Here is a 103,039-nt window from a genome sequence, read left to right as displayed (position 1 = left end):
GGTGGGGGGTATCCGTCCTCGGTCCGGCGGCTCGGCTGCTTGAGCAGGGCTCGGTGATGGACGCCGGCCGCTGCGGGCGGACACCCCCCACCCCGGCCCCTTCCCGCCGTACGCGGCTTGAGGTGTGCCCACCGTCCCCACCCAGGGGCGCGGGGAACTGCGCGACCAGCCCCCACCGTCCCGCAGCCGCCCGACAACCGAACCCCGCCCCACCGCCGGAGGCAACCCGCACCCCGCGAAGCGTCACCCCTTGGACGGATGTGGAGTCGAGCCGTACGCCGTGAGGAAGCGGTCCCGGAAGGAGCTCATCTTCCAGACCGGGGCGTTGTGGGCCGGCTTCAGGCCGTCCGTCCAGTTCCAGGAGGCGATCTTGGCCAGGACCTTCGGGTCCTTGGCGACGATGGAGATCGGCACGTCACGGCTGGCGTTCTCGCCGCTGACCCGGGCGATCGGCTGGTGGTCGCCGAGGAAGACGAGGACCGTGTCTTCGCTGCCGTAGCGCTCCAGCCACTGGGTCAGTGAAGTCACCGAGTACGAGATGGACTTGCCGTACTCCTGCTTGGAGCGGGTGGGGTCGGCGATGATGTCGGAGGCTTTGTTGCCGGCCTGCTGGATGGGCTTGAAGACCGAGCCGTCGCCGAGGTCGTTCCAGTCGACCATCTTCGGGATCGGCGCCCACGGCTGGTGGCTGGAGGTCAGGATGATCTCGGACATCAGCGGCTTGTCGCGCTTCTTGCCGTGGATTTGGCGCTGGTAGGCCTCCAGGGCGTACTGGTCGGGCATCGTCGACCAGCTGAACTTGGGTCCCCGGTAGCCGAGTTGGAAGGCGTTGTAGACCTTGTCGAGGCCGTAGTACGCCTGTTCCGGCCAGCCTTTCTGGATGCCCGGCATCACCCCGACCGTGTCCCAGTCGCCGGTCTTCTTGAAGGCCTTGGTGAGGCTGAGGTGGTCGCTGGCCATGACCGTGCGGTAGCGCTGCTGGTTGTCGATCCAGAGGCCGGAGAGGGTCGTCGAGTGGCCGAGCCAGCTGCTGCCGCCGTACGTCGCCGAGGTCAGCCAGCCGCTCTTCGCGTGGAAGCCCGCCTTCGCGAGGGCCGCGGTGCTCGTGTCGAGGGTCTTGTCGACGCCGGGGGCGATGGCCGGGTCCTCGACGGCGCTGCGGCCGTAGCTCTCGATGAAGGTGAAGATCATGTCCTTGCCGCGCAGATCGGGCACCAGCTGGGAGCCCGGTGTGTTCCCGAAGGCGTCGACCTTGGCCACCTTCTGGAACTCCGCCTCGTCCCGCATGGTGTACAGCACCCGCCTGGCCTGGAGCTCGGCGAGTGCGGCGGTGTGTTCGGCGGCCAGCGGGGTGCCGAGGATCTGCAGACCGAGGGCGGAGCAGGCGACCCAGACGGTGGCGGCGATGAGGGTGCCACGGGTGGCGGTCTGGCGGTCCTGGACCAGCAGGCCGCTCAGCCGGACCATCGCCAGCGTCATCACGGCCAGCAGCAGGAGTACGAGGGCGATCGCGCCTATCAGCGCACCGACCGCCACGGCCCCGCCCATCGAGTCCGCGACATACGACTGCGCGTCGTCGAGCAGCTCCCAGTCGAGCACGGGATTGAAGGCCCGCCCGAGGTAGTCGTTGAACCCCATGTCGAGCAGGTTCAGGATCGTCATCACTCCGAGCCCCAGCCCGGACACCACGGCCACCGCGACACGCGGTCGGCGCGGCAGCGCGAGCATCACGGCCGCCCCGAGGATCGCCTCCGCCGGAATCCGCAGGAACTCCCTGAGATGCAGGTTGGTGATCTTGTTGGGCAGGAGGAGCGCACCGAGGACGAGCAGCGCGGCGAGGATGTTGAGGGCCCACCGCGTGTTGCGCACGGCGACGGGGTGGGCGTCCCGCCAGCGGGCGAGACGCGCGCGCAGGGACGGCTTGCTCTGCGGCGGACCGTCCCCGACGGTCGCCTCGGCCTCGGGTGACGTGCTCTCAGCAAGGGTCTCGGACACCCGAGGGTCCTTCCGTACGGGTCCTGGTAGAAGGCGGACCCGATATGGGGTCTCGGATCCGCCACATTCCCGTACGGAGGGTTCAGGGCCCCGGTTCACCGGTCAGGGCAAACACCGGGCAAACCGCTCGCCAACAGGTTTTTCAGGGGCGCGGGGCTGTGTCACATTTGCGGCTCCGCCGCGCGGGCGCGACAAGCCCCCATCAACCTGCAGACGCAATACGGCCTCACCCGCGGAGCGTCACGCGCCCCCAACCGCCGTCAACAACGCAAGCGGCGCCGCAGCGGACCGGGACTCCCGGACACACGCATGCGGATACGGCACCGGCTCCCCATGCGAATCCCGCCCGTACCCCGCGAGCACCTCCGGCAGCCGGTGGCCGGTCGCCGTCGCCGCGTCCACCAGGCCGTGCGCCACCGCCCGTGCCTCGTCGTGCAGCCCGTAGCGGGCGAGACCGAGTGCGATCAGCGCGTTGTCGTGCGGCCACACCGAGCCCCGGTGATACGACAGCGGGTGGTACGCCGCCTGTCCGGCCGCCAGCGTCCGAACTCCCCACCCGGAGAAGAAGTCCGGCTCCAGCAGCCGCCGGCCCACCAGCTCCCCGTACTCCTTGTCGAGCAGCCCGGACCACAGCAGATGACCGGCGTCGGAGGCCAGCGCGTCGACCTGGCGCCCGTCCCCGTCCAGCGCGAGCGCGGGAAACGCGCGGTCGCCCATCCAGAAGTCCCGCTGGAACCGGTCCCGCAGATCGGCCGCGGCCTGTTCGAGGAGCGCCGCGTACGTCTCGTCCTTCCAAACCGTGCGGGCGATCCCCGCGGTCCGGCGCAGTGCGTCGTACGCGTAGCCCTGGGCGCCCGCCGCCATCACCGGGCCGCCCGCGCGCGTTCCGTCGGCGCCGCAGATCGCGCCGGGGGAGTCCTTCCAGTTCTGGTTGGCGAGGCCGCCCTGGTCGGCGCGGTAGACGAGGTAGCCGCGTGAGGTCAGTCCGCCGTGGTCCAGCATCCAGCCGATCGCCGCGCGGGCGTGGGGTTCGAGGCGCCGGGCGAGGGAGACGTCCCCGGTGTGCTCCACGTACGCGCCGAGCAGGACGAGGAACAGCGGGGTGGCGTCCACCGAGCCGTAGTAGCGGCCGTACGGCACCTGCCCGAAGTGCGCCAGCTCCCCGTGCCGCACCTCGTGGACGATCTTGCCGGGCTGGGCCACGGAGCTCGGGCCGATCTCGGTGGCCTGGGTCGCGGCGAGCGCGGGGAGGGTGGCGGCGGCCAGCTGGGGGCGGTAGGGGAGGGCGAAGAGGGAGGTGAGGAGGGCGTCCCGGCCGAGAAGGGTCAGGAACCAGGGAGCTCCGGCGGCCGGGACGCGCAGGTCCTCGCCGTCGGGCCCCGTTGCCGGGACCTGGAGCGAGGCCAGGTCGGCGAGGCCGCGCGCACAGGCCGCCGCGAGTTCGGGCCAGCCGGTCGGGAAGGCGACTCCCTCCACGAACTCGCCTTCCATCGCGAGGAGTTGATTGTTCAGAGCGGCGGGGGAGCTCGGCACCCGGCGGGCCCGCTTGTCGCCGTGCGGGCGGGCCATCACCCGGAGGGTCAGTTCGGCCGTTCCGTGCGGCTCCAGATCGAGCGTCCACACCAGGCGGCGGGCGCCGGTGCCCGTCTCCTCGACGCCGTCCGGGGCGGGGTCGGCCGTCACCGTCGTACAGGAACGCCATTCGCGGCGCTGGTAGGTGAACTCCACGCCGTCGTCGAGGACTTCGCGGGAGCGGGTGGCGCCGGTCTTCGGGTACGTCCGGTAGTCGGAGCGGAGTTCGAACTGGTCCGTGAAGTCGGCGTCCGCGGTGACCGCGAGCCGGACCGTCGTCGGCGCCGGGCGGTTGCTGGTGACGCGGAGGGATTCGACGAACGAGCCGTCCCCCACCGCCTGTTCGCGGAAGAGCGTGTACGCGGGCGGCTCCTGGCGGCCGCCGCGCGGGACCAGGACGCAGCGCGCGCTGTCCCCGTCGGCCACCGGCGACAGCACCTCCGGTACCGCCCCGTCGACCGTGAGCTGCCAGCGGCTCAGGTGCCGGGCGTCCCGTACGAACAGTCCGTCCGGGGAGCTGCCGCCGCCCCGGACGCCGCTGATGTCCCCGCCGTCACCGACGGCAGCGAACGTCCCGCCGTGCACAAGCAGATGATGCCGGTCCGTCATCGCCGGTTCCCTCCCTTGAATCCCATGTCCGCCGTGACCGTGGTGCCGGTTGTCACCCCGGTGATCGTGGTGTCGCTGTGCAGCAGGTCGAGCGAGAGCGCGGCGGTCCAGCTGAAGCCGGTCGCCCCGCAGGCCTCGCCGGTGTACGGGTCGACGTACTCCGCGAAGTCGGTGGTCTCGGCGAGTTCGAGGACCGACTCCCGCAGCGCGTCGGCCTGTTGGAGCTGCCCGTGGGTGCGCAGCCCCCGCTCCAGCAGCCAGGCGGTGTTGAACCAGGCCGGGCCGCGCCAGTAGCGGTGCGGGTCGAAGGCCTCGCCGAGGAGGTCGTAGCTCGGCAGGAGGCGGGTGGTGGCGCCGAGCCCGAAGTGCGGGCCGGAGGCGGTGCGCAGCAGCGTCCTGACGATGTCCCGCGGGAGGCCGGGGAGCAGGAGGGGGACCAGACCGGAGACGGTGCGCTCGGGGATCAGGGCGCCACGCGGGTCCGGCGCGGTCGCGCGCGGGTCCGGGCGGTCCGCCTCGATGCCGAGCGGGTTCTGGCGGTCCGCTTCGGTGGCGAGCGGGTTCTGGCGGTCCGCTTCGGTCCTGAGCGTGTTCCGGCCGTCCGGAGAGGTGCCGTGTAGGTCGCGGCGGTCCGCTTCGGTACCGAACGGGTCGCGGCCGTCCGGAGACGTGTTGTGCAGGTCGCGGCGGTCCGCTTCGGTCCCGAACGGGTCGCGGCTGTCCGAAGAGGTCCCGAGCGGGTTCTGGCGGTCCGCCTCGGTAGCGCGCGGGTTCCGGCCGTCCGGAGAGGTGCCGTGCAGGTCGCGGTGGTCCGGGGTGGTCGTGCGCGGGTTCCGGCCGTCCGGAGAGGCGCCGTGCGGGTCGCGGCGGTCCGCTTCGGTCCCGAACGGGTCGCGGTGGTCCGGGGCGGTCCCGAATCCGACCCGGCGGTCCGGGGCGGTGCCGTGCGGGTCGCGGTCGTCCGATGCGGGCGCGCGCAGGTCACGGCACAGGAACATGCCGCTCGCCGGGTCCCACAGCCGCTCCACCAGCGCCGCCGTCAGCCGCTCCGCGCGCGCGTGCCGGGCCGTGCCGGGCGCGCCCAGCTCGCCGGCGATCCGGGCGAGGGCGTGCTCGGAGGCGATCAGGAGGGCGTTGAAGGCGGGGTCCTCCACCGCGAACTCACCGGTGCCGTCGGCGTACTCGGCGTCCCGGTAGTCCGCAGCCAGCCGCACGTACCGCCCGTAGTCCAGGTCCGTCGGCCGGTCCTCGGCCGCTCCGTGGTCGAGGTCGGCGCGGCGGAAGGAGCGGGCCGGGGCCGGGGTGACGCGGGACAGGGGGAGGTCCCAGGCGGGGCTGTTGTCCATACCCTGTTCCCAGGGGTGCACGACGGACGCGAGGCCGCCGCCGCCCAGGTCCCGGCTGTGCAGGAGATAGCGGTGCCAGGCGGCGAGGCGGGGGTACACCCGGGTGAGGAAGCCGCGCGCGCGGGACAGGCCGGGGTCGGCGCAGTGGACCAGCCACGCGGCCAGCGCGTGGACCGGTGGCTGCACGATGCCGGACGTCTGTACGGTGCGCGGGGCGCCCGCGGCGCGCCCCGCGGTGGAGGAGCGCCAGAAGTCGGGGCTCGGGAAGTACGCGTCGAGGGGGACGGAGGGGTTGAAGACGATGTGCGGGATGCGCCCGTCGCCCCACTGGGCCGCCAGCAGCGTCTCCAGCTCGGTCTGCGCCCGCAGCGGCGAGAGGTGGCGCAGGCCGATCGCGATGAACGCGGAGTCCCAGGACCACTGGTGCGGGTACAGGCTGCGCGAGGGCACCGTGGAGGCGCCGGTCCAGTTGCCCTCCAGCACCCTCGCCGCCCTGACGTGCAGCGAATGTGACGAACCCGGCGGATCGTATGCGATCGAACGCTCCGTCGGAGGGGTGATGAGCTGGGCAGTGCGATCCACTCGGGGCTCCCCGAAGACGTGTGGCTGACCGGTTCGGTCAGGGCTACCGTAGAGTTACGTCTATTTAACACGCAAAACCCAATATGTAATGCAGAGTTGAGAAACACAAGGGGGTGCGCATGGCTGGACGGAGTCAGACCGGCGCCGGGGATCTGCTCGAACTGGTCCGCAGCGGGCGAGCCGTCACGCGCGGGGCGCTCCAGCAGGCCACCGGACTGTCCCGGGCGACCGTCGGCCAGCGCCTCGACCGTCTCTTCCGCGCGGGCTGGCTGCGCGAGGGCGCCGGCGGTCCCGTCGACTCCCCGCTGGGCGGCCGCCCCTCCATCACCCTGGAGTTCGACGACTCCCACGCGGTCGTCCTCGCCGCCGACCTGGAGACCCGGCACGCGCGCGCGTGCGTGCTGTCGCTGACCGGCGAGATCCTCGCCGAGCACAGCGGCACCCTGCTGATCGAGGACGGCCCGGACGCGGTGCTCGGCGATCTGGGCCACTGGTTCGCCGAGCTGCTGGAGAAGGCGGGGCACCGGGCGGCGGAGGTCTGCGGCATCGGGCTCGCGGTGCCCGGACCGGTCGACCTGGAGAGCGGCCGGGTGGTCCAGCCGCCGATCATGCCCGGCTGGGACAACTACGACATTAGAAGCCGCCTCGCCAGAGCCTTCACCGAGCACACCGGGGCCGGGCCGGTCCCCGTGCTCGTCGACAACGACGCCAACCTCATGGCGTACGGCGAACAGCGCACCGCCCACCCCGACTGCTCGGCGTTCGTCCTGGTCAAGGTCTCGACCGGCATCGGCGCCGGAGTCGTGGTCGACGGCTCCATCTACCGGGGTGTCGACGGGGGCGCCGGCGACCTCGGGCACATCAGGATCCCCGCGGGGTCGGAGGCGCTGTGCCGTTGCGGCTCCTACGGCTGCCTCGCGGCCGTGGCGAGCGGCGGTGCCGTGGCGCGGCGGCTGGCGGCGGCCGGGGTGCCGGCGGCGTCGGGCTCGGATGTGCGGGACCTGCTCGCCTCCGGACACCCCGAGGCGGCCGCGCTCGCGCGGGAGGCCGGGCGGCAGGTCGGGGACGTGCTGGCGACCGTTGTGACCCTGCTGAACCCCGGTGTCCTGATGATCGCCGGAGATCTGGCCGGAACTCCCTTCCTCACCGGAGTCCGGGAGCTGCTGTACCAGCGGGCCCTGCCGCGCTCCACCGCCCGCCTGGAGGTCGTGACCTCGCGGCTCGGGGAGCGGGCCGGGCTGGTCGGGGCGGGTGCGCTGGTCGTGGAGCATCTGTACGCGCCCGAACGGGTCGAGGAGCGCTTGCTGGCCATGGGCGTGTGACGTCCGCATGGTGAAATCCGCCGCGCTGTGGCAGCGTGATTCTCGCCACGCCTGATAGGGGTCAAGCTCAAATGAGCGGATCTTGGGTGACTGCACTTCTCCAAGGGGTGGCACTGAGTGCCACCCCTTGATCGTTCATCGATCGAAATCAGATGCGGTCAGGGTGTGCTCATGTGAGCGGAAAGTGGAGTGGGTGAGCACCCTTGCGTTCAAGAAATGAAAACATCCGGGGCCTGTCGCTTGCCAAGCTTTGACTTTCGATCCGCTGGCAGTCGACTGGTTACGGGCGTATGACGCCCGAGTAGACGTACCCAGAAGCCTTCGATCTGGGTATGTTCCTGGCCGTCAGGGCAGCCACCGCGTCCTCGAGGGAGTCGAGACCCGTGTCGGAAAACAAAGAACCCCACGTAGCGAAGTTCGTCTACGACTTCACCGAGGGAAACAAGGACCTCAAGGACCTCCTGGGTGGCAAGGGCGCGAACCTCGCCGAGATGACCAACCTGGGACTCCCCGTTCCCCCCGGCTTCACCATCACGACGGAAGCCTGCAAGGTCTACCTGGACAGCGGCGAGGAGCCGGCGGCACTGCGTGACGAGGTGAGTGCGCACCTCGACGCGCTGGAGCAGCGCATGGGCAAGAAGCTCGGCCAGGCGGATGACCCGCTGCTCGTCTCGGTCCGCTCCGGCGCGAAGTTCTCCATGCCGGGAATGATGGACACGGTCCTGAACATCGGCCTCTCCGACAAGTCGGTCCAGGGTCTCGCGGGGCAGGCCGGCGACGACCGTTTCGCCTGGGACTCCTACCGGCGCCTCATCCAGATGTTCGGCAAGACCGTCCTCGGCGTCGACGGCGACCTCTTCGAGGAGGCCCTCGACAAGGCCAAGCAGGCCAAGAAGGTCACGGTCGACACCGACCTGGAGGCCGCCGACCTCAAGAAGCTCGTCACCGCCTTCAAGAAGATCGTCAAGAAGGAGGCCGGCCGGGACTTCCCGCAGGACCCGCGCGAGCAGATGGACCTCGCCATCCACGCGGTCTTCGACTCCTGGAACACCGACCGGGCCAAGCTCTACCGCCGCCAGGAGCGCATCCCCGGCGACCTCGGCACCGCGGTCAACGTCTGCTCGATGGTCTTCGGCAACCTCGGCCCCGACTCCGGCACCGGTGTCGCCTTCACCCGGGACCCGGCCTCCGGCCACCAGGGCGTCTACGGCGACTACCTCCAGAACGCCCAGGGCGAGGACGTGGTCGCGGGCATCCGCAACACCGTCCCGCTCGCGGAGCTGGAGCAGATCGACAAGAAGTCGTACGACCAGCTGATGCAGATCATGGAGACGCTGGAGAACCACTACAAGGACCTGTGCGACATCGAGTTCACCATCGAGCGCGGTCAGCTGTGGATGCTCCAGACCCGCGTCGGCAAGCGCACGGCGGGCGCGGCCTTCCGGATCGCCACCCAGCTGGTGGACCAGGGCCTGATCGACGAGGCCGAGGCGCTCCAGCGGGTCACCGGCGCCCAGCTGGCCCAGCTGATGTTCCCGCGCTTCGACGAGAACACCAAGGTCGCGCAGGTCGGCCGGGGCATCGCGGCCTCGCCGGGCGCGGCCGTCGGCAAGGCGGTCTTCGACTCGTACACCGCGGTGAAGTGGTCGCGTTCGGGCGAGAAGGTGATTCTCGTACGGCGGGAGACGAACCCCGACGACCTCGACGGCATGATCGCGGCCGAGGGCATCCTGACCTCCCGCGGCGGCAAGACCTCGCACGCGGCCGTGGTCGCGCGTGGCATGGGCAAGACCTGTGTGTGCGGCGCGGAGGAGCTGGAGGTCGACACCAAGCGGCGCCGGATGACGGTTCCCGGCGGGCATGTCGTGGAAGAGGGCGACCTGATCTCCATCGACGGGTCCAGCGGCAAGGTGTACCTCGGTGAGGTCCCGGTCGTGCCGTCCCCTGTCGTGGAGTACTTCGAGGGCCGGATGCACGCGGGCGCCAACGACGCCGACGAGCTGGTCGAGGCCGTGCACCGGATCATGGCGTTCGCCGACCGCAAGCGCCGGCTGCGCGTCCGCGCCAACGCGGACAACGCCGAGGACGCGCTGCGCGCGCGTCGCTTCGGCGCGCAGGGCATCGGGCTGTGCCGTACCGAGCACATGTTCCTCGGTGACCGCCGTGAGCTGGTCGAGCGCCTGATCCTGGCCGATACGGAGGCGGAGCGCGAGGAGTCGCTGAAGGCGCTGCTCCCACTGCAGAAGCAGGACTTCGTGGAGCTGTTCTCGGCGATGGACGGGCTGCCGGTGACGGTCCGCCTCCTTGACCCGCCGCTGCACGAGTTCCTGCCGGACATCACCGAGCTGTCGGTCCGCGTGGCGCTGGCGGAGTCCCGCCAGGAGCCCCACGAGAACGAACTCCGTCTCCTCCAGGCCGTACACCGTCTGCACGAGCAGAACCCGATGCTGGGCCTGCGAGGTGTGCGGTTGGGTCTGGTCATCCCGGGGCTGTTCACGATGCAGGTACGCGCGATCGCCGAGGCGGCGGCCGAACGCAAGAACGCCAAGGGCGACCCGCGCGCGGAGATCATGATCCCGCTGGTGGGCACGGTCCAGGAGCTGGAGATCGTCCGCGAGGAGGCCGACCAGGTCGTCGCGGAGGTCGAGGCGGCCACGGGTGTGGAGCTGAAGCTGTCGATCGGCACGATGATCGAGCTGCCGCGCGCCGCGCTGACCGCCGGTCAGATCGCGGAGGCGGCGGAGTTCTTCTCCTTCGGCACGAACGACCTCACCCAGACGGTGTGGGGCTTCAGCCGGGACGACGTGGAGGCGAGCTTCTTCACGGCGTACCTGGAGAAGGGCATCTTCGGCGTCTCCCCGTTCGAGACGATCGACAAGGACGGCGTGGGCTCGCTGGTCAAGCTCGCCGCGGAGGCGGGCCGCAGGACCCGGCCCGACCTCAAGCTCGGCGTCTGCGGTGAGCACGGCGGTGACCCGGAGTCGGTCCACTTCTTCCACGAGGTGGGTCTGGACTACGTCTCCTGCTCGCCGTTCCGCATCCCGGTGGCCCGCCTGGAGGCGGGGCGCGCGGCGATCACGGCGAACGGCAGCGACCACCGGTAGGCCAACGGCCACGGGAACCCCGGAACCGCCACCCGTCCCCGACCCTCAACCGATGGGCGGCGGTTCCGGATCACGAAGAGAGGGCGGCACCCTTGTGCGGGGGTGCCGCCCTCTTGTGTGTGAATTGAATCACAGGGTGTACATGGTCTTTTAGTGAGTTTTGTTCCCTGTGAGCCTTTGTGAGTCCCTGGTGAGAATCTTGTAAGTGCCTTTATGTTGCAGCCTTAATGCCTGATCGATCACATCTGGTCATGGCTCAACTTTGCTTTGTGGGGGAGCAGTTCACATGCAGACGTATGGGGGGAGACGTCGGCTGCGCACGGTCGGCGTCGTGCTTTCCGCGGCCGTCGTGCTCGCGGTGAGCGCATCCGAGGGTGCCGTCGCGGTGACCGGCGAGAGAGCCTCCGGCGCCTCGGACGCCCAAGCCGGCGCGCTCGGCGGGAGTGGCGGGGCGGCCGATTCCGCCGGAGGCGAGGGGGCGGGCGAGGACGCCAGGGCCTTGGCCGAGGCCGAGCGTACGGGCAAGCTCGTCGAGATCACCTCGATGCGCGGGGAGAGCAGCGAGGTGTTCGCCACCCCGGACGGGAACCTGGAGGCCCGGGAGCATCTGCGTCCGGTGCGGACCCGGGTGGACGGCAAGTGGCGCGACATCGACACCGCCCTGACCCGGAGCGCGGACGGGACGGTGGTGCCCGGGGCCACGAGCGTCGGCCTGGCGTTCTCGGGCGGAGGGTCCGACCCGCTGGTGCGGATGACGAAGAGCGGCCGTGAACTCGCGCTGTCCTGGCCCGGGAAGCTGCCGTCCCCGGAGCTGAACGGGAACACGGTCACCTATCCGGACGTACTGCCCCAGGTTGACCTGCGCATGACAGCGCAGCAGGACGGCTTCACCCAGCTGCTGGTCGTCAAGTCGGCCGAGGCCGCGGCCAGCACGGAACTGAGCGCACTGCGTCTGAAGCTGGACGCCGGTGGCATGCGGGTGAAGGAGACCGCCGAGGGGGGCCTGGCGGCGATCGACCAGGGGGCCGGAAGCGCCGTGTTCGAAGCCCCCCGCCCCGTGATGTGGGATTCCAGCACCGAGGCGCCCGCCGACACCGCGGCCACCAGAACACAGTCCGCCGTCACCGCGAAGACCACGGTCACCGCGGAGACCGCCGCTCCCGGCTCCGCAGAGGCCGGCGCCGCCGAGTCCGCGAACGTGGCGCCGGTCGCCGTGGACGTCCCCGCCGCGCAGGACGCGCTCGTGCTGACGCCGGACAAGGACCTGCTGCGGGGCAAGGACACGGTCTACCCCGTGTACATCGACCCCCAGTGGTACTCCCCGAAGGCCACGGCCTGGACGATGGCCTCCAAGTACTGGGCGTCGTCGCCGCAGTGGAAGTTCAACGGCGACTCGGACGCGGGCATGGGCTACTGCAACTGGTCCTACTGCGCCCCGCAGGACACCAAGCGGCTCTTCTACCGCATCCCCACCTCGAAGTTCGCCGGCCGCAGTGTGATTCACGCGGAGTTCGTGGTCCGTAACACCTGGTCGGCGTCCTGCTCGGCACGGGACGTGCAGCTGTGGCGCACCAAGGACATCTCCTCCTCCACCACCTGGGACTCGCAGAACGCGAGCGGCTTCTGGATCGACCACCTGAGGACGGCGTCCTTCGCCTACGGCTACACCGGCTGCGCCGCCAAGGACGCGGAGTTCGACGTGAAGTCGGCCGTGCAGCAGGCGGCGGACAAGAAGTGGTCGACGATGACCTTCGGTCTGAAAGCGGCGAGCGAGACCGACGGCTACGGCTGGAAGCGGTTCTCGGACGATGCCTATCTGCGCGTGGAGTACAACCGTCCGCCGCCGCAGATCAAGATGTCCCAACTGACCATGGAGTACGGCGGATCCTGCAAGAAGCCCTCCGCCGCCGCGCGGGTGCGCACCCTCGGCAAGATCTACGCCAACAACGTCACCGACCCGGACGGCGACTCCGTCTCCGTGGAGTTCAGGGCCAGTTGGGACACCGGTGACGGCAAGGGCGTGGTCACCCGCTGGAAGTCCGGGCTGACGACGGCGAAGAAGTCCGGCTCGGACTTCGTGATCACCCTGCCGTCCTCCTTCCCCACCAACAAGACGATCAACTGGTACGTCCACTCCTATGACGGCGCCCAGTACTCGCCCTGGTCCTACACCGGAGACGCGACCGCCTGCTACTTCGTGTACGACACGAGCGTGCCCAAGGCACCGACCATCTCCTCGTCCATCTACCCGGCCATGAACCCCGAGGACCCGGAGGACCCCTGGTACGACGGAGTCGGCCAGTACGGCGACTTCGTGATCACCGGTGCCGTCTCCGACGTGACCAAGTACTGGTTCGGTCTCAACGGCGACCCGGTCTCCACCAACACCGTCACCACCTCGGGCGGAGCGGCCAGGACGGTACCGGTGCTGCCGGTCAAGCCGGGCCTGAACATCTTCACCGCCCAGTCCTTCGACTCGGCCGGCAACAACTCCGAGATCCGCACCTACCAGTTCCGGGTCAAGGCGGGACAGCGCGAGCGGGCCGGCTGGTCCATGGACGAGGCCTCCGGAGCCACCCAGGTCGCGGGCAGCGCACCGGAGTTCACCGCGACGCTCAAGGGCTCCCCGACCCCGCAGGTGGAGGGGAAGATCGGCAAGGCGGTGCAGTTCGACGGCGTCGACGACTACGCGACCACCGACGTCGCCACCGTCAACACCGACATCAGCTTCTCGGTGTCCGCCTGGGCGAAACTCTCCGCGATGCCGGCCGGCGCGGCCGTCGTGGCCTCCCAACGGGGCGACAACGCACCGGGGTTCGAGCTGTACTACTCCAAGGCGTACGACCGCTGGGTGTTCAACCAGTACAGCTCCGACAGCGTCGACGCCACGCCTGTGAGGGCCATGCAGGCGGCGGCCGGCGGAGTCAAGGCGGGCGAGTGGACCCATCTGGTCGGCGTCCACGCCGCCGGTGAGAAGCAGCTGAAGCTGTACGTCAACGGCATGCTGGCCGGAACCGGCGCGCTCACCGCGCCCTGGAACGCCCGGCACGGCATGTTCATCGGTACCGGTTCCCCGAAGGCCACCGCCGCGGGCTTCTTCCCCGGCGCCATCGACGAGGTGAAGACCTTCGAGAAGCCGCTGTCGGCGACCGAGGTCGCCAACCTCTACAGCTCCAACTCGATCGGCAACGGGCGTCCCGCCCGCATGGTCTTCCCCATGGACGACGCCGCCGACGCGACCACGCTGAGCGGCCGGGCCGACGTGAACCCGGCGGTCCTCAAGGGCGGCGGCGCCGCCACCGGCTCGGCCGGCATCGACGGCAACGCGCTGACCCTGGACGGCACCGACGACTACGCCGCCACCGCGGGCCCGCACATCAACACCTCGTACAGCTTCGCCATCTCGGCCTGGGCGAAGCTGCCGAAGACGAAACCGACCCACGCGGCGACCGTCGCCACCCAGGCCGGTTCCGTGGTGACCGGGCCCGAGCTGTACTACTCCAGTTCCTACGACCGCTGGGTGTTCAACCAGCACAGCGCCGACACCGCCGACTCCACGGTGGTGCGGGCCATGCAGCCCACCGGCACCACCGCGTACGGCGGGGAGTGGACGCACCTGGTCGGCGTGCAGGACACCGAGGCCGACAAGCTCTCGCTGTACGTCAACGGGAGCCTGGCCGGGACCGTCGCCCTGCCCTCGACCTGGTACGCCTCGGGCGCGGTGCAGATCGGCGCCAGTGCCTTCGAGGGCGCGGCCACCTCCTTCTTCCCCGGCCAGATCGACGACGTACGGTACTTCGACCGTACGGTGTCGGCCGGTGAGGTGCAGCAGCTGTTCAAGCAGCGCGCGGTCGTCAAGGGCCGCTGGAAGTTCGAGACGGCCGGCGGGACTCCGGTGACCTCGCCGGACGCCTCCACGGTCGGCAACGCCATGACCCTGTACAACGGCGCCGCCACGGCCGCCCCGGGCTACGGCTGGGTCGACGGCGCCGTCGTCCTGGACGGCACGAATGACTACGCCGCGGCCCCCGCCGTCCCCGTCGACACCAGCGCCAGCTTCACCGTCAGCGCCTACGTCCAGACGGCGGCCGTCCCGACCGGCCCGGTGACCGTGATGAGCGCACCCGGGGCCGCCAGGAGCGCGTTCTCGGTGCGCTACGAACCCAGCGCCACCCCGGCCAGCGATCCGGGCCGCTGGCGGATCGCCACGGCGAGTGCGGACAGCACCTCCGCCACCGTCTCCGACATCGGCAACGGCATGTTCTACAGCCCGACCGACTGGAACCACGTGGCGCTCGTCTACGACGGCTTCTCGAAGGAGGTCCGCCTCTACGTCAACGGCGAACTCCAGGAGACCGCCTGCGCCGACGCCGACGAGGACGGGGTACAGGACGACGCGAGCTGCGCCGACACGGTCTCCTGGACGGACGACGCGCTGACGTACAAGGCCGCCAAGACGCTGCAGCTCGGCCGGGACACCGTCGGCACGACCTCCGGTCAGTACTTCCCCGGTGCGCTCTCCGACGTCTGGGTCTTCCAGGGCGCGTTGACCGAGACGCAGATCGACCACCTCGCCGTCGGCATGCCGGGCGTGGAGACAGCCGTACCCAGCGGCGACTGACCGGCACCACTACCGGGGAGGGGCCGACGGGCCCCTCCCCGACCACGCATGTCGCTCCACCGCGCGCGGCCGCCCGCTGCCCGTGGAGCACTCAACGGGAGGAAGACAGACGCGCATGAAGACCCGAAACCGCCTGAGAACGGGCAGGCCGTGGCGCCGGGTGGCGCTGGCCACGGCCGCCGTCGTGACCGCAGGACTGATCCAGGCCTCCGCGGCACCCGCCGTTGCCGAGGGCTGGCAGAAGCCCGCGCCGCCGAAGGCCGAGTCGCCGGTCGATGTCGTCCGGGCGGGCAAAGCGGTCCCCCGTAAGGTGACGAAGGGCCCCCGGACGCCCGCCGAGGCACCGGCCACGGCCTGGCCGAAGACGACCGAGACCGAGGTGACGGCCCATCAGAAGGCCGCCCGGGTCGAGGGATCGCCCCTCACCCTGGCCGCCGAGCGGGACACCGCCCCCTACACCGTGCGAACGCTGTCCCGCACGGCCTCGCGCAAGGCGGGCGTCGACGGGCCGGTCTTCACCCTGACGCCTCGTCAGAAGACCACGCGGACCGAGAAGGTGCGCGCCGGGCTGGACTACTCCTCCTTCGCCGGCCTGTACGGCGGCGGCTACGCCTCCCGGCTCACCCTGGTCAGCCTCCCGGCCTGCGCACTGACCACCCCGCAGAAGAAGCAGTGCCGCACGGCCACCCCCGTACAGACCGTCAACGACACCGAGCGTCAGACACTGACGGCGAAATCGGTCTCCCTGAGCGCGAGTTCGGCGACCGTGCTGGCCGCGACCGCGGCGGCGAGCAGCGACAAGGGCGACTACAAGGCCACCTCGCTGTCCGCGTCCTCGACCTGGAACACGGACCTGAGCAGCGGCTCGTTCGCCTGGGCGTACGACATGCCGGTGCCGCAGGTGCCCGGCGGGCTGACCCCGCAGGTCGGACTCTCGTACTCCTCGGGGGGTGTCGACGGCCGGAGCGGGAACACCAACAACCAGGCCTCGTGGGTCGGTGACGGCTTCGACCTGGCGCCCGGCTTCATCGAGCGCAAGTACAAGAGCTGTTCCGACGACGGGGTCACCAACGCCGACGGCAACAAGCCGGGCGACCTGTGCTGGGCGTACGACAACGCCACGCTGTCGCTGAACGGTTCGGGCGGGGAACTGGTGCCGAACGGCACCAACTCCTTCAAGCTCCAGAACGACGACGGCACGAAGATCGACCGGATCTACGGCAGCTCCTCCGACGTGCGCTCCAACGGTGCCCGCAACGACGAGTACTGGCGGGTGACCACCCCCGACGGCACCCAGTACCACTTCGGCTACAACCGCCTGCCGGGCTGGGCGAGCGGCAACGAGACCACCGACTCGGCCTGGACGGTGCCGGTCTTCGGCGACGACTCCGGCGAGCAGTGCAACGCCTCGACGTTCGCGGCCTCCTGGTGCCAGCAGGGCTGGCGCTGGAACCTCGACTACGTCGTGGACCCGCACGGCAACGCGGTCGCGTACTACTACGACAAGGAGACCAACTCCTACGGCCGCAACCTCACCGCCGCGGACGACACCCCGTATGCGCGCGGTGGCACCCTGGACCGCGTCGAGTACGGGCTGAAGTCCAACGCCGTGTACTCCGCCAAGGCCCTGGCCAAGGTCGACTTCACCAACAGCGAGCGGTGCATCCCGGACTCCTCGACCACCTGCTCGTCCATCTCCACGGGCGCCCAGTACTGGTACGACACCCCGTGGGACATGAACTGCACCGCGGGCACCGACTGCGACAACGGCCGTTTCTCGCCGGTGTTCTTCACCCGCAACAGGCTGACCTCCGTCACCACCCAGGTCCTGGTCTCCGGCTCCTACAGCAACGTCGACGGCTGGAAGCTCGCCCACCGCTGGGGCATGGCCGACACCGACTACCAGCTGCTGCTGGACTCGGTCCAGCACACCGGCTACGGCACCGGCGACACCTCGATCACCCTGCCGAAGGTCACCTTCGCCTACACCCAGCTCGCCAACCGGCTCGACAAGACCGGTGACGGCTACGCCCCGTTCATCAAGTCCCGGCTGTCCGGTGTCGCCGACGAGTCGGGCGGCCAGATCGACGTCGGCTACTCGGCGTCCGAGTGCTCCTTCGACGCCCTGCCCACCCCGCAGACCAACACCACCCGCTGCTTCCCGCAGTACATCGGCGGCAGCACCAGCGACGACCCGGACCTTCAGTGGTTCAACCGGTACGTCGTCTCGACGGTCACCGAGTCCGACCGCACCGGCGGCGCGCCCGACCAGGTCACGATGTACGACTACCTGGACGGTGCCGCCTGGCACTACGACGATGACGACGGCATGACCAAGGAGAAGTCCAAGACCTGGTCGCAGTGGCGTGGTTACGGCCACGTCCGGGTGCGCTCCGGCGGCCAGGGCGGCGCCTCGGCGATGAAGTCGCAGGAGGACTCCTACTTCCTGCGCGGCATGGACGGCGACCGCAAGGACGCCTCCGGCGGCACCAAGAGCGTGTCCGTCACCCTGGATGCGGGTGAGGGCGACGCGATCACCGACCACGAGTCGCAGGCCGGCTTCGCCTACAAGACGGTCACCTACTCCGGTCCGGGCGGCAAGGTTCTGGCCAAGACCGTGAACCGGCCCTGGTACCAGCAGACCGCCAAGAAGGTCCGCTCCTGGGGCACCGTCACCGCCAACCTCACGGGCAACGCCTCCAGCAGGACCTGGACCTCGCTGGACGACGGCGCGGGCGTCAAGTGGCGCACCACCTCGTCGGCCGACACCCACGACACCACCACCGGCCTGGTCACCCAGACCAACGACCTCGGCGACACCACGACCGCCGCCGACGACCGGTGCACCCGCACCACCTACGTCACCGGCAGCGTCCCGCTGGACGCCCCCGCCCGCATCGAGACGGTCGCCAAGGCCTGCGACGCCACCACCAGCCGTCCCGCCGACGTCATGTCCGACGTCCGCACGGCCTACGACGGCGGAGCGTACGGCGCCGCGGCCACGAAGGGCGACGCCACCCGCACCGCGAAACTCAAGACCTACAGCGGCACCAGCGCCGTCTACCTGGAGTCCAGCTCCACCTACGACGGCTACGGCCGGGCCCTCGTCACCACCGACCTGACCGCCGACGTCACCGTCACCTCCGCGGGCACCCTCACCCGGGCCGCCCGCACCGACGGCCGGACCACCACCACCGCCTACAACCCGACCACCGGCTTCCCGACCAGCAGCACGGTCACCACACCGCCCGCCACCCCCGGGACCGCCTCCACCGCGCAGACCTCGAGCACGGCCTACGAGACCCTGCGCAGCCTGCCCCTCACGGAGACCGACACCAACGGCAAGGTCACCACGTACGCGTACGACGCGCTGGGGCGCACCAGCAAGGTGTGGCTGGCAGACCGCCTCACAGGCCAGACCCCCAGCTATGAGTTCGGTTACACCATCACCGACGGTCAGCCGGTCGTCGTCGCCACCAAGATCATCGGCAATTCCGACACCCAGGACACCTCGTACGCCTTCTACGACGGTTTCCTGCGCCCCCGTCAGACCCAGGCCCCCGGCCCCGAGGGCGGGACCCTGCTGACCGACACCTTCTACGACGAACGCGGCCTGGTCAGCAAGGAGTTCGCCACCTACTACACCAAGGACGCAGCCCCCTCGACCACGCTCCTCAAGCCCGAGAAGGCGCTGAGCGTGGAGACCCAGAACCGGCACACCTACGACGGTCTGGGCCGCGAGACCGAGGTCCGGCAGATCGCGGGCAACGGCGACGGCGGCACCGTCCTCGGCATCACGAAGACGATCCACGGCGGCGACCGCACCACGGTCATCCCGCCCGTGGGCGGCACCGCCCGGACCACCGTCACCGACGCCCGCGGCAACCCCAGCGAACTGCGCCTGCTGCACGCCCGGGCCGCCGAGGCCGCGTACGACGCCACGACCTACCAGTACAGCCCGCGCGGCGAGATGACGAAGGTCACCGACCCCGCGGGCAACTCCTGGACCTGGACGTACGACCTGATGGGCCGGCTCACCGACACCACGGACCCGGACAAGGGCGCCTCCCACACCGACTACGACGACCGCTCCCTGGTGACCAGCACCAAGGACGCCCGCGGCAAGGTTCTCGCGTATGTCTACGACGGACTGGGCCGCAAGACCGAGATGCGGGACACCTCGGCCACCGGCACGCTGCGCGCCAAGTGGGTCTACGACACGATCAGCGGCGCCAAGGGCCACCTCGCGTCCAGCTCCCGCTACAGCGGCGGCCAGGAGTACACGTCGAGCGTCGTCGCCTACGACCGGCTGTACCGGCCGACGCGTACCCAGGTGACGATCCCGTCCGGCGAGGGCGCGTTGCAGGGCACGTATCTGTCGACCACCACCTACAACACCTCGGGCACGGTGCGCGGTGTCGGCTACCCCAAGGCCGGTGACCTCGCCGCCAACACCGTCGCCTACACCTACGAGGACGGCACTCAGCGGCCCATCAAGGTCAGCGGTCCCCTCAACCTGACCGCGACCACCGGCTACAGCTATGTCGGCAAGCCGCTCCAGTACGAGATGTACGCGAACGGCGGGAAGACCACCTACGAGAACAACACCTACCAGTGGGGCACCCAGCGGCTCGCCACCTCGACGGTGGGCCGCCAGGACGTCGCCGGCGTCGACCAGTACAACACCTACTCCTACGACGAGGCGGGCAACGTCCTGTCCGTCTCGGACACCTCCCGCTCCGGCACCGACAACCAGTGCTTCGGCTACGACTGGGCCGGCCGGCTGACCGAGGCCTGGGCCCAGTCGACCGCCGGCTGCGCCACCGCCCCGAGCACCGGGGTGCTGGGCGGCCCGGCCCCGTACTGGCTCTCCTACTCCTACAACAAGCTCGGCAACCGGCTCACCGAGACCCAGCACGCCACCGCGGCCGGCGCCTCGGACACCAACCGCACCTACCACTACCCCGACCCGGGCGCGACCCGGCCGCACACCCTGACCTCGGTGGACACCACCGTCGGCACGGTGAAGTCCGCCGACAGCTTCGGTTACGACGACGCGGGCAACACCCACACCCGGCAGCTCGGCAACGGCACCTCCCAGACCCTGGACTGGGACGCCGAGGGCCATCTCGCCAAGGTGACCGAACCCGTGGAGGGCGGCAGCGACAAGGTCACCGAGTACCTGTACGACGCCGGCGGCAACCGCCTGATCGGCCGCACCCCGACCGAGACCACGCTCTACCTGGGCGCGACCGAGGTCACCCTCGCCAAGGGCGCCACGAGCGCGAAGGGCACCCGCTACTTCGACCTCGGAGGCGGCCACCAGGCGGTCCAGTCCAACGACGGATCCATCGCCTTCAACCTGGCCGACCACCACGGCACCGCCCAGTTGTCCGTCAACGCCGACACCCAGGCACTGACCCAGCGCCGCACCCTGCCCTTCGGCGGACTGCGCGGAGCCGCGCCGAACTCCTGGGCCGGCACCAGGGGTTTCGTCGGCGGCACAACGGACACGGCCACGGGCCTCACCCACCTCGGGGCGCGTGAGTACGACCCGGCGACCGGCCGCTTCCTGTCCGTCGATCCGGTGTTCACGGCCGACGACCCGCAGCAGATGCACGGTTACACCTACGCCAACAACAACCCGCTGACCTTCTCGGACCCGGCGGGCACCGAGATCGGCTCCCGTCCCAACTCCTGCCAGTACTCCCTGGCGAACTGCGACAAGCACACCCAGCAGGAAGTCGGCTACGACGCGAAGACCGGCACGACCGACTACAAGCGCGGCAACATCTACAAGCGTTCCCAGGCCAGGAAGCAGTGGGTCGCGGCGACCACCCCGGTCACGAACGACCTCGACAGGCTGTCGGACTACTTCTCCAGAAGCATGATCGGTGAGTTCTCGACCGATTTCTGGGACAACCCGGTCTACGAGAACTCAGGTCCGGGTCAGGCGTGTTACGGCCGGGAGGGCTGCCGCCAGGCGTACCTCTACATCCTGCACATGGACAAACGAGGTGAAGAAGCCGACGTCGAAACGGCCAAGGCGATCGCGGCCAGCTACTGCGTCTACAACGCCGATGAATGCAGCGACATCGCCGAGGAAGTGACACGCGGCAACATCATCCGGGACAGCTTCAACTCGGCATTCCTGGCGGTTCTCGGCGTGTTCAAGGGAGGTACCTGCAACAGCTTCGTCCCGGGCACCCAAGTCCTCATGGCCGACGGCACGACCAAGCCCATCGAGGACGTCAGGACCGGCGACAAGGTCCTCGCCACCGACCCGAAGACCGGCCGCACGACCGTCAAGACAGTGACCGCCGAGATCCTCGGCAAGGGTCTGAAGAAGCTGGTCAGGATCACCCTGTCCATCGAGGTCGGCGGTAAGAGGCACACCTCCACGATCACCGCCACGGACGGCCACCCCTTCTGGGTCCCGGAGATCGCGGCCTGGGTCGACGCCACCGACCTGACCACCGGCGATGAACTCCGCACGCCCACCGGGGAACCGGTCCGGATCACCGCGGTCGAGCGCTGGACGCAGCAGGCGACGGTCCACAACCTCACCATCGCCGACTTCCATACGTACTATGTGCTGGCGGGGGCCACGCCGATCCTTGTTCACAACGATGGCGGGAAAATCACTCCCTTCCCGCCTCTTCCGAGCATGGACGGGATGACGCAAACTCAGGCATACGATACGCTCAAGGCCAATGGCTTCGAGATGACGGGACCCACGGGAGATTCCGGCGCCTGGGCCACGTTCAAGGATTCCTCGGGGAACAAGGTTTCCATTGAAATGGCGAACGGTCGTGTCGTGAGAACGAATACGGTCGACATGGGTCCGAACGTCAAGAACCATCCGCAGCGTTGGAATCCTGACGGATCTCGCTATTCTCCGACGCAGAGCCATAAGGCTACGGGCGAATATCTCAGTAACTGCCCATAGGAGTGCGCGAAGTTGAATGAGCTTGCCCGAAAGATTCAAGCAATCTCGGACATCACTGCTCGATGGGCCGGCCACTCCGTTCAGACGGTGGTGTGCCAGATGGATCCGGGGTGGCCCGAGGGGGACCTGACGCTCGGTTTCGTGGCGGAGGACAAGCCGTACGCGCCGGTGTGGCTGCACCTCGCACGGATCCGCTACCTCCGCATGGAGGATCTGCGGGAGACAGGGCCGTGCTTTGTCGACGGCGTCCAGGTCTCCCTGCTGCCCGCCCGGCGATCCGACTGGCCGGCCGAGGCACGCGCGCACACGCTTCGGAGTTGGGAAGGGGCGTGGGGTCAGGCCGACCTGGAGTGCGAGATGGCGTGGGTCACGATTGACGGTCCGTGGAGCTTGGAGGCGATCGCACAGGTCATCAATGTGTCCCTCACTCCACCGGAATTGACGGCCATCTCAGCTTGAGGTCGTCGACCGTCACGTAGGGACTCGGGCGCCTGTCGGTACCCGTGCATGGCAGGAAGCGGCCCGCCGAATGGATCACTCGGCGGGCCGCTTCCGGTCTTCGACGGCAACACCGGACACTTCGGCGGCCGCCCCTGCGGTCGTCCAAGTCGTCGGTACGAAACGGTGGAAGCGGCCGTTCGTGTCGTCCTCGGTCAGGTGGATCACCTTGCGGACAGCCAGGCTTCTGCGGACTCCTGTGCCTCTTACGCCCGCACCACCGGTGCCTCCCTGCGGCGCCCGCTCGGCCGCTCCGGACGCGGTCCGCCCGGCGCTCCCTGTGCCGACGGCAGCCGGACCACCGCGTCGAGGCCGCCGGTCGCCGCCGCGTGCAGACTCGCCTCGCCGCCGCTCGCGTGCGCCAGGCGCTGGACCAGGGCGAGCCCCAGGCCGGTACCGCCCTTGGGGGCGCCCGGCGCGCGCCAGAAGCGGTCGAAGGCCCGGGCGCGCTGGTCCGTCGTCATTCCGGGGCCCTCGTCGGTGACATGCAGGTCGACCCAGCCGGAGTGCGGGGCGCGCCGGGACGAGGTGTGCGGGCGGAGTTCCACGGCCACCGTGCTGCCGACCGGTGAGGCGCGCAGCGCGTTGGAGAGCAGGTTGTCCAGGATCTGCTCCACGGCACCCGGGAGCACCGACACCGGTTCCACGGCGCCGGTGAACAAGACCAACGACACGCCCTGCCGGCCGTACAGCGGCAGCCAGGTGCGGTGCCGCTCCGCACAGACCTCGCCGATGTCCACCCGCACCGGCCGTGCCGCGTCCTCCTCCAGCCTGGCCATCGCGAGCAGGCCCTCCACCATGCGGGCGAGCCGGTCCGTCTCGGTCACGGCGGCGGTCAGACTGCCCCGGCCGCGGTCCGCCACGCTCGGCTCCAGGTTCTCCAGGCGCAGCCGCAGCGCGGCCAGCGGGGTCTTCAGCTGGTGGGAGGCCTCGCCCGCGAACGCCCGCTGGGCGTCGAGGAGATGGGCGAGCCGGGCCGCCGTACGGTTGAACGCGGCCGCCAGACTGCGGACTTCGGGCGGGCCCTTCGTCACTGTCACGGGTGTCGCGCGGCCGCCGACCGCCAACTCGTGGGTGGCACGCTCCAGTTCACGGATGGGACGACCGGTCCAGCGGGCGATGCCGAAGCCGACCAGGACGACGGCCGTGAGGACTCCGAGTCCGCCGAGGGCGAGCAGCAGCCACACATGGTGGACGCGCTCGTGCACCATCCGGGTGGGCACGGTCAGCCACACAGCGCCCTGGGTGCCGTGCCCCAGGGGCGAGGCGACCGACAGGTACTCGACCCCGCCGATCGTGGAGGTGCGTACATCCACCGAGGACGCGCCCCGCAGCGCCGCCACGATGCCCGGGCGCACGGACAGCGACCGGGAGACCTCCTCGGACAGCGGGTGCGAGGTGGCGAGCAGCGCGCCCGACCCGTCCACGACCACCACCTTCCCGCCGATGCGTGCGGCACAGTGGGCCACCCGCTCGGGCAGGTCCCGCTCGGCGCGACCCGTCTCCAGGGTCAGCGCCGCGTACGCGGAGACCGACTCGGCCTCGTCGCGCGCGGCGCCCACCACCTGCTCCCGCTCACCGCGCGAGTAGACGAACCCCAGCGGGATCTCCAGACAGAGCAGCACCAGGACGGCCAGGGTGAGATAGCTGAGCAGGATCCGACGCGTCATGCCGGCCCGGCCCCTCCCGTGTGCACCGCCAGCCGGAAGCCGACCCCGCGCAGGGTCTGGATCCAGGCCGGATGCCCCAACTTCCGGCGCAGCGAGGCGACATGGACGTCCAGCGTCTTGGTGGGTCCCTCGTAGAACGGATCCCAGACCCGGTCGAGGATCTGCTGCCGGGAGTAGACCGCGCCCGGGTCCTCGGTGAGCAGCGCGAGCAGGTCGAACTCCTTGGGGGTGAGCGGGACCTGGTCCTCACCGACCCAGACCTGCCGGGTGCGGCGGTCGACGGCGAGCGGACCGGGTTCGTGGGTGGCCGCGGCCGCGGGTGCGGGGGCGGGTGCGGGCGGCGGGACGGCGGCCTCTTGCGCGCGCCGCGTCCGGCGGGTCACCGCCCGCACCCGGGCCACCAACTCCCGTACGCTGAAAGGTTTCGCCAGGTAGTCGTCGGCGCCGAGCTCCAGTCCCAGCACCCGGTCGGCCTCCTCCCCGCGCGCGCTGAGGATGACGATCGGGACGTCGGAGACCTCCCGGATGCCACGGCAGACGTCGATGCCGTCCATGTCCGGCAACCCCAGGTCCAGCAGCACGACATCGCCGTACGGCGCTCTCAGCCCCTCGGTGCCGGTCGTCACGTGATCGACCGTCAGGCCGAAGTGCCCGAGGCCCTCGGCCAGGGGTTCGGCGATCGTCTCGTCGTCCTCTATGAGCAGCACGCGAAGGCCCATACGTCGTATCTCTCCCACCTGAATTCATATTCTCTGCCCTGTGCCCGACACGCTACAAGAAGGAGGCCCCCGGCGGGAGTCGGGAAAAGAATGTCCTGCTCCTGGCCGCGCTCTGGCCCGCCTTTAACCTTCCTCTGTACATCGTCCCTCTACGGTGGTGGCAACTGGTAGAACGCCCAGCTCAGGAGGGTTCCATGAAGGCATTGCTGGATCGTGCGCGCTCGTTCAGGCGGCGAGTGGATTTCGAGAGCGGTGAATACCGGAAACTGGCCGAGGGGCAATATCCCGAGGCGCTCTTCATTACCTGCTCGGACTCACGGGTCATCCCCGCACTGATCACCGGAGCCCGGCCCGGTGAGATATTCGAGCTGCGGAACGCGGGCAATATCGTGCCGTCGTACGGACAACACGCGGCCGGTGGTGAGGCCGCCACCATCGAATACGCGCTGGAGGTGCTCGGGGTTCAGGACGTGGTCGTGTGTGGTCACTCACACTGTGGGGCGATGGGGGCGCTGCGGTCCGGTGACGACCTGACCGCGCTGCCGGGCGTGGACGCGTGGCTGGGCCTGGCCCGCCCCTCCCTGGCCCCCGTGCTCACCGACACTCCCGCGCTCTCCGACGTCGTCCAGAGCAATGTCGTCAACCAGCTGGCGGCACTGCGGAGTTATCCGGTGGTGCGGCAGCGGCTCGACACGGACCGGCTGCGGTTGCACGGCTGGTACTACGAGGTCGACACCGGCCAGGTGCACGAGCTCGACGAGGACGGCCGCTTCCGGGTGCACGCCGGATGAGCGGGGCGCACGCGCGCGGGCGGGGGGACCGGGCCGCGCCGAAGGGCCGCAAGGGGCTGGGGAGTTCAGCCGAGCAGGCCAAGTCGCCGGATGCGCCCAAGGGCCGGCTCGGGACCGAGATCACCGCCTCTCTCGTCGTCTTCCTCGTCGCCCTGCCGCTCTGCATCGGAGTCGCCGTGGCCTCCGGGGTCCCGGCCGAACTGGGGATCATCTCGGGAGTGATCGGCGGACTCGTGGTCGGCGCGGTCCGCGGCAGCACCCTCCAGGTCAGCGGCCCCGCCGCGGGACTCGCCGCGCTCGTGGCGGAGACCGTCGCGGAGCACGGGGTGGCCATGCTCGGGGTGATCGTCCTGGGCTCGGGGATCCTGCAGATCGTGCTCGGCGTCGTACGGCTCGGGCGGATGTTCCAGGCCATCTCGATCGCCGTGGTGCAGGGCATGCTGGCCGGGATCGGGCTGCCGCTGATGTTCAGCCAGCTCTATCCGATGGCCGACAACAAGGCGCCCGGTGTGCCGATCGAGAACATGGCCGGGGTTCCCGGGCTGCTCGCGGACGTCCTGACCGACCGGCAGGCGATGACCGCCCTGCTGCTCGGCGTCGTCACCGTCTTCCTGAGCTTCGTGTGGAAGAAGGCGCCGGGCCCGGTCAGGAAGGTTCCGGCCGCGCTGGTCGCGGTGGGCATCGGGATCGCCGTCGCCGCGGTGCCCGGTGTGGAGGTGAAGACCCTCCAGGTCGGCAATCTGCTCGCGGCCGTACAGGTGCCCGGCGCCGAGCAGTTCGCGGGTCTCGCCGACGCCGCGATCATCACCTCGATCCTGACCTTCACGGTCATCGCCTCGGCGGAGAGCCTGTTCACCGCGGCCGCCGTGGACCGTATGCACAGCGGCCCCCGGACCCGCTACAACACCGAACTCGTGGCCCAGGGCGCCGGCAACACCGTGGCCGGCATCCTCGGCGCACTCCCGATCACGGCCGTGGTCGCCCGCAGTTCGGCGAACGTCCAGGCCGGTGCGAAGACGCGGCTCTCCCGCACCCTGCACGGCCTGTGGCTGCTGGCCTTCGCGCTGCTGCTTCCGCAGGTCCTCGCCCTGATCCCGATCTCTGTGCTGGCCGGGGTCCTGGTGCACAGCGGCTGGAAGCTGCTGGCACCGGCGGAGTTCCCGAAGATGTGGCGCCAGGACCGGGGCGAGTTCGTGGTCATGACGGTCACCACGCTCGTCATCGTGGCGACCGCGCTCCTCGAAGGTGTCCTCGTCGGGCTCGCCGCGGGGATCGTGCTGGCCGCGCTGCGGATGTCCCAGACCGTGATCCGGCAGCACATCGAGGACGACACCGCGAAGGTCGTCATGGCCGGCAACGCGACCTTCCTGCGTCTGCCCAAGGTCATCGAGGCCCTCGAATCCGCCGCCGCCTCCGGAAAGCCCCGCATCCGCCTCGACCTGACCGGCGTCACCCACCTGGACCACGCCTGCCGCAACCAGGTGGAGGAGTTCACGGCCCAGCAGCGGGGCAAGGGGCTGCGGGTGGAACTGCTCATGCCGGGGCCGGGGGTCGCCTCCGGCGTGGGCTCACCGGACGAGCGGGCCTTCGGGGACGGGGCCTTCGCCGCGTCGGCGTTCGGAGACCGGGTTTCCGACACGGCCGGAGACCGGCTTTCCGACACGGCGGCCTCCGACTCGGCCGCCGGTGCCGGGGCGCCTCCCGCGGGGCGCGCGTTCGATACGGCGGCTTCCGCGGTCGGCGCCCCCACCGTGGCCGCCTCCTGGGCCGACGGCCCGCAGACCCCGTACGGCCCCGGGAGGCCCTCACCCTCCCGAGCCCACCCCACCCCCGACCTCTCCGGAGCCGAGGCGTTCATGGCGGAGCCGGGTCCCGGGGTCGAATGGTTCTACCTGGACACGCGGCCCGTACCGGACGTTACGCACGGCGCCCGCCGCTCGTAGGCTGTGCGCATCCCCGTCGGCGGAGGGAGCCCGGTCATGTCCGGTTGGAACGAGAACGCCATCCCCGATCAGAGCGGACGCGTGGCCGTCGTCACCGGGGCCAACAGCGGAATCGGCTACGTCACCGCGCGCGAACTCGCCCGCAAGGGCGCCCGCGTGGTGCTCGCCTGCCGCAGTGAGGCCCGCGGTGTCGAGGCCCGGGACCGGCTGGTCGGTGAAGTCCCGCGTGCGGACGTGGAGTTCGCCCGTCTGGACCTCGGGGACCTGTCCGGCGTACGGGAGTTCGCGGCGGCGTATCCCTACGACTGCCTCGACCTGCTGGTCGACAACGCGGGCGTGATGGCGTTGCCGTACGGGACGACGGCGGACGGCTTCGAGACGCAGTTCGGCGTGAACCACCTGGGCCACTTCGCGCTGACCGGCCTCCTGCTGCCCACGCTCCTCGCGACACCCGCCGCACGTGTGGTGGTCGTCTCCAGCTCGGCGCACGTATTGGCCAACATCGACATCGACGACCTCAACAGCGAGCGCCGCTACCGCCGTTGGATCGCCTATGCCCGCTCCAAGACCGCCAACCTGCTCTTCGTGCACGAACTGGCGCGCAGGCTGGCCGTCCACGGCTCGGACGTGATCGCGGCGGCCGCGCACCCGGGGTACGCGGCCACCAACCTCCAGACCGCGGGACCGAAGATGACGGGGCGCAGGGCGGCGGAACGCTTCATGGAGATCGGCAACCGCTTCTTCGCCCAGTCCGCCGACGCCGGCGCCCTCCCCACTCTCTACGCCGCCACCGCGCCGGACGTCTCCCCTGACTCCTTCACCGGCCCGTCCCTGGCCGGCTGGCGTGGGTCTCCGGTCCCCTCCCGGCGGGCCCCCTGGACCCGCAACGACCAGGCAGCCCAACGCCTTTGGACCGCCTCGGAGCAGCTCACGGGGGTGACGTACGACGCCCTGAAGGCTTGACCGCCGGGGCCACGGCGTCCTCTCGATGTCAACCGTCCTGCTCGCGGCCCCCGTCAGACCCGGTGTCACCTTCCGGGGCCGCCGGACCGGGCGTCTGAAAGGGATCGGCGGCGCCGAGGACGCCGTTCGGTATGGACCGGTCCCCGCCCCGCGCGGAGTCCTGCCGCGCGATGCCGCCGATCACGCCCGGCACGCCGGTGGTGGAAGCGGCCTCGGTATGCGACCTGAGAGTCTTGACGACGCCACCCGGTCCGGGCGGGCTCGGCGGCTCGGCGGGGCGTGGGGGCGGCGGGGCCTGGCTGGGCGACACCGAGCGCGGGATCGGGCGTACCTCCGCCCGCGGTACGGTGCCGTCGGGCGCGCCCGGACAGTTCGGATCGGCGAGCGTCACCCGACTCCATGACCCCATGGCATCGGACTGGGAGTTGTACGCGGCCCCCAATTGCTCCATCGCGACGGCCGCTTTGAGGTCATGCCGCTTGGCGGCGGACAGCTCGCCCCCGCCGGCCTTCAGCAGATCCTCGGCGTTCTCCCGGCCCTTGAGGTCCTTGAGGCCCTTGCCGGCCGGCCCCGGGCTGCCCGGGGTGTCCTCGGACGGGGTCATCGCGTCGATGTGGGGCTTGTACTCCTGCAACGCGTTCGCGGCGCCTCGCACCGCGATGGCGAGGTACCTGGCGTGTTCGGCGGTGTCGTCGATCTTGCGAAGGAAGCGCTCCGCCTCCACCCGGAACGCCTCGGCCGCTTCGCCCCGCCAGGACTGCAGGAGCCGGTCGACAAGGTCGGAGAGCATGCCGAGTGCGCCGCCGTCCTCTCCTGCGACGAGGTCCGCGCGGAACGCGTCCCAGCCGCGGGCGACGGTCCGGGCGTTCTCGGGGTCGGCGTGCTCGACCATGGCCTTCAGCTGCGGCAGACTCTTGGTCGCGAACGGGGTGGTGTGCTTGCTCGCATAGCCCCGCCCCGGCGGCAGGTAGTCGTACTCCCTCTCTGACATGTGGCTGTGCCTAGGTCTCCGCGTTTTCGTAGGCGTCCCGTGTCAGCTTCAAATTGTGGATGAAGTCTTCGGCGAAGGACCGGAGATGGGTGGAGACCTGCTCCATGTGGATCTTCACCGAGGCCTGCGCGGCGTTGAACTCGTACACTTCCGCGAATTCCTTGCCGAGCGCTTCGTGGGCCAGGCCGGTTTCGTGGTGGGCCTTCAATCGAGCCCTTTCCAGTCGTCGGGCTACGTCGTACAGCCGGCGGATTGCCAAGTCCATTTCATCCAGGTCGACTTGGTAGTACTGCACAGCCAATGAAGCCCTCCCCGACACTCAGGTCTCGTGTGGCGGAAGACTACTAGCCTTTTGACCTTCCATTGGGGCGAGTTCACTTACGGGCCATCGATGATCTCCACGCCCGAAAACCCGTTCAGGCCGGTCAGGTCGGTGCCCTTGGGGACGATCAGGACGGACAGATTCGGGAACTGCCTCGGGATCGCCGCGAGGCGGTCGCGGGACGGGGGGCCGACCAGGGTCAGTCGCCGGACCTTGTCGATGACCTGCTGCGACGGGAGGAGGATGAGCGAATCCGCTGAAACCGTCAGGTCCTCGAGCGCCGGATGCCACTTGATCGTCGCCCAGTCCGCCATGGAGGTGGGGCTGTTGTCCTTTCCGAGGACGAGCGACCGCAACGCGGGCAGCAGTGCGAGAGCGTCGACGGACTTGAGGGTCGGGCAGTTCGACAGGGTGAGGTGGCGCAGCCCCGCCCACTCCTTGAGGAAGTCGAGGTTCGTGAGGCTGTTGTTCATGCTGACCACCAGCTCGTCCGTGCGGCCCGGCGGTCCGGCGGCGGCGAGAGCGGCCTGGTCGAGGTCACCGCGCAGCCGGAGCCGTGGCCGGCCGCCGAGCTCCCGCAGGGCCGCCAGCTGCCCGGGAGTCCTGACGGTGAGGATGTCGTCGGCCGGGAGGTGTGCGATCACCTCCTGCGCGTAGCGGACGGGGTCGAACGATCCCCAGGCGTCGACGACCCGTTCCCGCACCCGGGGCCAGGGTGCCCGGCAGAACCGCGCGAGCAGGGGCAGAGCCGCGTCGTGCGCGATTCCCGCGGCGGTCTCCAGGACGTATCCGGCCTGCTCCTCCTCGGTGAGCTCTTCCGGGCCGGGCAGCAGTTCCAGGACGATCCGACCGACCTTGATCAGTGCGTCCGTCTCCTCGATGTTGCGGGGCGGAATGATGCGCGCGGCCCGGTCCTCCACCAACGCGCGGACATCCTTGTCCAGCTCGGCCGCGTGCTCCAGGCACGCCATGGCGAGCACGCGGATACGGCGATCGCTGTTCTCGTCACCGAGCTCGACCAGCTTCGTGAGCAGTGCGTCGCACTCCCTGGGGCGGGCGTGGGCGACGGCCATCCGGATGACGTCCTCCCACTGGGTCTTGTGCGCGTTGGCGGCCAGCAGACCGAAGTCGTCCTCCTCCACGGCCGCCTGCGCGGCCAGGAAGTCCTGGAAGGTGCGGTGGACGAAGTCGATCGCACCCACCGCCGGCTCACGCAGCAGTCCGCTGCGCAGCAGCAGATGGTCCAGAACCTGCCGCGCGTCTCCGAGTTGAGCCGCCTGCGTCACGGAGGGGAGAGCTTTTTCGATGATCTGTTCGGCGCCGCTGCGGTGGATCTCGGTCTGCTCGTTGCGGAGCATCCAGTGCGCCAGCTTCCGGAGCAGCCTGATCTGCGGTTCCTTCGTCAGCTGGACGCCGATGGTCTCGGAGAGAGGCTTGTTCAGGTCCCGGCGTTCCAGCAGCATCGACAGCGCCGCGTCGTACAACTCCTTGCGGCCGTGCGGGAGATAGCCCTGCCGCTCGCGGTGCAGAGCGCAGATCAGGGCGCACATCAGCGGATTGGTGGCCAGCGTGGCCAGGTCCTGCTTGGTGTGGACGGCGGTCAGCAGTCTGCGGGCGAGGGACGGGTCGGCCCTCGTGGCGGTGTGCCAGCGTCCGACGAACTCCGTGACCGCGTCGCGGTTCATCGGGGCGAGGGACAGTTCGGAGAACCCGTCGAGAGCGAGCCAGTCGTCGCGGACGGCGGACGGCCGGGACGTGACCAGCCACAGGTTGTCCGGATAGGCGACGATCAGGTCGCGCAACCAGTGGCGGGTGCGTTCGCGGTCGGGTTCGGGGATCTCGTCGATACCGTCGACGAGGAGCAGGCCGCGCCCGCCGGCCAGGACGCGGCTGGCCCAGCGGCTCGGCTGGTGCCCCGCGATGGGGCAGCTCATGGCGGTCAGGAAGTCCTCGGGCAGCGGCAGTTGGGCCCCACCCCGGGCGAGGTGGCGCAGCGGGAGGACGAACGGTACGCGCCCGTCGAGGTAGGCCAGGTCGCCCTCCGCCCGGCCTCCCGCGGCGGCGACCGCCAGCCACTGGACGAGGGTGGTCTTGCCGGACCCGGCGACTCCGCGCAACAGCACGCGGTCCCGGTTCTCCAGGGCCTGGTCGGCCGGTAACGGGACGGCTCGGCCGGTCCGGTCCGCGGTCCTGGAACGGCGCTGCGTCGGCATGGCCTCCAGGCTCAGGTAGGAGGCGTCCAGCGGCCATTCGCGCTCATGGTAGAGATCGACGCCGTAGATCGTCAGGCTGCTGTGCCTGTCCCGGACGTAGCGGGCGTACTGCTCCTCGAACTCGGCGTCCGGGTCGGACGCCGGACCGGAGACCTCGCGGACGTCCGGGACGGGGCAGCCCAACTCGCCCAGGGTCGCGACGAACGAGGCGTCGTCCAGTAACTCCCCGACCGGTGTGGCCTTCATCCGGCCGTGCCGCCAGCCCTCGGCGTCAGCGATGACCACCCCGGCCGGCAGGCCCCGCGCGAACAGGACGGCACCGGAGAAACCGGCCCAGGGCGAGCCGCCGTCGGTGCGGGGCGCGGGCACCTTGTCGATGTCGAGCACGTACGTCCTCCCGAGCAGCGCGGAGCCCCGCTTGACGGTGCCGGTCACGTGCTCGCTCTCCAGCCGGCCCGAGCCGTCCCGCTGGACGTACGGATAGCCGATGGCCTCGCAACCGGGCAGGGGCGCGATACCGCCGACCCTGCCCCAGCGGTTCCAGGCACGGTCGGGGGCGTCACCGGTGAGCGGTTCCTCGGCCAGCAGCAGGGCGACGTCGCAGGAAGCGTCCTCGGGCCGCCAGACGACCTCACAGCGCACCGGTCCCCGTCCTCCGGGCACGCGGAGAAGCAACTCGGAGCCGTGCGCGACGACATGAGCCGCGGTCAGGACGACGCGTGGGGAGAGCAGATAGCCACTGCCCTGACGGCCCCCACCGAAGATCGCGGCCACCCGTTCCGGGACGGGGCCGCCCCGGTCGCCGGTCAGCACGATCAGTCCCGGGCCGCGGCGGAGAAGCCGCTCACATCGCCTTCGTCGTCGGCGGCGATGAGCCAGTCCTGGCCCGTCGCCGTGTCCCTGGGTTTCAGAGTGAACGCGACCTTGTGCGTCTGGGCCCTGGACACCCCGGCCTCCGCGCCCGCGTCGACGACCCACGCCTTGACGCCGCCCTTCGCCCGGGCCTCGCGGCGCACCTCGACCATGAACTCCATCTGAATCTCACCGAGTTCGAAGCGGAGCCCCTGGCCGGCACCCCGGCGCGCGGCCTCCACCAGACCGTCACGCACGGCCCCGACCACCTCGGCAAGCTCGATCCTGTCGCTCACTGTCCCCCGTTCCCCATCCGGCACTCGCGCCTCGGCCGTAACCTATCTCTCCGCGAGAAGTGGCGCACCCCGGAAGGGGAACGAGGGGAGGGGCTCGCTCGCTATCGCTCGCTACGCCCGGCCGCCCGAGGTCACTGCGCCCGCACCTGGTACGTCGCGATCCGCACCGACTCGTCGTCCAGGCACTGCCCGGTCTCCAGGTCGAAGCGCTGCTTCAGCAGGGGTGAGGCGACGAAGGGGCGGCCCTGGTGGGTGCCGGTCAGGCCGCGGGAGAGGACTGCCGCACCGCCGAAGGGGTCGCGGTTGTCGACGGCGTACAGGTTGCCCGCGCGATCGCGGAACAGGGCCGCCTGCCGGCCGTCGGGCAGCAGGGCCGCGACTCCCCGGCCGGGGAGCAGCCGGGACAGCTCGCAGACCGCGAACCAGTCGCCGTTCAGCTGGAGTTCGACCTTCAGATCGGTGGTCTCGGGTGCCAGGGTCATCGCTGGGCGCTTCCTTCCAGGGGGCGGTGGCCGATGGTCAGCAGCGGCAGGTCGGGCTTGATCTGGTCGCGCTCGGGGACGAAGCCGACGACCGGGTCGGGAGTGTCCGGGGCGTTCACGAAGGACACGAACCGGGCGAGCTTCTCGGGGTCGTTGATGGTGGTCGCCCACTCGTCGGCGTAGTGCGCGACGTGGGCCGTCATCAGGGACTCCAGCTCCTCGCAGATGCCGAGGGAGTCCTCCACGACCACGTCACGGACGTGGTCCAGGCCGCCGGGGATGCGCTCCAGCCAGGTGGAGGTGCGCTCCAGGCGGTCCGCGGTGCGGATGTAGAACATCAGGAACCGGTCGATCAGCTTGATCAGTTCGGCGTCGGACAGGTCCTGCGCGAGCAGGTCCGCGTGGCGCGGGGTCGCGCCGCCGTTGCCGCCGACGTACAGGTTCCAGCCGTTGGAGGTGGCGATCACGCCGAAGTCTTTGGACTGGGCCTCGGCGCACTCGCGGGCGCAGCCGGAGACCGCCGACTTGAGCTTGTGCGGGGAGCGCAGGCCCCGGTAGCGCAGCTCCAGGTCGATCGCCATGCGGACCGAGTCCTGGACGCCGTAGCGGCACCAGGTCTGGCCGACGCAGGACTTCACCGTGCGCAGCGACTTGCCGTAGGCGTGGCCGGACTCGAAGCCGGCGTCCACCAACCGGGTCCAGATGAGGGGGAGTTGCTCGACGCGGGCGCCGAACATGTCGATCCGCTGGCCGCCGGTGATCTTCGTGTAGAGGCCGAAGTCGCGGGCGATCTCACCGATCACGATGAGGCCCTCGGGGGTGATCTCACCGCCGGGGATGCGCGGGACGACCGAGTACGAGCCGTTCTTCTGGATGTTGGCGAGGAAGTGGTCGTTGGAGTCCTGCAGGGCCGCCTGCTCGCCGTCCAGGACGTAGCCGCTCGCGCCGATCGTCGGGGCGAGGGAGGCGATGATCGAGCCGACCGCGGGCTTGCAGATCTCGCAGCCGTCGCCGCCCTTGGCGTCGTCGCGGCCGTAGCGGTCCAGGAGGTCCTGGTAGGTGTTGATGCGCAGGGCGAGGACGATCTCGTAGAGCTCCTCGCGGGTCTGCGAGAAGCAGCCGCACAGGCCCTTGTCGACCTCGACGCCGGACGCCTCCAGCTCGGCGGTGACCAGCTGGCCGAGCACCTTGACGCAACTGCCGCACGTAGTACCGGCCTTGGTGCACTTCTTCACCTCGGGCACGGTCGTGCAGTTGTGCTCGGTGACCGCTCCGCGGATCGTGCCCTTGCGGACGTTGTTGCAGGAGCAGATGATCGCGTCGTCCGGCAGCGCGGTCGGGCCGAGCTGGACCGACTCACCGGCGCCGGCCGGCAGCACCAGCGACTCGGGCTTGACCGGCGGGACCGAACCGGTGAACGCCTTCAGCGTGCCGTACGCCTCCGCGTCGCCGACCAGGATGCCGCCGAGCAGCGTGCCGTCCCGGCCGATGACCAGCTTCTTGTACAGGCCCGCGCGGGAGTCGGAGTAGACGACGTCGAGGCAGTCCGCGGTCGCGCCGTGCGCGTCACCGAAGGACGCCACGTCCACGCCGAGCAGCTTCAGCTTGGTGGAGAGGTCGGCGCCGAGGAAGGCGGCCTCGTCGGAGGCGATGGTCGCCGCCGCGGTCTCGGCCTGCTCGTAACCGGGGGCCACCAGGCCGTAGACGCGGCCGTCGGCGGCCAGCGCGCACTCGCCGATCGCGAACACGTGCGGGTCGGAGACCGTACGGCACTGCTCGTCGACCGTGATGCCGCCGCGCTCGCCGACCGTCAGACCGCAGTCGCGGGCGAGCTGGTCGCGGGGGCGGACACCGGCGCTGAACACCACTAGGTCGGTGGCGAGTTCGGAACCGTCCGAGAGCTTCATGCCGGTGACGGCGCCGTCCTCGTCGACCACGATCTCCTGCGTGCCGACACCCGTATGGACGGAGAGGCCCATCTCCTCGATGGTGCGCAGCAGCGCCGCGCCACCGCCGTCGTCGACCTGCACCGGCATCAGCCGCGGCGCGAACTCCACGATGTGGGAGGTGAGTCCGAGACCCTTCAGCGCACCGGCCGCCTCCAGACCGAGCAGACCGCCGCCGACCACGGCACCGGTCGTGCGGGTCTTCGCGTACTCCTCGATGGCGAGGAGGTCCTCGATCGTGCGGTAGACGAAGCAGCCCTTGGCGTCCTTGTTGGGGACCGGCGGCACGAAGGGGAAGGAGCCGGTGGCGAGGACGAGCGTCTCGTACTCGAAGACCTGTCCGGACTTCGCGGTGACCTTCTTCGCGTCGCGGTCGACCGTGACGGCCGGGTCGCCGACGTACAGCTCGATGCCGTGCGTCTCGATGAACTCCATGTCCGTCATGGACAGTTCCTCGGGCGTCTTGCCCGAGAAGTACGAGGTGAGCGCGACACGGTCGTAGGCGGGACGCGGCTCCTCGCACAGCACGACCACGCGGTGGGTGGCGGTCAGGCCACGCTCGGCGAGCGCTTCGAGGAAGCGCTGGCCGACCATGCCGTGGCCGACGAGCACGATCGTGGGGGTGGCCTCCATGGCCTCCGGGGTGGCGGTCATCAGGAGCCTCCATCGTTGGTGAGCAGGTGGAGCAGCGGGCCGCCGTCGGAGGGGAGCGGCTCTGCTCCCTCCCAGGCGCGGGCGAGCGCGCCGACGGTGCCGAGTTCGCCGACGAGAACCCCGCCGACCAGGCGGTCGTCGCGGACGACGACCTTGCGGTAGGTGCCGCGGGTGGCGTCCGCGAGCTGGACGACGTCGTCGCCCGGGAGCGCCTCGGTCTCGCCGAACGCGGCCAGGTCGAAGGCGGTCTGCCCGGCGAGCGTGAGCCGGGTCAGCGAACGGGTGCCGGTGTAGCGGGCGCCTTGGTTTCCGGAGCCGACCGCCAGCAACTCGGCGAGCACATCGGCCTGTTCCAGGGCCGGGGTGGCGAGGCCGTAGACGTTGCCGTCGTGCTGGGCGCAGTCGCCGATGGCGTGGATGTACGGGTCGGAGGTGCGCAGTTCGTCGTCCACGACGACTCCCTTGCGCACGTCCAGGCCCGCGGTCTGCGCGAGACCGACACGGGGGTGGACCCCGCAGGCCAGGACCACGATCTCGGCGTCCAGGGCGTATCCGTCGGCCATCTCGACCGAGCGGACCGCCCCGCCGACGCAGCGCACGTCCCGCACGCGCAGATCGGTGTGGACCTCGACGCCGAGGTCCCCGAGGTGGCGCCGGACCAGCTTGGAGGCGCTCGGGTCGAGCTGGCGCTCCATGAGCCGCTCGGACTGCTGGGCGAGGATCACCTGGGCGCCGCGCTGGGCCAGCGCCCGGGCCGCCGAGACCCCGAGGAGCCCGCCGCCGATCACGACCGCCTTCACTCCCGGCCGGACCGCCTCGGACAGACCCAGGCAGTCGTCCATCGTGCGGAAGGCGTGGACGCCCTTCGGCAGCTCGTGGTCCGCGGTGAACAGACCGCGCAGCGGCGGCAGCACCGGGTTCGAGCCGGTGGCCAGAACCAGCCGGTCGTATGCGATCTTCGAACCGTCCGCGCACTCGACGGTCCGCGCCTCGCGGTCGATGCCGGTGACCCGGGCACGGGTCAGCTCGGCCGGCGCCGGGAGGGCGATCACGTCCGGGGTGTACCGTCCCGCCAGCACCTCGGCGAGGAGCACCCGGTTGTACGGGCGGTGCTCCTCCTCGCCGATCAGTGTCACGGGCGTGCCGAGCTCTCCGAGCCGCCGGGCGAGACGGACGCCCGCGAGGCCGGCGCCGATCACCACCACACGCGTATTCGAGGTCATGTCTAGGAGCGTGCGTTGCGGGTGTTACCCGACCGCATCACGTCTGTTTCCCGCGGGGAACGCTGCCCTCCCTGAGCGCGGGCGGCGGATGTGAGGGTTCGGGGCGGGCGGCCGGTGTGCGCTGTGAGGACGGCCGGGGCGCGGGGATCGGGGCCGGTGAGGGCATACGGCCTGGTCTACGACCCGTCCTGGGCCGGCCCCCTCGACAGGGCCTGCGTCACGGCCGCCGTGTGACGGTACGCACGTTCCGCCGCCGGGCGCGTCGGCCACGGGCGTGTACAGCGACAGCTCCAGGGCGGCGGCGAACACCGGGTCCTTCAGGTCGCCGGAGAGTCCGCCGAGGAACGCGGCCAGATCGTCCTCCTGCGCACTTTCCCTGTGAGTGTGGCCGATGCGGCACCGGTCCGGACTCTCTCGATGGCCTGTGCATCCATCCCATAGGGTCGCGATCATGCCCGACATATCACTGACCACCGTCGTCGTCCTGTGCCTCGCGGCCCTCGCGGCGGGCTGGATCGACGCCGTGGTCGGCGGCGGAGGCCTCCTGCTGCTGCCCGTCCTGCTGCTCGGCCTGCCCGCCGGCACCCCGGCCGCGACCGCGCTCGGCACCAACAAGGCGGTCGCCATCGTCGGGACCTCCGGGGCTGCGGTGACGTACGCCCGCAAGGCCCCCGTCGACGTACGCCTGGCCGTCCGCATCGGGATCGCGGCCCTCGCCGGGTCCTCGGCCGGTGCCTTCTTCGCGGCCGGGATGAGTACGGAGGTGCTCAAGCCGCTCATCATGGTCGTACTGCTGGGGGTCGCCGCCTTCGTGATCCTGCGCCCCGCCTTCGGCACCGCCCCCGCGACCGGCCCGGCCACCCGCCGCCAGGTCCTCGCCGCGATCGGCCTCGCGGGCCTCGGCATCGGCTTCTACGACGGTCTGATCGGCCCCGGCACCGGCACGTTCCTCGTCCTCGCCCTCACCGCGGTCCTCCACCTCGACCTCGTGACCGCCTCCGCCACCGCCAAGATCGTCAACTGCTGTACCAACGCGGGGGCCCTCGCGATGTTCGGCTGGCAGGGCACGGTGCTGTGGCAGCTCGCCGCCCTGATGGCCGTGTTCAACCTCGCGGGCGGCATGCTCGGCGCGCACACCGCGCTCAAGAAGGGCAGCGGGTTCGTGCGGGTCGTACTGCTGACGGTCGTGTTCGCGCTGGTCGGCAACATGGCCTACGAACAGTGGCTCGCCTGACGCTACGGTGGCGCGGTGACGACTCAGGTGATCGTGCTCAACGGCGGTTCCAGCTCCGGCAAGTCGGGGATCGCGCGGTGTCTGCAGGCGGTCCTGCCGGACCCGTGGCTGGCCTTCGGTGTCGACGCGCTGATCGAGGCGATGCCGGGATCGGGGGCGGGCATCGAGTTCGCCGCGGACGGCGGGGTGCACGTCGGTCCGGAGTTCATGGTCCTGGAAGCGGCCTGGGCGAAGGGGATCGCCGCGACGGCCCACGCCGGAGCCCGGGTGATCATCGACGACGTCTTCCTCGGCGGAGCGGCCACCCAGGAACGCTGGCGCGGGGTCCTCGACGGTCTTGACGTGCTCTGGGTCGGCGTGCGCTGCGCGGCCGAGGTGGCCGCGGGCCGGGAGCTCGCCCGGGGCGACCGGGTGCGGGGGATGGCGGAGAAACAGGCCGAGGCGGTGCATCAGGGCGTCGTCTACGACGTGGAGGTCGACACCGCGCGGGCCGAGTCGCTGGAGTGCGCACGGACGATCGCCCACCGGATCGTCACCGGACACCCCGCCGAGCGCGAGTAGCCTCTGCCGCAGGTGATCACCCGTGGTTCGGGTCGGCTCGCGGTGCCGTACACGGCGTGGGCCGAGTCGCCGGGTGCGCGCGGGCGGTTGCTCGCGGGGTCGTCAGCGGACACCCCGCCGAGCGCGAGTAGCCTCTGCCGCAGGTGATCACCCGTGGTTCGGGTCGGCTCGCGGTGCCGTACGCGGCGTGGGCCGAGTTGCCGGGGTTGCTCGCCGGGGCGTCAGCGGTCCCCGGTGAGGTGTGCGAAGACGACCACGTTGCCCTGGTAGCCGGTCGAGCGCGAGTAGCCTCCGCCGCAGGTGATCACCCGTAGTTCGGGTCGGCTCGCGGCGCCGTACACCTTCTCGTCGGGGAAGTCCTTCGCGTCGTACACCTCGACCGCGTCCACCGTGAACACCGCGACGCTCCCGTCGCGCCGGTCCACCTCGATCGCGCTGCCCCTGCGCAGGGCGCCGAGCTCGTAGAAGACCGCGGGTCCTTCGGCGTTGTCGACATGTCCGGCGACGATCGCGGTGCCGGTCTCGCCGGGGGTGGTGCCGGCCTCGTACCAGCCGGCGAGGTTCTTCCTCGCGGCCGGCGGGACGTCGAGGCTGCCCGTGGCGGTGAGGGCCAGGCCCATCAGGGGCGCGTCCACCTGGATCGAGGGGACGCGGATCCGGTCCGGCGGGGACGGCGGCAGGGCGGGCGCCGCGGCCTTCCCGGCGTCCCGGCCGGAGTGCGCCTGGGCGGCGGACGGCTGCGGCGGGGCATGGGTCTCGGCGCCGCTGCGCAGCAGCCAGGCACCGGTGCACAGAGCCACCACGGTGACACCCGCTATCGCGGTGTTGCCGAGCCTACGGCTGCGCACAGAGCCTCCTCTACGGCTGGTCAGCCCGTCCCCCTCCGGGCCGCGAGGGGCGTCGGACCCGGAGGGGGAGGGGACATGCGGTACCGGCGGACGGACAGCGGAGGGTGTCCGTCAGATCCCGTCGCCTCTCGCCCGGCGATGCAGGAGCCAGGTACCGCCCGCGGCGGCGACGGCGAGAGCCGCCACGCCGGCCGCGGTCTGCACGGGATCGGGGCCAAGAGTGCCACCGACCCCCGTCTTCACGCTTCCTCTGGGATGCACCGGCTGACGTTGCGAGATCAACGTCACCACCAGATCACCGGTCACCCGCCGGTCGTCCTCCGCGCAGGTCGCGGCGATCTCGTACGTCCCCGGCTGCGCGCTCGGCGGCACCTGGAACTGCCCGATCGCGTCACCCTCGTGGGTGCTGGGCGCCAGCGTGAAGGAGCCCGCGCCCACCGCGCTGGCGTCCCCGGCCGCCGTACCGCCGTCCCCGCACGCCGCCGTGTTCACCGTGACCTGTCCGCCCGGCACGACGGAGGACGGGAACACCTCGAGACCGTGCGCGTCCCCGGCGTACGCGGGGGCGCAGACGAGACCCGCGGCGGCGACGGCGAGCGCGCTGCCGGTCAGCAGGCGGGCGGTGGGGCGCATGGTGCTCCTTCGAGCTCTCGGGCGGGGTCCGTCTGCTTTTGAGGTAAGTGGCAGTGGGCCGAGCCCGCTTCCTGAGGGTGCGTCAGAATTACGGTGAATGGGTGTCAGATCGGCACGCGCCGACGCCTCGTGGCCGAAGTTTCAGCAGGTCATCGCCGTACGACAGGAAGGTCCGGGAAGAGAACGCGAAGGGTGCGGGGTGCGCGTGTGAACGGGTGATCCGGCGGCCGTCGGGCGACCCGTGGCTGAATTGGCGTCGAAATTGTTGACGACAACTGAGGGAGGCCGGGGGCAGGGGTGTCGCGCCGGTCTCCCGTGATCGGGGCTACCGTGAAGTGATGGGCATGGAACAGCGCATCACCCTGATCACGCTGGGCGTCTCGGACCTCGCCCGCTCCAAGGCCTTCTACGAAGCCCTCGGCTGGCGCGGCCAGGAGGTCGCGGAGACCGTCTTCTTCCAGGCGGGGGGCCTCGGCCTGGTCCTGTGGAGCCGCGACAAACTCGCGGTGGACTGCGGCCTCGAACCGGGCCCCGCGAGCGGCTTCGGCGGTATCGCCCTGGCCCACAACGTCCGCTCCGAGGCGGAGGTCGACGCCCTCCTCGCGAAGGTGGCCGAGGCCGGCGGCACCATCACCAAACCCCCCGCCGTGAACGCCATCGGCTTCTACTCCAGCGCCTTCACCGACCCGGACGGCCACGCCTGGGAGGTGGCCCACAACCCGGGCTTCCCGCTGGCGGAGGACGGCACGGTGACGCTGCCGGACTTCGGCTGAGCGCTGCGCGGCCTGTGCCGACGGTCCGGCAGGGCGCGAGCGGGCTGTTTCGCGCTCGCGGCCTGGACCGCCTGCAGCGCCGGCCGCGGCCGGAGCGTTCGCCCCGCGCCGACGTGCTGCACGCTCGCTGCCGCGCTATCGGGTAGGGGCGTCGCGTGCCGGCCCGGCGAGTCCCGCCGTGAGCCGCAGCGCCCGTGGCGGCGGGGCGGGGGCATGGTGCGCGCCGCGGGTGTCCTGCGAGGGCCCCGTGCTGACGTGCTGCACGCTCGCTGCCGCGCTACCGGCCAGGGCGTCGCGTGCCGGCCCGGCGAGCCACAGCGCCCCTGCTCATCGGGCAGGCACTAAGCACGCGCCGCAGGGGTCGGACCCGCGCCCTCCCGCGACGCTGCCGAACCGTGGTCGCTCAGGACCCGGCGAGCGCTTCCTCGATGGCCCGCATCCCCACCGCCGCGAGCACCGGGTTCTTCCCGCCCCGGTAGTAGTGCACCGCGCCCACCCCCCAGATCAGGGCCCACGCGCGTCCCCGCTCCCAGGTGGCGTCGTCGAACTCCGCCGCCTCCCGGAACAGGCGGCGGCTCTCGCCGGTGAACAGGGTCCAGGCCGGCAGGGTGTCCGCCGTGGGCTCCCCGGTGCCGAAGCAGCCGAAGTCGATGACCGCGGTCAGGCGGGCGTTCGCGGTGAGCAGGTTGCCGGGGAGGAGGTCGGCGTGGACCCAGACGGAGGCGCGGTCCCAGTGCGGGAGTCCGAGGGCCTCGTCGACGAGGGCGGTCGCCCGGGACGCGTCCAGGATGCCGTCCGCGCCGAGGTCCCGGATCGCCAGCCGGGTGTCGTCGTCACAGACGTGCAGGGGACCGGCGCGGTAGGAGGCCGGTCCGCCGGTCGCGTCGACCGCTCGCAACGCGGTGACGAACCGCCCCAACTCCACCGCCGCGTGCGTGAGTTCGGTGATCGGCGAGTCGTAGGCGTTGTCCCCCTCCAGCCACCGGTACACCCCCCAGGACAGCTCGTAGCCCCGACCGGGCTCCCCCTTCGCCAACGGCTCCGGCACGGCCAGCGGCAGCCCCGGTGCCAGCCTGGGCAGCCACCGGTGCTCGAAGTCCACCTGGCACCCGCCACCGGGCAGCCGCGGCAGCCGTACGACCATGTCGTCCCCGAGCCGGTACATCGCGTTGTCGGTCCCGGCCGAGTCGACCCGGGAGACGGGGAGTTCGCGCCACCGCGGGAACTGGTCCGCGACCAGCCCGCCGACCAGCGTCGCGTCGATGTCGAGCTCGTCGGCGTGCATCTTCGTGGTGGACGACATGGGACTCCGGGGGAGCGGGGCGGGCGTCGGCGGTGGAGCGTATCCGCGCGTACGAGCCCGATGCCATCGCTTTTCCTCAGCCCCCGGCTCCGGTGGCGAACCCCTCCGCGAGGGCCCGGTGCCGCTCGGCCACCGCCCTCGCCTGCCCGGCGGTGACAGTCGATCCCGGCAGACTGCCCAGCCGCTCGATCTCGTCGGCGAACCGCAGATGCTCGGCGCGCGCGTGCTCCCGGCAGGCCAGACACGTCACCCGGTCGGGCCGCGCCGAGGTCATGGCGTACGGCACTCGCGCCCCGCACCCGGTGGCAACGACGCTCGGCAGATCGCCCACCAGGCCGAACGTGGACGCGAGCATGGTGCGGACGGCGGCCTCGCCGCGCACCACCTTCACCTCGACGTGGATGTGCGGGTCGCCCTCACCCACGCGTCCTCCTCGTCCGCCACATGCACACGGCCGCCCCGGAACCCGAGGCGGCCGCACCACAACTTCCCGAGCGGAGAAGTCAGTTCACGTTCACCGCGCTCCAGGCCGCCGCCACCGCGTTGTACTCCGTACTGCCCGCACCGTACAGGTCCTTCGCGGCGTTGAGGGTCGCCGTCCGCGCCCCCGCGTAGTTCGTCGAGGACGTCATGTAGACCGTCAGCGCCCGGTACCAGATGGCGCCCAGCTTGTCCCGGCCGATCCCGGTGACCGTGGAGCCGTTGGAGGTGGGGGAGTTGTAGCTGACGCCGTTGATGGTCTTGGCGCCGCTGCCCTCCGCCAGCAGATACGCGAAGTGGTTCGCGACACCGGAGGAGTAGTGGACGTCGAGGTTGCCCACCGAACTGCTCCAGGAGTCGGCGGAGTTGCCGTCCTTGGAGGGCTTGTCCATGTAGCGCAGGGCGTCCCGTCCGAAGCCGGAGCGGACGATCTTCTCGCCGATGAGGTAGTCCCCGGCGTCCGAGGAGTTGCCCGCGTAGAACTCCACCAGCGTGCCGAAGATGTCGGAGGTCGCTTCGTTGAGCCCGCCGGACTCGCCCGAGTAGGTCAGCGCCGCCGTCTTGGACGTCACGCCGTGCGACATCTCATGGCCCGCCACGTCCAGCGACACCAGCGGGCCGAGCTGCGTCCCGTCACCGTCGCCGTACGTCATGCAGAAGCAACTGTCGTCCCAGAAGGCGTTGTTGTAGTTGTTGCCGTAGTGGACGCGGTTGTACGAGCCCTTGCCGTCCCCGGCGATGCCGTTCCTGCCGTGGACGTTCTTGTAGTAGTCCCAGGTGACGTCGGTGCCGTACTGCGCGTCCACCGCCGCCGTGGCCCGGTCCGAAGTCGCCCCCGTGCCCCAGTGGTTGTCGGCGTCGGTGAACAGGGTCGCGGGCGCCCGGCTGAGGCAGATGGTCAGGAAGCACACGTCGGTCTTGTTGGCCGCGTCACCGGTGTACGTGTTCCCGCGCGTCGCGTCCTTCAGCTGGTACGTCGACCCCGACAGCGTCGTCTCCAGCGGAACCGTCCCGCCGTACAGCGACTTCCCGTCGCCGGCGGCCTGCTCGATACTGTCCCAAGCGTCGATCTGCGCACCCGACTTCGCGTCCGTGAGCACCGTGCGCGCGACCGGGTTGCCGAGCGAGTCCTGCGCCACCGCGTTCGTCTGCCAGGCCAGCTTCGGCGCCCCGTGCAGCGCGTCGACGACCAGCTGGGGCTTGGCCGTCAGCTTCTTCAGCGTCTCGCCGAGGTTGGCCGCCTTGAGGGCGTTCACCGCGAGGTCGGCGGCCTTCGGGGCGGACAGGGCCGGGGTGACGCTCGCCAGGGATATCGCGCGCTTCGTGGCCCGCGAGGAGCTCTCGTACGTCCCGTCGGGCGCCAGATGGACCACGAAGTCACCGCCCAGCACGGGCAGTTGCTGGTAGGTGCGGTCATAGCGGACGTGCTGGGTGCCGTCGGCGTCGACGATCACGTCACGGACCTTGGTGCGCTGCGCGGAGGTGAGCCCCAGTGCCGAGGCCTGGTCGGCCAGGGCCGACGCGGCGTTGTCGAGCGCGGTGGCCCGGGTGGGGCGGTCGGCGGCACCTGCGGCGGGGGAGAGGGCGGCGGCCAGCAGGGTGGCGGCGGTTGCGGCCACTCCGGCGGTGGCGAGACGACGGGAACGGGCACCTCGGACGTACGGCCGTATCCGACTCATCGGTCTCCTCTGAAAGGCGCCAGTGGGGCGCGTGGGGGTGGCGCGGACGTTGACGAAGATTTAAGAGGCCATGACAAGCCGTGTCCATACCGCGTCACGTGCAGGTGTGTGAGAGGAGAGAATCGTTTCTGTGACCCCTGCCAGACTCCCGTTCTTCGTCTACGGCACCCTCCGCCCCGGCGAGGTCAACCACGACCTCTTCCTGCACGGCCGTATCCGCTCCGAGGAGCCCGGCCGACTCGCCGACGCCGTGCTGTACGACGGCCCCGGATACCCGTACGCCGTCGAGGAGGCCGGGGGAGTGGTCATGGGCGACCTCATCACCCCGCGCCCCGATGCCTACGCCGAACTGCTCGCCGCCCTCGACGAGTTGGAGGAGTACACCCCGGGAGACCCCCGCAACCCGTACGAACGGGTCGCCCGCGAGGCGATCCGCATGGCCGACGGCACGTCCGTGCGCGCCTGGGCCTATGTGGCGGCACCCCTCGTCGCCGCCCGCCTGCGCACCCACGGCAAGCTCATCGAGAGCGGCGACTGGCTGCTGAGGTGAGCGGGTCGGCTGAAAAGCACCGCACCCCGGCCTGATCCAAACAACAGGCCCTACCGCTCCACCGCCTCCACCCGCACCGCGCACGCCTTGAACTCCGGCATCCGTGAGGTCGGGTCCAGCGCCGGGTTGGTGAGGGTGTTGGCGCGGCCCTCTCCGTACCAGTGGAAGGGCATGAAGACCGTGTCCGGGCGGATGCCGAGCGTGATGCGGGCCGGTGCCACGGCCCGCCCGCGCCGGGAGACCACGGCCACCGGGTCGCCCTCGGCGGCACCGAGTCGCTCCGCGAGCCGCGGGTGCAGCTCCACGAACGGCCCGGGCGCGGCGGCGTTCAGCTCGTCCACCCGGCGGGTCTGCGCGCCGGACTGGTACTGCGCCACGACCCGGCCGGTCGTCAGCAGCACCGGGTACTCCGCGTCGGGCTCCTCCGCGATCGCCCGGTGCGAGACGGGGACGAAACGGGCCCGGCCGTCCGGGTGGGCGAAGCGGTCAAGGAAGAGACGCGGGGTGCCGGGGTGCGGTTCTTCCGCAGGTGTCGGGCAGGGCCAGAACACCCCGTTCTCCTCGGCCAGCCGCCGGTACGTGATCCCGGAGTAGTCGGCCGGACCGCCCGCACTCGCCCGGCGCAGCTCCTCGAAGACCTCCTCGGGGTCGGTCGGGAAGCCCTTCTCCACCCCGAGCCGGTCGGCGAGCTCGTGCATGACGTCCAGGTCGCTGCGGATGCCGTCCGGCGGGGTGATCGCCTTCCGGCGCAGCAGCACCCGCCCCTCCAGGTTGGTAGTCGTGCCCGTCTCCTCGGCCCACTGCGTGACCGGCAGGACCACGTCCGCGAGGGCCGCCGTCTCCGACAGGACGACATCGCACACGGCAAGGAAATCAAGGGACTTGATGCGCTCCTCGATGTGCGCGGCGCGCGGCGCCGACACCACCGGGTTGGAGCCCATCAGCAGCAGCGACCTGATGTCCGTTCCGAGCGCGTCCAGCAACTCGTAGGCGCTGCGCCCCGGCCCCGGCAGCGAGTCCGGGTCCACGCCCCACACCTCGGCGACATGCGCCCGCGCCGCCGGGTCGTCCAGCTTGCGGTAGCCGGGCAACTGGTCGGCCTTCTGGCCGTGTTCGCGCCCGCCCTGTCCGTTGCCCTGCCCGGTCAGACACCCGTATCCGCTGTACGGCCGTCCCGCTCGCCCGGTCGCCAGGCACAGGTTGATCCACGCGCTCACCGTGTCGGTGCCCTTGGACTGCTGCTCGGGTCCGCGCGCGGTCAGCACCATCGCGGACTCCGGCTCGCAGAACAGCCGTACCGTCTCCCGGAGTTGGGGCACCGGCACCCCCGTGATCCGCTCCACGTACTCCGGCCAGTGGGCCATCGCGGCGGCCCGCGCGTCCTCCCAGCCGACCGTGCGCTCACGGACGTACTCCTCGTCGACCCGGCCCTCCGCGACCACCAGGTGCAGCAGCCCGAGCGCCAGTGCGAGGTCGGTGCCCGGCCGGGGCATCAGATGCAGGTCGGCCTGCTCGGCGGTCTTGGTGCGGCGCGGGTCGATGACGATCAGCGTGCCGCCGTTCTCCTTGAGCTCGTTGAAGAACCGCAGCGACGGCGGCATGGTCTCCGCGAGGTTCGAGCCGACGAGGATCACACAGCCCGACTTCGGGATGTCCTCCAGGGGGAAGGGGAGCCCCCGGTCCAGGCCGAAGGCCTTCATGCCGCCGGCCGCCGCGGACGACATGCAGAAGCGCCCGTTGTAGTCGATCTGCGAGGTGCCGAGCACGACCCGCGCGAACTTTCCGAGCGTGTACGCCTTCTCGTTCGTCAGCCCGCCGCCGCCGAAGACCCCGCACGCGTCCGGGCCATGCTCCGCGCGCGTGCGGGACAACTCCTGGGCGATCCGGTCCAGTGCCTCGTCCCAGGTGGCGGGCACGAGCGTGCCCCCGGAGCGCACCAACGGGGAGGTCAGGCGCACCCGGGACGAGAGCACCGCGGGCGCGGTACGGCCCTTGCCGCACAGTGCGCCCCGGTTCACCGGGAAGTCCGCGCGCTCACTCACCTCGACGGTCCCGTCCGGAGCGGGAGTCAGGTTCATGCCGCACTGCAGGGCGCAGTACGGGCAGTGCGTGGGCGTCGCGGAGTTCTGCATGCCCTTCAGCGTGCTTCGGCCGTGTTACACCGGGGACGGCTCTTTGTTACGCGCCCAAGACGGCGACCTCCCGTCCGGCGCCCGGAAGCGGTGAGGCGCACGCCCGCCCAGTTGAGAGCCGCCGCCGGGTGGTACGGAAGTTGCGTGCGATGTGAAAGACGCCACATGAGGCGCATTCAGCCGCCCGCCCGGGTCCGGCACGCCTCCCGGCACGGCAGGTCTCACCTCAGCACTGGGGAAGGAAGCTCTGCACGTGCCCGGTGTCGAGGTAGTAGTCGCTGACGTACCGGGGCGCCCCGGCGCTGTAGAGCTGGGTCCAGATGGTGTAGCCGTTGACCGAGGAGCCGTAGGTCCAGCACTCCACCTCGACGAGCGTCCCGTTGGGCAGACTGCCGACGTTGGAGTAGCCGCTCCCAGGGCCGGAGCGGACGGTCAGGGTGCTGCCGGCGTCGATCTTGATGACATGGGCGCACAGCGACTGGCTGTCGCTGCCGAAGCCGGACGGACACCGGAACGGGTCGGCACTGGCGGCCGGCGCGAACGTCAGCCCGACACCCGCGGTGAGAAGTGCCGTGGCGAGAACGGTGGTTGCCCTGCGGCGCCGGGTCAGGGCGCGCTTGACGGACGAGAGCATGCTTTCCCCCTTGGTAGCAGTCGGACTCTCGTGCCCCATGATGCGCGGGCGTCGCCCTCACCGAGGGTGCTGTCATGCACTGTTCACCGCATCACCCCGTGCGGACGCCGAGCACCCGCTTGCTCACCGGGCCGATGCCAGCGCGTTCGTCACACCCGGTTCCTTCGGTCCCAGGAACCGCGGATCCGGCCGGAACACCACGTCCAAGGCGGCCTTGCCCGCGGCGAAGAGCTCCCGCGTACCCCCGTAGTACCAGGTCGCGTCGTGCTTGGCGTCGACACCGACGCCGTACGACGTGACGCCCGCCGCCTCGCAGAGCGCGACCGCCCGCCGGATGTGGAAGCCCTGGCTGATCAGCACCGCCTTGTCGACACCGAAGATCTTCTTGGCGCGGACACACGAGTCCCAGGTGTCGAAACCGGCGTAGTCGCTGACGATCCGCGTGTCCGGGACGCCGTGCCGCTTCAGATAGGCACGCATGGCGTCGGGTTCGTCGTAGTCCTTGCGGCTGTTGTCACCGGTGACGAGCACGACCTCGATGCGCCCGTCCCGGTACAGCTTCGCCGCCGCGTCGAGCCGGTGCGCGAGATACGGCGAGGGCTCGCCGTCCCACAGCCCGGCACCGAAGACGACGGCGACCGCGGTACGCGGCGCGTCGGCCGTCGTGCGCAGCCGGTCGGCCGTCACGACGTACATCCAGGTCGACGGCAGCAGCGCGAGCACACACCCCGCCATCACGGCCTGCACGAGTCGCCGCCGGCCCGCACGCGTGCGTGGAAGACGCGGTCTTCGCGCTTTCGGCAGTCGCATCGGACGGTCCCTCCCTGGTGGCCTTCTCGACAACGAGAGACGTGTTGTCAGCCCGCGCGGTTCGCCCCGAACCACGTGACCAGCCTCACTCACGTCGGCGAAAGCGCAGGTCACACCACCTCACAGACCCCCCGCACCCCACAGTGAACCGCCGGAAAAGACCCGTCATTCCTGTGCAACGGGAAGGCAACCTCCGGCCGCCACCATCACTCCATGACGGCGACGAGTAACTCGGAAGCTCCTCGCGACCATCTCGAGAGTGCGGCGCACATCATGAACCGGATCAGCAGCCAGCTCGCCAGCCAGCTCAGTCTCGTCCAGCTCGACGGCAGGCGCCGCCCCGAGCCGCCCGCGCTCGTCCTCGTGGCCCACGGCAGCCGTGACCCGCGCACCCTGAACACGGTCCACAAGCTCCTGGACCAGGTCCGCGAACAGCGCCCCGACGTCCCGGTGCGCCTGGGCCACATCGAACTCAACGAGCCCCTGCTGCCGGACACCCTCGCGTCCCTCGGCACGGCGGAGGCGGTCCTGGTCCCGCTCCTCCTCTCCCGCGGTTACCACGTCAAGCGCGACATCCCCGAGATGGCGGCGGCCGCCCAGGCACGCACGCGCGTGGCGGCGCCGCTCGGCCCCCACCCCCTCCTCGTGGACACCCTGCACGCCCGCCTGGTCGAGGCGGGCTGGCGCACCCGGATGGACGACGAGACCCGCCGCACGAGCGCCGTGGTCCTGGCGGCGGCGGGCTCCCGCGACCCGGAGTCGGCCATCGACACCCGCCGTACGGCTCAGCTTCTGTCGGACCGTCTGGGCGTCCCGGTGGTCCCGGCGTACGCCTCTGCGGCGACGCCGACGGTCGAGACGGCGATCCGTGCCCTGGCCGCACGGGGCCGCGAAAGGGTGGCGGTGGCCTCCTACTTCACGGCCCCGGGCCTGTTCGCCACGCAGTGCGCGGAGAAGGCCCCGTGGATCGCCTCGGCCCCCTTGGGCACCCACCCCGCGATGGCCGACCTGATCCTCCACCGCTACAACCAGGCATTGGCGTCACAGGCGACTTCAGCTGCTTAGGGGCGCGGGGCTGTATCGATGTGCGGCTCCGCCGCGTGGGCGCGACAAGCCCCAACGCCGCCGCACCCGCCATGAAACAGAACCCGGCAGACGCTTAGGCGAATTGTCAGTCCCTGCCCGTACTGTCAAGACATGCCGTACGACCCGCAGTCAACAGAACGCTGGGCCCCCGAACCCGACAAGCGCCCCGGCCGCACAGCCTTCCAACGCGACCGCGCCCGCATCCTCCACTCCGCCGCCCTCAGAAGGCTCGCCGGCAAAACGCAGGTCGTCACGCCAGGAACCCGGAACCAGGTATGGGACGCCAGCCCCCGCACCCGCCTCACCCACTCCCTGGAATGCGCGCAGGTCGGCCGTGAACTGGGCGCGGCCCTCGGCTGCGACCCCGACCTGGTGGAGGCGGCCTGCCTCGCCCACGACCTGGGCCATCCCCCCTTCGGTCACAACGGCGAACAGGCGCTGAACGAGTTCGCCCACGACTGCGGCGGCTTCGAGGGCAACGCCCAGTCCCTGAGGCTCCTCACCCGCATCGAGCCCAAACGCTTCACCGAAGAGGGGTCGGTGGGCCTCAACCTCACCAGGGCCACCCTCGACGCGGCCACCAAATACCCCTGGCCCCGCGGCGGGCACGCATCGCGCAAGTTCGGCGTCTACGAGGACGACCAGCCCGTCTTCGACTGGATCCGCAAGGACGCCCCCGGCACCCGCACCACCTTCGAGGCCCAGGTCATGGACTGGTCCGACGACGTGGCGTACTCCGTGCACGACGTCGAGGACGGCCTGCACGCGGGCCACATCGACCCCAACTCCCTGCACGCGGAACCCGAACGCCGGGCGGTCTTCGAGGTCGCCCTCGGGAGATACGTCCCCGAGGACACCGACCCCGCCGAACTCGCCGCCGCCCTTGACCGGCTCCAGGACGAACCGTGGTGGCCGCACGGCTACGACGGCTCCGCTGCCGCCCAGGCCCGCCTCAAGGACGCCACCAGCCAGCTCATCGGCCGCTTCTGCCTGTCCGCCGAGGCCGCCACCCGCGAGCGCCACGGCACCGGGCGGCTCACGAGATACGGCGCCGAACTCGTCGTACCGCACGAGACCCGTCTGGAGTGCGCGGTCCTCAAGGCCGTCGCCGACCGGTACGTCATGCAGCGCGCCGAGCAGGAGCGGCTGCGGGCCGACCAGCGGATCGTCGTCGCCGAACTCGCCGAGGCGCTCACCGCCCGCGCGCCCGACGGCCTCGACCCACAGTTCCGCGCGCTGTTCGACCGGGCACCGGACGACCGGGCCCGCAAGCGGGTGATCGTCGACCAGATCGCGTCGCTCACCGACGCGTCCGCCCGTTCGCTTCATGCGCGTCTCATGGGGCACGTGTAGAACACATATGACACGAGTGACGGGAAACGTGCCCGAATGTGACCCTCCGTGGCCTGATCGGGCCACTCCCTCTTCCCCCATCACACTCCGTGCGGGACGCTCCCATGTGGCGGCACCTTTACGAGGAGGCATCAAGTGGTCGACGCGGATCAGACTTTTGTCATCGTGGGAGGAGGTCTCGCCGGCGCGAAGGCGGCCGAGACGCTCCGGACGGAGGGCTTCACCGGCCGCGTGATACTGATCTGCGACGAACGCGACCACCCCTACGAGCGCCCGCCGCTCTCCAAGGGCTACCTCCTCGGCAAGGAGGAGCGCGACAGCGTCTTCGTGCACGAACCCGCCTGGTACGCGCGCAACGACATCGAGCTGCACCTCGGCGAGACCGTCGACGCCATCGACCGTACGGCGAAGACGGTCCGCTTCGGCGAGGACGGCACCGCCGTCCGCTACGACAAGCTGCTGCTCGCCACCGGCTCCGAACCCCGGCGCCTGGACATCCCGGGCACCGACCTGGCCGGTGTCCACCACCTGCGCCGCCTCGCGCACGCCGAGCGCCTCAAGGGCGTCCTGGCCACCCTGGGCCGGGACAACGGCCACCTCGTGATCGCGGGCGCGGGCTGGATCGGGCTGGAAGTCGCCGCGGCGGCCCGGGAGTACGGCGCCGAGGTCACCGTCGTGGAGCCGCTGTCCACCCCGCTGTACTCGGTCCTCGGCCCCGAACTGGGCAATGTCTTCGCCGAGCTGCACCGCGAGCGCGGAGTCCGCTTCCACTTCGGCGCGCGGCTCACCGAGATCGTCGGCCAGGACGGCATGGTGCTGGCGGCCCGGACCGACGACGGTGAGGAACACCCGGCCCACGACGTCCTCGCGGCGGTCGGCGCGGCCCCCCGGACCGCGCTGGCGGAGGCGGCCGGTCTGGAGATCGCCGACCGCGCCCACGGCGGCGGGATCGTGGTCGACGAGCGGCTGCGCACCTCCGACCCCGACATCCACGCGGCCGGTGACGTGGCGTCCTTCCACCACACCCTGTTCGACACCCGGCTGCGCGTCGAACACTGGGCCAACGCCCTCAACGGCGGCCCGGCTGCGGCCCGCGCGATGCTCGGCCAGGAGCTCGCCTACGACCGTGTGCCCTACTTCTTCTCCGACCAGTACGACGTGGGGATGGAGTACAGCGGCTGGGCGCCCCCGGGGACGTACGACGAAGTGGTGATCCGGGGGGACGCAGGAAAGCGTGAGTTCGTCGCGTTCTGGCTCAAGGACCGTCGAGTGCTGGCCGGGATGAACGTGAACGTGTGGGACGTCACAGAGCCCATCCAGCAGCTGATCAGGTCGAAGACACAGGTGAACACCGAGTCCCTGGCGGACCCGCACGTTCCGCTCGAAAGCCTCGTCCCTTGAGTGTCAGCGCTCCCCCGTAGAATCACCACGTGGCAGGACGGATCAACGACGAGGACGTGAAGGCGGTACGGGACGCGGTCCCGATCGACGCCGTGGTGTCCGAGTACCTCCAGCTGCGCAACGCGGGCGGGGGCAACCTCAAGGGCCTGTGCCCGTTCCATGACGAGAAGTCGCCGTCCTTCCAGGTCAGTCCGAGCAAGGGGTTCTTCCACTGCTTCGGCTGCCAGGAGGGCGGCGACACCATCACGTTCGTGATGAAGATCGACCACCTCACCTTCTCCGAGGCGGTCGAGCGGCTCGCCGCCCAGGCCGGCATCACCCTGCGCTACGAGGAGGGCGGCTACAACCCCGCCCACCAGCGCGGCGAGCGGATCCGGCTGGTCGAGGCCCACAAGATCGCCGCCGACTGGTACATGGAGCAGCTGGCCACCAGCCCGGAGGCCGACACCGGCCGTCAGTTCCTCGCCGAGCGCGGCTTCGACCAGGCCGCAGCCAGCCACTTCTCCGTCGGCTACAGCCCCCAGGGCTGGGACCACCTCACCCGCTATCTGCGCGGCAAGGGCTTCACCGACAAGGAACTCCTCCTCTCCGGCCTCTCCCAGGAGGGTCGCCGCGGCCCCATCGACCGCTTCCGCGGCCGCCTGATGTGGCCGATCCGCGACATCGGCGGCGAGGTCGTCGGCTTCGGCGCACGCAAGCTCTTCGAGGCCGACAACGGCCCGAAGTACCTCAACACGCCCGAGACCGCGATCTACAAGAAGTCCCAGGTCCTCTACGGCATCGACCTCGCGAAGAAGGACATCGCCAAGGCGTCCCGCGCGGTCGTCGTCGAGGGCTACACCGACGTCATGGCCTGCCACCTCGCCGGCGTGACGACCGCCATCGCGACCTGCGGCACCGCCTTCGGCGGCGACCACATCAAGATCCTGCGCCGCCTGCTGATGGACAACGGCTCGGCCCGCGTGATCTTCACCTTCGACGGCGACGCGGCCGGCCAGAAGGCGGCCCTGCGCGCCTTCGAGGACGACCAGAAGTTCGCCGCCGAGACCTACATCGCCATCGCCCCCGACGGCATGGACCCCTGCGACCTGCGCCTCGCCAAGGGCGACGACGCGGTGGCCGACCTGGTCGAACCCCGCACCCCGCTCTTCGAGTTCGCGCTGCGCCAGATCGTCGTCCGCTACGACCTCGACACCCCGGCGGGCCGCGCGGCCGCCCTGGACGAGGCCGCCCCGATCGTCGCCCGCATCAAGAACAGCGGCGCCCAGCACGAGGTCGCCGTCCAGCTCGCCGGCATGCTCGGCATCCTCGACACCCAGTTCGTGGTCAAGCGGGTGGCTCAGCTGGCCCGTTGGGCGCGCGACCGCGGCGGCAGGGGCCCGGCCCCCTCAGGGCGCGGCCCGCAGCAGCCGTCGTACGACGGAGCCCACCGCCCCGCCGTCTCCGGCCCCGCCCTCACCCTGCGCAACCCCGTCTACGCCACCGAGCGCGAACTGCTCAAGCTCGCCCTCCAGCGCCCCGAGCTGGTCTCCCCGGCCTTCGACGCGTACGGCGTCGACGAGTTCACCGCGCCGCCCTACGCGGCCGTACGCCAGGCCATCATGGACGCGGGCGGCGCCGAGTACGGCATCCAGGACGCGCACGACTACCTGGTCCGGGTCCGCGAGGCCGCCCCCGACGACACGGTCCGCGCGATGGTCACGGAACTGGCCGTCGAGGCGATCATGCGGCGCACGGTGGACGAGAACTACGCCGGCGACCAGCTCGTCACCGTCCGCCGCCGCGCCGTCGACCGCCGCATCCAGGAGATCCAGGGCACCCTGATCCGCCTCGGCACCGGCGGCGACCCGGCCCATCTGGCCGCCGTGCAGAACGAGGTGTGGGTGTTGCAGCAGTACGGCCAGGCTCTGCGGGAGCAGGGAGCCGCGGCGCTCTGAGGGGCCTTCGAAGGCCGATGCCGCGTGCCTGATCGCCGTAGCACCGGGAACCCGTGAGCGTGAGCATCGGCCGCGACGGGATGCGTCCACCAACGACGCGGCCGCAAAGAAAGCGGAGACGCGCGGATCGTGCCAGATCAGGACGGGCGTGGGCATCCGGACTTTCCTGGAGGGTAACCACCTGGTCACGGACCGGACTCAAAAAGTCACCGCACGCCCCTCGTGGCGGCTGTGTGTCGTACTCCACACTGGGTTCCGGTGCCTGAGTCCTCGGAGCGCGGCCGATCCGTCCCCAACGGGTCCCAGACCCCCGCGGTTCCGCTCATCGCGTACGGGACGGACAGCGGCGAGGCCGCCGACTCCGCCCCCGAAGTACCGCTGCCGCACTCCTTGGCAGCGATCATCCTGGAGGTCGCCCCCGTGCAGACCCAGACCCTCACACAGACCGAGAACAGTGCGGACGACACGGCAGAGCCGGACACCGAGACCGACGTACTGGTCGCGGTGCCCCCGCAGAGCCGCGTCGTGCACCATCCCGAGGCCGAGCCGGACACGCCGGCCGAGCCCGCCGAACCGCCCGCGGAGGCCCTGGAGGCCGCCGAGGCCCCCGAACCGGTGGAACCCGCCCGCCACCGAGCGGACACCAGCGGTCCTTCCTCGGACCTGTTCCGTCAGTACCTGCGGGAGATCGGCCGTATCCCGCTGCTCACCGCGGCCGAGGAGGTCGAACTGGCCCGCCGGGTCGAGGCCGGCCTGTTCGCCGAGGAGAAGCTCCTCAACACCCCTGATCTGGACAGCCAGTTGGCGCTCGACCTGGACCGCCTGGTGGTCCTGGGCCGGATGGCCAAGCGCCGTCTCATCGAGGCGAACCTGCGCCTGGTCGTCTCCGTCGCGAAACGCTACGTCGGCCGCGGCCTGACCATGCTCGACCTGGTCCAGGAAGGCAACCTCGGCCTCATCCGGGCGGTCGAGAAGTTCGACTACGCCCGCGGCTACAAGTTCTCCACCTACGCCACCTGGTGGATCCGCCAGGCCATGTCCCGGGCCCTCGCCGACCAGGCCCGGACGATCCGGGTCCCGGTCCACGTCGTCGAGCTGATCAACCGGGTCGTCCGCGTCCAGCGCCGCATGCTGCAGGAACGCGGCTACGAACCCACGCCGGAAGAGGTCGCCGCGCATCTCGATCTCGCGCCGGAGCGGGTGAGCGAGGTGCTGCGGCTGGCCCAGGAGCCGGTGTCCCTGCACGCCCCGGTGGGCGAGGAGGACGACGTCGCCCTCGGTGACCTCATCGAGGACGGCGACGCGGCCTCACCGGTCGAGTCGGCGGCGTTCCTGCTGCTCAGGGAGCACCTGGAGGCGGTGCTGTCGACGCTGGGGGAGCGTGAGCGCAAGGTCGTCCAGCTTCGGTACGGCCTGGCCGACGGCCGTCCGCGCACGCTGGAGGAGATCGGGCGGATCTTCGGCGTGACGCGGGAGCGGATCCGGCAGATCGAGTCCAAGACGCTCAACAAGCTGCGGGACCACGCCTTCGCGGATCAGCTGAGGGGTTACCTGGACTGAGAGGGGGCCGTTTCTCAACGGCCCCTTCCCGCTAGTCGACCTCCGCCACCGCCTGCGCGAACTGTGCCTTGTACAGGCGGGCGTACGCCCCGTCCGCCTCCAACAGGTCGGTGTGGGTGCCCTGTTCGACGATCGAGCCGTTCTCCATGACGAGGATCGTGTCCGCGTCCCGGATCGTCGAGAGCCGGTGCGCGATCACGAACGACGTGCGGCCGTGGGCCAGTTTGGCCATGGCCTTCTGGATCAGCACCTCGGTACGGGTGTCCACCGAGGAGGTCGCCTCGTCGAGGACCAGGATCACCGGGTCCGACAGGAACGCCCGGGCGATCGTGATGAGCTGCTTCTCACCGGCGCTCACCCCGCTGCCCTCGTCGTCGATCACGGTGTCGTAGCCCTCGGGCAGGGTCCGGATGAACCGGTCCGCGTGGGCCGCCCGCGCCGCCTCCTCGATCTCGCCCCGGGTGACCTCGCGCGCGGCGCCGTACGCGATGTTCTCCGCGATGGTGCCGCCGAACAGCCAGGTGTCCTGGAGGACCATCCCGATGCCGGCCCGCAGCTCGTCCCGGGACATCCTCGCGATGTCCACGCCGTCGAGGGTGATCCGCCCGCCCGAGACGTCGTAGAACCGCATGAGCAGGTTGACCAGGGTCGTCTTGCCGGCTCCCGTCGGACCGACGATCGCGACCGTGTGCCCGGGTTCGACCTTCAGCGAGAGGTCGTCGATGAGCGGCTTCTCGGGGTCGTACCGGAAGGAGACGTGCTCCAGGGCGACCCGTCCGCGCAGCTCCTCGGGCTGCTCCGAGATCTCCGGATCCGCCTCCTGCTCCTCCGCGTCCAGGAGTTCGAAGATCCGCTCGGCCGAGGCGACACCGGACTGCACGAGGTTCGCCATCGACGCGACCTGCGTCAGCGGCATCGAGAACTGCCGGGAGTACTGGATGAAGGCCTGCACGTCACCGATGGACAGCGAGCCGGACGCGACCCGCAGGCCGCCCACGACCGCCACCAGGACGTAGTTGATGTTCGACACGAACATCATGAGCGGCTGCATGACCCCGCTGTTGAACTGCGCCTTGAACCCGGCCTCGTACAGCGCCTCGTTCTGCTCGGCGAACTGCGCGGCCGACTCGTCCTGGCGCCCGAACACCTTCACCAGGGTGTGCCCGGTGTACATCTCCTCGATGTGGGCGTTGAGCTTGCCCGTGGAGCGCCACTGCTGCACGAAGTGCGGCTGCGAGCGCTTGCCCACGCGCGTGGCGACGACGAACGACAGCGGCACGGTGACCAGCGCGACCAGCGCCAGCAGCCAGGACACCCAGAACATCATCGCGAGCACACCGATGATGGTGAGCAGCGAGTTGATGAGCTGGCCCATCGACTGCTGGAGGGTCTGGCCGATGTTGTCGATGTCGTTGGTCGCGCGGGAGAGGACCTCGCCGCGCTGACGCTTGTCGAAGTACGACAGCGGAAGCCGCGACAGCTTGGTCTGCACGTCCTCGCGCATCCGGAACATCGTGCGGTTGACGGTCCGGTTGACCAGCCGGGTCGCCACCGCCATCAGCAGCCCGGCGACGAGGAACACCCCGACCGCGAACAGCAGGACATGCCCCACGGCGGTGAAGTCGATGCCCTCGCCGGGCGTGAAGTCGGTACTGCGGAGCATGTCGGCGACCTGACCCTCGCCGCGCGCCCGCATCTGCGCGAGAACCTCTTCCTTGCTCGCCCCGGCGGGCATCTGCCGTCCGATGATGCCCGCGAACACCAGGTCGGTGGCCTCGCCGAGGATCTTCGGCCCGACCACGTTGAGGCCGACGCTCAGCACCACGCAGAACAGCATCGCGTAGAGGGTCAGCCGCTCCGGCTTGAACTGGGCGAGCAGCCGCCTGCCGGACACCTTGAAGTCGATCGACCGGGTCTCGGGACCGCCGCCCGCCATCATGCGCCCCATGGGCCCGGCCATCAGGCAGCCTCCGCTTCCGTCAGCTGGGAGAGCACGATCTCCCGGTAGGTCTCGTTGTCCGCCATCAGCTCACGGTGGGTGCCGGTGCCGACGACATGGCCCTCGTCGAGGACGACGATCCGGTCGGCGTCCCGGATGGTGGCCACCCGCTGGGCGACGATCACCACGGTCGCCTCCGCGGTCTCCTCGGCGAGCGCCGCGCGAAGGGCCGCGTCGGTCGCGTAGTCGAGGGCCGAGAAGGAGTCGTCGAAGAGGTAGATCTCCGGTCGTTGCACCAGCGTGCGCGCGATGGCGAGCCGCTGCCGCTGACCACCGGAGACGTTGGTGCCGCCCTGCGCGATGGGGGAGTCGAGCCCGTTCTCCAGCCGCTCGACGAAGTCCTTGGCCTGCGCCACCTCCAGCGCGTGCCACAGTTCCTCGTCGGTGGCGTCCGGATTGCCGTAGCGCAGGTTGGTGGCGACCGTGCCGGCGAAGAGATACGGCTTCTGCGGGACGAGCCCGACGGTCTTCGCGAGCAGCTTCGGGTCGATGGTCGACACCTCGGTGCCGTCGACGAGCACCTCGCCGTCGGTCGCGTCGAACAGCCGGGGCACCAGGCCGAGCAGCGTGGACTTGCCGCTGCCGGTCGACCCGATCACGGCGGTCACCTCGCCGGGCCGGGCGACCAGGTCGATCGCCCTGAGCACCGGCTCCTCCGCCCCCGGATAGCGGAAGCCCGCGCCCCGGATCTCCAGATGTCCGTGCCGCCGCAGCTCGACGACCGGCGCCACCGGCGGAACCACGCTCGACGAGGTGTCCAGGACCTCCTGGATGCGCTCGGCGCACACCTCCGCGCGCGGCACCATCATGAACATGAAGGTGGCCATCATCACGGACATGACGATCTGCATCAGATAGGCGAGGAACGCGGTCAGATCGCCGATCTGCATCCCGCCGCTGTCGATCCGGTGCGCGCCGAACCACACCACCGCGATCGAGGACAGGTTCACCGTCGTCATCACGACCGGGAACATCAGCGCGAGCAGATTGCCGGTCTTGAGGGACATCTCCGTCAGATCGGTGTTCGCCTTCCGGAAGCGCTCCTCCTCGTACGCGTCGCGCACGAACGCCCGGATGACCCGGTTGCCGGTGATCTGCTCGCGCAGCACCCGGTTCACGGTGTCGAGACGTACCTGCATGGACCGGAACAGCGGGCGCAGCCGCCGTACGATCAGCGTCACGCAGATGCCCAGCGTCGGCACCACGGCCACCAGCACCCCGGACAGCGGCACGTCCAGGCCGAGCGCCAGCACGATGCCGCCCACGCACATGATGGGCGCCGACACCAACAGCGTGAACGTCATCAGGGCCAGCATCTGGACCTGCTGGACGTCATTGGTCGTACGGGTGATCAGGGTGGGCGCGCCGAAGTGGCCGACCTCGCGCGCCGAGAACGACTGCACCCGGTCGAAGACCGCCGCCCGCATGTCCCGGCCGAGCGCGGAGGCGGTCCGGGCGCCGTAGAACACGGCCCCGATGTTGCAGAACACCTGCACCAGCGAGATGCCGATCATCAGAGCGCCGTAGCCGAGGATGTAGCTGGTATCCCCGTTCACGACGCCGTTGTCGATGATGTCCGCGTTGAGCGTGGGCAGGTAGAGGGTGGCGCAGGTCTGCAGGAACTGCAGCAGCACCAGGATGGTGATGGGTTTCTTGTAGGGCCTGAGATAGGTCCGCAGAAGTCGTATGAGCACGCTACGTCTCTCGGAGTCGGCGACGGGCGGTTGGTTGCCCCTGGCCCCTATCGTCGGACACTCCACCCGCGTTACCTCAACCGATTAAGCCGACAGCAGTGCTTTGCAGGGCCCTATGGGTCCTCGTGGGCGCGGACTCCTACCGGACTCTTATGTTCCGCGGCCTGCCTACCGGAACGCCCCCGGATAGGTCTGCTCCCGCACGGACACGTACTGCTGCCGCACCGCCTGCCCCACCGCCAGCTCCTCGCCGGGCTCCAGGACCTGCCCGGCCGGGCCCTGCCACATCGGCGGGTTACGCGGGTCGAGCGTGCCCTGCGACACGCCGAGCGCCCAGGCCGCCTGCCGGGCGGCGCCGATCGCCGCGTAGTCCGCGGGCTGCGGCACGACGACCTGCGCGCCGAACAGCGCGGGCGCGGCGGCCTGTACGGCGGACAGCTCGGCGGCGGCCCCCAGCAGGAAGACCCGCCGCACCTCGACCCCCCGGCCGCGCAGCACGTCCAACGCGTCCGCGAGCCCGCACAGCATGCCCTCGAACGCGGCCCGCGCCAGGTGCTCCGGCTTCATCGACTCGCGCCGCAGGCCGCTCAGCGTCCCCGCCGTGTGCGGCAGGTTCGGCGTCCGCTCGCCCTCCAGGTAGGGCAGCAGTACGAGCCCGTGGGCGCCCGGCGTCGACTTCATCGCCAGCTCGGACAGGCTCTCCAGGTCAGTCAGGCCGAGCATCTCGGAGGCGCCGCGCAGGGTCCGTACGGCGTTCAGGGTGGTGACGACGGGCAGGTGCATGCCGGTCGCGTCGGCCAGGGAGGTGATCATCCCGGTGTTGTCGACGAGCGCCTCGGGGTGGACGGCCATCACGGAGCCGGACGCGCCCAGCGAGACGACGGCGTCCCCGAGCCCGATGCCGAGCCCGAAGGCGGCGGCCATGGTCTCCCCGGTCCCGGCGGAGATCAGCAGCCCCTCCGGGGTCGTACCGGCCGCTTCCGCGGGGCCGATCACCTCGGGGAGCATCGCCTGGTGGCCGAGGGCCAGCTCGACGAGGTCGCCCCGGTAGGCGCCGGTGGCGGCGGACCAGTAGCCGGTCCCGGAGGCGCCGCCGCGGTCGGTGGTCCTTCTGACCGGCCGGCCCAGCAGCTGCCACACCAGCCAGTCGTGCGCCTGGAGGAGCACGGCGGTGCGCAGGGCGGCGTCGGGCTCGGTCTTGTTCAGCCAGCGCAGCTTGGTGACGGGCTGCGCGGCCTGCGGCACACACCCGACCGCCTGGGCCCACGCCTCGCGTCCGCCGAGCGCGTCGACGAGGTCGGCGGCGGCGACCTGGGCGCGCTTGTCGCCGCCGACCATGGCGGGGCGGACGGTGTTGCCCTGGGCGTCGAGCGGCACGACGGCGTTCTGCTGGGACGACACGCCGATGGCCTGCACGCCTTCGAGGAGACCGCCGCCGGCGGCCTCACCGAGCGAGAGCAGCCAGGCCTGGGGGTCGACGTCGGACGGCCGGCCGCTGCCTTCGGCGACTTCGACCGGGTGCGGGGCGTACCCCTGTTTGAGCACGGCACCGGTGTCCGCGTCGCAGACGACGATGCGAGTGAAATCGGGTGAGCTGTCCAACCCGGCGACTATCCCCATGGCGCAAATTCTATGGGCGTAGCGTCGTGGGGGCTGCGCGGCGACCGGCGGCGCGGGCGGACTGTGGCTGGTCGCGAAGCTTCCCGCGCCCCTAGGTGGTCTTCGTCACCGTCGATTTCATGTGTTGCTGGTGCCCCAGTCGTCCTCTGGTGCGCCGTTCGTGTTGCGGTCGCGGAGTGAGCGGACCCGCTGGGTCACCGACTCCGGGACCCGGTCGCCGACCTTGTCGCTGACCGTGTGGTACGCCTTCCCCGCGAACTGGCGGCCCTGCTGGGCGGCCGTCTCCGCGGTGTTGCGGACGGCGGGGTTCTGGGCGACTTGCCGTGCCGACTTCTTCAACTGCTCGTAGCGCTCGCGCCCGGCACGGGTGCCCAGCACGTAACCGAGAGTCAGTCCGACCACGAACGTGAGCTTGTAGCGCATGGTGGCCACCCTTCTTGCGTAGGTCTCCGGTGCGACGGTCGGTGCCGGGGGAACCGATTGGCGGAGCACCCCCCAGCTTGCGCTAATGTATGTGTCGCAGCGAGCGCCCGCCCCCTGGCGAATACCCAGGGAGGTACGTTCGATGCAACGAGGCATTCCTCCGTAGCTCAATTGGCAGAGCAGCCGGCTGTTAACCGGCAGGTTACTGGTTCGAGTCCAGTCGGGGGAGCTTCGATCTTCCGTAGCTCAATTGGCAGAGCAGCCGGCTGTTAACCGGCAGGTTACTGGTTCGAGTCCAGTCGGGAGAGCAGATGATCGAGGACCCCGTCGGGGTCCTTTTTCATGTGCGGAGGAACCGTGCAGGTCGCGGCGGTGTCCTCAAGGGCATGCGAAGTCGCCCCTGCGGAGCAGGAGATCGTATGAGCGGCTATGCTGCGGCAGACGGCGCGCACACATGTACGCGACACGCCGCTATGGGGCGGTAGCTCAGCCGGTTAGAGCAGCGGACTCATAATCCGCCGGCCGTGGGTTCGAGTCCCACCCGCCCCACTGTGCAGGTCTGTGACCTGCGGAAACGTTCCGCGTGAGGTGTCGGACGCCAACTTCGATGCTATGGACCCGAATCCGCTGCTCGCAAGTTCGGTTTCCGTGGATCCTGCTCCGTTTGTGAGCACATTGACGGCTCTGACCTGCGGTGGAGCAAGTGATCAAGGTTGTTGTCCGCCTCCGGGGCAGCTGCTCTGGGGCTCGGAGCCAAGATCCAGGGGCCGGACAGGGGCCAGGACGACGCCAATGCGTCGCGCGTGTGGGATCCAGAGCCAGGGCACCTCTCGTCTTGCGGTAGATCGTCGTCCCCGGCGCGTCTGGTCGGGTACCGCGCGCACCAGGCCTGGCGGATGCCGGTGCGTCTGGGCGCTATGCGCGCCCCGCGATCATTGCGTCGGCGAGCGGGGTGGACCGAACCGGTAGCGCACGGCAATCGTTGCCGGCTGTTCTGGAGCGGGCATCTGAGGGTGTCCGAAGGCCAGCTCACCGCCTGCGGTGACAAGAGAGGTGGGCAGGCGCGGAGTCGTACGACCGGTGTGAGATGGCGCCGGAGGGCGTGGTCCGCCGCACCCGTCGGCCCAGCGGGGCGTATGCACCGGCGACGGTCCGGCCGCCGCCGGTCTCGGTGAGGATCCTGCCCACGGCGTCGTAGGCATAGGTGCCCCTGCTGCCGGGATCGACCAGCAGACAGAATCTCGTCGTAGCGCAGGGACGTGACCGCGCCGTCGTCGTTGCGCGACGTCACCGCCCGGCCGGCGGCGTCCCGAGTCAGCCGGATCATCTGGCCGGTTCCGTTCGGCCGCTCGACCTTGCGGCCCCCCGGCGGGCCGGTCACTGGGCCTGACCTACCCGATCCATGCCTTGACCTTGTCGGGGTTCGCTTCGACCCACTTCTTCGCCGCCGCCTCCGGCGACATCTTGTCCAACGCGATGTACTTCGCCACGGTGTTCTGGTCGTCATTGGTCCACCGGAAGTTCTTCACCAGGTCATAGGCCGGGCTGCCGGACTTCGCGAACCGGGTGCTGACGATCTTGTCGAGGTCGAACACCGGATAGTCGCAGGCGACCTTCGCCGGCTCGGCGTCACAGCCCGGCGTGTGCTTGGGCAGTTCGACGTGGACCAGCGGCACCTCGGAGAAGAACCACTGCGGCTCGTAGAAGTAGCCGATCACCCATTTCTTGTTCTGCTCGGCGTCCCGGAAGGCCTGGATGAGCGCGGTCTCGCTGCCCGCGTACACCACCTTGAAGTCCAGCTTCAGGTTCTTCGCCAGCGCCTCGTCGTTCGTCTGGTACGACGGGTCGCCGTCCAGCAGCTGGCCCTTGCCGCCGGACTCGGAGGTCTTGAACTTGGACGCGTACTTGTTGAGGTTCTTCCAGTTGGTGATGTCGGGGTACTTCTTCGCGAGCCACGGGGGGATGTACCAGCCGATGATGCCCTTGTTGCCGGTCTGGCCGAGGCTGACGGCGGTCTTCTGCTGGGTGATGTACTTCTTCTCCAGATCCTCATGTCCCCAGTTCTCCAGGATGGCGTCGACCTGGCCCGTCTCGAACCCCTGCCAGCCGATCTCCGCCTTCAGGTCCTTCTTGACGACCTTGCAACCGAGTTCGTGCTCCGCGACATAGCCGACGACCGCTGCGTCCGCTTCGTAGCCCACCCATGGGTTGACCGCGAGGTTGAAGTTGCCGCACTTGCCCGAACCGCTGTCCGCGCCGGCGGAGCTGTCTCCGACCTTCGCGCCACCGCAGGCGCTGAGGGTGAGGCAGAGGGCCGCTATGCCCGCCGAGCCCGCGCGCCACTGTCTTGCTTGCTTTGCCATGGTCCTTCTCCTTGTGCGGCGACGGGCTGCGCCGTTGCCTGAGTGATCGAGTCGAACACGACTTTCAGCCGTACGGTGAACAGACCCGCCACCGGACCGGCGGTGACGTGCGGGTGGCCCCGGGGATCAAGCCATGTGGGGACGCCATGCAGGGGTCAAGTACCGTCCAGAGCACACCGGAACCCCACGTTGCCGGTTGCCGAATCCGGAGGCAGGCCCTGTCTTGCGGCGACCCTGTAGCGCCGGCAGTAGGACGCGTGGCACAGGTAGGAGCCGCCTTTGGTGACGCGCTGCGGCCCGCCGTGACTGGGGGAGAACGCGTCCTCGCACCATTCCCAGACGTTGCCGGTGGCGTTGTGCAGACCGAAGCCGTTGGGCTCGAAGGCGTTCACCGGGCAGGTGCCGTACCAGCCGTCGGCTGTTGGGTGCCGGTTCGGGAAGTCGCCTTGCCACACGTTCATCCGGGGGCGACCGCCCGGTTCGAACTCGTCGCCCCAGGGGAACACCTTTCCGCGCAGCCCACCTCGGGCGGCGCGTTCCCATTCCGCCTCGGTGGGCAGGCGTTTGCCGGCCCATGTGCAGTAGGCGTGGGCGTCGTCCCAGTCGACATGGACGACCGGATGATCGACTCGGCTCTCCCAGGTGGAATGGGGTCCGTCGGGATGGCGCCAGTCAGCACCCTCGACCTGGCGCCACCAGGGTGCACCCACGACCCCCCGGGTCGGCGGGAAGTCGTCCGGGAGCAGACCGGCGAAGACGAACGACCAGCCGATCCGCTCGGCGGAGGAGCGGTACCCGGTTTCGGCGGTGAAGCGCGCGAACTGCGCGTTCGACACCGTGCAGGCGTCCATCCAGAAGGCTTCGACGTGCACCGTCCGCACCGGGCCTTCCCCATCGGCGGGTTGGGCGACCGCGTCCTCGCTGCCCATGAGGAACTCGCCGGCGGGAACGGCCACCATGCCCTCCGTGGTCGCCCGGCGGACGACGGCCTGTGTGGGTGGCGGTCGGCGCTCCGCCCGGCCGCCGGACGGCGTACAGCAGTTCACTGGGCCCCCATGACGCGCCGGTGCAGTCCACCGTCGAACTCGGAGGAATCCGTGGTCCGGACGTCCAGGTCGATGCGCACCGCATGAACGGTCCCGGTGAACTCGTTGTCGAGGACGGGATAGTCGTCGGTCACCGGGGTACTCAGGTCCACTCCGACATCGAGCGTCTCGTCGAAGGAGAAGTAGTACGGGATGGTCCGCTCCACCCGGCCGGTGGCGTGCTTCTCCCCGTCGACCATGAGTACGGCGGTCCCGCCCTTGCCGAGTCCTCCGCCGTCGTAGTCGAACTCCACCCGGACCTCGTGCCGTCCCGGCGGCAGGGGCTCGCCACCGCGCACGGTGTACAGACTCATCCCGAAGTAGTTGTAGACGTAGGCCGGCTTGCCGCCGGTGAAGTACAGCGACCAGCCGCCGAACCGGCCGCCCTGCGCGATGAGCACGCCCTCGGCCACCGTCTGCGGCACGTCGATGTCCGCGGTGATGCTGTGCGAGCGGTTCTTGATGTTGGGTGTGGTCTCCTCCGTGAAACGGCGCATTCCACCGCGATAGGTCACGGACGTCCGGTCGCCGAGCAGATCGATACGTCCGGCCACAGCTGGGTTCTCCCGCTCGGTGACCCGGTCGTCCAGGGGGAAGACCTGATACTTCGCCGCTTCGATGAGGAACAGGTCCTGCAGGCTGCGCAGCCTCTCCGGGTGCTCGGCGGCGAGGTCGTGCGCCTGACTCCAGTCGCGGGTCAGGTCGTAGAGCTCCCAGACGTCGTCGGCGAAACGCCGGTTCCTGTCCGGCACCATCTCCCAGGGGATGCCGTGCCGGGTGACCGCCATCCAGCCCTCGTGGTAGATGCCCCGGTTGCCACACATCTCGAAGTACTGCGTACGACGGTGCTCGGGCGCCTGGGGATCGGCGAGCGTCCGCCACATGCTCGTCCCCTCGATGGGCTGCTGTGTCACCCCGTCGACGCTGAACGGCGCCGGGATCCCCACGCAGTCCAGAATCGTCGGCAGTACATCGATCACATGGGAGAACTGGTGACGAAGTCCGCCTCGCTCGGGGACCCCCCTGGGCCAGTGGAGGATCATGCCGTCCCGGGTGCCGCCGAAGTGCGAGGCCACCTGCTTGGTCCACTGGTAGGGAGTGTTCAGCGCCAGGGCCCAACCCGCCGGAGCGATCGGATAGCTGTACGGGCCGCCGATCTCATCGAGGTGCTTGATCATCTCGTCCGGGTCGTCCACCACCCCGTGTCCGAGCCGGTGCTCGACGATCGTCCCTTCGATGCCGCCTTCGCCTGAAGCTCCGTTGTCACCGAGGATGTAGAGGAAGAGGGTGTTGTCCAGCTCGCCGAGTTCCTCCAGCGCGTCGGTGAACCTGCCGACCTGCACGTCGGCGTGTTCGGTGAACCCGGCGAAGGTCTCCATGAACCTGGCCGCCAGTCGGCGCTGGTTGTCGGTGAGCTCTTCCCAGTGCGGAACGCCTTCCGCCCAGTTCGCGAGTTCCGTGTCCGCGGGCACGACCCCGAGTTCCTTCTGGCGTCGCAGGGTCTGTTCGCGCTGATGGTCCCAGCCGTGGTCGAAGCGTCCGCGGTACTTCTCCTGCCACTCCCGGCCGACGTGCAGGGGCGCGTGCGCGGCACCGAGCGCGAGGTAGGTGAAGAACGGCCGGCCCGGGGTCAGCGTGCGCTGAGTGCGCACCCAGTCGATGGCGTGGTCGACGAGGTCCTCGGAAAGGTGATACCCGTCCTCGGGCCGCCGATCGGGTTCGACCGGGGCGGTGCCCTGGTACAGCAACGGGTACCAGTGGTTCATCTCGGCACCCATGAACCCGTAGAAGGTGTCGAACCCCTCCCCGGTCGGCCAGCGGTCGAACGGCCCGACCGCACTGATCTCGCGCGGAGGAGTCTGGTGCCATTTGCCGAAGGCCGCCGTGCTGTAGCCGTTGCCCTGCAGGATCTGGGCCATGGTCGCCGCGCTGCGCGGCCGGAATCCGTTGTACCCGGGTGCCGCTGTGGTCATCTCGGTGGTACCGCCCATGCCGACCGAGTGATGGTTGCGTCCGGTCAGCAGGGCCTGCCGGGTCGGCGAGCACAAGGCCGTCACGTGAAAGCGGGTGTAGCGCAGCCCGTTGTCGGCAAGCCGCTCCGCGCTCGGCATCTCACACGGACCACCGAACGCGCTGGAGGTGCCGAACCCGAGGTCGTCGACGAGCACGATCACCACGTTCGGTGCACCCTCCGGCGGTGGGACCGGACCGATCGGGGTGAAGGCGGTCTCCTGGTCGTGGACGTCCAACGCGGTCGTCAAGGGCCGGCGCGTGTCCGGCCGTGGGAGGATTTGCCGTCCGGCTCCGAACTCAGTCATCCGATTCTCCGTTGTCTTCCCGGTGCGGCGAGCGGGCGAGTCTAAATCCGGCAAAGAGCCCGACAGCTCACGTCGACGTACTCCGGGGAAATGTCACACGGTCGTCTCCCGGACGAATTTCCGGCGTAATAAGACTGGACCTGCGCAGCCTCGGTGCTCTCGTTGCAAAAGCGGAGAGCGGGCTGTGCGGCAAAAATGTCAGTGACCGGCGACGCCGGTCAACGGGGTGTCTTGAATCTCCCTGGACCGGTTTTGAATGAAGGCCATAGAAAACGTCTATACCGGCAGGAGACCACTCCTGGCCGTTATTCCGGGGCGGGCGAGGCCGCCATGTCCACGAAGGCCCGGGCGGCGGGCGACAGTGGGCCGGAGCGCCACACCAGCCGGCCGTGGCGCAGCAGCCGGGGACGGTTGGACAGCATCCGGGCCCCGCGCAGCGCGGCGTCCTGGGCCATGGAGGCGGGCAGCAGCGAGGCGCCGACGCCGGACAGGACCAGCGGCACGATCATCGCGCGGTGCGCGGTCTCCACCACGATGCGCGGTGGCACGCCGAGCGCCGTGCACAGGTCGTCGACGGCCACCCGTGTTTCGGTGCCTGGTGGGGTCACGATCAGGTCCAGCGCGGCCAGTTCGCGCGAGGTGATCGTGGATCCCGCCGGGTGCGGGTGGTCGGGGGGCAGCACGACGTGCATCTCCTGCTCCGGCAGGTCGATCCCGCGGAGGTCCCCGGTGGTCACCGAGGCGTCCACCAGGCCGAGTTCGCACTGGCCGGCCGAGACCATGTGTGCCACGTCGGATCCCCGTTCAGGGTCGACCACCCGCACGGAGACCTTCGGATGCTCGCGATGAAAGCGTCCCAGCATCCCGGCGAGCGGATCCACCGAAAGGGTCGTCTGCGCAACGATGTCGAGTCGGCCGCCGCTGAGCCCGAGGACCTCACGTACCAGAGAACTGGCCGTGGACAGGTCCCGTAGTACTTGCTGCGCCGGCCGAACCAGCGCCTCACCGGCCGCGGTGAGTACGACGCCATGAGGGAGGCGGTGAAACAGGCTGCCGCCGAATTCGCGCTCCAAGGTCCGGATCGCATGAGACAGTGAAGGCTGTGCGACATGGAGTGCAATGGCCGCGGCCGTGAATCCGCCGTGCTCGACCACGGCGATGAAATATTCCAGCTGTCGTCGTTCCATTGGTCTCCGTCAATTGCGGGTAACGCTATCACCGGTCGGTCGGAGTCCGGGGACCGCAGGTGCGACCGCTTGCGGCACGCGCTGCCGCGTACGGCATTGCAGCGCCTGTAGTCGGTGCGCACACCCGGGCGACCTCACCAGCTCCGGTGCCCCCTCGTGGAGTGGGCGCGGCACCAGGAACTCGCGCGGCGCGGCAACGACGGCATCGTTCGTACCGTCGGCCGGCACCCTGGAGACCGCCCTGGCGGCAGGACCACTGACGTCGGCATGGCGACGTGTGCCAAAGAGGCGCCGCCGACCACGCTCCTGTGAGCATGCAGGAGCCCACGAGGGCCACCACCTCGCGACCGGCGGAAGGGGTATCCGCTGCGCGGGATTTCGGCCCTCTCGCCGAGCTGGATGGGCGCTGGCTGTCGCGAGTTCGAACCCACCCTCAAAGACGCGCAGGGGCCGAACAGGGGCCACAAGGACAGGAACACATCGGCAAGCACCACACAGGACTGACACGGATCAGCGCGCCTGACCTGGTAAGACGGCAAAGATGAGCATTGATCGGCAAGGGCCGCCAAGATCCTCAATGGACTCATAATCCGCCGGCCGTGGGTTCGAGTCCCACCCGCCCCACCTGTACAGGTCCCTGACCTGCGGAAACGTTCATTTTGTCCTGTCGGATCGTCAACTTCGCCTGAACGGAATGAATCCGCTGCCCATGGGTTTGGAGTCCGGCGGTGGCCGGCGGAGCTGTAACCCATCTGACCTGCGGCGGAGAGGTTGATCGAGGTTTCCGCCCGCCATCCGGACGACTGCCCTGAAGGTCGATGCCAAGACCCAGGGGCCGTGCAGGGGCCGGGACGGCGCGGCCGTGTCCGGGCGACGGTGTCTCCGGGCCGATTTCGTTGTCCCGTTTCCTGGTTCCGCGGCATGGGCCGCCGTCCACCGCGCGGACGGTCGAGTGCCGGGTCGGCGGCGGAGGCACTGCTGATACCGGCGCGACGCGGTAGGGCGACGTCGGCTGCCGTCTGTGCTGTGGAAAACCTGTCGCTGCTGAGGAAGTGCCCCGGCGATGGCCGAGGGGCAAGGAAACGGCCCGGAAGAGAAACGGCCCCGATGAGTCACTCGACCCTCTCGGCTGGCCTCGCGCCACAGTCGCTCTCCTGGAGAACTCCTGGCTGTCAGGAACCGCTGCCACCGCAGCACGTGCCGTGGTTTTGCCAGTTCAGGTGAAGCCCGGCTGGAGTAGGCCCGGCAGGTCCCGTTCCGGGTGCGACAGGAATGTACGGCGAGCTGTCAGAACGGTTCCTCCCACTCACCGGTTGGCCCCGCCCGGGCGGCCGGACGGCATGCGGGCCCGTCACTGGTGCTGCGCCACGCCCATCTCGTCGGTGTATCGGCCGAGGACGTCCTCGGCGGTGGGCACGGGGCCGAACAGTTGCTCCTGGCGGCGGGGGTCGGCGACGTAGCGGCCGCTGTCGAACCAGCCGAACATCGCGGCCATGTCCTTGACCAGGGGCATGAAGCGGCCGGCGGCGGCTCTTGCGGCGCGGGCGACGGTGGAGGGGACGGCCCACACCTTGATCTTCTTTCCGGCTCGGCTGCCCATCAGGTCGGCCATCTCGCGCATGCTGACCGGACGGTCCCAGCCGATGTCGATGCGCTCACCGTTGTCTGCCTCGGCGTCGACGGCGGCCGCCAGGTACGCCGCGAGGTCGGAGGTGTGGACGAAGGTCAGCGGGACGGTGGTCTTGCCGATCCATGTCAGGCGGCCCTTGTCGATCGGGTTGCCCGCCATGGTCGCGATCTGGTCGAGGAAGGCTCCCGGGCGCAGTGCGAGGAACGGGACGCCGAGCTGTTCGAGCTTGTCCTCGGCGATCTTCTTGTGCCAGAAGTGCGGGACATGGGGCGTCTGGTCGCTGGTGAGAATGCTGGTCAGGACGAATCGCCGGATGCCGGTGCGGTGGGCGGCCTCGGCGAGGTTGGCGTTGCCGACGGTGTCGATGTCGTGCGCGTTCTTGCCGCCGCGGGTGTAGCCGGCAGCGGTGGTGATGACGGCATCGACACCGTTCATGGCGGCGACGAGCGAGTCGAGGTCGAGCATGTCGCCGCGGGCGATCTCGACACCCTGGCTTTCGAGCCTGCTCGCGTCGGTGGTCGGCCGGACCAGAGCGCGGACGTTCTTACCGCGCCCCAGCAGTTCGTCGACGACCTTGCCCCCGAGGGAGCCTGTCGCGCCGACGACGAGGACGGGGAGTGTGGTGGTCACGGGGGTCTCACTTTCCATCAGGTCAGTAGTGGGGGAATTAGGTGAGCGAGGCAGTGGTGCCCTCGATGTGCGGCCGGCCGGCCAGCGGCAGGGAAGGGCTCCCCGTCCCCGCGGGGGTGGCGCCCTGGATGGGTTCCGTCCTGTCTCCACCGGGACGGCTCGCGCTTGCCTCGGATGTTGAGGCCCCGCTCAGCGCCGTTCTCCCTGGCATACGGGGGTGAGCGGGGGGCTTCTTCCGACAGCTGGGCGTCTGGCTCCGTTCAGCACGGGTCTGAATGAGCCGAGTGCGCTGCAGCACTGTCCACTTCGCAGGAACGCCGGAAACGAAGCGCACTCCAGGCCGGAACCGGGGTGCAGGCCGAGGGGAGTTACTCGGATTCTTCCTGCGGAACAGCGCGGCCGTTGATCGCGTCGGCGATGGCGTAGGCGGTGCGGACGAAGGACTCTGCCTGCTGCGCCGACAGGTTCACCGCGGAGGTCTCCTCCAGGGCCCGCCACATGGCTGCCAGGGGCTCGCGCATGGCACGGCCCTTGTCGGTGAGGTGGACGACCATGACGCGCCGGTCGTGCGCGGCCGACTCGCGCACGAGCAGGCCGGCGTCCTGCATGCGGCGCAGGGACTTGGAGACGGTGGAGTGGTCCAGGCCGACGCTTTCGAGCAGTTCGGACTGGGTCTGGCCGTCCCGGTCGAGGAGTTGCATCAGCAGTAGTTCCTGTCCGGGATGCAGGTCCATCTCGCGGAGCATGGCGGCGGCGCGGGCGCGGTGAGCGCGGGCGAGCTGGAAGATCGCGTAGCTCATCGGCCCCTCGCCGGCCGTAGAGGGGGTGCGGTGGGTGGAGGCGGGCATGGTGCGGTTCCTCAGACGGTGTGGGTGGGGTAGTCGGTGTAGCCGGCCACTCCGCCGCCGTAGAAGGTCGCCGGGTCGGGGGTGTTCAGCGGCGCGTCAGAGCGTAGCCGCTCGACCAGGTCCGGGTTGGCGAGCGCGAGGGCGCCGACGGAGACGAGGTCGGCCGTGCCGTGGTCGATGTCCTTGGCGCGGGTGGGCAGGTCGGTGCCGGCCCGGTTGAGGATCAGCGTGGTCGGCCACAGCGCGCGCAGGGTGCCCAGCAGCTCCTCGTCGCCCGCGTGCATCACGTGGAGGTAGGCGAGGCCGAGCGGGCTGAGGGCGCGCAGGAGCGCCGGATACAGCTCGGCGGTGTCGGACTCGGCGATGTCGTTGTAGGGGTTGCCGGGGGAGATGCGCAGGCCGGTGCGGTCGGCGCCGATCTCCTCGGCCACGGCGGTGGCGACCTCGACGGCGAAGCGGATGCGGCCCTCGATGGAGCCGCCGTACTGGTCGGTGCGCTGGTTGGTGTTGTCGGACAGGAACTGGTGCACGAGGTAGCCGTTGGCGCCGTGGATCTCCACGCCGTCGGCGCCTGCCGCGACAGCGGCCGCCGCGGCGCGGCGGAAGTCGTCGACGGTCGCCACGACCTCCTGCGTCGACAGCGCACGGGGCGTCGGCATCTCCTGGGGCCCGGACGCGGTGAACATCGCGCCCTGCGGCTGGACCGCCGAAGGGGCGACCGGCTGACGGCCGTGCGGGGTGTTGTCAGGGTGGGAGATGCGTCCGGTGTGCATCAGCTGGATGACGATCCGGCCGTCGGCCGCGTGCACGGCGTCGGTGACCGTGCGCCACCCGGCGATCTGATCGTCATTGTGGATGCCGGGGGTGAGGAGGTATCCCTGGCCGTCGGCGTTGGGCTGGGTCCCCTCGGTGATGATGAGCGCGTGCGAGGCCCGCTGAGCGTAGTACTCGGCGTTCAGCTCGGTCGGTACGCCTTCGGGGGTGGAGCGGTCACGGGTCATGGGGGCCATGACCAGGCGGTGCGGGAGTGAGATGTCGCCGACGGTGGTCGGTGTCCACAGGGCGTTCAGCATGAGTGGTCCTTCGGTGCGATGACGGCCAGGTGATGAGCAGAACAAGGCAGAACAAGAGGGAAAGGCGGGCGTGATCAGTCGAGGGTGAGGACGAGCTTGCCCCGGCCATGCCCGGCGTCGCTGACCTGCTGGGCTGTGGCGGCCCGCTTGAGGGGGTAGGCGGTGACGGTGGTGACGACCTTGCCGGTCGCGGCGTCCTGTGCCAGCGCGGCCAGGCGGGCGGCCGAGCGTTCCTGGCCACCGGTGGAGAAGGTGACGCCGAGCTGGTGCGCGCGGAAGTCGGCGATGGTGACGATGCGCCCGGTGCCGCCGCGCAGGGCGATGGAGTCCTCCAGGGCTCCCTTCCCGGCCAGGTCGAACACCGCGTCCACGCCGGCGGGGGCGAGCGCCCGGACCCGATCGACCAGGCCCTCGCCATAGAGGGTCGCGGTGGCGCCGAGCGAGGTGAGGTAGTCCTGGTTGGCGTGGCCGGCGGTGGCGATGACGCGCGCTCCGCGGGCAGTGGCGAGCTGGACCGCCAGGGTGCCGACCGCTCCGGCCGCGCCGTGCATCAGTACGGTCTCCCCGGCGGTGACGCCCAGCAGGTCCAGGACCCGCTCGGCCGTCTCGCCCGCCACCGGCAGCGCGACCGCGTGCTGCCAGTCGAGGCCGGCGGGCTTGAGGGCCACACTGGTGGTCAGCGCGTACTGGGCGTACGAGCCGGTGTCCGACCAGCCCAGCACCTCGTCACCCACCTGTACGTCCTGCACGCCCTCACCCAGGGCGTCCACAACGCCGGCGAGCTCGGCACCGGGTACGGCGGGGAGCGGCGTGGGGAACGCGGCCTGCATCGCTCCGGAGCGGATCTTGCCGTCCAGCGCGTTCAGTCCGGCCGCCTTGACGCGGACGCGAATCTGCCCGGGGCCGGGCTGCGGGACTTCGATGTCCGCCTCGTGCAGCACTTCCGTGCCGCCGAAACGGTCGAACAGGATGGCTTTCATGACGGCTCCTCTCGTGTCACCACCCATTTAGGTGGCTGGACACATAATCAACGTAACAGCAACCATGTGGCTAGCCAAGTATTTGCTGTCGCTCGGGCTGCGCAAGATCGGCCGCGGTCGCATAGGTCTCCTCGGGGCGGTGGTCGAAGCGGGAGGCGCTCCGCCGGAGCGCGCCTTCCGTAGTCAAGGGCTACCTCGACTGGAGGCTGGACGGTCGGGCCGACCGGCCCTTGGCGGTCTGCGGTTTCCTCTGGTTCGGGCCCGGGTCGGCTCGTGGTAGGCCCCGCGGGTAGCCTCCAGCTCCGCGTCCCTCCTCCAGTCACGCCAACAGCTCGGTGTTCGCCTGCTCCAGACGGGAGCGTGACGCTCTGTGCGGCCCGACCTGGTGGCGGAGTTCCCTGTCGATGAGCAGTCGTTCAGGGTCGGTACCGCCACCCGTCCGCTTCCTGTGCTTGCGCGATGACCTCACAGGCCACCAGGCTTCGCCCTTCGGTAGCTGACGGAACTCGGGTTGCCCTTCTTGCGGAGCACGTGGCCGAGCGCCTGAACGGCTCCTCGGCCGGGAAGGGGGGCGGCGCGTCGCTGACCTCTCGGCGTCAGCCCACGGCAGCTCGTACACCCTTGATCGCCGCGTACTCGGCAGGCGGCGGCGCCAGAACGGTGGTCCTTTGATGTCGTTGGGCAGGATGCGATCGCTGGCGTGCCGGATCAGCGGCGGACGTCCGCACTGCGAGAACGGCTCCCTCTCCAATATGACACCAGTGGTGTATGCTGCGAGTGTAATAAAGTGCAGATGGAGGACGCGTGCATGGCTTGGAAGATCGTCGTGGTCGAGCCGGCTCTTTCGTGGCTGCACGGCCTGCGCCGTACCGACCGTGACACGCTGATTCAGGTCAGCCAGGCTGTCGCTGCCCTTCAGGAGGAAGGCCCCGCGCTGGGTCGGCCTCTGGTGGACACGATCAAGGGCTCAGTGCTGTCGAACCTCAAGGAACTCCGCCCCGGCTCGGCCGGGGCCACGGAAGTGCGGTTGTTGTTCGTGTTCGATCCGGACCGCCAGGCCGTGATCCTGGTCGGTGGTGACAAGGCAGGCAACTGGCCCGGCTGGTACCGCGTCGCGGTACCCCAGGCGGAACAGGCGTACGCGGAGCATCTGAAGCGAATCGATGGAGAGGACGGGGCACGATGACTGATCACCTCAAGGACCCGCAGGCCGTCTCCTGGGGAGACCTGGCCGAGGATTTCGCCTTCACCGATGCCGAGAAGGATCAGATCCAGAGGGGGGCGCAGGCGATGGTCCTGGCCTCCCGTGTGCACCGCCTCGCCGAGTTGCGGAAGCGGCAGCGCACCACACAGGTCCAGGTTGCCGAAGCCATGGGCGTCACCCAGGCCCGCGTCTCGCGCATCGAGAAGGGCCAACTGGAGCGCAGCGAGGTCGACACCCTCGCTGCCTACGTCAAGGCGCTCGGCGGCAAGTTGAAGATCGTCGCTGATTTCGGCGATGAGAGCTACGTACTCGGCTGACCCGAGCGGCGCGCCGCTACCCAGGTCGATGCGCAGTCCGGTGGACGGGATTGCATCTGACGTCAGGGATGATGCTCCACCCCGGACCTGGGATGGAGCATCATTGCGCCGATAAGAGACTCCGCTGTGCGAAGGGTTTCAGCCCCTCGGCTGTGCTGAGCGGACGCGACTGCTGCTGTGCTAAGCGTCCGACTCATCGACCCCCAGGGGCCATTGAGGGGCCACAAGGACAGGAACAGACCGACAAGCACTGCAAAGGGCTGACACGGATCAGCACGTCTGACCTGCAAGAACGGCGTGAATCGGCACTGATCGGCAAGGACCGCCAAGATCCCCAATGGACTCATAATCCGCCGGCCGTGGGTTCGAGTCCCACCCGCCCCACCTGTGCAGGTCTGTGACCTGCGGAAACGTCTCAGCGGGCGTGCGGATTCAGGACTTTGGGCCAACGGACTGAATCCGCTGCTCGCCAGTTCAACGCCCTTATCATCGGCGTTGGTTGGAAAAGCTCTGACCTGCACAGACGTATCAGCCCTCTGCTGGGGCAAGCTGTCGCACGTGGGGCTGGGCAAGCGGGCGGACGCCGAAGATGGGACGCTGATGGGACGCAGGTCATCGGAGCCCATCCGAGGCCACGCCTGACATTCACGATCGGCGAGTCGTCGCTCTTCTCGAGCAGCGGCACCTCGGTCATGCAGGCGAGGAAGGATCTCCCGAAAGGGCAGACGTCCGGTCTGCCAGGGCCTGCCACTCCCGCGGGGACATCCCGTAGGCGGTACGGAACGCCCGGCTGAAGTGGGCCGCGCTGAGGAAACCCCACCGGTGTGCGACGGCGGCAACCGCAGGCCTGCTCCGACGCGAGCGGCCGAGTTCCCGGCGGCATTCCTCAAGACGACGACCACGGATCCATCCGCTCACCGTGGCTCCCTGCGCCTGGAAGAGGCGCTGCAGGTGGCGTACGGAGATGTGGTGGGCGGCGGCGATCGTCTCGGCCGAGAGGTCCGCGTCCGTGAGGTGGGCGTCGATGAAGGTGCGGATACGCAACAGCAGGGTGTGCTGGGCGGCGTCCGTTCCGGCAAGGTCGCGGCCGAGCTGTTCGGTGATGACGGTGCTGAGCAGATCCGTCACGTTGCGGGCCAGCAGTTCTGCGACCTCAGGGCGGCAGGTCGCGGCCTCGGCGGTCAGCTTCGACAGGAACGGTGCGACCATGGAGGCCAGTCCCTGCTCGGGGCCGATCGTTACGCCGGTGATGCGCCGCAGGTCCGATTCCGGCAATCCGAGCGACTGCCGGGGCATCTGGAAGACCACCATCTCGAAACGGCTCGGAAAGTGGAGCGTGTACGGTCGGGTCGTGTCGTAGAAGGCGAACTGGCCCGGACTCAACGGGGCGCTCCGCTCATCCTGGACGACGACGCCGGAGCCACAGGTCTGCAGGCCCACGAGCATGTAGTCGTCGGAGGACTCCGCGATCAGGCGTCTGCTGCGCCGGACCAGCTCCCGGTCGGCGTCGACCGTGGAGATCTGCAGGCACCCGAGTCGCTCCGTGGTGACCGCTCCTGAGAAGGGCTCGTCCTTGGGAGCGGTGACGTCGAGTGGCACGAAAGTGCGCCACACCGCGTCGTGCCAGTAGGCCAGCCGCTCGCTGGGCGGTACGGAATCCGTGGAGAGGACGACGGCCACAACGCCTCCTCTGTCGCAGGTGCAGTGCCTGCACTGTAGCCAGGCGGACACCCGTGGCGCGTTACGCACGCGTATCGATGCTCCTGCGCGCAGATCCGGCCACGGCGGAAGGCACGGCGTGTCACAGCGGAAGCCGCGATGCGTCGCAATCGGTCAAGTCGTCGGTCGCGAGCGGTCAAATCCGGCCACATGCCCGGCCTAGCCTCAGCCTCCATCCCGCCTGAACACCGGCCGTCGGAGGAGACCATGCCCAGAACCGGACCGCCCGGACACACCCCGCGCTTCCCCGCGTACAGCTCGCGTCTGCCGAAAGGCACGGACGCGTTCGTGTTCGCCCAGTACGCCTGCCAGGCGAGGGCGGCAGACCAGGCGGCGGAGGGGACCGCCGCGCTCGCGGAGCTGTTCACCGGAGCGCACCGGCCGGACGTACTGGACCGCGGGTCATTCGTCGACAGCGCCGGCGCCCACAACGTGGTGTGGCTGGCCTACTGGTTCGATCCGCAGACGTACGACCGGTGGCAGCAGTCCGAGTCCGTGCGCTCGGCATGGGACCAGCTGCCCGCCGACGGCCCGGTCGGCCACTGGCGGGAGGTGTGCGTCATCCCGGCCGAGCGCAACGAGACCCTGCACACCCACCGCCGCGAGGACTACGCCACCAGCGGCCTGTCCCGGTACGAGGCGGTCGACCTGCCCGAAACCCCGGTGCACGACTACTGGGGCGCCGCCCGCGATCGCATCGATGCCTCGGCCGTCGAGGCGCTGGAGCCCGCACTGCCGGTGTTCGAGCCCCGGCCCGCCCAGGAAGACGACACCCTCGGCCGGCGGCTCACCGTCGAGGTGCCCGGCAACGTCGCGCTCATCCGCACCGCGCAGGACTGGTCCGCCAGCACCCTGTACCGCGAGAAGTATCTGGCGGACGTCAAGCCGGTCAAGGACCGCGGGGTCGACTTCCTCGCCGCGAACCCCGACTCGGGCTGCATTGCGGCCCGCAACCTTGACGAGCAGTCACACGTCGGCTCACCACTGCAGCGCGCCTGCACCGTCGCCTGGTTCGCCTCGCTCGACCACCTCCTGACCTGGTGCCGCTCCCACCGCACCCACCTGGAGATCTACGCCAGCTTCTTCCAGATGGTCTCAGGCGGCGAAGGGCCCCTCGACGTCGCGTTCTGGCACGAGGTGTCGGTCCTGCCCGGCGGCTCAGTCACCACCGAATACGTCAACTGCCATGCGAGAACAGGCTTCCTGCCGCTCGCCACCCACCACCACAGCACCGTCACCGCCTGACGACAGCCGGCACCGTACGGGCAAGGAAGAGGAGAGAACACATGGTCGACTACACGGGTGCCTTCAAAGCCGCCGCGATCCAGGCAGAGCCGGTGTGGCTGGACGCCGACGCCACGATCGAAAAGAGCATCGCCCTGATCGAAGAGGCCGCCAGGGCCGGAGCGCAGCTCATCGCCTTCCCCGAAACCTTCGTCCCCGGCTACCCGTGGTGGCTGTGGCTGGATTCCCCCGCCGCGGGTTTCGCCTTCTTCGGCCGCTATCACGAGAACTCGCTCACACTTGACGGGCCGCGCTTCGCACGCCTGCTGGATGCCGCACGCACCAACGCCATCGCCGTCGTCGCCGGCTTCAGCGAGCGCAGCGGTGGCAGCCTGTACATGGGTCAGGCGCTGATCTCCGCCGACGGCGAACTCGTCCACGCCCGCCGCAAGCTCAAGCCCACCCACGTCGAGCGCACCGTTTTCGGCGAGGGCGACGGCTCCGACCTGGCCGTCCACGACACCCCGCTGGGCCGCATCGGCGGGCTGTGCTGCTGGGAGCACCTGCAGCCGCTCACGAAGTACGCCATGTTCAGCCAGCACGAGCAGGTGCACGTGGCCGCCTGGCCCAGCTTCTCGGTCTACAAGGGGGCCGCCTACGCCCTCGGCCCCGAGGTCAACACGGCAGCCTCCCAGCTCTACGCCGTCGAAGGGCAGGTCTTCGTTCTCGCCCCCTGCGCGATCGTCGGCGACGCGGCCATCGACCTGTTCTGCGGTGACGACCCCGTCAAGCAGCAACTGCTGCAACGCGGCGGCGGCTTCGCCCGGATCTACGGCCCCGACGGCCGGCCCCTGGCCGATCCGCTACCGGAAGACGCCGAAGGCATCCTCTATGCCGACATCGACCTGTCCGCCATCGCCGTGGCCAAGGCAGCCGCCGACCCCGTCGGTCACTACTCCCGCCCCGATGTGACCCGACTCCTGCTGAACACGACCCCACGACGCCCGGTCGAGCAGACGGCCCCCCTCGCGGAGATCTTCCAGGAACCCTCCCTGCCGGAACCGGAGACGGCCCAGGCCTGACGGGGATCGCTGTCGGCGCGAGATCGGCACCGTCGCGGCTCGCGAGTCCCGTCCGACGATCACGCTCGCGAGCGGAAAACAACTCAGTGCTGCAGGGGCGCGGCTTCTCCTCAGGAGCGGCGCCGCTGTGCGTCGGAAGCCAGATCATCCCCTGCGGGCGGGCCAGCCTGGAGAAGGCAGCCCGACGGCATACCCCCTCGCCGTCCACGGGTCCGACTGGTGATCAGGATGCCCGACCGACAGCCGGCCGCCACACCGGTTGCTGTGCCGCAGGAGAGGCCCGACAGTGCGTACTCGTCACGGCTGACGCTGACCGAACAATCGGTCGGGAGGCAGATGTGGAAGAGGTGACACAGGCAACTGACACGGCGACTCCCACGGAAGCGATGCTCGTCGGCGACGAGGCGTCTGGCATCGAAGTGCCCCGAACACGGCGAGGGGACCGCCGCAGGCTGTGTCGGCGAACAGGAAGGTATCCGCCGTGGGCGATCCGGTGGCCGTTCACCATCGCCAGGGTCACAGTCATCCGGGTGCGCGGCTCCGGCGTACGAGGGGACGTCCTCGTGGCATACGCCGAGGAACGCCCTGGTTCGGCCGCAGCGGCATCCCAAGAGGTGAGCGTTCCAGAGACACGACGGCGACCAGGACGCCAAGCACGACCACGAAGGAGTCGCGATGACCACCGAACCGACGGCTGCGACGACCCGGAGACCGCGCCCGACCCGCCTGGGCGAGCCGCTTCCCCACGAGCTGCTGGACGACGGCGAGCACCTCACCCGCGACCAGCTGAAAGAACTCCAGCTCGATCGTCTGCGGAAGACCTTCCAGCACGCCTACGCCAGCGTGGAGCTGTATCGGAAGAAGTTCGACGAGGCCGGGGTCCATCCCGACGACTGCCGCTCGTTGGAGGACCTGTCCCGCTTCCCCTTCACCACCAAGGCCGACCTGCGCGACACCTACCCCTTCGGCATGTTCGCCGTCCCCATGGACCGAATCCGCCGTCTTCACGCCTCCAGCGGCACCACCGGGCGCCCCACCGTAGTCGGCTACACCGAGAACGACCTGTCCATGTGGGCGGACGTCGTCGCCCGCTCGATCCGCGCGGCCGGCGGCCGCCCCGGCCACAAGGTGCACATCTCCTACGGCTACGGGTTGTTCACCGGCGGCCTCGGCGCGCATTACGGTGCCGAGCGGGCCGGATGTACCGTGATCCCCGCATCGGGAGGCATGACCGCACGCCAGGTTCAGATCATCCAGGATTTCAAGCCCGAGATCATCATGGTCACCCCGTCCTACATGCTCACCGTCCTCGACGAGTTCGAGAAGCAGGGCATCGATCCGCGCACCAGCACCCTGAAGGTGGGCATCTTCGGCGCCGAGCCGTGGACGGAGGAGATGCGCCGCGAGATCGAAGAACGCATGGACCTCCACGCTGTCGACATCTACGGCCTGTCCGAGGTGATCGGCCCGGGGGTGGCGCAGGAGTGTGTGGAGACCAAGGACGGACTGCACGTGTGGGAGGACCACTTCTACCCCGAAGTCGTCGACCCGGTCACCGGCATGGTCCTGCCCGAGGGCGAGGAGGGCGAACTGGTCTTCACCTCCCTCACCAAGGAGGCCCTGCCGATCATCCGCTACCGCACCCGCGACCTGACCCGGCTGCTGCCCGGCACCGCCCGGCCCGCTTTCCGCCGCATCGAGAAGATCACCGGCCGCTCGGACGACATGATCATCCTGCGCGGAGTGAACGTCTTCCCCAGCCAGATCGAGGAAGTCGTGCTGCGCACACCCGGCCTCGCCCCGCACTTCCAGATCCAGCTGAGCCGGCGCGGCCGTCTGGACCACATGACCGTTCTCGTCGAGGCCCACCCCGGCACCGGCCCGGAGCAGCGGGAAGCCGCAGCCAGCAGGATCGCCGATGACGTGAAGGACGGCGTGGGCGTCACCGTCGAGGTGGAGATCGTCGATCCGGAGACCCTGGAGCGATCCCTCGGCAAGCTACGCCGGGTCCACGACCTGCGGAAGGCTGAAGGTCGCTCCACCTTACCTGTGATCCGCGGAGACGCCCTGACCTACGACAAGCCTCAGAGGATCCGCCCCGACTGCCGGGGTGGAGCCTCTGTGCGCTGGAAGGGAAATCCGCTGCGGACGGGTTCGAAAACCACCTCCGAGCTGGCGCTTTCACCCGATAGGCCGGTGTTCCTGGCCGCCCGGAGGTGGTGTCGGGACGCAGTTGGGACGCAAGGAGAGGAACAGACCGACAAAGACGGAGGCGCGGAGACGCGGCACAACTAGTCTGACCTGCAAAAACGTCACTAACGGACACTGATCGGCAAGGACCGCCAAGATCCCCAAAGGACTCATAATCCGCCGGCCGTGGGTTCGAGTCCCACCCGCCCCACCATGCACCCCTGTGAACTGCGGAAACGTCTCATCTGGGGTGCGCATTCAGGGCGTTGGCCCACGGGGCTGAATCCGCTGCTCGTGAGTTCGATTCCGTTGCCGTCAGCGTTAGTTGAGGTCCCTCTGACCTGCGCGGACGTATCGGCCCACGGCTGGAGGATGGCGTCGTGGGTGGGCTGTGCGAGCGTCTGGACGTCGAATTCTGGACGCTGGCTGGACGCGAGGATCCGGAAGTGGTGTCGTCCGGTGACTCCTGGGTGTCGGGAGACGGCCCAGGCCACAGTGGGCTGACCGCCAGGCGGCCAGGTCGGTCAGAAGCTCGGTGCCCGTCGGTACCGCGCGAGCATTACTGCCTGAGGTCGATCGTGCGGACCGGCTGCCCTGTCGTGCGGGCGACGGTTTCGAAGTCGCGGTCGTAGTGGAGCAGAGTGAGTCCCGTTTCTTCCGCGGCTGCGGCCACCAGGAGGTCCACGGGGCCCGCGCTGCGGTGTTCTCCCTTGGCGGTCAACTCTTCCTGGATGACGCGGGAGCGGCGGTAGACGCCGTCGGGCATGGGGCACCAGGCGTAGTGGGCGTCGAGTGCCGACTTCAAGCGGGCGCGGTCCGTGGCCGAACGGGCCGAGTAGAGGACTTCCAGTTCGGTGAGGTCGCAGATCGCGACGAGGCCGGCGGCGATCCTGTCGTCCCATTCGGCCGTGTTATGGCGGAGGAGGACGCGGGCGAGGGCGGAGGTGTCGATGAGGTAGTCGGCGACTGTCACTCGTGCGCTCCCGCGCCGCGGTCATCGTCCCCCGCGCCCGCGCCCGCGCTCGTGGAGCGGTATGCGCTTTTGTCCAGCAGTAGGTCGATGTCCAGAGCGCCTTCGGCCACAAGTTCGCGGGCCTCGTCGAGTGCTCGCAAACGCCGGTAGCGGGCCGTGACTTCCCGCAGCGCGGTGTTGATGGTGTCGCGTTTGGTAGAGGTGCCGAGCTCTCTGGCAGCTGCTTCCAGTGCCTCGTCGTCGAGATCAATGACCGTCCGACTCATGGTCGGCCTCCTCCACTGCGCGTATAAGGCGAAGTGTATCAAGGTACAAGATCTTTTGTATATCCCATGGTGCGGATCCGCAACCGTTTGCATGGAAACGGCCCGTACAGGAACGGTACGAAGGGACACTCGGGGTGCGCGGAGGCGACTGTGGACGTTCACCCCGTTCCGTAACGGGGTGCTCGTCCTTCGGCGCGGGGGGCGGGGGCAAGCCCAGCCCGCGCGGGGCCGACGCGAGGTCCGTGCCGTCCCCAGAGTGTGGATGCCGGAGCTGTCCCCGTGTGCATGGGACCGATGAGCGAGAGTTGTGGACAGGGTTTGTTCTTGGCCGTTGTCCAATGCCAAGTGCCCGTTGTGAGACCTCCGTCGTCGATCCCCAACCGGCATTCAGTTCAGGGTCTGACCGGCGTACAAGGCGCCGAGGGCTGCGGCGAGGGTGCCGAGCAGGAGGCGTAGGACCCGTTCGGGCAGGCGAGGTTGAAGGCGTGCGCCAAGGTAGCCGCCGATCAGTCCGCCGGTGCCGCAGGCGAGCCCGAGCCACCAGTCGGGGGCCACGTCCCCGGTGCTCACGAGCGACAGCAGTGCGTAGGCGGCGGCGCCGACGAGGGAGGTGGCGAAGGTGGCGGCGAGCGCGGCCGGGGCGACGCGGGCGACGGGCAGGCCGCGCCCGACGAGGATCGGGCCGAGGAGGGAGCCGCCGCCGATGCCGTAGATGCCGCCGATCACTCCGACTGTCAGGGCGAGGCCGGTGAGGGTACGTGGGGGCAGCTCGCCCGCGTGCGGCGGGCGATGGCGTGCCGGGGCGAGGGTTCGCAGGCACAGCCACAGGCCGAGCGGCAGCAGCAGGGTGGCGATCAGGAGCCGGAAGACGTCCGGGCCGGGGAGGGCGAAGACACGGATGGCGGCGCCGAGTACGACGCCGGGCAGCGTGCCCAGCACCAGGCGCCGCGTGAGGTCGCCGCGCAGGGCGCCGTCGTGGCGGTAGCGCCACAGGGCGCCGGGTCCGGCGACGACGTTGAACAACAGGTTGGTCGGCGTGACGGCTGGGTTGGGCACGCCGAAGACGCTCAGCTGGACCGGGAGGAGGAACACCGCGCCGGACACGCCGACGGGGGCGGTCACGGTCGCGATCAGCAGGCCGGCGGCCAGCCCGCCCGGCACTGTCCAGTCCACCGTTGCCCCCGCTCGTCGCTCGCCCGGTCAGTATCAGTGCGTCGGGCGGCCATGTGGCCCTCCTGCAACACGATGTTCATGGGCAGCAGGTGCAGCCGGGCCGGCAGCCGCACGCGTCCGCGTCGTTGTGCGACGCGGCGGGCGCGGGGGTGGCTGTCGGGGTGCAGCAGCCTTTGCCCTGCCAGGCGTCGCGTCCTTCCTTGACGGCGATGGCGGCGATGACCAGGGCAGCGATGGGGTCGGCCCAGGACCAGCCGAGGGTGGCGTTGAGGATCAGGCCGGCCAGGAGTACGGCCGAGAGGTAGGTGCACAGCAGGGTCTGCTTGGAGTCGGCGACCGCGGAGGCGGAGCCGAGTTCGCGTCCGGTACGCCGCTGGGCGGCGGACAGGAACGGCATCACCGCCAGGGAGAGGGCGGCCAGGACGATGCCGGGCAGGGAGCGTTCGGCCTCGCCGGTGCCGGTGAGGGCGCGGACGGCGTCGGCGGTGACGTAGGCGGCGAGCAGGAAGAACGACACCGAGATGATCCGCAGGGTGGTCTTCTCGCGGGCTTCGCGTACGGCGTGCTCGCGGGCGGAGAACTGCCAGGCGACCGCGGCGGCGGAGGATACCTCGATGACGGAGTCCAGGCCGAAGCCGATCAGCGCGGTGGAGGAGGCGATCGTGCCGGCGGTGAGGGCGACGGCCGCCTCGATGACGTTGTAGGTGATCGTCGCGGTGACCAGCAGACGTATGCGGCGGGTGAGCGTCTCGCGGCGGGCCGGGGAGGGCCCGAGGGATATCGCGGTCATCAGCAACAGCCCTTCGACTCCGCATCCGGGCAGGTCTTGTCCGCCTCCACCGCGACCACTGCGGCGCGCAGATCGTCGAGGGCGTGACCGAGGCGTTCGTCGGCGAGTTCGTAGCGGGTGCGGCGGCCGTCGGGCGCGGTGATGACCAGGCCGCAGTCGCGCAGGCAGGCCAGGTGGTTGGAGAGCCGGGTGCGGGAGATGCCGAGCTGGTCGGCGAGGTCGGCCGGGTAGGCGGGGGCCTGGCGCAGGGCGAGCAGGATGCGGCAGCGGATGGGATCGGCGAGCGCGCGGCCGAAGCGGGCCAGCACGTCGATGTCGGAGGCAACGGTCAGCACACCATGACAGTACAGTGAATCCTGAATTCAAGAAACAGTGGACTATGGTGGCGTTCATGACGGACGACAGGCAGGACCTGGCCGACGCGCAGCAGATGCACTGGCAGGAGACGTACACCGCGCATCCCGGCATGTACGGGGAGGAGCCCTCGACTGCGGCCGTGCACGCCGTCGGCGTCTTCCGTGCCGCCGGGGCCCGTGACGTTGTCGAGCTCGGGGCCGGCCATGGCCGCGACGCTTTGTACTTCGCCCGCGAGGGCTTCAGCGTCCAGGCCACCGACTTCTCCGCCACCGGCCTCGACCAGCTGCGGGCCGCTGCCCGACAGCAGGGGGTGGCCGATCGTGTGACCGCCGTCGTGCACGACGTCCGCGACCCGCTGCCTCTGCCGGACGCCTCGGTGGACGCGGTGTTCGCGCACATGCTGCTGTGCATGGCCCTGTCGACGAAGGAGATCCACGCTCTTGTCGGGGAGGTCGGCCGGGTGCTGCGGCCCGGCGGCGCCTTCGTCTACACCGTCCGTCACACCGGCGACGCTCACTACGGCACCGGTGCCGCTCACGGTGACCACATCTACGAGCACGGCGGCTTCGCCGTGCACTTCTTCGACCGGGCCCTGGTCGACGCTCTCGCCGGCGGCTGGACCCTGAACGAGGTACACGCCTTCGAAGAGGGCGATCTGCCGCGCCGGCTGTGGCGCATCACTCAGACCCTGCCTCGGTGAAGGCGCGGGATCAGGCGCAGGCGCCCATCACGCGGTACATGCCGATCGAGTCGTGCGTGGCGGTGTCGGCGAAGCCGAACTTCTCGTAGAGGACGCGTGCGGGGCCGTCCGCGATCAGTGAGACGTAGGCGGTCGCGGGCGCCCGGCGCTCCAGTTCCTCGGTGAGCGCGACCATGATGCGCCTGCCGAGGCCGCGGCCCTGATGGGCGGGGTGTACGCACACGTCGACGATCTGGAACGCGGTACCGCCGTCACCAATGATCCGCCCCATGCCGATGGGCTTCCCCTCGTGGTGGAGGACCACCCCGTGCCAGGTGTTGGGCAGAGCGAGCGCCACCGCTTCTGGGGCCTTGTCCGAGAGGCCGGCATCGGTGCGCAGGCGGCGGAAGACTGTCACGGAAGGCACGCCCTCGCTCAACTCGTACGGGTCGTCCAAGCTGTCCACTTCCGATCGTGCGATGTGTGCGGCAACGGCCTGCCGCGGTGCTCGTCTCGTTGGTCAGTGTCCGGTTCCGGCGTGGTCGCCGTGGTCGCTGAGCTGTGCTTCGAACCAGTCGTGCAGGGCGTCCACCAGCGAGGGCTCTTCGGTGGTGTAGGTGAGGGTGGCCCCGTCGGGCCGTTCCCGGTAGCGGACTTCGATGCGTTTGTAGCCCTCTTCCAGAATCGCAAGGCCCGGCATGCTGTCGCCGTGGATCTGGGCGGGGTCGCCGAAGTCTCCCTGGCCGAACGCCTTGGCCTCCTGCTGGAGGTGGGTGCGTATGAGGTCGATCTGTTTGGCGTCGTCGGGCTGGTCGGCGACGACATCCTGGACCCCGCCCGTCTCGGCGGGGGTGAAGAGGTGGGTGGTCTCTTCGAGGTCGAAGGGCATCACGGTCCGGCCGCGTTCGGCGACCGCCTCCTGCCGGCGGGTCTGCCCGTTGTCGCGCTCTTGATGTGTGCCGCTGATCAGGAGGGCTATGCCCAGTGCCGCGCCAACACCTGCCGCGGTGATGCCAGTTGTCAGCAGCCGACGCTTGCGGTGATTCATCCAGTGCCTCCGTGAGCCTGTCGAGGGCGTGCGGTACGCCGGCTCCGTTGTGGGATCGATGTAGTGCGGTGACCAACAGGGCGCATCGGGCTGGTCATCGGCTTGGGCTTACTGGTGCTTGGCGGGGATCAGCCACAGAGCGATGACGGCGGAGGCCGCGGCCAGGCCGGTGGCGACGAGGAACGCGTTGTCGAAGCCGGAGGCCGTCTGGGTGCCGGTGTGGGCGGCGATGCTTGTGGCGGCGGCGCTGGAGACGGCCGCGGCGCCGGCCGAGGCGCCGAACTCGTGGAAGGTGCTGACGATGCCCGACGTCACGCCGGCCTCGTGGGGGGCCACGGTGGTGAGTGCGGTGGCGGAGGCGACGACGAACAAGGCGCCCAGTCCCGCCGCGGCGATGCTCACGCCGGTGACCATCGCCGTGGTTCCGGACCACAGCACCGGAACGAGGAACCCGGCGGCTGCGACAGCCAGGCCGAGCACAGCCAGCAGCCGTGCTCCCAGACGGCCGATCACGCGGCCGGCGGCTGCGGCGGCGGCCATGGTCAGCAGCGCCACCGGCAGGAACAGCACGCCGGTCATCAGGGCACCGTGGCCCTGGCGGTTCTGGAGGTAGAAGGAGCCCAGGAAGAAGGCCCCCACCATCAGTGCCGTGGTGACAGCGATCACGAAGGTGCCCGCCACCACCGGGCGTCGGCCGAGCAGACGCAGGTCCATCAGCGGTGCCGCCGCCCGGCGTTGCCAGAGGGCGAAAACCGCGTAGGCGGCTGCCGCGGCGGCGACCAGGACAACGGTGACGATGTCGAGCCAGCCGTGGTCACCGGCACGGATCAGGGCGTAGATGAGGGCGCCGGTCGCGGCAGCGACCAGGATGGCGCCGGGTATGTCGAGGGAGCCGGTGCCCGCTCGGGGCAGACTCGGCAGGATCCGGGCGAGCGAGACGAGGACGACCAGGCCGACGGGGACGTTGACGAAGAAGACCCAGGCCCAGCCCGGACCTGCCGTGATCAGCCCGCCCAGCAGCACGCCGAGCGCGGCGCCCCCGCCGCCGAGCGCCGACCAGATGCCCAGCGCACGGTTGCGCTCGTCCCCATCGAACAGCCGCACCACCACCGACAGCGCGGCGGGCGAGAGCATCGCGGCACCCGCCCCCTGGGCGATTCGAGCGGCGAGCAGCAGCGGGGCGCCGGTGGCGAGTCCGGCGGCCAGTGACGCAGCGGTGAACACGGCGAGCCCGGCCAGGACGACCCGCTTGGGACCGAACAGGTCCGCGGCCCGCCCGCCGAGCAGCATCAGACTCCCGAACGTGAGGGCGTATCCGCTGACCACCCAGGTCAGCGCCGCGCGGTCCAGGTCCAGTTCCACGCCCATGTCAGGCAGTGCGATCGCGACCACGGTGATGTCGAGGATCAGCATCAGCTGGGCCAGCCCCAGCAGCGCCAGGACCGTCCAGCGCAGCGGATGCGGTGCATCCGGTGCGCGTGTGGTGGTGGTTTCCGTGTCGCTCATGACGCTCACCCCTCGTCGTTAAGTCGTACAGGTGCGTTCACGTTATACGCCCGGGGGGTATAAGCCAAACAGGCCTGTACGACTTAGTGGGGTACCGTGGGTGTATGGGCAGCAAGAACTCCACAGCCACCAAGCGCGCCGACGCCCTGCGCAGCATCGAGGCGATCGTGCAGGCCGCCGCCGAATGCCTCGGACGCAACCCCGAGGCGAGCCTGAGCGAGATCGCCCGGGCTGCGGGCGTGGGCCGGGTGACGCTGTATGCGCACTTCGCCTCCCGGGCGGAGGTCGTCGACGCGGCGATGAGCCGCGCCATCAACCGGGGCAACGAGGCGCTGGACACGGTTGACCTGGCCGGTGATCCGCTGCTCGCCCTGGCCCGGTACATCGAGGCGGGCTGGCACCTGGTGGACGAGGCACGGGCGCTGCTCGCCGCCGCGCAGCGGGAACTCTCCGCCGGACGCATCCGCGAACTCCATGCCGGGCCCGCCGCCCGGGTCGAGGCGCTGGTCGCCCGCGGCCGCGCCGAGGGAGCCTTCCGTACCGACCTGCCGATCGCCTGGATGGTCAGTGTCCTGCACACGGTCATGCACAGTGCGGCAGAGGAGATCCGCGCCGGCCGTCTCACCTCCGACCGCGCCGCCGACCACATCACGGCCACGGTCCTCGCCGCCTTCACGCCCCCGGGCACACCGGTACCCGAGACCGGCGGCGGGGCCCGCACGTAACCCGAAGCGAAGAGCTGCGAACCTTGGAGAGTCCGCGGTTACCAGGCCAGGCTTCTGTCCCGGTGACTTGACCGCTCGACGTACACGGGGGTGGGCCTCCCTCCGCGCATCACTCCCAATGGTGGCTCGCTCGCGGTCCGGGCGACTGCCTTGGGGGCCGATGTAGAGACCCAGGGGCCGTACAGGGGCCGGGGCGGCGCGGGCGTCGGCCCCGCAGGGTCGTCGGCGGCCTATTTCCGAAGAGCCTTTGTGGCCCCGGCACTTGAGCTGCTCACCGCCCGGCAGGTGGCCGAAGCGATGCTGCACGGAGGCGTGGAGGCCCACACCGCGCCCGGCTGCCCGCGCGGCTGCCTGCTGGTGCAGTCCGCGCTGGCCGTCGGCCCGGAAAGCGAACCGGTCCGCCGCGACCTGGCCGAACGCCGCGAGGCCGGAGTAGCCGCCCTGCGGAGTTCGAACAAGCCCAGGCCGAGGGCGACCTGCCACTCACCGCCGACCCGGAAACCCTCGCCCGCTATGTGCACACTGTCGGGCAGGGCCTCGCCGTACAGGCCGCCGGCGGCGCCAACCGAGAGGACATGCACCGCGTCGCCGACCAGGCCCTCGGTGCATGGCCGAGCGCCAGAATTGCACCGCGAGGATCGTCGCCGACTTCGGTGATGAGACCTACGTCCTCGGCTGATCCGATCGACGCGCTGCGGGCGAGTTCGAGGCGCACTCCCGAGCTGGGGCGATCGTCTCGGAAGCTGGTTGGGCTTGTCCTTCCAGGACGCGTTCGGGACGCAGGTTGGACACAAGGATCGGAAAAGACTGACAAGGGCTGAGAAGGGGCGAGGTGCCAAACTCCTTCTGAGCTGGGAAAACGGCCAAGATGAGCAGTGATCGACAAGGGCCGCCAAGATCCTCAAAGGACTCATAATCCGTCGGCCGTGGGTTCGAGTCCCACCCGCCCCACCGTGCACCCCTGTGACCTGCGGAGACGTCTCATCTGGGGTGCGCATTCAGGGCGTTGGCCCACGGGGCTGAATCCGCTGCTCGTGAGTTCGATTCCGTTGCCGTCAGCGTTAGTTGAGGTCCCTCTGACCTGCGCGGACGTATCGGCCCACGGCTGGAGGATGGCGTCGTGGGTGGGCTGTGCGAGCGTCTGGACGTCGAATTCTGGACGCTGGCCGGACACGAAGGTCCAGAAACGCTGCCCGGTGACCTCGGGTGTCGGGAGATGACCCAAGTCACCTAGGACTGACCGCCAGGCGGCCCGGGCCGCTCAGAGGCTTGGTGCTCGTAGGTGCCGCGCGAGCTCTACTGCCTGAGGTTGATCGTGCGGACCGGCTGCCCGGTTGTACGGGCGATGGTTTCGAAGTCGCGGTCGTAGTGGACCAGGGTGAGTCCCGCTTCTTCTGCTGCGGCGGCCACCAGAAGATCGACGGGTCCTGCGCTGCGGTGTTCTCCCTTGGCGGTCAGTTGTTCCTGGACACCCTGCCGGGAGACCACGGCGGACTCTCGGCAGGAGCCTACGGGCCTCTTGGCCCGCCCTGGGACTCTTACTCAGCCCTTTCACGCCTGGAAGGGGCGCTCGCGTCCACGATCAGCCCGGGCCGTCAGACCCTGGCATCCCGGCCTCAACCGGTGGCCACCGGTTCGGGGCTGGCCGCGCGCCGCAGGGGTCCCAGATCTCCGTACAGGGCGGCGTTGGGGGGCGAGATCGCGGGCCCGCTCCTCGCTCGGCACGGGCGTGCAGCATGACGGGCGACAGTGCTTGTCACCGAGTTTGGACAGCACTTGGTCATCACAGGGCAAGAACACGTCGATGAGAACTGACACGGGTCATGGGCGCTCTGCGGCGCGACGCTTGAGGATCTCCGAAACCTCCACCGCAGTTCGGTTGATCCACCAGACTTGCTCTTGTTTCGCAATGGAGAAGGGACGGCAAGCATGGCGAACAGCGCGCTTCTGGTGATGGACGTCCAACGGGACGTCGTGGCCATCGCCGACGACGGTTCCGGGTATCTGCCGCGTTTGCGCAGAGCGATCGACGGTGCCCGGGCTGCCGGCATCTCCGTGATCTACGTGGTGATGGGGTTACGGCCGGGCGATCCGGAAGTCAGCCCTCGCAACAAGGTGATGGCAAACGTCGTACGGGCCGGCCTGTTCACCGAGGGCGCGCCTGGCACCGAGATTCATGACGACGTTGCGCCCCTGCAGGGCGACGTGGTGGTTACCAAGAGGCGGGGGAGCGCGTTCTCGGGCAGCGACCTCGACCTGGTACTGAGGGCTCGAAATATCGACAGCCTCGTTCTCACCGGCATCGCCACCAGCGCTGTAGTGCTGTCCACCCTGTGGCGCGCCATCGACCTGGACTTCGGCCTCACCGTCCTGGCGGATGCCTGCCTGGACATCGACCCCGAGGTGCACCGGATGCTCATCGAGAAGCTGTTCCCGCAGTGGGCAGATGTCGTCGCCGTAGAGGACTGGCTCAAAGCCATAGCACCGCGCTAGCGGGAGGCCGTTCGGACCCTCGTGTGCGGGGCAGGACAGCATCGCCTCTCACCGTCCTGGTTCGGGTGCTCGGGGGCCCCGGTCACGAAGCGTTGGTTACCGGCCAGCAGCAGGTCAAAGGCTTCCGAGGGCGTCGGAGTCTGGATCTCGCTCATGCTCGCAGCCTACGAGCCGGCACCAGCCGTCGCACCGCCCGGTCGCCTCGCTCGTCTCCGGATCGGGCGACCCTGGCGGATTGGGCATCATCCCCAGGTGCCGGGCCAGAGCGGCCTCGGCTCGGTTCCTCAGCGCGCGCCGCACCTGTCCCGCCCCGTGCGGCCCGCCGGCGGCGCACGCCGGACAGCTGGCCTGGCCTTCCTGGTCCGCAGCCCTCGGCTCGTCTGCCACACCCGCACAACGAGGACGGCACTGCGCGCGCTGTGCGGCCGATCGAGGGACGTGCGGCGATGCGGTTCCTGCGTGCGGCAAGCGCCTTCCGCTGCTTGGCCGGGTCGCCACCGAACGCCCAGGGTCACTGTCCGGGAGTGGCCCGTCCCGTCCCTGACGCTTGTGAGGCGTCGGTGAGGTCGGCGCCGGTGGCGGCGTCCCGCTCGAAGTGGTTGGTGCCGTGCCAGTCCAGGCACATGGCGGTCGCGTCGTCCTGCAGGTGGCCCTCGTTGGCGTCGACGATCGCCGCGATGAGGGTGCGGGCGGCCTCGCGGGGATGCAGCGGGCGGGTGCGCACGATCAGGTCGGACAGGTTGAGGCTGCCTGCGTTGTGTTCCAGCATGCCGTCGGTCAGCATCACCAGCCGGTCGCCCGGACGCAGGTCCAGCGACTGGATCCGGTAGCTGTGAGGGGCGTCGAAGCCGAACGGCAGATCGACAGTCGGAGTGATCTCCCGCACCGTCCCGTCCCGTATCCGCAGCGGCCAGGGGTGCCCGGCGTTGACGAACTCGGTCGCGCCGTCGATCAGGCTGATACGCAGGAGCTGGCCGGTGACGTAGCCCTTGTGGCCGTGCTCGCGCATCGCCTGGTCGGCCTGGCGGGCCTGTTCGGCGAGATCGGCACCGGCCCGCCGCGCCCGGCGCAGGGCGCCCACCGCGAGGGTGGCCAGCAGCGCGGCCTCGACATCGTGACCCATGGCATCGGTGACCGAGAGCTGGACCGTGTCCCGGTCGATCGCGTAGTCGAAGGTGTCACCCCCGACGTGTCGGCCGGCTCCAGCGCCCCGGCCACCGCGAACTGCGCCGCCTCACACGCCGGCGACGCCGGAAGCAGCCGGTGCTGGATCTCCGCGGCGAGACTCAGGGGCTTGGTCCGGCGTCCCCACTGGTATACGTCGGTGAAGGACCGGTTCGCGATGACGATGTACGCCAGCGCGTGCGCGGTCTCGCCGATCTCCCGCATCACCTCCGCGTCGGGCGCCGCCGGCAGGAACAGTTCAAGGAGCCCTATGGCGTCCCCCCGGTTGGTCACCGGGGCCACGATCCGCACCAGAGCGCCCTCGCCCTCGTCCTGCATGCCCGGCCGCTGGGTACGGATCACATCGTCGTACAGGGTGCCCCGCAGCGTGATCCGCCGGGCGGGTTCGTCGGTGTCAACGCTGCCCGCTGCCCCCAGCCGCACAACCGAACTGCCGGTGAAGTCGGTGATCAAAAACGACACCGACACCGCTCCGAGGCGCTCCTGGAGCAGGCGAGCGACCACATCGAGCGACTCCACCGGCGCCGCGGCCTCCGCCGCCTCCAACGTCCCCGCCAACGTCATCGCCCTGCCCCGGCCATTCCCGCCCCCGGGAAGTCGAGAGACCTGCCCGCCATCCGACCCTCCTGCAGTCACAGTGATTTCTCCATTGCTCGATGACGCTCAGGACTTCGCCCGGAAAGACGCGGGAGATCAGTACCGATTCCGGTACCCGGACAGGTCACAATGCACCACCGGGCCCGACTTCTGCCCTCAAACACCGCTACTGGGTGGCTGCGAGGAGGATGGCCGTGTAGTGCGCGGTGAAGGCGGCGATGGTCAGGGCGTGAAAGACCTCGTGGAAGCCGAACCAGGCCGGGGAGGGGTCCGGGCGTTTGAGTCCGTAGACGACGGCGCCCCCGGTGTAGAGCAGACCGCCGGCGATGACGAGGACGACGACGCCGGCACCGCCGGAGCGCGCGAAGTCGGGCAGATTGAAGACGGCCACCCAGCCCAACGCGATGTAACACGGCGTGTACAACCAGCGGGGAGCCCCGATCCACAGGACGCGGAAGGCCATCCCGGCCAGCGCACCCGCCCACACCACCGTCAGCAGCACCCTCTGCTGACCTTCGCGCAGCAGCAGTACCGCCAGTGGTGTGTAGGTGCCCGCGATGATCAGGAAGATGTTCGCGTGGTCCAGCCGCCGCAGAACCGCCTCCCCGCGCGGACCCCACGTTCCACGGTGGTAGACCGCGCTGGTACCGAACAGCAGGCAGGCCGACACCGCGTACACCGCGCAGGCCGCCACCGCCGCGCCCGTACGCGAAACGGCGATCAAAACGACGCCGCCGACCAGCGCCAGGGGGAAGACGCCGGCGTGCAGCCAGCCGCGCATCCTCGGCTTCAGCACAGCCGCCGCCCGCTCCACCCCGCCTTCCGGGCCGGGTGCGGCAGTCTGACGGCCTGGTGCGCCGGGAGACGCATCCATCGCCGGGACACACAGGGTGCCGGGCGGATCGCCCGGGCCGGGCTGGGGCTCCCGTCCGTGGGACGGCGGCTCAGTGCCTTCGGCGATCATGCGCTCATATTCTTGAAAGGGCGGAAGCGTGCGGTCGGGCGCGGCACCACGGATCGCGTATCAGGTGGCGGCTGTGTGCAGGGCTGCATTGCGGTGGTGTTCGGCATTGATGCGCTGGGCTTCCTCGAGCTGGTCCTCGAGGACGATGATGCGGCACGCGGCCTCGATCGGAGTCCCCTGGTCGACGAGTTCCCGGGCACGGGCGGCGATGCGCAGCTGGTAGCGGGAGTAGCGGCGGTGTCCGCCTGCGGAGCGCAGCGGGGTGATGAGCCGGTGTTCGCCGATGGCGCGCAGGAAGCCCGGTGTGGTGCCGAGCATCTCGGCGGCCCGGCCCATGGTGTAGGCGGGGTAATCGTCGTCGTCGAGACGGCCGTACGAGTCGTCTGCTGTCATCTGGCCTCTCTGGAACGCGTGGAGGGCCCTGGCGCCGCACGGCGCCAGGGCCCGAAGGAACTGCTACACCATCTGCCGGCCCTACTACTGCGCCGGCCTTCTGTCACCGCACACCCGGCCCAACTGCTGCCGGGAATGCTGGGATCGCGGTTGCTCGACCGGAGACCACCTCGCTATCGATGTCCTGCGGTACCCGGACTCGAGACTTCGCCCGGGCGATCCTGATGGCGCCCAATTCCTCCGTTCATTTCCCTCAATACTGGTACTGCTCTACTGCGTACTGCTGACCTGCTCCGTGGCCTGTCACAGCGCCACTCTTCGGCAGCCGGCCCCGTCGCCCGTCCTGCATCTGCTCTGGCTCAGAACCCCACTGCCGAACCTCCCGGTGCGCGCGTCCGCAGCCGACGCCTTCACCGAGGTACCGCTCACTGACTGCACTACTGGGTACTGCTCACGGCGGCCCCTGATCACTGCGGGCCACCCGGTCCGGTCGTCAGCCCCGTCACCGTCCTGCAACCTTGGCTCCGGAACTCCACCACCGCACCGTTCTGCGAACTGCAACTACGTACTCCTGCCGGGCAGTTCGTGTCTGCCAGGCCCTGCTGTCTCTCTGAGCTACGAGAGAAACCATAGCCACACCACCACCCAATGTCTACTTCAGTCAACACAGATTTTCTGCGTGCCTGACGGAGAGGTGGCGGCTGTCGCGGCGATAGGAGCATCCCGGCGAAGCGACCGACGACACGCAGTCGGCCGTCCTGGGTGCGGGGTCGCCGCTGGAGCGGGGACTGGGTGAACGCCCCTGTCCTGCCTCCCGGGAATGAGTAACTCGCACGACAGGCGGTGCCGCACTCTGCGAGCCGACACGTGCCGAATTCCTGTACTCGGCGACCAGCCCGTTTCACCGAGATGAGCTGGCCGAGGAACTGGACGCGCTCTGTCTGCTCTCCCCGGTTCCGAAGAACGCCTGGCGGTGGGTCGACATCGCCCAGTACAAACTGACCCAGAGGGGCCGGTATCGGGTGGCGGGAGCGACCGACCTGTTGGTGTGTGCGACAGCGGTACACCATGGGCACACCGTCCTCCACGTGGACAATGACTTCGCGACGGTGGCCGGAGTCCTCAAGGAAGTCCAGCAGCGAGACGCACGAGCCTGATCTCCGGAGGCGGGAACACAACCAGATCATCGCAACAGCGATGGACCGTGAGGACCCTGCTCATGCCCGGCTTGGCTGCCGACGCGGTCAACGCCTCCGACTGATGTGACTGAATGAGTCCGCTCTGCGCGCGCCCACGGGTTCATGGACGTGGCTGGGCGAGCGTGACGACCGCGAGGGTGAGGGTTCGTAGCACAGGACGCCGGAGGTCCCGGGGCCCCTCTCGATGCGGGCGGCCGCGGTCGGAATGGAGCACAGCTCAGGATGACCGCCGTTCCGGTGCTGTTGCGACCGACTGACGTCATCGACGGGCCGCGCGCGCTTCCCGGGGACTCATGCCGTAGGCCGCTTTGAAGGCGTGGCTGAAGTGGGCCGGGTCCGGGAAACCCCAGCGCCCGCCAATGGCGGCGACCGGAAGGTGGTCCAGGGCCGGATCGTCGAGATCCTGCAGGCATCGGGCGAGCCGCTGCTCCCGAATCCAGCCCGAGACGGTGTGTCCCTGTTCGGCCAGCAACTTGTACAGGTAGCGGCGGGATATGCGGTGGGCAGCCGCTATCCCCTCGGGGGTCAGTCCGGGGTCGGTGAGCCGCTGCTCCATGTACCTGAGTATGCGCCAGGCGAGCATGTCCGGGCCGTCGTCCTCGGCTGCCCGGTCCACGTCGGCGCGCTCCGCGAGCAGGGTGCCGATCAGGTCGACCACGTTGCCGGCGAGCCGGGGCGTGCCACGGGACTCGAGGTGCTCCACCTCCTGAGCCAGCCCGTACAGGAAGGGCAGTACCACCTGGCCAAGCCCGTCGTGGCGTGACACGGAAGTCGCCGTCACCCGCGTCAGATCACGTTCCGCCATCTTCAGCATGGCCGTCGGGAACATCAGCACCAGGCCGCTGTGGCGCTGTTCGAGCTCGTAGGTGAAGGGACGGCGAGTGTCGTAGAGCACCAGTTCGCCCGGCCCCACCCGGGCCTGACGGTCCCTCTGGGTGAGCACGCCCTGCCCGGTGAGCTGCAGAGTGAGCTGGACGACGTCCGGCGCGTCGGAGCCGATGTGCCGACGGGTACGGGCAATGGTGTGCGGTTCGGCGGTGATGACGGACAGCTGTACCTGGCCGATCCGCGCGGCGTGCAGTGACGCGTGGAAGTCGGCGCTCCCGCCCGGCAGGACATCCAGGGGTGCCAGGTTCTGGCTGACGGCGTCGCGCCAGCACTCCAGTCTCTCGGCGGCTGAGCCATCGCTCGGTGTCGTTATCCGGGGCATGCGGCTCCTCCTGGCGCATCCGACCCCCGTGGAGACGTGCTCGAACGTCCCTCCTCCTGGCAGGTGGATTTTAGGCCGGTCCAGGCGATCCGCAACCGGTCCGCGCGACGGATCCTTCGACCGCCGCCGACGCCCGGGAGCTGTGCTCGGCGGAGCAAGTTGCCCGTGCTCCCGGATACAAGCGGGACATGTGCCTCTCCCCACATCATTCGGGCAGTGACGAGGAGGCATCGGCCGGGGTCCGTGCAGGACGAGCACGACACGACCCCGTCAGCAGGTCCGCCGGAACATCACTGCCGCACCGGCGGCGGGAGCGTTCCGGCGGACCTGGCAGCCCCTTCTCGTCGAGCCGTTGAGGCAACCACTCATCAGCCGCACCAGGTCCCCCCGGACCGCAACGACCATCGAGGACCGATCGTGACGACATTGCTCGAGCCGACCCCGTCAACGGACCGGACAACCGAGGACAGCGTGCTCGGCCGCGTCCGGGCCCATCTGCCTGAGATCGCGGCGCGATCCGCCGAGGCCGAGGCGGCCCGTGCGCTTTCCGCGGAGGTCATCACCGCGCTGCGCGAGGCCGGCGTCTTCAGGATGAGCCTGCCCAGGGCGTGGGGCGGTGAACAACTCGATCTGGTGGAGAGCGCCCAGGTGGTCCGGGAGATCTCGCGGGCCGACGGCTCGACCGGCTGGACTGTCCAGGCGGCCTCGATGGCCTGGTATTTCGTGCGTTCGTTGCCCCGGGAGACGCTGGAGAGAGAGGTCTTCGGCAACGGCGCCGACCTGATGCTCCGTGGCGCGATCGCCCCGAAGGGCAAGGCGACCCCGGTGGAAGGGGGCTACCGGATCAGTGGCCGCTGGCCGCTGGCCAGCGGCTCGTTCACGCCGGACTGGGTGCTCGCCGGCTTCGTGGTCGAGGGCGCGCCCCCGATGCCGGACGGGCGGCCCGACATGCGCGTCGCGCTGGTCCGCCCCGAGCAGGTGACCTTCCTCGACACCTGGGAGGCAGTGGGCCTGCGGGCCACGCAGAGCACCGACTTCACCATGGACGACGTCGTCGTGCCCGAGCACTTCACGGGCCCTCTGGTTGGCGACAACAGCATCCCCGCGCCGCTCTACCACCTGCCGTACACCCCCACCGGTGCTTCCCACGACGCCGTCATCATCGGCTGCCTGGAGGGTGCGCTGGACGACCTCGCCGAACTGGCCGCCACCAAGCGGCCGGCGTTCAACCCCGGGGTGGTCATCGGTGCGGATCCGGTGTTCCAGGAGAAGTTCGCCGAGCTGCACCTGCGCACGGCGGCCCTCAACGCCCTGCTGGAGCAGACTGCGCGCACCGTCATGGACCGGGCACTCGCGGGCGAGGAGCCCACCTCGACCGAGTGGTTCGGCTACGCCGGCGGCCACCAGCACATCCACCACGAGGGCATCCGGATTCTCAACGAGATCATGACCCTGTCGGGCAGCTCGGGGCTCTACAGCACCAACCCCATGCAGCGTCGCTGGCGCGACGTTCGCTGTGTCTCCCAGCACGTGGCCGGCAACAACGGCTCGCTGCGGCGCCTGGGCGCGGTCCTGTCCGGTCAGGAGGACGACCGATGAGCCCGCTCGTCACGACGCCGACGGATCCCGCAGTGCTGCGTCGGGCCTTCGGCTGCTTTCCCTCCGGCGTGACAGCCGTGTGCTCCCTGGACGCCGGTACGCCGGTAGGGATGGCCGCGAGCACCTTCACCCCGGTCTCACTCGCGCCTGCGCTGGTCTCCGTCTGCGTCCAGGACACCTCGACGACCTGGCCGAAACTGCGGAGGCAGAGCCACCTGGGCCTGAGCGTCCTCGCCGAGGACCAGGACACGGTCTGCCGTTCACTGGCGGCCAAGGACGGGGACCGGTTCACGGGCGTTGACTGGACGGCGGGTGACGACGGCAGCGTGTACATCCACGGTGCCAACCTCTGGCTGGACTGCTCGCTCTACGCCGAGATCCCTGGAGGGGACCACACGATCGTCCTGCTGGAGATCCACGGCCTGAGGGCTGAACCCGATCGGGCGCCCCTGGTCTTCCACGGCAGCCGGTTTCGGCGCCTGGCTTCCTGATGCCGTCGTCAAGGGCGTGTCGGTGACCGGTGAGGTGTGGTAGCACCGTCGGCCACTGATCAGGGCCCACAGGACGCTGCTGTGTCGACGGGTGAGGGCGAGTCGCGTACCGGACGTGCTTTTCGCCATGCGACGGCCATGGGCACCAGCCGACAATGGATCGTCAACTTCGCCTGAACGGCCTGAATCCGCTGCTCATGGGTTTGGAGTCCGGCGGTGGTCGGCGGAGCTGTAACTGATCTGACCTGCGGCGGAGAGGTTGATCGAGGTTTCCGCTCGCCATCCGGGCGACTGCCCTGAGGGTCGATACCAAGACCCAGGGGCCGTGCAGTGGCTGGGACGCCGCGGCCGTGTCCGGGCGACGGTGTCTCCGGGCCGATTCCGTTGTCCCGTTTGCTGGTTCCGCGGCATGGGACGCCGTCCACCGCGCGGACGGTCCAGTGCCGGGCCGGCACTGGAGGTGGCGCGGATGCCGGTGCGTCAGGCAGACAGGACCGGGGCGAGGGAACGGCCCCCGAGAGGAAACGGCCCCATGGACGGCCCACCACGTTCATCAGGGCTGTAGCCGGAGCCGGAGCCGGAGCCGGAGCCGGAGCCGGAGCCGGAGCCGGAGCGGGGGTCGGGCAGGTGGGGTTGGAGGCCGGCGCCGAGGTAGCCGCCGATGAGACCGCCGAGGCCGCAGGCCAGGCCGAGCCACCAGTTCGGTGCGATGGGCCCGGTGCTCACCAGCGCGAGTGCGGTGTACACGGCTGCGGACTGGTGAAGGTCGCGGCGGACGTGGCCGGTGCGGTGAGGGCCAGGGCCAGGGCCAGGCCGCGGGTGGCGAGGATCGGCGCGAGCAAGGAGCCGCCGCCGATCCCGTAGATGCCGCCCACCACCCCGACGCACAGCGCCACAGCAGCAAGCGCAGTGGGGGACGGTGCGGCGGCTTCGGCCGGTGGCCGGGTGGCGGGTGCGGGTGCACAACCACAGTCCGAGCGGTCCGAGTAGGGCTGCGATCAGCAGCCGGAAGACGTCGTCGCGCCCGAGCGCAGGGGGTGGACAAGGCTGCGTGCAGCTCCGGGTGCCGAGTGGACACCTCTTCCCGTACGGGTGCCGCGCCGCAGGTGAGATGTTGGCGTGGTGCGGGCGGCGCGCTCCACAGTGTCCGTGTCCACGCCGGTCAGCGCGCCGTCCTGGTGTCCCCTTCGTGCTCCACGCCCAGGAGCGTGAGGGCGTTGTTGATGCCCTGATCGAGGACTTGATCGGCGAGCTGCGGGTCGGCGAGGGCTCGTGCGAGCTGGAGCGTGCCGGCCATCATGGCGTATGCGCTGAGTGCCATGGGGCGGACCGAGAGCGGGTCGCCCGGCGCCAGGCGGGCGGCGATGCCGTCGGCGACCACCAGCACGCCCTCGGTGTAGGCCTGCTTGGTCGGGTGTGTGCAGCGCCCTATCTCGTCGAGCAGGGCGGCGGAGGGGCAGCCGACGTCACGGCTGTCACGGTGCCAGGGGGACAGGTACCAGCGCACGATCTGTTCGAGGCCGGCGCGGCCTGGTTCCGCGTGCGTGACGATGGTCGCGTTCTGGGCCTCCAGTTGGTCGGCGATCGTGGTGGCGACCAGGTCGTCCTTGGACGTGAAGTGGGTGTAGAAGGCGCCGTTGGTCAGCCCGGCGTCCTTCATGAGCGCCGTGATGCCGGAGCCGTCGATGCCGTCCTCCTTGAACCGGCGGCCCGCCGTCTCGATGATCCTCTGCCTGGTGGCCTGCTTGTGCTCTCTCCTGTATCGCACCGCACACTCCTCTACGTGCCGGGTGGGCCACTCGCCCTCCAGCGGCTCCTCCAATGTATTGTATTGCGAACGTAATTCAATAGCCGCGGATTCCGGCGCCCGCGCGGCCGAGGCGGGGTCGCCACCCCCCTCGGCCCCCGCCGTACTGGACGGCTTGCGCTGTAGGTCACTCCCCTTGCGTGCCCGAGTCACCCCTGCTTAGTATTATGAGTGTAATTCAATCGCCTCGCGGCTCGGCGCAGTGGATTCCGAGGTGATCGGAGCGAGCCGATGATCGAGCGATCCGAGCGGATAGTCGGCCTGATCCACAACCCGGGCTCGCTCCGTCGAGCGCCGGCCAAGGGCAGCGACCCTACAGACCCGCGAGAACGGACCGGCACCCGCCAACAAGAGAAGGACGTCATGAGCACCTATCTGGCAGACAAGGCCGAGAACCTCACCGTGGAGGGGCCCTCCGCGACCTTCACCTACCGGCGCATGGGTCCGCAGGGCGGCGTCCCGCTGGTCCTGCTGCAGCGTTTCCGGGCGACCATCGACTGGTGGGACCCGGAGTTCCTGGACTACCTGGCCGCCGACCACGACGTGATCGTCTTCGACAACGTCGGCGTCGGTTACACCACCGGCGAGGCGCGCGACTCCCTCGACGGATTCGCCGAGGGCGCCGCCGAGTTCATCGAGGCCCTCGGCCTCACGCAGGCCGACGTGCTCGGCTGGTCCCTGGGCGGCTTCGTGGCCCAGCGCCTCGCCGCGCGTCGCCCGGAGCTGGTGCGCAAGATCATCGTGGCGGGCAGCGGCCCGACCGGCTGGGTGCCCGGTGCGCCGGAGGCGAGTGAGAAGGTCCTGGGCATCATGGCCAAGCCCGACGCCGACCTGGAGGACACGCTGTTCCTGTTCTACCCGGAGACGGACGCGGCCCGCGCCTCGGGGCACGAGCACTTCGCCCACGTCGCGACCCGGCTCGCCGCCGGCGGCCCTGCGGTCTCCGAGACGGCGGCGCAGGGCATGCTCGCCGCGATCGGCCAGCTCCTGGCAGCCCCCTTCGAGGAGGTCAAGGCCGAACTGGAGTCCATCAAGCACCCCGTCCTGTACGCCAACGGTCTGCACGACGTGATGGTCCCCGCCCACGCGTCCTACGTCGCCGTCCAGCACCTGGCCGATGCCACCCTCCTCCTCTACGGCGACGCCGGCCACGCCTTCCTCTTCCAGCATGCCAAGGCCTTCACCAAGCAGGTGGCCGACTTCCTCGCCGCCTGAAGACGCCGACCGCGCCGCCGATTCCCGCACCCGGGCGGCGACCCATCGTGCAAGTGCCGCCGGCCAGCCGGGGGGGGGCACGAGGCCCCTGGGGGTCGGGGAGCGCCCGGGAGCCCGGGCAGTGGGGGGGGAGGCGCCGGGGCTCC

The 103,039-nt window shown here is 69.9% G+C and carries 74 protein-coding genes, 3 tRNA genes and 5 pseudogenes; 32 read left to right on the top strand and 50 right to left on the bottom strand.

From position 1 onward, the window contains the following. Positions 1–243 precede the first annotated feature (243 nt). The 3 genes from AB0D34_RS39710 to AB0D34_RS39700 form a co-directional block, all read right to left on the bottom strand. Positions 244–1,995 (bottom strand): CDP-alcohol phosphatidyltransferase, encoded by a 1,752-nt coding sequence (locus AB0D34_RS39710; protein ID WP_362671161.1) that lies wholly within the window; start codon positions 1,993–1,995, stop codon positions 244–246. Positions 1,996–2,235: 240 nt separating this feature from the next. Continuing rightward, entirely contained in the window at positions 2,236–4,176 is a 1,941-nt protein-coding gene (locus AB0D34_RS39705) for a glycogen debranching N-terminal domain-containing protein (protein ID WP_362671158.1), read from the bottom strand. Then, a complete protein-coding gene (locus AB0D34_RS39700; protein ID WP_362671155.1) occupies positions 4,173–6,104 on the bottom strand; it encodes a hypothetical protein in 1,932 nt (643 codons plus the stop codon). Before AB0D34_RS39700 ends, AB0D34_RS39705 begins: the two co-directional genes overlap by 4 nt. A 119-nt stretch (positions 6,105–6,223) precedes the next feature. Between AB0D34_RS39700 and AB0D34_RS39695 the strand changes: the two genes are divergently transcribed. From AB0D34_RS39695 to AB0D34_RS39675, 5 genes are all read left to right on the top strand, one after another. Continuing rightward, positions 6,224–7,426, top strand: coding sequence for an ROK family protein (locus AB0D34_RS39695; protein WP_362671152.1), 1,203 nt, complete (start codon positions 6,224–6,226; stop codon positions 7,424–7,426). 383 nt (positions 7,427–7,809) lie between these two features. Beyond that, a complete protein-coding gene (gene ppdK, locus AB0D34_RS39690; protein WP_362671149.1) occupies positions 7,810–10,530 on the top strand; it encodes a pyruvate, phosphate dikinase in 2,721 nt (906 codons plus the stop codon). A 286-nt stretch (positions 10,531–10,816) separates the two neighbouring features. Then, complete coding sequence (locus AB0D34_RS39685) at positions 10,817–15,151, top strand: LamG-like jellyroll fold domain-containing protein (protein ID WP_362671146.1); 4,335 nt, start codon at positions 10,817–10,819, stop codon at positions 15,149–15,151. 115 nt (positions 15,152–15,266) lie between these two features. Beyond that, positions 15,267–22,100, top strand: coding sequence for a polymorphic toxin-type HINT domain-containing protein (locus AB0D34_RS39680; RefSeq protein ID WP_362671144.1), 6,834 nt, complete (start codon positions 15,267–15,269; stop codon positions 22,098–22,100). Positions 22,101–22,199: 99 nt separating this feature from the next. Continuing rightward, positions 22,200–22,559 (top strand): hypothetical protein, encoded by a 360-nt coding sequence (locus tag AB0D34_RS39675; protein WP_362671142.1) that lies wholly within the window; start codon positions 22,200–22,202, stop codon positions 22,557–22,559. 245 nt (positions 22,560–22,804) lie between these two features. Here AB0D34_RS39675 and AB0D34_RS39670 read toward each other — a convergent pair whose 3' ends face one another. Together AB0D34_RS39670 and AB0D34_RS39665 are read right to left on the bottom strand one after the other, a co-directional pair. After that, positions 22,805–24,268: a HAMP domain-containing sensor histidine kinase gene (locus AB0D34_RS39670; RefSeq protein ID WP_362671140.1), complete on the bottom strand. Its 1,464-nt coding sequence runs from the start codon at positions 24,266–24,268 to the stop codon at positions 22,805–22,807. Then, complete coding sequence (locus tag AB0D34_RS39665; RefSeq protein ID WP_362671138.1) at positions 24,265–24,987, bottom strand: response regulator transcription factor; 723 nt, start codon at positions 24,985–24,987, stop codon at positions 24,265–24,267. The genes AB0D34_RS39670 and AB0D34_RS39665 overlap by 4 nt, the downstream gene beginning before the upstream one ends. Before the next feature lie 194 nt (positions 24,988–25,181). Between AB0D34_RS39665 and AB0D34_RS39660 the strand changes: the two genes are divergently transcribed. From AB0D34_RS39660 to AB0D34_RS39650, 3 genes are read left to right on the top strand one after another with little or no spacing between them, the layout of a single operon-like run. Beyond that, positions 25,182–25,778: a carbonic anhydrase gene (locus AB0D34_RS39660; RefSeq protein ID WP_362671136.1), complete on the top strand. Its 597-nt coding sequence runs from the start codon at positions 25,182–25,184 to the stop codon at positions 25,776–25,778. Next, the gene (locus tag AB0D34_RS39655; RefSeq protein ID WP_362671134.1) at positions 25,775–27,721 is read left to right on the top strand and encodes a SulP family inorganic anion transporter; all 1,947 of its coding nucleotides are present in this window, start codon (positions 25,775–25,777) and stop codon (positions 27,719–27,721) included. Before AB0D34_RS39660 ends, AB0D34_RS39655 begins: the two co-directional genes overlap by 4 nt. Before the next feature lie 36 nt (positions 27,722–27,757). Beyond that, positions 27,758–28,684 carry an oxidoreductase gene (locus AB0D34_RS39650; RefSeq protein WP_362671132.1) on the top strand — a complete coding sequence of 309 codons (927 nt, stop codon included), beginning with the start codon at positions 27,758–27,760 and terminating at the stop codon, positions 28,682–28,684. A gap of 28 nt (positions 28,685–28,712) precedes the next feature. Here AB0D34_RS39650 and AB0D34_RS39645 read toward each other — a convergent pair whose 3' ends face one another. From AB0D34_RS39645 to AB0D34_RS39615, 7 genes are all read right to left on the bottom strand, one after another. Next, positions 28,713–29,675 (bottom strand): hypothetical protein, encoded by a 963-nt coding sequence (locus tag AB0D34_RS39645; protein WP_362671129.1) that lies wholly within the window; start codon positions 29,673–29,675, stop codon positions 28,713–28,715. A gap of 10 nt (positions 29,676–29,685) precedes the next feature. Continuing rightward, complete coding sequence (locus tag AB0D34_RS39640; protein WP_362671127.1) at positions 29,686–29,976, bottom strand: hypothetical protein; 291 nt, start codon at positions 29,974–29,976, stop codon at positions 29,686–29,688. 77 nt (positions 29,977–30,053) lie between these two features. After that, positions 30,054–33,023: an NACHT domain-containing protein gene (locus AB0D34_RS39635; protein WP_362671124.1), complete on the bottom strand. Its 2,970-nt coding sequence runs from the start codon at positions 33,021–33,023 to the stop codon at positions 30,054–30,056. Between the two features lie 2 nt (positions 33,024–33,025). Beyond that, positions 33,026–33,358, bottom strand: a complete 333-nt coding sequence (locus AB0D34_RS39630; RefSeq protein ID WP_362671122.1) for a trypco2 family protein — start codon at positions 33,356–33,358, stop codon at positions 33,026–33,028. A 131-nt stretch (positions 33,359–33,489) separates the two neighbouring features. Beyond that, the gene (nirD, locus tag AB0D34_RS39625) at positions 33,490–33,840 is read right to left on the bottom strand and encodes a nitrite reductase small subunit NirD (protein ID WP_362671119.1); all 351 of its coding nucleotides are present in this window, start codon (positions 33,838–33,840) and stop codon (positions 33,490–33,492) included. Beyond that, positions 33,837–36,440, bottom strand: a complete 2,604-nt coding sequence (gene nirB / locus AB0D34_RS39620; RefSeq protein WP_362671117.1) for a nitrite reductase large subunit NirB — start codon at positions 36,438–36,440, stop codon at positions 33,837–33,839. The genes nirD and nirB overlap by 4 nt, the downstream gene beginning before the upstream one ends. Beyond that, positions 36,440–37,663: an FAD-dependent oxidoreductase gene (locus AB0D34_RS39615; RefSeq protein WP_362671115.1), complete on the bottom strand. Its 1,224-nt coding sequence runs from the start codon at positions 37,661–37,663 to the stop codon at positions 36,440–36,442. Before AB0D34_RS39615 ends, nirB begins: the two co-directional genes overlap by 1 nt. 451 nt (positions 37,664–38,114) lie before the next feature. Between AB0D34_RS39615 and AB0D34_RS39610 the strand changes: the two genes are divergently transcribed. Both AB0D34_RS39610 and cpt read left to right on the top strand, forming a co-directional pair. Next, positions 38,115–38,897, top strand: a complete 783-nt coding sequence (locus AB0D34_RS39610) for a TSUP family transporter (protein ID WP_362671112.1) — start codon at positions 38,115–38,117, stop codon at positions 38,895–38,897. Between the two features lie 15 nt (positions 38,898–38,912). Next, complete coding sequence (gene cpt, locus AB0D34_RS39605; RefSeq protein ID WP_362671109.1) at positions 38,913–39,458, top strand: chloramphenicol phosphotransferase CPT; 546 nt, start codon at positions 38,913–38,915, stop codon at positions 39,456–39,458. A 221-nt stretch (positions 39,459–39,679) separates the two neighbouring features. On the opposite strand, the gene AB0D34_RS39600 is transcribed toward cpt, so the two are convergent. Together AB0D34_RS39600 and AB0D34_RS39595 are read right to left on the bottom strand one after the other, a co-directional pair. After that, entirely contained in the window at positions 39,680–40,306 is a 627-nt protein-coding gene (locus AB0D34_RS39600) for a class F sortase (RefSeq protein ID WP_362671107.1), read from the bottom strand. A 111-nt stretch (positions 40,307–40,417) separates the two neighbouring features. Continuing rightward, positions 40,418–40,939: a hypothetical protein gene (locus tag AB0D34_RS39595; protein ID WP_362671105.1), complete on the bottom strand. Its 522-nt coding sequence runs from the start codon at positions 40,937–40,939 to the stop codon at positions 40,418–40,420. Positions 40,940–41,283: 344 nt separating this feature from the next. On the opposite strand from AB0D34_RS39595, the gene AB0D34_RS39590 reads away from it, so the two are divergent. Continuing rightward, positions 41,284–41,712, top strand: a complete 429-nt coding sequence (locus AB0D34_RS39590) for a VOC family protein (RefSeq protein ID WP_362671166.1) — start codon at positions 41,284–41,286, stop codon at positions 41,710–41,712. Between the two features lie 403 nt (positions 41,713–42,115). Here the strand turns inward: AB0D34_RS39590 and AB0D34_RS39585 are convergent, their stop codons facing one another. The 3 genes from AB0D34_RS39585 to AB0D34_RS39575 form a co-directional block, all read right to left on the bottom strand. Beyond that, positions 42,116–43,015, bottom strand: coding sequence for an aminoglycoside phosphotransferase family protein (locus AB0D34_RS39585; protein WP_362671103.1), 900 nt, complete (start codon positions 43,013–43,015; stop codon positions 42,116–42,118). A 76-nt stretch (positions 43,016–43,091) separates the two neighbouring features. Continuing rightward, positions 43,092–43,439, bottom strand: a complete 348-nt coding sequence (locus tag AB0D34_RS39580; RefSeq protein WP_362671101.1) for a hypothetical protein — start codon at positions 43,437–43,439, stop codon at positions 43,092–43,094. 79 nt (positions 43,440–43,518) lie between these two features. Further along, the gene (locus tag AB0D34_RS39575) at positions 43,519–45,174 is read right to left on the bottom strand and encodes a M4 family metallopeptidase (protein WP_362671098.1); all 1,656 of its coding nucleotides are present in this window, start codon (positions 45,172–45,174) and stop codon (positions 43,519–43,521) included. Positions 45,175–45,304: 130 nt separating this feature from the next. Here AB0D34_RS39575 and AB0D34_RS39570 point away from each other — a divergent pair, with 130 nt between their 5' ends. After that, positions 45,305–45,724 carry a gamma-glutamylcyclotransferase family protein gene (locus AB0D34_RS39570; protein WP_362671096.1) on the top strand — a complete coding sequence of 140 codons (420 nt, stop codon included), beginning with the start codon at positions 45,305–45,307 and terminating at the stop codon, positions 45,722–45,724. Positions 45,725–45,774: 50 nt separating this feature from the next. Here the strand turns inward: AB0D34_RS39570 and AB0D34_RS39565 are convergent, their stop codons facing one another. The 3 genes from AB0D34_RS39565 to AB0D34_RS39555 all read right to left on the bottom strand — a co-directional run bounded on the left by AB0D34_RS39565 (position 45,775) and on the right by AB0D34_RS39555 (position 49,300). Continuing rightward, positions 45,775–47,856, bottom strand: a complete 2,082-nt coding sequence (locus AB0D34_RS39565; RefSeq protein WP_362671093.1) for a molybdopterin oxidoreductase family protein — start codon at positions 47,854–47,856, stop codon at positions 45,775–45,777. 226 nt (positions 47,857–48,082) lie between these two features. Next, positions 48,083–48,490 carry an SH3 domain-containing protein gene (locus tag AB0D34_RS39560; RefSeq protein WP_362671091.1) on the bottom strand — a complete coding sequence of 136 codons (408 nt, stop codon included), beginning with the start codon at positions 48,488–48,490 and terminating at the stop codon, positions 48,083–48,085. 123 nt (positions 48,491–48,613) lie between these two features. Beyond that, the gene (locus AB0D34_RS39555; protein WP_362671089.1) at positions 48,614–49,300 is read right to left on the bottom strand and encodes an ElyC/SanA/YdcF family protein; all 687 of its coding nucleotides are present in this window, start codon (positions 49,298–49,300) and stop codon (positions 48,614–48,616) included. Between the two features lie 213 nt (positions 49,301–49,513). On the opposite strand from AB0D34_RS39555, the gene AB0D34_RS39550 reads away from it, so the two are divergent. The 5 genes from AB0D34_RS39550 (at position 49,514) to AB0D34_RS39530 (ending at position 56,637) form a co-directional block, all read left to right on the top strand. Then, positions 49,514–50,365, top strand: a complete 852-nt coding sequence (locus tag AB0D34_RS39550) for a sirohydrochlorin chelatase (protein ID WP_362671086.1) — start codon at positions 49,514–49,516, stop codon at positions 50,363–50,365. Positions 50,366–50,497: 132 nt separating this feature from the next. After that, positions 50,498–51,739, top strand: a complete 1,242-nt coding sequence (locus tag AB0D34_RS39545; RefSeq protein WP_362671083.1) for a deoxyguanosinetriphosphate triphosphohydrolase — start codon at positions 50,498–50,500, stop codon at positions 51,737–51,739. 135 nt (positions 51,740–51,874) lie between these two features. Then, complete coding sequence (locus AB0D34_RS39540; RefSeq protein ID WP_362671081.1) at positions 51,875–53,140, top strand: FAD-dependent oxidoreductase; 1,266 nt, start codon at positions 51,875–51,877, stop codon at positions 53,138–53,140. A 29-nt stretch (positions 53,141–53,169) separates the two neighbouring features. Then, positions 53,170–55,077: a DNA primase gene (dnaG, locus tag AB0D34_RS39535; RefSeq protein ID WP_362671079.1), complete on the top strand. Its 1,908-nt coding sequence runs from the start codon at positions 53,170–53,172 to the stop codon at positions 55,075–55,077. A 258-nt stretch (positions 55,078–55,335) separates the two neighbouring features. Beyond that, positions 55,336–56,637: an RNA polymerase sigma factor gene (locus AB0D34_RS39530; protein WP_362671077.1), complete on the top strand. Its 1,302-nt coding sequence runs from the start codon at positions 55,336–55,338 to the stop codon at positions 56,635–56,637. 31 nt (positions 56,638–56,668) lie between these two features. Here the strand turns inward: AB0D34_RS39530 and AB0D34_RS39525 are convergent, their stop codons facing one another. From AB0D34_RS39525 to AB0D34_RS39510, 4 genes are all read right to left on the bottom strand, one after another. After that, positions 56,669–58,597, bottom strand: coding sequence for an ABC transporter ATP-binding protein (locus AB0D34_RS39525; protein WP_362671075.1), 1,929 nt, complete (start codon positions 58,595–58,597; stop codon positions 56,669–56,671). Next, positions 58,597–60,330 (bottom strand): ABC transporter ATP-binding protein, encoded by a 1,734-nt coding sequence (locus AB0D34_RS39520; RefSeq protein WP_362671072.1) that lies wholly within the window; start codon positions 60,328–60,330, stop codon positions 58,597–58,599. Before AB0D34_RS39520 ends, AB0D34_RS39525 begins: the two co-directional genes overlap by 1 nt. A gap of 168 nt (positions 60,331–60,498) precedes the next feature. Beyond that, positions 60,499–61,950 carry an FGGY family carbohydrate kinase gene (locus AB0D34_RS39515; RefSeq protein WP_362671070.1) on the bottom strand — a complete coding sequence of 484 codons (1,452 nt, stop codon included), beginning with the start codon at positions 61,948–61,950 and terminating at the stop codon, positions 60,499–60,501. A 117-nt stretch (positions 61,951–62,067) separates the two neighbouring features. Beyond that, positions 62,068–62,373, bottom strand: a complete 306-nt coding sequence (locus AB0D34_RS39510; protein WP_362671068.1) for a YtxH domain-containing protein — start codon at positions 62,371–62,373, stop codon at positions 62,068–62,070. 156 nt (positions 62,374–62,529) lie between these two features. Here AB0D34_RS39510 and AB0D34_RS39505 point away from each other — a divergent pair. From AB0D34_RS39505 to AB0D34_RS39495, 3 genes are all read left to right on the top strand, one after another. After that, positions 62,530–62,602 (top strand) — tRNA-Asn (locus AB0D34_RS39505). 6 nt (positions 62,603–62,608) lie between these two features. Continuing rightward, a tRNA-Asn gene (locus AB0D34_RS39500) sits at positions 62,609–62,681 on the top strand. A 167-nt stretch (positions 62,682–62,848) separates the two neighbouring features. Beyond that, positions 62,849–62,922, top strand: a tRNA-Ile gene (locus tag AB0D34_RS39495). An 842-nt stretch (positions 62,923–63,764) separates the two neighbouring features. Here the strand turns inward: AB0D34_RS39495 and AB0D34_RS39490 are convergent. The 8 genes from AB0D34_RS39490 to AB0D34_RS39455 all read right to left on the bottom strand — a co-directional run bounded on the left by AB0D34_RS39490 (position 63,765) and on the right by AB0D34_RS39455 (position 74,487). Beyond that, the gene (locus AB0D34_RS39490) at positions 63,765–64,736 is read right to left on the bottom strand and encodes an ABC transporter substrate-binding protein (protein WP_362671065.1); all 972 of its coding nucleotides are present in this window, start codon (positions 64,734–64,736) and stop codon (positions 63,765–63,767) included. 155 nt (positions 64,737–64,891) lie between these two features. After that, entirely contained in the window at positions 64,892–65,695 is an 804-nt protein-coding gene (locus AB0D34_RS39485; protein ID WP_362671063.1) for a formylglycine-generating enzyme family protein, read from the bottom strand. An 83-nt stretch (positions 65,696–65,778) separates the two neighbouring features. Then, on the bottom strand, positions 65,779–68,082 hold the full coding sequence (locus tag AB0D34_RS39480; RefSeq protein WP_362671062.1) for an arylsulfatase: 2,304 nt from the start codon (positions 68,080–68,082) through the stop codon (positions 65,779–65,781). A gap of 362 nt (positions 68,083–68,444) precedes the next feature. Next, a complete protein-coding gene (locus AB0D34_RS39475; protein WP_362671060.1) occupies positions 68,445–69,326 on the bottom strand; it encodes a LysR family transcriptional regulator in 882 nt (293 codons plus the stop codon). Positions 69,327–70,677: 1,351 nt separating this feature from the next. After that, positions 70,678–71,586, bottom strand: a complete 909-nt coding sequence (locus AB0D34_RS39470; RefSeq protein ID WP_362671058.1) for an SDR family oxidoreductase — start codon at positions 71,584–71,586, stop codon at positions 70,678–70,680. Positions 71,587–71,954: 368 nt separating this feature from the next. Then, positions 71,955–72,434: a MarR family winged helix-turn-helix transcriptional regulator gene (locus AB0D34_RS39465; protein WP_362671056.1), complete on the bottom strand. Its 480-nt coding sequence runs from the start codon at positions 72,432–72,434 to the stop codon at positions 71,955–71,957. Positions 72,435–72,445: 11 nt separating this feature from the next. Further along, the gene (locus tag AB0D34_RS39460) at positions 72,446–73,507 is read right to left on the bottom strand and encodes an alkene reductase (RefSeq protein WP_362671054.1); all 1,062 of its coding nucleotides are present in this window, start codon (positions 73,505–73,507) and stop codon (positions 72,446–72,448) included. Between the two features lie 74 nt (positions 73,508–73,581). Continuing rightward, complete coding sequence (locus tag AB0D34_RS39455; protein ID WP_362671052.1) at positions 73,582–74,487, bottom strand: NADP-dependent oxidoreductase; 906 nt, start codon at positions 74,485–74,487, stop codon at positions 73,582–73,584. Positions 74,488–75,280: 793 nt separating this feature from the next. Between AB0D34_RS39455 and AB0D34_RS39450 the strand changes: the two genes are divergently transcribed. Together AB0D34_RS39450 and AB0D34_RS39445 are read left to right on the top strand one after the other, a co-directional pair. After that, the gene (locus AB0D34_RS39450) at positions 75,281–75,673 is read left to right on the top strand and encodes a type II toxin-antitoxin system RelE/ParE family toxin (RefSeq protein ID WP_362671164.1); all 393 of its coding nucleotides are present in this window, start codon (positions 75,281–75,283) and stop codon (positions 75,671–75,673) included. Beyond that, positions 75,670–76,008: an XRE family transcriptional regulator gene (locus AB0D34_RS39445; protein ID WP_362671050.1), complete on the top strand. Its 339-nt coding sequence runs from the start codon at positions 75,670–75,672 to the stop codon at positions 76,006–76,008. The genes AB0D34_RS39450 and AB0D34_RS39445 overlap by 4 nt, the downstream gene beginning before the upstream one ends. A 690-nt stretch (positions 76,009–76,698) precedes the next feature. Here the strand turns inward: AB0D34_RS39445 and AB0D34_RS39440 are convergent. Further along, the gene (locus AB0D34_RS39440; RefSeq protein WP_362671048.1) at positions 76,699–77,688 is read right to left on the bottom strand and encodes a helix-turn-helix domain-containing protein; all 990 of its coding nucleotides are present in this window, start codon (positions 77,686–77,688) and stop codon (positions 76,699–76,701) included. 246 nt (positions 77,689–77,934) lie between these two features. Here AB0D34_RS39440 and AB0D34_RS39435 point away from each other — a divergent pair, with 246 nt between their 5' ends. From AB0D34_RS39435 to paaK, 3 genes and pseudogenes are all read left to right on the top strand, one after another. Then, complete coding sequence (locus AB0D34_RS39435; RefSeq protein ID WP_362671046.1) at positions 77,935–78,972, top strand: phenylacetaldoxime dehydratase family protein; 1,038 nt, start codon at positions 77,935–77,937, stop codon at positions 78,970–78,972. A 41-nt stretch (positions 78,973–79,013) separates the two neighbouring features. Beyond that, complete coding sequence (locus tag AB0D34_RS39430; protein ID WP_362671043.1) at positions 79,014–80,033, top strand: carbon-nitrogen hydrolase family protein; 1,020 nt, start codon at positions 79,014–79,016, stop codon at positions 80,031–80,033. 675 nt (positions 80,034–80,708) lie between these two features. After that, a pseudogene (gene paaK / locus AB0D34_RS39425) lies at positions 80,709–82,061 on the top strand (phenylacetate--CoA ligase PaaK); the annotation flags it as partial. A gap of 721 nt (positions 82,062–82,782) precedes the next feature. Here paaK and AB0D34_RS39420 read toward each other — a convergent pair. The 5 genes from AB0D34_RS39420 to AB0D34_RS39400 all read right to left on the bottom strand — a co-directional run bounded on the left by AB0D34_RS39420 (position 82,783) and on the right by AB0D34_RS39400 (position 85,760). Further along, the gene (locus AB0D34_RS39420) at positions 82,783–83,196 is read right to left on the bottom strand and encodes a PIN domain nuclease (protein WP_362671041.1); all 414 of its coding nucleotides are present in this window, start codon (positions 83,194–83,196) and stop codon (positions 82,783–82,785) included. Further along, entirely contained in the window at positions 83,193–83,462 is a 270-nt protein-coding gene (locus AB0D34_RS39415; RefSeq protein WP_362671038.1) for a type II toxin-antitoxin system VapB family antitoxin, read from the bottom strand. The genes AB0D34_RS39420 and AB0D34_RS39415 overlap by 4 nt, the downstream gene beginning before the upstream one ends. A 387-nt stretch (positions 83,463–83,849) precedes the next feature. Continuing rightward, positions 83,850–84,635: a sulfite exporter TauE/SafE family protein gene (locus tag AB0D34_RS39410; protein WP_362671036.1), complete on the bottom strand. Its 786-nt coding sequence runs from the start codon at positions 84,633–84,635 to the stop codon at positions 83,850–83,852. Positions 84,636–84,711: 76 nt separating this feature from the next. After that, positions 84,712–85,425, bottom strand: a complete 714-nt coding sequence (locus AB0D34_RS39405) for a cation transporter (RefSeq protein WP_362671034.1) — start codon at positions 85,423–85,425, stop codon at positions 84,712–84,714. Next, positions 85,425–85,760, bottom strand: a complete 336-nt coding sequence (locus AB0D34_RS39400) for a metalloregulator ArsR/SmtB family transcription factor (RefSeq protein WP_059205556.1) — start codon at positions 85,758–85,760, stop codon at positions 85,425–85,427. Before AB0D34_RS39400 ends, AB0D34_RS39405 begins: the two co-directional genes overlap by 1 nt. 56 nt (positions 85,761–85,816) lie before the next feature. Between AB0D34_RS39400 and AB0D34_RS39395 the strand changes: the two genes are divergently transcribed. Further along, a complete protein-coding gene (locus AB0D34_RS39395; protein ID WP_362671032.1) occupies positions 85,817–86,482 on the top strand; it encodes a class I SAM-dependent methyltransferase in 666 nt (221 codons plus the stop codon). Positions 86,483–86,492: 10 nt separating this feature from the next. Here AB0D34_RS39395 and AB0D34_RS39390 read toward each other — a convergent pair whose 3' ends face one another. The 3 genes from AB0D34_RS39390 to AB0D34_RS39380 all read right to left on the bottom strand — a co-directional run bounded on the left by AB0D34_RS39390 (position 86,493) and on the right by AB0D34_RS39380 (position 89,015). Continuing rightward, a complete protein-coding gene (locus AB0D34_RS39390) occupies positions 86,493–86,927 on the bottom strand; it encodes a GNAT family N-acetyltransferase (RefSeq protein WP_362671029.1) in 435 nt (144 codons plus the stop codon). Between the two features lie 54 nt (positions 86,928–86,981). Further along, entirely contained in the window at positions 86,982–87,509 is a 528-nt protein-coding gene (locus AB0D34_RS39385; protein WP_362671027.1) for an aspartate carbamoyltransferase, read from the bottom strand. Between the two features lie 108 nt (positions 87,510–87,617). Next, positions 87,618–89,015, bottom strand: a complete 1,398-nt coding sequence (locus tag AB0D34_RS39380; RefSeq protein ID WP_362671025.1) for an MFS transporter — start codon at positions 89,013–89,015, stop codon at positions 87,618–87,620. Between the two features lie 104 nt (positions 89,016–89,119). Between AB0D34_RS39380 and AB0D34_RS39375 the strand changes: the two genes are divergently transcribed. Continuing rightward, positions 89,120–89,740 (top strand): TetR/AcrR family transcriptional regulator, encoded by a 621-nt coding sequence (locus AB0D34_RS39375; RefSeq protein WP_362671022.1) that lies wholly within the window; start codon positions 89,120–89,122, stop codon positions 89,738–89,740. Between the two features lie 1,296 nt (positions 89,741–91,036). Here AB0D34_RS39375 and AB0D34_RS39370 read toward each other — a convergent pair. Beyond that, a pseudogene (locus AB0D34_RS39370) lies at positions 91,037–91,210 on the bottom strand (PIN domain-containing protein); the annotation flags it as partial. 459 nt (positions 91,211–91,669) lie between these two features. On the opposite strand from AB0D34_RS39370, the gene AB0D34_RS39365 reads away from it, so the two are divergent. Next, positions 91,670–92,233 (top strand): cysteine hydrolase, encoded by a 564-nt coding sequence (locus AB0D34_RS39365; RefSeq protein WP_362671019.1) that lies wholly within the window; start codon positions 91,670–91,672, stop codon positions 92,231–92,233. A 41-nt stretch (positions 92,234–92,274) separates the two neighbouring features. Here AB0D34_RS39365 and AB0D34_RS39360 read toward each other — a convergent pair. The 4 genes and pseudogenes from AB0D34_RS39360 to AB0D34_RS39345 form a co-directional block, all read right to left on the bottom strand. Continuing rightward, positions 92,275–92,388, bottom strand: a pseudogene (locus AB0D34_RS39360) (carbonic anhydrase); the annotation flags it as partial. Positions 92,389–92,744: 356 nt separating this feature from the next. Further along, positions 92,745–93,982 (bottom strand): annotated as a pseudogene (locus tag AB0D34_RS39355) (PP2C family protein-serine/threonine phosphatase). Between the two features lie 199 nt (positions 93,983–94,181). Further along, complete coding sequence (locus tag AB0D34_RS39350) at positions 94,182–94,979, bottom strand: hemolysin III family protein (protein WP_362671017.1); 798 nt, start codon at positions 94,977–94,979, stop codon at positions 94,182–94,184. A 60-nt stretch (positions 94,980–95,039) separates the two neighbouring features. Next, entirely contained in the window at positions 95,040–95,372 is a 333-nt protein-coding gene (locus tag AB0D34_RS39345; RefSeq protein ID WP_362671014.1) for a MerR family transcriptional regulator, read from the bottom strand. Between the two features lie 851 nt (positions 95,373–96,223). Here AB0D34_RS39345 and AB0D34_RS39340 point away from each other — a divergent pair. Beyond that, positions 96,224–96,529: pseudogene (locus AB0D34_RS39340) on the top strand (PIN domain-containing protein); the annotation flags it as partial. 301 nt (positions 96,530–96,830) lie between these two features. Here the strand turns inward: AB0D34_RS39340 and AB0D34_RS39335 are convergent. Further along, positions 96,831–97,781: a helix-turn-helix domain-containing protein gene (locus tag AB0D34_RS39335; protein ID WP_362671013.1), complete on the bottom strand. Its 951-nt coding sequence runs from the start codon at positions 97,779–97,781 to the stop codon at positions 96,831–96,833. A gap of 417 nt (positions 97,782–98,198) precedes the next feature. Here AB0D34_RS39335 and AB0D34_RS39330 point away from each other — a divergent pair, with 417 nt between their 5' ends. Both AB0D34_RS39330 and AB0D34_RS39325 read left to right on the top strand, forming a co-directional pair. Beyond that, positions 98,199–99,380, top strand: coding sequence for an acyl-CoA dehydrogenase family protein (locus AB0D34_RS39330; RefSeq protein ID WP_362671011.1), 1,182 nt, complete (start codon positions 98,199–98,201; stop codon positions 99,378–99,380). Then, on the top strand, positions 99,377–99,871 hold the full coding sequence (locus AB0D34_RS39325; protein ID WP_362671009.1) for a flavin reductase family protein: 495 nt from the start codon (positions 99,377–99,379) through the stop codon (positions 99,869–99,871). Before AB0D34_RS39330 ends, AB0D34_RS39325 begins: the two co-directional genes overlap by 4 nt. A 480-nt stretch (positions 99,872–100,351) precedes the next feature. On the opposite strand, the gene AB0D34_RS39320 is transcribed toward AB0D34_RS39325, so the two are convergent. From AB0D34_RS39320 to AB0D34_RS39310, 3 genes are all read right to left on the bottom strand, one after another. Further along, entirely contained in the window at positions 100,352–100,597 is a 246-nt protein-coding gene (locus tag AB0D34_RS39320) for a hypothetical protein (RefSeq protein WP_362671006.1), read from the bottom strand. Beyond that, positions 100,594–100,767, bottom strand: coding sequence for a hypothetical protein (locus AB0D34_RS39315; protein WP_362671004.1), 174 nt, complete (start codon positions 100,765–100,767; stop codon positions 100,594–100,596). The genes AB0D34_RS39320 and AB0D34_RS39315 overlap by 4 nt, the downstream gene beginning before the upstream one ends. A 266-nt stretch (positions 100,768–101,033) precedes the next feature. Beyond that, the gene (locus AB0D34_RS39310) at positions 101,034–101,639 is read right to left on the bottom strand and encodes a TetR/AcrR family transcriptional regulator (protein ID WP_362671001.1); all 606 of its coding nucleotides are present in this window, start codon (positions 101,637–101,639) and stop codon (positions 101,034–101,036) included. 402 nt (positions 101,640–102,041) lie between these two features. Here AB0D34_RS39310 and AB0D34_RS39305 point away from each other — a divergent pair, with 402 nt between their 5' ends. Continuing rightward, positions 102,042–102,893, top strand: a complete 852-nt coding sequence (locus AB0D34_RS39305; protein ID WP_362670999.1) for an alpha/beta hydrolase — start codon at positions 102,042–102,044, stop codon at positions 102,891–102,893. Positions 102,894–103,039 lie beyond the last annotated feature (146 nt).

Origin of the sequence: Streptomyces sp. NPDC048420 (genome assembly GCF_040651535.1) — a bacterium.
Lineage (GTDB): Bacteria > Actinomycetota > Actinomycetes > Streptomycetales > Streptomycetaceae > Streptomyces.
Note: the sequence above shows the minus strand (reverse complement) of the source record. Positions and strands in the feature narration are given on the sequence as shown.

Coding starts and splice junctions, on each gene's coding strand:
- AB0D34_RS39705 (WP_362671158.1), bottom strand. CDS start 4,176: ATGACGGACCGGCATCATCTGCTTGTGCACGGCGGGACGTTCGCTGCC.
- AB0D34_RS39695 (WP_362671152.1), top strand. CDS start 6,224: ATGGCTGGACGGAGTCAGACCGGCGCCGGGGATCTGCTCGAACTGGTC.
- AB0D34_RS39685 (WP_362671146.1), top strand. CDS start 10,817: ATGCAGACGTATGGGGGGAGACGTCGGCTGCGCACGGTCGGCGTCGTG.
- AB0D34_RS39680 (WP_362671144.1), top strand. CDS start 15,267: ATGAAGACCCGAAACCGCCTGAGAACGGGCAGGCCGTGGCGCCGGGTG.
- AB0D34_RS39675 (WP_362671142.1), top strand. CDS start 22,200: ATGGATCCGGGGTGGCCCGAGGGGGACCTGACGCTCGGTTTCGTGGCG.
- AB0D34_RS39670 (WP_362671140.1), bottom strand. CDS start 24,268: ATGACGCGTCGGATCCTGCTCAGCTATCTCACCCTGGCCGTCCTGGTG.
- AB0D34_RS39665 (WP_362671138.1), bottom strand. CDS start 24,987: ATGGGCCTTCGCGTGCTGCTCATAGAGGACGACGAGACGATCGCCGAA.
- AB0D34_RS39660 (WP_362671136.1), top strand. CDS start 25,182: ATGAAGGCATTGCTGGATCGTGCGCGCTCGTTCAGGCGGCGAGTGGAT.
- AB0D34_RS39655 (WP_362671134.1), top strand. CDS start 25,775: ATGAGCGGGGCGCACGCGCGCGGGCGGGGGGACCGGGCCGCGCCGAAG.
- AB0D34_RS39650 (WP_362671132.1), top strand. CDS start 27,758: ATGTCCGGTTGGAACGAGAACGCCATCCCCGATCAGAGCGGACGCGTG.
- AB0D34_RS39645 (WP_362671129.1), bottom strand. CDS start 29,675: ATGTCAGAGAGGGAGTACGACTACCTGCCGCCGGGGCGGGGCTATGCG.
- nirD (WP_362671119.1), bottom strand. CDS start 33,840: ATGACCCTGGCACCCGAGACCACCGATCTGAAGGTCGAACTCCAGCTG.
- nirB (WP_362671117.1), bottom strand. CDS start 36,440: ATGACCGCCACCCCGGAGGCCATGGAGGCCACCCCCACGATCGTGCTC.
- AB0D34_RS39615 (WP_362671115.1), bottom strand. CDS start 37,663: ATGACCTCGAATACGCGTGTGGTGGTGATCGGCGCCGGCCTCGCGGGC.
- AB0D34_RS39610 (WP_362671112.1), top strand. CDS start 38,115: ATGCCCGACATATCACTGACCACCGTCGTCGTCCTGTGCCTCGCGGCC.
- AB0D34_RS39595 (WP_362671105.1), bottom strand. CDS start 40,939: ATGCGCCCCACCGCCCGCCTGCTGACCGGCAGCGCGCTCGCCGTCGCC.
- AB0D34_RS39590 (WP_362671166.1), top strand. CDS start 41,284: ATGGAACAGCGCATCACCCTGATCACGCTGGGCGTCTCGGACCTCGCC.
- AB0D34_RS39585 (WP_362671103.1), bottom strand. CDS start 43,015: ATGTCGTCCACCACGAAGATGCACGCCGACGAGCTCGACATCGACGCG.
- AB0D34_RS39575 (WP_362671098.1), bottom strand. CDS start 45,174: ATGAGTCGGATACGGCCGTACGTCCGAGGTGCCCGTTCCCGTCGTCTC.
- AB0D34_RS39565 (WP_362671093.1), bottom strand. CDS start 47,856: ATGCAGAACTCCGCGACGCCCACGCACTGCCCGTACTGCGCCCTGCAG.
- AB0D34_RS39560 (WP_362671091.1), bottom strand. CDS start 48,490: ATGCTCTCGTCCGTCAAGCGCGCCCTGACCCGGCGCCGCAGGGCAACC.
- AB0D34_RS39555 (WP_362671089.1), bottom strand. CDS start 49,300: ATGCGACTGCCGAAAGCGCGAAGACCGCGTCTTCCACGCACGCGTGCG.
- AB0D34_RS39550 (WP_362671086.1), top strand. CDS start 49,514: ATGACGGCGACGAGTAACTCGGAAGCTCCTCGCGACCATCTCGAGAGT.
- AB0D34_RS39545 (WP_362671083.1), top strand. CDS start 50,498: ATGCCGTACGACCCGCAGTCAACAGAACGCTGGGCCCCCGAACCCGAC.
- AB0D34_RS39525 (WP_362671075.1), bottom strand. CDS start 58,597: ATGGCCGGGCCCATGGGGCGCATGATGGCGGGCGGCGGTCCCGAGACC.
- AB0D34_RS39515 (WP_362671070.1), bottom strand. CDS start 61,950: ATGGGGATAGTCGCCGGGTTGGACAGCTCACCCGATTTCACTCGCATC.
- AB0D34_RS39510 (WP_362671068.1), bottom strand. CDS start 62,373: ATGCGCTACAAGCTCACGTTCGTGGTCGGACTGACTCTCGGTTACGTG.
- AB0D34_RS39490 (WP_362671065.1), bottom strand. CDS start 64,736: ATGGCAAAGCAAGCAAGACAGTGGCGCGCGGGCTCGGCGGGCATAGCG.
- AB0D34_RS39485 (WP_362671063.1), bottom strand. CDS start 65,695: ATGGTGGCCGTTCCCGCCGGCGAGTTCCTCATGGGCAGCGAGGACGCG.
- AB0D34_RS39475 (WP_362671060.1), bottom strand. CDS start 69,326: ATGGAACGACGACAGCTGGAATATTTCATCGCCGTGGTCGAGCACGGC.
- AB0D34_RS39465 (WP_362671056.1), bottom strand. CDS start 72,434: ATGCCCGCCTCCACCCACCGCACCCCCTCTACGGCCGGCGAGGGGCCG.
- AB0D34_RS39460 (WP_362671054.1), bottom strand. CDS start 73,507: ATGCTGAACGCCCTGTGGACACCGACCACCGTCGGCGACATCTCACTC.
- AB0D34_RS39455 (WP_362671052.1), bottom strand. CDS start 74,487: ATGAAAGCCATCCTGTTCGACCGTTTCGGCGGCACGGAAGTGCTGCAC.
- AB0D34_RS39450 (WP_362671164.1), top strand. CDS start 75,281: ATGGAGGACGCGTGCATGGCTTGGAAGATCGTCGTGGTCGAGCCGGCT.
- AB0D34_RS39445 (WP_362671050.1), top strand. CDS start 75,670: ATGACTGATCACCTCAAGGACCCGCAGGCCGTCTCCTGGGGAGACCTG.
- AB0D34_RS39435 (WP_362671046.1), top strand. CDS start 77,935: ATGCCCAGAACCGGACCGCCCGGACACACCCCGCGCTTCCCCGCGTAC.
- AB0D34_RS39430 (WP_362671043.1), top strand. CDS start 79,014: ATGGTCGACTACACGGGTGCCTTCAAAGCCGCCGCGATCCAGGCAGAG.
- AB0D34_RS39415 (WP_362671038.1), bottom strand. CDS start 83,462: ATGAGTCGGACGGTCATTGATCTCGACGACGAGGCACTGGAAGCAGCT.
- AB0D34_RS39405 (WP_362671034.1), bottom strand. CDS start 85,425: ATGACCGCGATATCCCTCGGGCCCTCCCCGGCCCGCCGCGAGACGCTC.
- AB0D34_RS39395 (WP_362671032.1), top strand. CDS start 85,817: ATGACGGACGACAGGCAGGACCTGGCCGACGCGCAGCAGATGCACTGG.
- AB0D34_RS39385 (WP_362671027.1), bottom strand. CDS start 87,509: ATGAATCACCGCAAGCGTCGGCTGCTGACAACTGGCATCACCGCGGCA.
- AB0D34_RS39380 (WP_362671025.1), bottom strand. CDS start 89,015: ATGAGCGACACGGAAACCACCACCACACGCGCACCGGATGCACCGCAT.
- AB0D34_RS39375 (WP_362671022.1), top strand. CDS start 89,120: ATGGGCAGCAAGAACTCCACAGCCACCAAGCGCGCCGACGCCCTGCGC.
- AB0D34_RS39365 (WP_362671019.1), top strand. CDS start 91,670: ATGGCGAACAGCGCGCTTCTGGTGATGGACGTCCAACGGGACGTCGTG.
- AB0D34_RS39350 (WP_362671017.1), bottom strand. CDS start 94,979: ATGATCGCCGAAGGCACTGAGCCGCCGTCCCACGGACGGGAGCCCCAG.
- AB0D34_RS39345 (WP_362671014.1), bottom strand. CDS start 95,372: ATGACAGCAGACGACTCGTACGGCCGTCTCGACGACGACGATTACCCC.
- AB0D34_RS39335 (WP_362671013.1), bottom strand. CDS start 97,781: ATGCCCCGGATAACGACACCGAGCGATGGCTCAGCCGCCGAGAGACTG.
- AB0D34_RS39325 (WP_362671009.1), top strand. CDS start 99,377: ATGAGCCCGCTCGTCACGACGCCGACGGATCCCGCAGTGCTGCGTCGG.
- AB0D34_RS39305 (WP_362670999.1), top strand. CDS start 102,042: ATGAGCACCTATCTGGCAGACAAGGCCGAGAACCTCACCGTGGAGGGG.